The organism is Burkholderia cepacia ATCC 25416, from assembly GCF_001411495.1.
Lineage (GTDB): Bacteria > Pseudomonadota > Gammaproteobacteria > Burkholderiales > Burkholderiaceae > Burkholderia > Burkholderia cepacia.
This window is the reverse complement of sequence record NZ_CP012981.1, coordinates 2541948-2648873: the sequence shown is the minus strand read 5'-3', so window position 1 is coordinate 2648873 and position 106926 is coordinate 2541948. Positions and strand designations below refer to the sequence as shown.

General features: G+C 63.4%; 145 protein-coding genes and 5 tRNA genes (2 of these 150 running past the window's edge). 62 read left to right on the top strand and 88 right to left on the bottom strand.

From position 1 onward, the window contains the following. The 10 genes from APZ15_RS12225 to APZ15_RS12175 all read right to left on the bottom strand — a co-directional run. On the bottom strand, positions 1-652 hold the 5' portion of the coding sequence (locus tag APZ15_RS12225; protein ID WP_027787536.1) for a bacteriophage TerL protein. It extends 950 nt beyond the left edge of the window; the window shows 652 of its 1602 coding nt (coding positions 1-652); its start codon is at positions 650-652; its stop codon lies beyond the left edge, outside the window. A 1-nt stretch (position 653) separates the two neighbouring features. Continuing rightward, complete coding sequence (locus APZ15_RS12220; RefSeq protein ID WP_027787537.1) at positions 654-1133, bottom strand: DUF2280 domain-containing protein; 480 nt, start codon at positions 1131-1133, stop codon at positions 654-656. A 20-nt stretch (positions 1134-1153) separates the two neighbouring features. Then, complete coding sequence (locus APZ15_RS12215) at positions 1154-1807, bottom strand: putative metallopeptidase (protein WP_027787538.1); 654 nt, start codon at positions 1805-1807, stop codon at positions 1154-1156. Further along, positions 1804-1956 carry an FAM114 family protein gene (locus tag APZ15_RS12210; protein ID WP_226153270.1) on the bottom strand — a complete coding sequence of 51 codons (153 nt, stop codon included), beginning with the start codon at positions 1954-1956 and terminating at the stop codon, positions 1804-1806. Before APZ15_RS12210 ends, APZ15_RS12215 begins: the two co-directional genes overlap by 4 nt. A 134-nt stretch (positions 1957-2090) precedes the next feature. Further along, on the bottom strand, positions 2091-2684 hold the full coding sequence (locus APZ15_RS12205; protein ID WP_027787540.1) for a hypothetical protein: 594 nt from the start codon (positions 2682-2684) through the stop codon (positions 2091-2093). Continuing rightward, complete coding sequence (locus tag APZ15_RS12200; RefSeq protein ID WP_027787541.1) at positions 2681-3010, bottom strand: hypothetical protein; 330 nt, start codon at positions 3008-3010, stop codon at positions 2681-2683. Before APZ15_RS12200 ends, APZ15_RS12205 begins: the two co-directional genes overlap by 4 nt. 99 nt (positions 3011-3109) lie before the next feature. Then, the gene (locus APZ15_RS12195) at positions 3110-3475 is read right to left on the bottom strand and encodes a PDDEXK family nuclease (RefSeq protein ID WP_027787542.1); all 366 of its coding nucleotides are present in this window, start codon (positions 3473-3475) and stop codon (positions 3110-3112) included. Next, positions 3472-4581 (bottom strand): DUF1376 domain-containing protein, encoded by a 1110-nt coding sequence (locus tag APZ15_RS39180; protein WP_226153271.1) that lies wholly within the window; start codon positions 4579-4581, stop codon positions 3472-3474. Before APZ15_RS39180 ends, APZ15_RS12195 begins: the two co-directional genes overlap by 4 nt. 2 nt (positions 4582-4583) lie before the next feature. After that, positions 4584-4796 carry a hypothetical protein gene (locus tag APZ15_RS12180; RefSeq protein WP_027787543.1) on the bottom strand — a complete coding sequence of 71 codons (213 nt, stop codon included), beginning with the start codon at positions 4794-4796 and terminating at the stop codon, positions 4584-4586. After that, a complete protein-coding gene (locus APZ15_RS12175; RefSeq protein WP_027787544.1) occupies positions 4793-5017 on the bottom strand; it encodes a hypothetical protein in 225 nt (74 codons plus the stop codon). The genes APZ15_RS12180 and APZ15_RS12175 overlap by 4 nt, the downstream gene beginning before the upstream one ends. A 96-nt stretch (positions 5018-5113) precedes the next feature. Here APZ15_RS12175 and APZ15_RS42670 point away from each other — a divergent pair, with 96 nt between their 5' ends. Then, a complete protein-coding gene (locus APZ15_RS42670; protein ID WP_027787545.1) occupies positions 5114-5350 on the top strand; it encodes an ECs_2282 family putative zinc-binding protein in 237 nt (78 codons plus the stop codon). 68 nt (positions 5351-5418) lie between these two features. Here APZ15_RS42670 and APZ15_RS12165 read toward each other — a convergent pair whose 3' ends face one another. After that, on the bottom strand, positions 5419-5646 hold the full coding sequence (locus APZ15_RS12165; RefSeq protein WP_027787546.1) for a hypothetical protein: 228 nt from the start codon (positions 5644-5646) through the stop codon (positions 5419-5421). Continuing rightward, positions 5643-5897, bottom strand: a complete 255-nt coding sequence (locus APZ15_RS12160; RefSeq protein WP_027787547.1) for a transcriptional regulator — start codon at positions 5895-5897, stop codon at positions 5643-5645. Before APZ15_RS12160 ends, APZ15_RS12165 begins: the two co-directional genes overlap by 4 nt. Positions 5898-5981: 84 nt before the next feature. On the opposite strand from APZ15_RS12160, the gene APZ15_RS39175 reads away from it, so the two are divergent. The 19 genes from APZ15_RS39175 to APZ15_RS12075 all read left to right on the top strand — a co-directional run bounded on the left by APZ15_RS39175 (position 5982) and on the right by APZ15_RS12075 (position 19200). Continuing rightward, a complete protein-coding gene (locus APZ15_RS39175) occupies positions 5982-6380 on the top strand; it encodes a hypothetical protein (RefSeq protein ID WP_081040797.1) in 399 nt (132 codons plus the stop codon). Between the two features lie 833 nt (positions 6381-7213). After that, positions 7214-7594: an Lcl C-terminal domain-containing protein gene (locus APZ15_RS12155; RefSeq protein ID WP_027787548.1), complete on the top strand. Its 381-nt coding sequence runs from the start codon at positions 7214-7216 to the stop codon at positions 7592-7594. Positions 7595-7627: 33 nt separating this feature from the next. Beyond that, on the top strand, positions 7628-8053 hold the full coding sequence (locus APZ15_RS12150) for a hypothetical protein (RefSeq protein WP_034195891.1): 426 nt from the start codon (positions 7628-7630) through the stop codon (positions 8051-8053). Positions 8054-8187: 134 nt separating this feature from the next. Next, entirely contained in the window at positions 8188-8517 is a 330-nt protein-coding gene (locus APZ15_RS12145; protein ID WP_027787550.1) for a hypothetical protein, read from the top strand. Continuing rightward, complete coding sequence (locus APZ15_RS12140; RefSeq protein WP_027787551.1) at positions 8517-8699, top strand: hypothetical protein; 183 nt, start codon at positions 8517-8519, stop codon at positions 8697-8699. Before APZ15_RS12145 ends, APZ15_RS12140 begins: the two co-directional genes overlap by 1 nt. Further along, on the top strand, positions 8696-8860 hold the full coding sequence (locus APZ15_RS41735) for a hypothetical protein (protein WP_167562609.1): 165 nt from the start codon (positions 8696-8698) through the stop codon (positions 8858-8860). The genes APZ15_RS12140 and APZ15_RS41735 overlap by 4 nt, the downstream gene beginning before the upstream one ends. Further along, positions 8860-9669, top strand: a complete 810-nt coding sequence (locus tag APZ15_RS12135) for a RecB family exonuclease (protein WP_027787552.1) — start codon at positions 8860-8862, stop codon at positions 9667-9669. The genes APZ15_RS41735 and APZ15_RS12135 overlap by 1 nt, the downstream gene beginning before the upstream one ends. A gap of 14 nt (positions 9670-9683) precedes the next feature. Beyond that, entirely contained in the window at positions 9684-10742 is a 1059-nt protein-coding gene (locus APZ15_RS12130; protein ID WP_027787553.1) for a hypothetical protein, read from the top strand. 12 nt (positions 10743-10754) lie between these two features. Then, a complete protein-coding gene (locus APZ15_RS12125; protein ID WP_027787554.1) occupies positions 10755-12521 on the top strand; it encodes an AAA family ATPase in 1767 nt (588 codons plus the stop codon). Next, positions 12518-13141: a hypothetical protein gene (locus tag APZ15_RS12120; RefSeq protein ID WP_027787555.1), complete on the top strand. Its 624-nt coding sequence runs from the start codon at positions 12518-12520 to the stop codon at positions 13139-13141. The genes APZ15_RS12125 and APZ15_RS12120 overlap by 4 nt, the downstream gene beginning before the upstream one ends. A gap of 89 nt (positions 13142-13230) precedes the next feature. Next, positions 13231-13593 (top strand): Lcl C-terminal domain-containing protein, encoded by a 363-nt coding sequence (locus APZ15_RS12115; RefSeq protein ID WP_027787556.1) that lies wholly within the window; start codon positions 13231-13233, stop codon positions 13591-13593. Positions 13594-13623: 30 nt separating this feature from the next. Continuing rightward, the gene (locus APZ15_RS12110) at positions 13624-14088 is read left to right on the top strand and encodes an Lcl C-terminal domain-containing protein (RefSeq protein WP_027787557.1); all 465 of its coding nucleotides are present in this window, start codon (positions 13624-13626) and stop codon (positions 14086-14088) included. Positions 14089-14102: 14 nt separating this feature from the next. Further along, a complete protein-coding gene (locus tag APZ15_RS12105) occupies positions 14103-14459 on the top strand; it encodes a four helix bundle protein (protein ID WP_027787558.1) in 357 nt (118 codons plus the stop codon). Then, entirely contained in the window at positions 14365-15798 is a 1434-nt protein-coding gene (locus tag APZ15_RS12100; protein WP_455768389.1) for an RNA-directed DNA polymerase, read from the top strand. The genes APZ15_RS12105 and APZ15_RS12100 overlap by 95 nt, the downstream gene beginning before the upstream one ends. Before the next feature lie 10 nt (positions 15799-15808). Then, a complete protein-coding gene (locus APZ15_RS12095; protein ID WP_027787560.1) occupies positions 15809-16204 on the top strand; it encodes a hypothetical protein in 396 nt (131 codons plus the stop codon). Next, positions 16201-16959, top strand: coding sequence for a hypothetical protein (locus APZ15_RS12090; protein WP_111946790.1), 759 nt, complete (start codon positions 16201-16203; stop codon positions 16957-16959). The genes APZ15_RS12095 and APZ15_RS12090 overlap by 4 nt, the downstream gene beginning before the upstream one ends. Beyond that, entirely contained in the window at positions 16956-17969 is a 1014-nt protein-coding gene (locus tag APZ15_RS12085; protein WP_027787561.1) for a phage Gp37/Gp68 family protein, read from the top strand. Before APZ15_RS12090 ends, APZ15_RS12085 begins: the two co-directional genes overlap by 4 nt. 2 nt (positions 17970-17971) lie before the next feature. Next, positions 17972-18178, top strand: coding sequence for a DUF4224 domain-containing protein (locus APZ15_RS12080; protein ID WP_027787562.1), 207 nt, complete (start codon positions 17972-17974; stop codon positions 18176-18178). Positions 18179-18315: 137 nt separating this feature from the next. Then, positions 18316-19200: a tyrosine-type recombinase/integrase gene (locus tag APZ15_RS12075; protein ID WP_226153272.1), complete on the top strand. Its 885-nt coding sequence runs from the start codon at positions 18316-18318 to the stop codon at positions 19198-19200. An 87-nt stretch (positions 19201-19287) separates the two neighbouring features. Here the strand turns inward: APZ15_RS12075 and APZ15_RS12070 are convergent. Together APZ15_RS12070 and dusA are read right to left on the bottom strand one after the other, a co-directional pair. Beyond that, positions 19288-19363, bottom strand: a tRNA-His gene (locus tag APZ15_RS12070). Positions 19364-19420: 57 nt separating this feature from the next. Continuing rightward, positions 19421-20461: a tRNA dihydrouridine(20/20a) synthase DusA gene (gene dusA / locus APZ15_RS12065; protein WP_081040793.1), complete on the bottom strand. Its 1041-nt coding sequence runs from the start codon at positions 20459-20461 to the stop codon at positions 19421-19423. A gap of 120 nt (positions 20462-20581) precedes the next feature. Between dusA and APZ15_RS12060 the strand changes: the two genes are divergently transcribed. Next, entirely contained in the window at positions 20582-21661 is a 1080-nt protein-coding gene (locus APZ15_RS12060; protein WP_027787564.1) for a tyrosine-type recombinase/integrase, read from the top strand. 407 nt (positions 21662-22068) lie between these two features. Continuing rightward, complete coding sequence (locus tag APZ15_RS12055; protein WP_027787565.1) at positions 22069-22284, top strand: hypothetical protein; 216 nt, start codon at positions 22069-22071, stop codon at positions 22282-22284. 18 nt (positions 22285-22302) lie between these two features. Here the strand turns inward: APZ15_RS12055 and APZ15_RS12050 are convergent, their stop codons facing one another. The 54 genes from APZ15_RS12050 to APZ15_RS42665 form a co-directional block, all read right to left on the bottom strand. Beyond that, the gene (locus tag APZ15_RS12050; protein ID WP_027787566.1) at positions 22303-22902 is read right to left on the bottom strand and encodes a lipase family protein; all 600 of its coding nucleotides are present in this window, start codon (positions 22900-22902) and stop codon (positions 22303-22305) included. Then, positions 22899-23207: a ubiquitination-like system serine protease family protein gene (locus APZ15_RS12045; protein WP_027787567.1), complete on the bottom strand. Its 309-nt coding sequence runs from the start codon at positions 23205-23207 to the stop codon at positions 22899-22901. Before APZ15_RS12045 ends, APZ15_RS12050 begins: the two co-directional genes overlap by 4 nt. Beyond that, positions 23204-23887: a hypothetical protein gene (locus tag APZ15_RS12040; protein ID WP_027787568.1), complete on the bottom strand. Its 684-nt coding sequence runs from the start codon at positions 23885-23887 to the stop codon at positions 23204-23206. The genes APZ15_RS12045 and APZ15_RS12040 overlap by 4 nt, the downstream gene beginning before the upstream one ends. Positions 23888-23929: 42 nt before the next feature. After that, positions 23930-24124 (bottom strand): hypothetical protein, encoded by a 195-nt coding sequence (locus APZ15_RS12035; RefSeq protein WP_034195779.1) that lies wholly within the window; start codon positions 24122-24124, stop codon positions 23930-23932. Positions 24125-24126: 2 nt separating this feature from the next. After that, a complete protein-coding gene (locus APZ15_RS12030) occupies positions 24127-24762 on the bottom strand; it encodes a hypothetical protein (protein ID WP_027787569.1) in 636 nt (211 codons plus the stop codon). 77 nt (positions 24763-24839) lie between these two features. Further along, on the bottom strand, positions 24840-25406 hold the full coding sequence (locus APZ15_RS12025) for a glycoside hydrolase family 19 protein (protein WP_034195780.1): 567 nt from the start codon (positions 25404-25406) through the stop codon (positions 24840-24842). A 2-nt stretch (positions 25407-25408) separates the two neighbouring features. Beyond that, complete coding sequence (locus tag APZ15_RS42135) at positions 25409-25837, bottom strand: hypothetical protein (protein ID WP_027787571.1); 429 nt, start codon at positions 25835-25837, stop codon at positions 25409-25411. 63 nt (positions 25838-25900) lie between these two features. After that, a complete protein-coding gene (locus APZ15_RS42130; protein WP_226153273.1) occupies positions 25901-27439 on the bottom strand; it encodes a beta strand repeat-containing protein in 1539 nt (512 codons plus the stop codon). Between the two features lie 7 nt (positions 27440-27446). Next, complete coding sequence (locus APZ15_RS12005; protein WP_051363283.1) at positions 27447-27983, bottom strand: DUF4376 domain-containing protein; 537 nt, start codon at positions 27981-27983, stop codon at positions 27447-27449. Positions 27984-27998: 15 nt separating this feature from the next. Beyond that, on the bottom strand, positions 27999-28910 hold the full coding sequence (locus APZ15_RS12000) for a hypothetical protein (protein WP_138143318.1): 912 nt from the start codon (positions 28908-28910) through the stop codon (positions 27999-28001). Positions 28911-28922: 12 nt separating this feature from the next. Next, entirely contained in the window at positions 28923-29564 is a 642-nt protein-coding gene (locus APZ15_RS39165; RefSeq protein ID WP_081040791.1) for a YmfQ family protein, read from the bottom strand. Positions 29565-29575: 11 nt separating this feature from the next. After that, complete coding sequence (locus tag APZ15_RS39160; protein ID WP_081040790.1) at positions 29576-30688, bottom strand: baseplate J/gp47 family protein; 1113 nt, start codon at positions 30686-30688, stop codon at positions 29576-29578. Continuing rightward, the gene (locus tag APZ15_RS11995) at positions 30689-31138 is read right to left on the bottom strand and encodes a phage GP46 family protein (protein ID WP_034195782.1); all 450 of its coding nucleotides are present in this window, start codon (positions 31136-31138) and stop codon (positions 30689-30691) included. Continuing rightward, positions 31135-31737, bottom strand: a complete 603-nt coding sequence (locus APZ15_RS11990) for a phage baseplate assembly protein V (protein ID WP_027787576.1) — start codon at positions 31735-31737, stop codon at positions 31135-31137. The genes APZ15_RS11995 and APZ15_RS11990 overlap by 4 nt, the downstream gene beginning before the upstream one ends. Beyond that, positions 31734-32816: a phage baseplate assembly protein gene (locus tag APZ15_RS11985; RefSeq protein ID WP_027787577.1), complete on the bottom strand. Its 1083-nt coding sequence runs from the start codon at positions 32814-32816 to the stop codon at positions 31734-31736. Before APZ15_RS11985 ends, APZ15_RS11990 begins: the two co-directional genes overlap by 4 nt. Before the next feature lie 3 nt (positions 32817-32819). Next, positions 32820-34277 (bottom strand): DNA circularization protein, encoded by a 1458-nt coding sequence (locus tag APZ15_RS11980; protein WP_027787578.1) that lies wholly within the window; start codon positions 34275-34277, stop codon positions 32820-32822. A 3-nt stretch (positions 34278-34280) separates the two neighbouring features. Next, entirely contained in the window at positions 34281-36035 is a 1755-nt protein-coding gene (locus APZ15_RS11975; protein WP_060078860.1) for a phage tail tip lysozyme, read from the bottom strand. Positions 36036-36183: 148 nt separating this feature from the next. After that, positions 36184-36471: a phage tail assembly protein gene (locus tag APZ15_RS11970; protein ID WP_051363284.1), complete on the bottom strand. Its 288-nt coding sequence runs from the start codon at positions 36469-36471 to the stop codon at positions 36184-36186. 2 nt (positions 36472-36473) lie between these two features. Further along, complete coding sequence (locus APZ15_RS11965) at positions 36474-36845, bottom strand: phage tail tube protein (protein ID WP_034195783.1); 372 nt, start codon at positions 36843-36845, stop codon at positions 36474-36476. Positions 36846-36908: 63 nt separating this feature from the next. Then, positions 36909-38411, bottom strand: a complete 1503-nt coding sequence (locus tag APZ15_RS11960; protein ID WP_027787582.1) for a phage tail sheath subtilisin-like domain-containing protein — start codon at positions 38409-38411, stop codon at positions 36909-36911. Further along, complete coding sequence (locus APZ15_RS38450) at positions 38408-38605, bottom strand: DUF2635 domain-containing protein (protein ID WP_027787583.1); 198 nt, start codon at positions 38603-38605, stop codon at positions 38408-38410. Before APZ15_RS38450 ends, APZ15_RS11960 begins: the two co-directional genes overlap by 4 nt. 11 nt (positions 38606-38616) lie before the next feature. Then, a complete protein-coding gene (locus tag APZ15_RS11955) occupies positions 38617-39174 on the bottom strand; it encodes a hypothetical protein (protein WP_027787584.1) in 558 nt (185 codons plus the stop codon). After that, a complete protein-coding gene (locus tag APZ15_RS11950) occupies positions 39171-39503 on the bottom strand; it encodes a head-tail joining protein (RefSeq protein ID WP_027787585.1) in 333 nt (110 codons plus the stop codon). Before APZ15_RS11950 ends, APZ15_RS11955 begins: the two co-directional genes overlap by 4 nt. Further along, positions 39504-40568 (bottom strand): major capsid protein, encoded by a 1065-nt coding sequence (locus APZ15_RS11945; protein ID WP_027787586.1) that lies wholly within the window; start codon positions 40566-40568, stop codon positions 39504-39506. A gap of 108 nt (positions 40569-40676) precedes the next feature. Next, positions 40677-41609: a head decoration protein gene (locus APZ15_RS11940; protein WP_051363285.1), complete on the bottom strand. Its 933-nt coding sequence runs from the start codon at positions 41607-41609 to the stop codon at positions 40677-40679. 42 nt (positions 41610-41651) lie between these two features. After that, entirely contained in the window at positions 41652-42272 is a 621-nt protein-coding gene (locus APZ15_RS11935) for a hypothetical protein (protein WP_051363286.1), read from the bottom strand. 28 nt (positions 42273-42300) lie between these two features. Continuing rightward, complete coding sequence (locus tag APZ15_RS11930; RefSeq protein WP_027787587.1) at positions 42301-43167, bottom strand: S49 family peptidase; 867 nt, start codon at positions 43165-43167, stop codon at positions 42301-42303. Further along, positions 43164-44834 (bottom strand): phage portal protein, encoded by a 1671-nt coding sequence (locus tag APZ15_RS11925; RefSeq protein WP_027787588.1) that lies wholly within the window; start codon positions 44832-44834, stop codon positions 43164-43166. Before APZ15_RS11925 ends, APZ15_RS11930 begins: the two co-directional genes overlap by 4 nt. Further along, positions 44834-45079 (bottom strand): gpW family head-tail joining protein, encoded by a 246-nt coding sequence (gene gpW / locus APZ15_RS11920; protein ID WP_027787589.1) that lies wholly within the window; start codon positions 45077-45079, stop codon positions 44834-44836. The genes APZ15_RS11925 and gpW overlap by 1 nt, the downstream gene beginning before the upstream one ends. A 7-nt stretch (positions 45080-45086) precedes the next feature. After that, on the bottom strand, positions 45087-47240 hold the full coding sequence (locus APZ15_RS11915; RefSeq protein ID WP_027787590.1) for a phage terminase large subunit family protein: 2154 nt from the start codon (positions 47238-47240) through the stop codon (positions 45087-45089). Continuing rightward, a complete protein-coding gene (locus APZ15_RS11910; RefSeq protein WP_027787591.1) occupies positions 47176-47769 on the bottom strand; it encodes a helix-turn-helix domain-containing protein in 594 nt (197 codons plus the stop codon). The genes APZ15_RS11915 and APZ15_RS11910 overlap by 65 nt, the downstream gene beginning before the upstream one ends. Before the next feature lie 204 nt (positions 47770-47973). Then, positions 47974-48552: a phage tail protein gene (locus APZ15_RS11905; protein WP_027787592.1), complete on the bottom strand. Its 579-nt coding sequence runs from the start codon at positions 48550-48552 to the stop codon at positions 47974-47976. A 1-nt stretch (position 48553) separates the two neighbouring features. Then, the gene (locus APZ15_RS11900) at positions 48554-48907 is read right to left on the bottom strand and encodes a hypothetical protein (RefSeq protein WP_226153274.1); all 354 of its coding nucleotides are present in this window, start codon (positions 48905-48907) and stop codon (positions 48554-48556) included. Between the two features lie 226 nt (positions 48908-49133). Continuing rightward, on the bottom strand, positions 49134-49706 hold the full coding sequence (locus tag APZ15_RS11895) for a hypothetical protein (protein WP_057056459.1): 573 nt from the start codon (positions 49704-49706) through the stop codon (positions 49134-49136). A 27-nt stretch (positions 49707-49733) separates the two neighbouring features. Then, positions 49734-49970: a hypothetical protein gene (locus APZ15_RS11890; protein WP_027787595.1), complete on the bottom strand. Its 237-nt coding sequence runs from the start codon at positions 49968-49970 to the stop codon at positions 49734-49736. A gap of 8 nt (positions 49971-49978) precedes the next feature. Then, positions 49979-50347 carry a phage protein NinX family protein gene (locus tag APZ15_RS11885; RefSeq protein WP_027787596.1) on the bottom strand — a complete coding sequence of 123 codons (369 nt, stop codon included), beginning with the start codon at positions 50345-50347 and terminating at the stop codon, positions 49979-49981. Next, positions 50344-50568, bottom strand: a complete 225-nt coding sequence (locus tag APZ15_RS11880) for a hypothetical protein (protein WP_027787597.1) — start codon at positions 50566-50568, stop codon at positions 50344-50346. The genes APZ15_RS11885 and APZ15_RS11880 overlap by 4 nt, the downstream gene beginning before the upstream one ends. 24 nt (positions 50569-50592) lie before the next feature. Continuing rightward, positions 50593-50979, bottom strand: a complete 387-nt coding sequence (locus APZ15_RS11875; RefSeq protein ID WP_027787598.1) for a hypothetical protein — start codon at positions 50977-50979, stop codon at positions 50593-50595. Next, on the bottom strand, positions 50976-51296 hold the full coding sequence (locus APZ15_RS11870; RefSeq protein WP_027787599.1) for a hypothetical protein: 321 nt from the start codon (positions 51294-51296) through the stop codon (positions 50976-50978). Before APZ15_RS11870 ends, APZ15_RS11875 begins: the two co-directional genes overlap by 4 nt. Beyond that, positions 51293-51604, bottom strand: a complete 312-nt coding sequence (locus APZ15_RS11865; RefSeq protein WP_027787600.1) for a DUF4406 domain-containing protein — start codon at positions 51602-51604, stop codon at positions 51293-51295. The genes APZ15_RS11870 and APZ15_RS11865 overlap by 4 nt, the downstream gene beginning before the upstream one ends. Beyond that, positions 51601-52176 carry a hypothetical protein gene (locus APZ15_RS42125; protein ID WP_051363287.1) on the bottom strand — a complete coding sequence of 192 codons (576 nt, stop codon included), beginning with the start codon at positions 52174-52176 and terminating at the stop codon, positions 51601-51603. The genes APZ15_RS11865 and APZ15_RS42125 overlap by 4 nt, the downstream gene beginning before the upstream one ends. 14 nt (positions 52177-52190) lie before the next feature. Further along, on the bottom strand, positions 52191-52445 hold the full coding sequence (locus APZ15_RS11855; RefSeq protein WP_226153275.1) for a hypothetical protein: 255 nt from the start codon (positions 52443-52445) through the stop codon (positions 52191-52193). A gap of 241 nt (positions 52446-52686) precedes the next feature. Then, entirely contained in the window at positions 52687-52926 is a 240-nt protein-coding gene (locus APZ15_RS11850) for a hypothetical protein (protein ID WP_051363288.1), read from the bottom strand. Beyond that, complete coding sequence (locus APZ15_RS11845) at positions 52923-53195, bottom strand: hypothetical protein (protein WP_226153276.1); 273 nt, start codon at positions 53193-53195, stop codon at positions 52923-52925. Before APZ15_RS11845 ends, APZ15_RS11850 begins: the two co-directional genes overlap by 4 nt. 62 nt (positions 53196-53257) lie before the next feature. Further along, positions 53258-53701, bottom strand: a complete 444-nt coding sequence (locus APZ15_RS11840; protein WP_027787605.1) for a nuclease domain-containing protein — start codon at positions 53699-53701, stop codon at positions 53258-53260. Beyond that, entirely contained in the window at positions 53698-53964 is a 267-nt protein-coding gene (locus tag APZ15_RS11835; protein WP_027787606.1) for a hypothetical protein, read from the bottom strand. The genes APZ15_RS11840 and APZ15_RS11835 overlap by 4 nt, the downstream gene beginning before the upstream one ends. Beyond that, positions 53961-54353 carry a winged helix-turn-helix domain-containing protein gene (locus tag APZ15_RS40865; protein WP_099318686.1) on the bottom strand — a complete coding sequence of 131 codons (393 nt, stop codon included), beginning with the start codon at positions 54351-54353 and terminating at the stop codon, positions 53961-53963. The genes APZ15_RS11835 and APZ15_RS40865 overlap by 4 nt, the downstream gene beginning before the upstream one ends. 11 nt (positions 54354-54364) lie before the next feature. Continuing rightward, positions 54365-54910 carry a DUF1064 domain-containing protein gene (locus APZ15_RS11830; RefSeq protein WP_027787607.1) on the bottom strand — a complete coding sequence of 182 codons (546 nt, stop codon included), beginning with the start codon at positions 54908-54910 and terminating at the stop codon, positions 54365-54367. Then, positions 54907-55992 carry a helix-turn-helix domain-containing protein gene (locus APZ15_RS39155; protein ID WP_081040784.1) on the bottom strand — a complete coding sequence of 362 codons (1086 nt, stop codon included), beginning with the start codon at positions 55990-55992 and terminating at the stop codon, positions 54907-54909. Before APZ15_RS39155 ends, APZ15_RS11830 begins: the two co-directional genes overlap by 4 nt. Beyond that, positions 55989-56843 carry a hypothetical protein gene (locus tag APZ15_RS11815; RefSeq protein WP_027787610.1) on the bottom strand — a complete coding sequence of 285 codons (855 nt, stop codon included), beginning with the start codon at positions 56841-56843 and terminating at the stop codon, positions 55989-55991. The genes APZ15_RS39155 and APZ15_RS11815 overlap by 4 nt, the downstream gene beginning before the upstream one ends. Before the next feature lie 153 nt (positions 56844-56996). Further along, complete coding sequence (locus APZ15_RS42000) at positions 56997-57212, bottom strand: hypothetical protein (protein WP_201800273.1); 216 nt, start codon at positions 57210-57212, stop codon at positions 56997-56999. Position 57213: 1 nt separating this feature from the next. Beyond that, the gene (locus tag APZ15_RS11805; protein WP_034195786.1) at positions 57214-57513 is read right to left on the bottom strand and encodes a hypothetical protein; all 300 of its coding nucleotides are present in this window, start codon (positions 57511-57513) and stop codon (positions 57214-57216) included. Positions 57514-57807: 294 nt separating this feature from the next. Next, a complete protein-coding gene (locus tag APZ15_RS11800; RefSeq protein WP_027787612.1) occupies positions 57808-58182 on the bottom strand; it encodes a transcriptional regulator in 375 nt (124 codons plus the stop codon). 102 nt (positions 58183-58284) lie between these two features. Then, positions 58285-58602, bottom strand: a complete 318-nt coding sequence (locus tag APZ15_RS42665) for a transcriptional regulator (protein WP_063623143.1) — start codon at positions 58600-58602, stop codon at positions 58285-58287. A 145-nt stretch (positions 58603-58747) separates the two neighbouring features. Between APZ15_RS42665 and APZ15_RS11790 the strand changes: the two genes are divergently transcribed. From APZ15_RS11790 to APZ15_RS11705, 20 genes are all read left to right on the top strand, one after another. After that, positions 58748-59494, top strand: a complete 747-nt coding sequence (locus tag APZ15_RS11790) for a S24 family peptidase (RefSeq protein ID WP_158605810.1) — start codon at positions 58748-58750, stop codon at positions 59492-59494. A 722-nt stretch (positions 59495-60216) separates the two neighbouring features. Then, positions 60217-60474 (top strand): hypothetical protein, encoded by a 258-nt coding sequence (locus tag APZ15_RS40860; RefSeq protein ID WP_138143317.1) that lies wholly within the window; start codon positions 60217-60219, stop codon positions 60472-60474. A gap of 190 nt (positions 60475-60664) precedes the next feature. Beyond that, positions 60665-60889: a hypothetical protein gene (locus tag APZ15_RS11785; RefSeq protein WP_027787613.1), complete on the top strand. Its 225-nt coding sequence runs from the start codon at positions 60665-60667 to the stop codon at positions 60887-60889. Between the two features lie 8 nt (positions 60890-60897). After that, entirely contained in the window at positions 60898-61230 is a 333-nt protein-coding gene (locus APZ15_RS11780; protein ID WP_226153277.1) for an acetyl-CoA carboxylase, read from the top strand. Next, positions 61230-61445 (top strand): hypothetical protein, encoded by a 216-nt coding sequence (locus APZ15_RS11775; protein WP_057056457.1) that lies wholly within the window; start codon positions 61230-61232, stop codon positions 61443-61445. The genes APZ15_RS11780 and APZ15_RS11775 overlap by 1 nt, the downstream gene beginning before the upstream one ends. A gap of 190 nt (positions 61446-61635) precedes the next feature. Further along, positions 61636-61998, top strand: coding sequence for an Lcl C-terminal domain-containing protein (locus APZ15_RS11770; RefSeq protein ID WP_027787615.1), 363 nt, complete (start codon positions 61636-61638; stop codon positions 61996-61998). Between the two features lie 30 nt (positions 61999-62028). Next, positions 62029-62493, top strand: coding sequence for an Lcl C-terminal domain-containing protein (locus tag APZ15_RS11765; protein ID WP_027787616.1), 465 nt, complete (start codon positions 62029-62031; stop codon positions 62491-62493). 14 nt (positions 62494-62507) lie between these two features. After that, positions 62508-62864, top strand: a complete 357-nt coding sequence (locus APZ15_RS11760; protein WP_027787617.1) for a four helix bundle protein — start codon at positions 62508-62510, stop codon at positions 62862-62864. Between the two features lie 193 nt (positions 62865-63057). Beyond that, positions 63058-64203 (top strand): RNA-directed DNA polymerase, encoded by a 1146-nt coding sequence (locus APZ15_RS11755; protein WP_455768390.1) that lies wholly within the window; start codon positions 63058-63060, stop codon positions 64201-64203. Positions 64204-64220: 17 nt separating this feature from the next. Beyond that, positions 64221-64610 (top strand): beta-sandwich lipoprotein, encoded by a 390-nt coding sequence (locus APZ15_RS11750; RefSeq protein ID WP_027787619.1) that lies wholly within the window; start codon positions 64221-64223, stop codon positions 64608-64610. A gap of 81 nt (positions 64611-64691) precedes the next feature. Further along, complete coding sequence (locus APZ15_RS39150) at positions 64692-65039, top strand: hypothetical protein (RefSeq protein WP_174543627.1); 348 nt, start codon at positions 64692-64694, stop codon at positions 65037-65039. Continuing rightward, positions 65036-65791, top strand: a complete 756-nt coding sequence (locus tag APZ15_RS11740) for a hypothetical protein (RefSeq protein ID WP_027787620.1) — start codon at positions 65036-65038, stop codon at positions 65789-65791. The genes APZ15_RS39150 and APZ15_RS11740 overlap by 4 nt, the downstream gene beginning before the upstream one ends. A 63-nt stretch (positions 65792-65854) precedes the next feature. Beyond that, positions 65855-66622: a hypothetical protein gene (locus APZ15_RS11735; protein ID WP_027787621.1), complete on the top strand. Its 768-nt coding sequence runs from the start codon at positions 65855-65857 to the stop codon at positions 66620-66622. Then, the gene (locus APZ15_RS11730) at positions 66615-67694 is read left to right on the top strand and encodes a hypothetical protein (RefSeq protein WP_027787622.1); all 1080 of its coding nucleotides are present in this window, start codon (positions 66615-66617) and stop codon (positions 67692-67694) included. Before APZ15_RS11735 ends, APZ15_RS11730 begins: the two co-directional genes overlap by 8 nt. Next, positions 67691-67978: a hypothetical protein gene (locus APZ15_RS40855; RefSeq protein ID WP_138143316.1), complete on the top strand. Its 288-nt coding sequence runs from the start codon at positions 67691-67693 to the stop codon at positions 67976-67978. Before APZ15_RS11730 ends, APZ15_RS40855 begins: the two co-directional genes overlap by 4 nt. Continuing rightward, the gene (locus APZ15_RS11725) at positions 67975-68400 is read left to right on the top strand and encodes a helix-turn-helix domain-containing protein (RefSeq protein ID WP_034195787.1); all 426 of its coding nucleotides are present in this window, start codon (positions 67975-67977) and stop codon (positions 68398-68400) included. Before APZ15_RS40855 ends, APZ15_RS11725 begins: the two co-directional genes overlap by 4 nt. Then, positions 68384-68821, top strand: a complete 438-nt coding sequence (locus APZ15_RS11720) for a hypothetical protein (protein ID WP_027787623.1) — start codon at positions 68384-68386, stop codon at positions 68819-68821. Before APZ15_RS11725 ends, APZ15_RS11720 begins: the two co-directional genes overlap by 17 nt. After that, on the top strand, positions 68818-69306 hold the full coding sequence (locus APZ15_RS11715) for a DUF1643 domain-containing protein (RefSeq protein ID WP_027787624.1): 489 nt from the start codon (positions 68818-68820) through the stop codon (positions 69304-69306). The genes APZ15_RS11720 and APZ15_RS11715 overlap by 4 nt, the downstream gene beginning before the upstream one ends. Continuing rightward, a complete protein-coding gene (locus APZ15_RS11710; protein WP_027787625.1) occupies positions 69303-70085 on the top strand; it encodes a hypothetical protein in 783 nt (260 codons plus the stop codon). Before APZ15_RS11715 ends, APZ15_RS11710 begins: the two co-directional genes overlap by 4 nt. Continuing rightward, a complete protein-coding gene (locus tag APZ15_RS11705) occupies positions 70082-70351 on the top strand; it encodes a pyocin activator PrtN family protein (RefSeq protein ID WP_027787626.1) in 270 nt (89 codons plus the stop codon). Before APZ15_RS11710 ends, APZ15_RS11705 begins: the two co-directional genes overlap by 4 nt. Positions 70352-70575: 224 nt before the next feature. Here APZ15_RS11705 and APZ15_RS11700 read toward each other — a convergent pair whose 3' ends face one another. From APZ15_RS11700 to ssuD, 6 genes are all read right to left on the bottom strand, one after another. Then, positions 70576-70821, bottom strand: coding sequence for a hypothetical protein (locus APZ15_RS11700; protein ID WP_027787627.1), 246 nt, complete (start codon positions 70819-70821; stop codon positions 70576-70578). Between the two features lie 54 nt (positions 70822-70875). Continuing rightward, positions 70876-71073, bottom strand: a complete 198-nt coding sequence (locus APZ15_RS11695) for a hypothetical protein (protein WP_027787628.1) — start codon at positions 71071-71073, stop codon at positions 70876-70878. A 139-nt stretch (positions 71074-71212) separates the two neighbouring features. After that, a complete protein-coding gene (locus tag APZ15_RS11690; protein WP_006476104.1) occupies positions 71213-71428 on the bottom strand; it encodes a TOBE domain-containing protein in 216 nt (71 codons plus the stop codon). 57 nt (positions 71429-71485) lie between these two features. After that, the gene (locus APZ15_RS11685) at positions 71486-72445 is read right to left on the bottom strand and encodes an ATP-binding cassette domain-containing protein (RefSeq protein WP_027787629.1); all 960 of its coding nucleotides are present in this window, start codon (positions 72443-72445) and stop codon (positions 71486-71488) included. Next, positions 72442-73254 (bottom strand): aliphatic sulfonate ABC transporter permease SsuC, encoded by an 813-nt coding sequence (ssuC, locus tag APZ15_RS11680; RefSeq protein ID WP_027787630.1) that lies wholly within the window; start codon positions 73252-73254, stop codon positions 72442-72444. The genes APZ15_RS11685 and ssuC overlap by 4 nt, the downstream gene beginning before the upstream one ends. Before the next feature lie 17 nt (positions 73255-73271). Beyond that, on the bottom strand, positions 73272-74429 hold the full coding sequence (gene ssuD, locus APZ15_RS11675; RefSeq protein WP_027787631.1) for an FMNH2-dependent alkanesulfonate monooxygenase: 1158 nt from the start codon (positions 74427-74429) through the stop codon (positions 73272-73274). Between the two features lie 340 nt (positions 74430-74769). Between ssuD and APZ15_RS11670 the strand changes: the two genes are divergently transcribed. Next, positions 74770-75198 (top strand): hypothetical protein, encoded by a 429-nt coding sequence (locus APZ15_RS11670; protein WP_006484223.1) that lies wholly within the window; start codon positions 74770-74772, stop codon positions 75196-75198. A 115-nt stretch (positions 75199-75313) separates the two neighbouring features. Here APZ15_RS11670 and APZ15_RS11665 read toward each other — a convergent pair whose 3' ends face one another. Genes APZ15_RS11665 through APZ15_RS11655 form a run of 3 tightly spaced genes read right to left on the bottom strand, consistent with a single transcriptional unit; the run spans position 75314 to position 77345 of the window. After that, positions 75314-76474, bottom strand: coding sequence for an enoyl-CoA hydratase/isomerase family protein (locus APZ15_RS11665; RefSeq protein WP_027787632.1), 1161 nt, complete (start codon positions 76472-76474; stop codon positions 75314-75316). A gap of 31 nt (positions 76475-76505) precedes the next feature. Beyond that, positions 76506-76844, bottom strand: coding sequence for a DMT family transporter (locus tag APZ15_RS11660; RefSeq protein WP_027787633.1), 339 nt, complete (start codon positions 76842-76844; stop codon positions 76506-76508). A 3-nt stretch (positions 76845-76847) separates the two neighbouring features. After that, entirely contained in the window at positions 76848-77345 is a 498-nt protein-coding gene (locus tag APZ15_RS11655; protein ID WP_027787634.1) for a heme-degrading domain-containing protein, read from the bottom strand. Between the two features lie 197 nt (positions 77346-77542). Between APZ15_RS11655 and APZ15_RS11650 the strand changes: the two genes are divergently transcribed. The 7 genes from APZ15_RS11650 (at position 77543) to APZ15_RS11620 (ending at position 82835) form a co-directional block, all read left to right on the top strand. After that, a tRNA-Met gene (locus APZ15_RS11650) sits at positions 77543-77619 on the top strand. Between the two features lie 183 nt (positions 77620-77802). Then, positions 77803-78348 carry an NUDIX hydrolase gene (locus APZ15_RS11645; RefSeq protein WP_021161562.1) on the top strand — a complete coding sequence of 182 codons (546 nt, stop codon included), beginning with the start codon at positions 77803-77805 and terminating at the stop codon, positions 78346-78348. An 11-nt stretch (positions 78349-78359) separates the two neighbouring features. Then, the gene (gene aat / locus APZ15_RS11640; RefSeq protein WP_027787635.1) at positions 78360-79124 is read left to right on the top strand and encodes a leucyl/phenylalanyl-tRNA--protein transferase; all 765 of its coding nucleotides are present in this window, start codon (positions 78360-78362) and stop codon (positions 79122-79124) included. A 33-nt stretch (positions 79125-79157) separates the two neighbouring features. Then, positions 79158-79988 carry an arginyltransferase gene (locus tag APZ15_RS11635; protein ID WP_021161560.1) on the top strand — a complete coding sequence of 277 codons (831 nt, stop codon included), beginning with the start codon at positions 79158-79160 and terminating at the stop codon, positions 79986-79988. 98 nt (positions 79989-80086) lie between these two features. Then, complete coding sequence (locus tag APZ15_RS11630; RefSeq protein WP_027787636.1) at positions 80087-81124, top strand: quinone-dependent dihydroorotate dehydrogenase; 1038 nt, start codon at positions 80087-80089, stop codon at positions 81122-81124. Between the two features lie 101 nt (positions 81125-81225). After that, positions 81226-82020, top strand: coding sequence for a cystine ABC transporter substrate-binding protein (locus tag APZ15_RS11625; protein ID WP_027787637.1), 795 nt, complete (start codon positions 81226-81228; stop codon positions 82018-82020). Between the two features lie 122 nt (positions 82021-82142). Beyond that, complete coding sequence (locus APZ15_RS11620; protein ID WP_027787638.1) at positions 82143-82835, top strand: amino acid ABC transporter permease; 693 nt, start codon at positions 82143-82145, stop codon at positions 82833-82835. 52 nt (positions 82836-82887) lie between these two features. Here APZ15_RS11620 and APZ15_RS11615 read toward each other — a convergent pair whose 3' ends face one another. The 6 genes from APZ15_RS11615 to rnr all read right to left on the bottom strand — a co-directional run bounded on the left by APZ15_RS11615 (position 82888) and on the right by rnr (position 90106). Beyond that, on the bottom strand, positions 82888-83874 hold the full coding sequence (locus tag APZ15_RS11615) for a Gfo/Idh/MocA family protein (RefSeq protein ID WP_027787639.1): 987 nt from the start codon (positions 83872-83874) through the stop codon (positions 82888-82890). A 101-nt stretch (positions 83875-83975) separates the two neighbouring features. Continuing rightward, positions 83976-84692, bottom strand: coding sequence for a FadR/GntR family transcriptional regulator (locus tag APZ15_RS11610; protein ID WP_027787640.1), 717 nt, complete (start codon positions 84690-84692; stop codon positions 83976-83978). Positions 84693-84971: 279 nt separating this feature from the next. Next, positions 84972-85667, bottom strand: coding sequence for a ribose-5-phosphate isomerase RpiA (rpiA, locus tag APZ15_RS11605; protein WP_027787641.1), 696 nt, complete (start codon positions 85665-85667; stop codon positions 84972-84974). Between the two features lie 86 nt (positions 85668-85753). Then, entirely contained in the window at positions 85754-86626 is an 873-nt protein-coding gene (locus APZ15_RS11600) for an N-acetylmuramoyl-L-alanine amidase (protein WP_027787642.1), read from the bottom strand. Between the two features lie 97 nt (positions 86627-86723). Further along, positions 86724-87467, bottom strand: coding sequence for a 23S rRNA (guanosine(2251)-2'-O)-methyltransferase RlmB (gene rlmB, locus APZ15_RS11595; RefSeq protein WP_021161555.1), 744 nt, complete (start codon positions 87465-87467; stop codon positions 86724-86726). 149 nt (positions 87468-87616) lie between these two features. Beyond that, positions 87617-90106, bottom strand: coding sequence for a ribonuclease R (gene rnr / locus APZ15_RS11590; protein ID WP_027787643.1), 2490 nt, complete (start codon positions 90104-90106; stop codon positions 87617-87619). Positions 90107-90356: 250 nt separating this feature from the next. On the opposite strand from rnr, the gene APZ15_RS11585 reads away from it, so the two are divergent. After that, a tRNA-Leu gene (locus APZ15_RS11585) sits at positions 90357-90443 on the top strand. Positions 90444-90668: 225 nt separating this feature from the next. On the opposite strand, the gene APZ15_RS11580 is transcribed toward APZ15_RS11585, so the two are convergent. After that, positions 90669-91106, bottom strand: a complete 438-nt coding sequence (locus tag APZ15_RS11580) for a MarR family winged helix-turn-helix transcriptional regulator (RefSeq protein ID WP_027787644.1) — start codon at positions 91104-91106, stop codon at positions 90669-90671. Between the two features lie 99 nt (positions 91107-91205). Next, complete coding sequence (locus APZ15_RS11575; protein ID WP_027787645.1) at positions 91206-92768, bottom strand: DHA2 family efflux MFS transporter permease subunit; 1563 nt, start codon at positions 92766-92768, stop codon at positions 91206-91208. A 356-nt stretch (positions 92769-93124) separates the two neighbouring features. Here APZ15_RS11575 and APZ15_RS11570 point away from each other — a divergent pair, with 356 nt between their 5' ends. The 8 genes from APZ15_RS11570 to APZ15_RS11535 all read left to right on the top strand — a co-directional run bounded on the left by APZ15_RS11570 (position 93125) and on the right by APZ15_RS11535 (position 101138). Continuing rightward, positions 93125-94114 carry an aliphatic sulfonate ABC transporter substrate-binding protein gene (locus APZ15_RS11570; RefSeq protein ID WP_027787646.1) on the top strand — a complete coding sequence of 330 codons (990 nt, stop codon included), beginning with the start codon at positions 93125-93127 and terminating at the stop codon, positions 94112-94114. Between the two features lie 109 nt (positions 94115-94223). After that, positions 94224-94310: transfer RNA gene (locus APZ15_RS11565), tRNA-Leu, on the top strand. Between the two features lie 409 nt (positions 94311-94719). Next, positions 94720-94806 (top strand) — tRNA-Leu (locus APZ15_RS11560). A gap of 371 nt (positions 94807-95177) precedes the next feature. Then, on the top strand, positions 95178-96425 hold the full coding sequence (locus APZ15_RS11555; protein WP_027787647.1) for an ROK family protein: 1248 nt from the start codon (positions 95178-95180) through the stop codon (positions 96423-96425). Continuing rightward, the gene (locus APZ15_RS11550) at positions 96412-97965 is read left to right on the top strand and encodes a sugar ABC transporter ATP-binding protein (RefSeq protein ID WP_027787648.1); all 1554 of its coding nucleotides are present in this window, start codon (positions 96412-96414) and stop codon (positions 97963-97965) included. Before APZ15_RS11555 ends, APZ15_RS11550 begins: the two co-directional genes overlap by 14 nt. A gap of 40 nt (positions 97966-98005) precedes the next feature. Next, a complete protein-coding gene (locus tag APZ15_RS11545; protein WP_021161550.1) occupies positions 98006-99043 on the top strand; it encodes an ABC transporter permease subunit in 1038 nt (345 codons plus the stop codon). Positions 99044-99125: 82 nt separating this feature from the next. Next, the gene (locus APZ15_RS11540) at positions 99126-100070 is read left to right on the top strand and encodes an ABC transporter substrate-binding protein (RefSeq protein ID WP_027787649.1); all 945 of its coding nucleotides are present in this window, start codon (positions 99126-99128) and stop codon (positions 100068-100070) included. A 132-nt stretch (positions 100071-100202) separates the two neighbouring features. Then, positions 100203-101138 carry a carbohydrate kinase family protein gene (locus APZ15_RS11535; RefSeq protein ID WP_027787650.1) on the top strand — a complete coding sequence of 312 codons (936 nt, stop codon included), beginning with the start codon at positions 100203-100205 and terminating at the stop codon, positions 101136-101138. A gap of 22 nt (positions 101139-101160) precedes the next feature. On the opposite strand, the gene APZ15_RS11530 is transcribed toward APZ15_RS11535, so the two are convergent. The 3 genes from APZ15_RS11530 to APZ15_RS11520 all read right to left on the bottom strand — a co-directional run bounded on the left by APZ15_RS11530 (position 101161) and on the right by APZ15_RS11520 (position 104195). Then, positions 101161-102891 carry a SulP family inorganic anion transporter gene (locus APZ15_RS11530; RefSeq protein WP_027787651.1) on the bottom strand — a complete coding sequence of 577 codons (1731 nt, stop codon included), beginning with the start codon at positions 102889-102891 and terminating at the stop codon, positions 101161-101163. 7 nt (positions 102892-102898) lie between these two features. Further along, positions 102899-103525: a ParB-like protein gene (locus APZ15_RS11525; RefSeq protein ID WP_027787652.1), complete on the bottom strand. Its 627-nt coding sequence runs from the start codon at positions 103523-103525 to the stop codon at positions 102899-102901. A gap of 127 nt (positions 103526-103652) precedes the next feature. Further along, complete coding sequence (locus APZ15_RS11520) at positions 103653-104195, bottom strand: GNAT family N-acetyltransferase (protein ID WP_027787653.1); 543 nt, start codon at positions 104193-104195, stop codon at positions 103653-103655. Between the two features lie 281 nt (positions 104196-104476). Between APZ15_RS11520 and APZ15_RS11515 the strand changes: the two genes are divergently transcribed. The 3 genes from APZ15_RS11515 to APZ15_RS11505 all read left to right on the top strand — a co-directional run. Continuing rightward, on the top strand, positions 104477-105697 hold the full coding sequence (locus tag APZ15_RS11515) for an MFS transporter (RefSeq protein WP_027787654.1): 1221 nt from the start codon (positions 104477-104479) through the stop codon (positions 105695-105697). Positions 105698-105912: 215 nt separating this feature from the next. After that, positions 105913-106734, top strand: coding sequence for a TetR/AcrR family transcriptional regulator (locus APZ15_RS11510; protein WP_027787655.1), 822 nt, complete (start codon positions 105913-105915; stop codon positions 106732-106734). Positions 106735-106890: 156 nt separating this feature from the next. Then, positions 106891-106926 carry the 5' portion of an AMP-binding protein gene (locus APZ15_RS11505; protein ID WP_027787656.1) on the top strand. It continues 1719 nt past the right edge of the window, so only the first 36 of its 1755 coding nucleotides appear in the window; the start codon lies at positions 106891-106893; the stop codon falls past the right edge of the window.

Sequence of the window (106926 nt, the reverse complement as noted above, 5' to 3'; positions counted from 1 at the left end):
GCGACGCGTCGACCAGCTGCGGCCGCTCGAGGAACGCTGACTCGTCGACGACATAGAAGCTGGCGCGATCCCCGCGGCCGATACCGTCGCCCGACTCGCCCGTGATCACCGATCCCGTATCCGGGAACAGGATGCGCATGTGCGGCGCGTGCGTGCCGATGTCCCACGATCCGCGGAACTCGGCGGGCAGCAGCCGCAAAAACTCGCGCGCCTTCCAGAACAGGCTCTTCGGCGCGCCGATCTTGTCGACGTACTCTTCCTTGCGCGAGCCGAAGCCGGCCGCTACGCCCTCGTGAAACAGGCAAATCGTGTCGGCAAGTCCGACCGTGAGCCACGACATGCCCATGTCGCGGGTCTTCTCGGTGATGCCGGGCTCCTGCGCCTTCCAGCGCTCCATGAACCACTGGCACCATTCCTCCTGCTTCGGAAACAGCAGGAAAGGGATCGTCGCCGGCAGCCCGCGTTCGACATTACGCGGATCGAACGTCATGCCCCAGTCGATGATGAACTGGGCCGGGTTGTCGCGGTAGAACGTGCGCAGCGCCGGCAGCATGCCCGGGTTCGCGCGGATGCGCTTCAGCCGCTCCGCTCGCCATTCGAACACCTGCACGTAATCCGGTGCGCGGAAGTCGAACGGGAACGGGATGGGCATGCTACGGGTTCATGAGCTTGGCGTAGATCTTCGCCGCCTCCTGTGGGTCGTTCGTCACAGTCGAGATCGCGGTGATCGGACCGCCCTCCTTGCCCGTGTGCTCAAGACGGTGACGGTTCGTGAACGCGTCGCCGGCTTCCTTCGCAGCTTGTTCGAGCAGTTGGGCCATCAGCGGAATGTTTCCGCGCTGCTCGGCGATGCCGACAGCGTGGTCGAGTTTGCGGAGGCGCACGGCGCGGTGCGCGACGCCGATGCGCGACGTGTCCTTCAGGAATTCCTCGCGCGTGCGCTCGAAGATCTCCCGGTACTTCTTGCTCAGCGATGAGCCGGCCTGTTTCGTCGGATCGTACCGCTCGCACTGCTGCGGCGACACCTCGACGCCGAATTCCTCGCGCACGGCCTTGGCAACGCGCGAGATCGTGTCGAAGCAGGCCAAGGACTGCACGACGTACAGCTTGATCGGCTCCTGAAGTTTTGCCATGGTGGAATGCGTTCAGTAGGCTATGCGGCTCGCAGGATGCAGGTGCCGCAGGCTCGCGCGATGTCGACGTGGCCGACCTCGGGCGTGCGCCGCGCGGCGTCGACCAGCTTCGCGGTGTCGCCAGCACCGCCGCCAACGCCATAGCGACGGACGATGCCGACGAATTCCTCGACGTCGTGCCCGCGGATGCCGAGCTTCGGCATGCCGTCCTTCGTGAAGGCTGGCGCGCCGAACTCGTCGGAGCGCTGGCCGATGTGATACAGCTCGTGCTCAACGAGCGCGCACCACTCCATGTCGCTGCATTCGCGCGCGTAGTGCGCGTCTAGCGTGATCAGGAACGCAGGCACGCGGCCGAACCACTCGCAGAGCTGTTGCTCCTGCCTGGCGCGCTGCCAGCCGCCTGCGCGGATCATCACCTCTTCGCACTGCCCGACGACACGGCGCATCTGGCGCACGTTCTCGACGGCAGCCCAGAGGTAGGCGACATCGGCGTCGACCAGGTGCACGTGATCGTCGTTGTGCAGCGGCGCGCCGTCGCGCAAGAACGTGTGGTGCACCCAGTCATTCACGCCGTCGGCCGGCATGAGGTGGCGAAACCAGTTCGAGTCGTCGAAGAGCGCGTCAGGCGGCATGGGTCGATTGCTGCTGGGTGTGGCCTTCTGCGCCCGGGTCATGCCACGCTATCCAGCCGCGCAGGAAGATCGAACAGCGCCTCGGCAGCGCGGCGCGCGGCGCTCGGCTCGTCCCTGAGCGCCTGCCGCTGCCGCTCGCGCTGCTCGGCTTCCTGCTTTGCCTCGAGCACGAGCATCGGATCGCGGTACATGCGAGATTCGAGTATGCGGAAACCCATTGCGGAACCCCAATGCAAAAAGCCCGCTGGCTTTCGCTCAGCGGGCTTTGGACGCACGTATCACGTGTATCGAATATCGCGGATTATTGTGCACGAAATGCACATCGTCAAGTGGTTTCGCTCTCCTTCAGCAATCCGATCTCGTTGAGCTTCCGCTCGATCTCGCGCCATGCAACCTGCGAAACGCCCATCGATTCGCCCTTTCTGTCGCCCTCGATCCAGAGCCGCACGGCCGCGTTCTGCTTGCTCACCGTGTTCCGATGAGCCTCGCATTCGTCGGCGATCTCCGACAAATCGCATTTCACGCCGAACAGCCGCTCGATGATCGCGCGGCGCACGCGGTAGTGCGAGAAGCCGGAGCAGTATGCGGAGGACGCGCGCGTCAGCCAGCCTATGGCTGCCTGCCATTCGAGGTTGGGCGTGCTGCCGCTGCAGCATGCCGAGGCGCACGAGCACGGCAGCACATGCGGCGCGGCGCGCGCGACGATCACCGAAAGATGCAGTTCGGGCAGCGTTTCGAGCTCGCGCCGGATCATGCCCGCCTGGCCGGCGCCGACGAGGCCGATCAGCCCCATCCCGTCGCCGCCGATCTCGCCTCGCATGCGCTTCGCCATGATCGTCTCGCCGAACTGCTGCGACGAGTAGCAGAGCGCAAAGCGCACGGCATCGAATGCCGATTTGAACTCGATCACGTCGCTCATCGCGCACCCCGCGTCGTCATCGCCAGCGCACGCACGCTACCGAGCCAGCCGGCATACCCCGTGAGGTGGCTCGTGAAGTCCGGGCGGATGCGCGTGTCGACGTGCCCTTCTCCGCCACACGTGCCAGCCAGCGAGAACATGCGGCCGCGCTTCTCGCCGCGCCGCACGTCCACGCGCGTCGCTGCGCGGTCGCTCGCGAGCAGATGCCGCACGGTCGACAGCGGCACGTCCGCGTTGCGCGCGAGATCGTGCGCCGTGTAACGCTGGCCGGGCTTCATGATCGACAGCACCGTGTCGAGGGTGATTTTCGTGGTTTTCGTCTTCAAAGGGCCCTCCCTATGCTCGCTGCAGGTTCAACGTCGCGACAACGTGGTCGCTCCATTCCATGGCGTTCACGCGCCGATTGCCGGGTTGATGCCGGCCGCTCACTCGAATTCCTCCTGATGCCATCCGCCCCCGTCCCGTGCTGCCCTTGGCTTCACGGCGATGAACCGAAACGGGTACATCTCAGCGGCGACCTTGATCTTCACGCGCGCGTCGTCCTGCCAGTGCCCCTTAACCTCGTGCGCTTCGAGCTGGCCGTTCGCAAGCATCACGGCGAAGTCAGGCGTGTAGAACGTGTTGTCGGCGAGCCGAAGCTTTACCCCCTCGAACCGATACCAGGCGACCTCCCCGGCCTGCTTACGCGCTTCCAGGTGGCCGGCGTAGCGGTGTTCGGTCTGGTTCATTGCGCCGACCTTGAGCCGCCCCAGAGCCTGCATGCGGCGCTTGGCGGAATGCTGCTGCGTCATCGCCCTGCCTCCAGGATCGAGCCAGCCGCGACCGGGCCGGCGCTGTTGCGAAACGCGCGGTTGTGCTCGTCCCACCACGGGCCATCGCCCGCGGCGCGCAGCACTCGCAACTTGAAATCGGGACACGTCTCGTGCTCGCCCTGCTCGAGGCCGAGCGTGCGACCGTGCGCGACGATGCCGGGCCAGGTCGTATGCCACGGGCCGGCAGCCGCGCCAGACGAAGCGGTACCGGCGCGGCCGGTGCGCTGCGCGATCGCCTCGGGCAGCAGCGAGTTCAGCAGCCCGATGTTCAGCGGCTGGGTCGAGCCCTCGCGCTTCCGGCGCAGCAGTCCGACCTGGATCGCCGTGCGCAGGTCGATGGGCGTCGCGCCGAGCGACGGCCAGCTGCGCACACGCTCGTCGTCGGCGGCAAAGCCGACGCCACTCGAGCGAAGGATCTCGACGAACGCGGCGGCGGCGTTCTGCGCATCGTCCGCTACTGCCTGTGCTGTGCCGCCGCCGCTTGCTTTTAGGTTTACTTCTCCCTCTCCCTGTCCCTTGGAAGCTGTTTCCCCGGGGACGGTTTGGGGGACACCCCCTGTTTGTCCCGGGGGACGCTTGCCGCCTGTCCCCGGGGACAACTTCTGTTTGTCCCTCGGGACAGGATCGCGATATTCGGGGGACAAGAACTCTTCGAACGAGGGAAATTCGATCTGGATTTCGTGACGCTGGTTGTGCTTTTTGATGCGAGCACACTCCGTCTTGTAGCGCTGCTCGTGCTTCGCGGCCCACGCATCGCGCGCCTTCTCGGCGACCACGGGGTGATACAGCCGGCCGTCCGCGCACTTCACCCAGCCGCGCAGCGCGCCGTCGCGCACTTTCTTCCATTCGGCAACGACGCGGCCGTACCCGGCTAGCTGCGCGAGCACGCGATCGTCGTCCGGAAGAGACGCAGCGGGCACCTGGTGCCACGCGGCGCACCAGAGCAGCACTGCGGAGCGGAACTCATCTGCGGTCGACAACGCCGCGATGTCGCTGTCACGCAGGCGCACGACGTCGAGCGGCATGAACGCGAAATCGCGCAGGTCGCAGTCGACTGCGGTGAGAGGATTCGGGAGGTCGTTCACGGCTATTGCTCCTCACCATCGGTCCCAGATTGGGCCGCTTTGGGCCGCTTCTCGAACTCGATGACGAGCGGGTGCATGGCGCCGTACGCGCCGCGTAGCACCTGAATTCCCAGGAAATCGGTAACGGGGATGCCCTCCGCCGCCGCTCGCATTGCCAGATCAGCTGCTTCGGCCACTGGCAGCAGGACCGCCTGCTCCACGCGGCGACCTGTCATGCATTCACCTGCGGGCCAGTCTGTCCCACATCGGCACTGACGCCCGCGAGCTGTACGGGCAAAGTACCCACAACGCCAAACAGCGCCACTTCCGCGATGCGGTTGAGCGCGGCGGAGTCGGAATCGATGCCGTGCAGCTGCTTGTAGAACTGGAGCGCGTCGTACACGCGATCACGCAGCCGCGTTTTTACTTCGTTTCGAAATTCGGCGCGTCTTGACATGACGATAGCCCCGATTTTTATTGAAAAAGATGCGAACCACCGCTATGCGAGAATCGAAGCTCTCTACTTCCCCAACCCACTCACAACGGGGTTCGCATGACCACACACAACTTAGGAACCGTTCAAATCCGCTGCCCCGCGTGCGGCGGCACACAATTCATCGAGCACGGGGGAGAACAGCCGGATGGAGCAGACCCGAACATCGCAGCGACCTGCGCCGGCTGTTCGAAGACCTTCACTAAGGGCGAAATCGACGAGCTGGTCAGGAAGATCGGCGATGCGTTTTCGGATGCCATCGGCGACGCGCTCCGGAAGGCGTTGAAGAAGTTCTGACAGCTCGGTCAGCCGGGATTCGATCTGTGCTGTTTCGAAGTGGATCTGCAGCTGAAAGGCATGCGGCATCACGCCTCCTTGGTATCGGTGCGTTCATTGACCGGCTGCCCGAAGGCGTTGAATGCGTTCGGCTCAGCGCCTTCGGGATACGGCCGTTCATGGAGCGCCTTCACCCTGGCAAAGCTGTCCTCGGCGAACCGCCACCACTTCTCGCGCTCGACGCTCGGGCGCGCGAGCCAGCGGGAGGACGGTTTCCGCTCGACGCGAACCGGCTTGAAAACGCGGGTCTTCTTCACTTCGCCTCCTTCGGTCGCTTTTTGGCCTGCTCAATCAGGTCGGGCCAGACACGTTCGATGACCTGCCTCGGAAACATTTCGAGCCTCGTCACGAGACCATGAGTCTCCCGCTCGATCGGCAAGCCGAACGTGATCGGGATGGGGCGCTCGCCGCTCGACCAGCGACTGACGTCTGACGCATGAGCGCCAATCGCCCGGCTGAGTGCGACAAGTCGCCCGCGCTCGGCGGAGAGGTAGGTTTTCAGGTCCATGCCGAACTTTAGCGAAACGCGAAAGGAAAGTCTATAGCGTTTCGCGCATATACGCCTTTAGCGTTTTGCTATTGAATTCCATATATGAAGGACATCGACGAAATCCGCCGGGACAACCTCCGGCTTATCGAGGCCGAGTACGGAGGACCGTCAGCTGCTGCGGCAGCTTGCGGGATGTCTCATTCCCAGTTCACGAACTTGCGAGACGGCGCCAAGGATTCAAAGACCGGCCGGCCGCGGGGCATGCGCGCTGCGACCGCCCGGAAAATTGAAGACAACCTCGGAAAAGCCGTAGGTTGGATCGATACAGACCATTCTGTGACAACGTCGGCCACGATCCCTGCTGATGTGCCAGCCGGCTGGGGGAAATTGAATCCAGCTCAGCGGGCGCAGGTGGAATCGTTCATTGGATGGGTTTTGACGCAGCCTACGTCCGCTGACGACGCGCAATCAGCAAAGAAGCGGTTCGGCAAAGGGAACTGACGTTGCGTCCCGCGCGTCGAGCCGCGGCTCGAGATACGCATCCGAGAACAGCCAATCTCGGGTCAAAATCAGTCCTTCCCCGTCATCCGCACATCCCAACACGGATCGGCCGATAAGCTCACATTCCCACCGGCCGTCTTCGTGCATTTGCACGACCGTGACAATCCTATCGATGAGGGATGCATTCGACGAGTGCACCACCCTCGCCGTATCGCCTGCCCTGCACCGCAGCTTCATCCCGCTCGCCTCTCGACTCATCCCCGACCTCGCTTTTCTCCGTCACAAACACTGTATGCATGTACAGTAGTTTATCTCCAGACTCGACGACCTTTCAACTGTCGTCAGCAGACATGCGGGAAAACCGCAACCAGCAAGGCTGTTACAAATTTTCCTCAAAACTTTCGCGTTTCGCTATAGACACAACTTTCGCGTTTCGCTAAAGTCCTTCCCAACGCAGCACACAACGCGCTGCGCCACCGCCCAGGCGGATCGCTCTCTAACAATCGAAGGTAAGCCGGGACCGCTTCTGCGGAGCAACCGGCCGGCGCGATCAGCGTCGTGAGTCAGGACGGACTTAGCGGAAGACCGCTGTGCGCCGAGTGAGCCTGATGCAAGACAGCCAGCAACACGTGACCGATGGCGTGGTAATCGGCACACAACCTCGCGCGGCCCGGAGCCGGCACGGCCGGGAGTAGCCGGGCGCGCGAGTGAAAGCAGTTCTGACCGGCGGCGGTTCGTTCTTCGAGGCGCCACCGGTGAGAGCTGCAGCAGCAAGCACCGTTTGCCGTTTCACACTTCAATTTACTTAGTAGTTCTTCCTTTCTGGAGTTTCTATGAACGCGCCCACCCCCACCGCTGTTTCCGTTCCGCAGCTCGCCGAGGGCGAGATCTACGTCGGCATCGTCACCAACACGGCCGGCGAACAGAATCACGTCGTGCTCCTTCCGGGCGACAACGACGACGCCAGCTGGCAGGCGCAGATGGAGTGGGCGAAGTCGATCGGCGGCGACCTGCCGACGCGCATCGAGATGCTCTTCCTGCTGGAAAACCATCGCGGCGAGTTCGAGCCGGACGCCTACTGGTCGAACCAACCCGACACGGACCCGGGCTACGCCGGCTGGGCGTGGTGCCAGTACTTCGACCTTGGCTACCAGGACGGCTACCGCCAGGACGACGAGTTGCGCGCCCGAGCCGTCCGCAGATTGTCGATTTAACCCTTCGTCCATTTCAACTGCATGGAGGGTGCGATGCATCTGAACAACTCCACGGGCGGAAGCGTCCGCACCCTCCCGGCACGGAAGGATGCGAGCGCCGATCGACAACAAGCGGCGGCCGACGATGCGGCGCTGGCGCGCGACGAGCGCAACGAAGAAATCGCCGACGGCGTCACATTCGACAGGCTCGAGATCTCGACGACCGACTGCGCGGTGATCGACGCTGCGCTGGCACGCGGCCGCATCGAGGACGTGTACACGGTCTGGGGCATCCTCGTCGCCGCGCGCGCCGCCGAGATCGCGCGTCGTATCGCCGCCGCCGACCTCGCCGCCGCCGCACCGCGCTTCGCGCAGACGACCTGCTCAGCATGCGGCGCGGAACTCGGTCCCGGCAACGCTGGCGTCAGCCACTGCGCAGACCACGGCGCGGCCGGCCTGCGCCTCTTGAGCGGGATCTGACATGGCCCGCTTCGTTATCGGCGCGCTCGCGCTGCTCGCTTTCTGGCTCGTCGTCGAAATCGCCATCGCGATCAAGGACAAGGGCCGAGACGACCACCACCGCGGCTGAGCCGCACACCACACCGAGAGACCACATGGGACAGACCAACCATCCGCAAGGGCCGTGGGAAGCGTGCGAACCCGGCGATTACCTCGACTACGACGGCAACTGCATCGTCGTGCTCGGCGAAGACGAACGAATCTGCATCGTGCTCGGCACGGGCGAACAATCTGAGGCGCGCGCGCAGCTGATCGCAGCGGCGCCTGACATCGTCACGGCGCTGCGACTCGTCGCCTCAAAAACGGTGCTCACGTCCGGCATCCGTGCCGTCGTCGACGCCGCGCTCGGCAAGGCCGGTTACTCGGCACCTGTCCCGGTCGCTGACCCCGTGCGGCACGTGCGCGTCTGCGGAGAGGGTCTGTGATGCGCACGCTCACGCTTCCTCGTGCGCCGACCGACAACGCGCTACTGCGCGTCGCCGCGCGCGCGCCGCGCCTGCGCCGCGCTGCCGAGGCCGGCGCATGGATGGCCGCCTACGGCGTCGCGATCGCGGCCCTCTGGTACGGCTCGCTGGTCGCCGGCCCCTACCTGCGGAGCCTCGGATGACTCCCTTCGATTTCCTCGGCGCGCTGCTCGAACGCATCCACGCGCGCAGTCCAGTCGTCAGCTACATCGTCGCGAGCTTGATCGCCGCCGCGTGCATGTATGCCGTCGCCGCCCTCAATGCCGATGGCACCAGCGCCGTCGCCAACCTCGTGAGAACCTGATGAACCCATCCGTCTACACCGTCCGCGCGTCCAGCTGGGGCGCACTCTTCGACTGCGCATACCGCTGGGAGGGCATCCACCTCCTGAATATGCGCAACGTGGTCGGCCTGCGTGCCGCGCTCGGCACCGCGATTCACGCTGGCACGGCCGTGTTCGACCAGGCGCGGCTCGATGGCTCGGGCTTGACCGTCGACGATGCGGCCGGCGCGTTCGTCGACAAGCTGCGCGACCCCGAGAACGAGTTCGATCCGGAGCGCGACGACCTGAGCATGTCCGACGCGGAACGCATCGGCCTGTCGCTGACCACGAAGTACTGCCTCGAGGTCGCGCCGCGCTACAACTTCGTCGCGGTCGAGATGGAAACGAAGCCGCTCGAAATCGACTGCGGCGGCGGCGTCATCGTGCGCCTGACAGGCACGATGGATCGCGCGCGCGTGCGCCGCTCGGCGGCCGGCGTCGGCATCGCGGACCTGAAGAGCGGATCGTCCGCAGTCCAGAAAGGCGCGGCCGTCACGAAGGGGCACGGCCCGCAGATCGGCACATACGAGCTGCTGTACGAGCACACGACCGGCGAGGAAATCGGCGACACCGCCGAGATCATCGGCCTGAAAACGAAGGGCACGCCAGAAGTCGCGACCGCGCCGATCGCGAACTCGAAGCGCGTGATGGTCGGCACCGAGGAAACGCCGGGGCTGATCCAGTTCGCCGCGGACATGTTCCGGTCCGGCCGCTTCTACCCTAACCCGAAATCGCTGCTGTGCGACAAGAAGTACTGCCCGCGCCACGGCACCTGCCAGTTCCACGATTAACCCGCGAGATCTCCATGTCCACGCCTACCACCCTGGAAGCTATCCGCAATCCCGCGCCGCGCGAGGCATCGCTGCCGCCTGTTCGCGCGGGCTTCTTCGATCTTCAAGGCTTCGAGCTGTTGCAGCGCGTCGCCAAGGCTTTCGCGTCTTCGTCGCTGGTCCCCGCTCACTACCAGAACAACGTCGCGAACTGCATGATCGCGCTGAATCTCGCGCGCCGCCTCGGCGCCGACGAGCTGATGGTCATGCAGAACCTATACATCGTCCACGGCAACCCCGGCTGGTCGAGCAAGTTCCTGATCGCCAGCGTGAACACATGCGGCCGGTTCGAGACGCTGCGCTACGAATGGCGCGGCACCGAAGGCAGTGACGACTTCGGCTGTCGGGCATGGACGATCGAGAAGTCGACTGGCGAGCGCCTGAACGGCACCTGGATCGACTGGAAGATGGTCAAGGCTGAAGGCTGGAACAAGAAGAGCGGCAGTAAGTGGCTCACGATGCCCGACCAGATGTTCGTGTATCGCTCGGCCGCGTTCTGGCAGCGGGCCTACGCCCCCGAGATCAGCATGGGACTTTCGTCACAGGAAGAACTGATCGATACCGTCGAAGTGCGAGCCGACGGCTCGGTTGCAGTGACTAGTACGCTCGAAGAGCTGCGCAACGGCCGCGCGCAACCTGCGGAGGAAGTACCGCGCGGCGCCGAGCCGGCGCAGACCGGTCCCGCGACGGACTCGCGCGCGGCCGACGCGCCACCGGCAGCTACCCGAGCCGATCGGGTCGACGACCAGGACGAGCCTCGCGGCGAGGCCGGCCAGAGCCAAGGCGGGTTTGAGTTCGACGTCGACGGCCTGGTGCGCGGCATTCGCGAGGACATCGAGTCCGCGGCGACTGCCGAGGACCTCGACCTCGCGCGCAGCGCGATCGCCGGTGTGCCGGACGAGGCCGCGAAGGCGGACCTGAACGCGGCGGCATCGGCGCGCATGCGTGCCATCACCGCGGCTGCCGAACAGGCTCAGCAACAGCCGCGAGCCGGTGCGCCGCGCCGCGCACGCGGGCCGATCAGCGCCGACTAACCGGAACCTCCCATGAAGATCACCGACATCTACGTCTCGAAAGTGCTCGGGATCCACGCCGCGGACCTGCGGCTGTCGAAACCCGTCGCACTCTTCGCCGGCCCGAACGGCGCCGGCAAGAGCAGCCTGCAGGAAGCCGTGCGTATGGCGCTCACCGGGGACACCGTGCGCGTCGCGCTGAAGAAGGAATACGGCTCGCTCGTCACCGAAGGCTCGGACGCTGGTCAGATCGTCGTCGCGTGCGGCGAGCAGGCGAACAGCGTCATGCTGCCGTCGGGTAAGCTGAAGCGCGAGCTCGCCGAAGATCCGCGCCTTCCGCTGGTGCTCGACGCGCAGCGCTTCGCGCAGCTCGACGCCGCTGCGCGCCGCGCGTTCCTGTATGAATTGATGGGCGTGAAGATCGGTGCCCAGGAAATTCGCTCGCGGCTGGTCGACAAGCTGACGTCTCCGGCCCGCGTGATCAGGCTCGCCGTCGACGCCCAGCTCGAGGCGATCACGCCGATGCTGCGCGCCGGTTTCGAGGCCGCGCAGAAGGAAGCGGCGGATCGCGCGCGCGGCGCGAAGCAGGCATGGCGTGCGACGACCGGTGAAACGTACGGCAGCCAGAAGGCCGCGGATTGGCGACCGGCACCGGTCAACTTCGACACGGCGGCGCTGCGCAAGCTCGAAGGCGAGCGCGCGTCGCTCGACGGCGACGTCGGCGAGCTGCAGCGCCAGATCGGCGCGGCCGAGGCCGGCGAAGCCGCCGCGCGCGCCCGCGCTTCGAAAATCGCCGCGCTGCGCGACAAGGCATCCGGCTACGCGAAAGCCGCCGAGCTGGCTCAGCTGGCCGACGACCAGCTCGCGGAGTTCCAGCCGCAGGTCGATGCAATGCGCGTGCGCGCCGGCGCCGTGCCGGCCGGCACGGAATGCAGCTGCCCGGAATGCGGCGCGCTGCTGCGTTTCCTGCATGGCGCGCTCACGGCCGCCGCCGCAGCCGGCGCGCGCGATGATGAAGCGATCGCGAAACTGCCCGAGTACGAGCGCAGCCTCACGGTGCTGCAGAACGCCGCCCGCAATCGCCGCGCGGAACTTGAAGCCGCTGACGCGGCGGCGAAGCAGCTGAAGGACCTGGAGAACGAAGCGACTGCCGGCGCTGGCGACTCATCGGGCGAGGCGATCGACGCGGCGCGCCGCGAGCTCGGCGCGCTGATGCAACGCCGCACGCAGCTCGATACGGACATCGCGGCCGCATGCGACGCCGAGCGCCGCGCCGCCGCCGCAATCGAGATCACGGGTAAGGCTTTCGCGCTGTATCAGGACGTGGCCGTCTGGGAAGCAATCGCCGACGCGCTGGCGCCGAACGGAATTCCGGCCGACCTACTGCGCGAAGCGCTGACCCCGATGAATGAGCGCTTGACCGCGCTCGCCGAGCTGTCTGAATGGGCCGACGTCACGATCACGCCGGAAATGGAGATCCTCGCGAACGGTCGTGCGTACGCCTTACTGTCGGAATCGGAACGCTGGCGCGCCGACGCGCACATCGCCGCAGCGATCAGCCACTTCTCGGGCCTGAAACTGCTCGTCCTTGATCGCGCCGATGTGCTGGTCGGGCCGGAGCGTGACCGGCTGCTGTACTGGCTCGACGACCTCGCATACACCGACCAGGTCGACATGGCGCTCGTGTTCATGAGCCTGAAAACGCCACCCACTGGGCTACCCGAAGGCATCGAGGCGTTCTGGGTCGAGGATGGACGGGTCAGCGCCACCGCGCCAAGCGCCGTACGGGAGGCAGCGTGAGAGAGGACATCGAGCGGTATCTCGCTGATACGTCGGAAGCCACGGCGAAGGCCGTGGCGACCGGAACCGGGCTTCCGCAGCTCGACGTGACGAAGGAGTTGAACCGCATGCTTGGCGATGGGCTGGTCGAGCGTGAGAAGCGCGCGGGCGGCGGCAACGAGTACGTGTACTGGCTCGCGCGCGCAGTGAAGGCGCCCCCGCCGCCTGGCGACACGCCGCCGGCCGCAGCCGCGCCGGCGCTGGCATCGGTCGGCCTGATCGATAAGTCGCTGGACCCGAACGCAGGCGTCATCGACGTTGCACGGGTCATCGCGGACCTGCGCGCCGACGTCGAACGCCTCGCGGCCGAGCGCGACGCCGCGCAGCAGAAAGCCGACACCTGGCGAGCGAACGCCGCGGCTCTCGAGGCCCGCATCGACGAGCTGACGCTCGGCCCGGTCGGCACACGCGCGCCGCTGTTCGTCACGGTCGGCCGCAACTGCAAGCCGCAACGCCACGAATCGCTGGAGAAAGCCCAGCGTCGCGGCAGCGCACTCGTGCGCAGCGAGAAGGAATCCGAGGTGCTCGTGCTCGAACCAGTCGGCCGGATCGTGCGCGGCACGCAGTGGATGCCCCGCTGATTCAACAGAGCCTATCCCGCGCGGCATACCTCGGTCCGCGCGGCATTCGAAGGGCGCCAATCGGCGCCCTTCTCTTTTCCGGAGAAACCATGCAGATCCAGCTTCCCACGCTCGCCGACGGCGAGGTCTACCTCGGCGGCTTCGTCGACAGGAATGGCGACGTCACGCACACGATCCTGCTGCCCGGCGAGAACGATCGCGGGACGTGGCAGGAACAGATGGACTGGGCCAAGAGCCGCGGTGGAGACCTGCCGACGCGCGCCGAGCTCGTGATCGCATACGAGCAGCACCGCGACCTGTTCGAGAAGGCTGCGTACTGGTCGAACACGCCGGACGATGACCCGGATTTCGCCGGCTGGGCGTGGTGCCAGCACTTCAACGGTGGCTACCAGGACGGCTACCACCAGGGCAACGAGTTGCGCGCCCGGGCCGTCCGCAGATTGTCGATTTAACCCTTCATCCATTCACAATCGGAGCTTGCAATGACGATCACGCTCGAACAGATCGAAGCAGATCACGCGCGCATCGGCGCGATGATCGACGAGTTCAAGAAGCAGCCGCGCGCGACCGAGTATCACGTCGACGCCGTCACGATCCCGCTCGCGGCCGGCGAGCGCATCGCCGGGCCGATCCTTCTCGAAGATGGCTCGTTGAGCCACTACCTGATTCTCCTGCCGGGGGGGGCCGAAGATCTGGACTGGGAGGCGGCGAAGGCGTGGGCCGCCGAACGTGGCGGCGAACTGCCGACGCGGCGGGAGCAATCTCTCCTATTCGCCAACCTGAAGGGTGAATTCGAGCCGGCCTATTACTGGTCCGGTGAGCGCCATGAATCGAATTCCGGCTGGGCGTGGTACCAGTACTTCGGCGATGGCCACCAGTACGGCAGCCGCCAGTACGACGAGTTGCGCGCCCGAGCCGTCCGCAGATTTATCCCTTCAGTTTTTTGATCATTTAACCCACCGTGGCCCTGCACAACCAACTCCCGATATATCGAACGGCCTACGGGTTGCTCGATGACGTTACCAACCTGGTCAAGAACATGCCCCGCGACTTCAAGCGCAGCATCGGCGAGAAGATCAGCGCGGAGTGCATCGAGATCATGGTGTTGGTGTTTCGCGCGAACGTCGCGGCCGACAAGGCACCCCACCTCGTCGAATTGCTCGAGCGCCTGCAGGTGATCGAGCTGCTGCTTCGGCTCAGCATGGACAAGCGCCTGATCGCACGTGACGGCTACGCAGCTGCCGTCGAGAAGACGACGAGCATCGGGAAGCAGGCCACCGGCTGGAAGAACGCCGCAAACCGTCGCCCGCTCCGCTAAGGTTAAGGCCTTCGCGGCTGAGCGATATATCAATCTGGTCGTGCCGCTGGCTCACAAAGCCACCGCCATGCGCAATAAGGAAACCGGCCGCCGGCGTGCGGAAAGGTCCAGCGCAGTTTTCCGACTGAGAAATCGGTCGGGCGACGTAGATCGCACGATACCTCCGGCTGGGCGTGGTACCAGAACTTCAACAATGGCAACCAGAACAACAACCACCAGAACAACGAGTTGCGCGCCCGAGCCGTCCGCAGATCGAGGGCCATTTTCGTTCGCCGAGCTGGTCGAAGCGTATCTCGACTGCCGGCGAACGAAGCGAAACAGCAATGCAGCGCTCGCGTTCGAAATGCGGCTCGAACGCAACCTGCGACGCCTGTACGACGAGCTGGCCGAAGGCAGTTACACACCCGGCCGCTCGAAATGCTTCGTCATCACGAGACCGAAGCCGCGCGAAGTCTGGGCGGCCGCATTTCGCGATCGCATCGTGCACCACCTGCTTTACAACCGGATCGGCCCGAGCTTCGAGCGGTCCTTCATCGCCGATTCATGCGCCTGCATCAAGGGCCGCGGCACGCTATACGCCGCGCAGCGCCTCGAAGCGAAGGTGCGATCGATCACGCAGAACTGGTCGCGTCGCGCGTTCTACCTGAAGTGCGATCTCGCGAACTTCTTCGTCAGCATCGACAAGCGCATCCTGCTCGACCTGCTCTTCGCGAAGATCTCCGAGCCGTTTTGGCGTGCGCTGACCGAGCGCGTGCTGATGCACGATCCACGGGCCGACTTCGAACACCACGGCGACCCGGCAATGATCGAGCTCGTGCCGCCGCACAAGCGCCTGATGGAACAAGCCGAGCACCTTGGCCTTCCGATCGGCAACCTGTCGAGCCAGTTCTTCGCGAACGTGTACCTCGACGTTCTCGATCAGCGCGCGAAGCATGTGCTCCGCGCGCGGCACTACATCCGGTACGTCGACGATTTCGTGTTCCTGCACGAGTCGCCGGCGCGCTTGAACGCGATCCTCGCCGACGTCACCGCGTTCCTGCCCACGCAGCTCGGCGCGCGGATCAACCCGCGCAAAACCATCCTCCAGCCGATTGACCGCGGCATCGACTTCGTCGGTCAGGTCATCAAGCCATGGCGTCGCGAGACGCGGAAACGCACGCGCAACGAAGCCCTGCGGCGCGTCGCCGAGACACCAGCCGGCGATCTGATGCCGGTCGCGAATTCGTATTTCGGCCTGCTGCGGCAGGCAACCGCCAGCCACCACGATCGCGCGAGCCTCGCGAACCTTCTGCGTTCGCTGGGTAAAGCCGTCGATCGCGATCTCACGAGAACCTTCTGAGGAGTGTCCCATGACCACCCAAACCGAAAACAGCCAGGCAGCTGATGTGCGCGTCGTCTGGAGCCGCAACAACGAGGATTTCACGTGTGACGAGCTCGATGAGCTGCTCGACACATACGAGGACCTCGCCATCGGCGACGTCGTGTACGTCGGAGATGTTGAACCCATCTCGATCAAGTATCTGTGCGATGCGGACGACGTGATTGACACGATGGGCAATCGTGCCTACGACGAGGTCGGCGAATATGCGGACGGCTACCCGGACGTCATGCCAGAAGCAAGGGCCGAACTCGATGCGCTGCTGGCCGGCTGGATCGAGAAGCACGCGAAGCCGACGTTCTACAGCGTCGTCAATGTGCGCCAGTATGTCATCACCGCTGCCGACATGGAGGGCCGGGAACAATGACCACCACCGATACCCCGCGCGCCGCTATGCCGGCCGACCTCCAGGGGCTGCGCCGCGCGATTCTCACGCCGCGCGAGATCGTGCGCGACGAGGAAGGCATGCTGTCGCACCCCGCCGTCCCGTACCTCGACGAGGATGTGAACTACGAGACGTTCTTCGCTGCGTTCGGTATCGAAGCCGCGTTCATCCATATGGAGAACGACGTCGATTGCGACACGTATGACCAGTACTTCTCATCCAACAGTGCGAACTGCAGCTTCTGGACGCCGAGCGCGCCGGCCGGCGACGGCTGGCTCCTACTCGAAATCTACGACACCGAGGACGGTCCAGTCGCGTTGTATGTGCGCGAAAAGAAGCACGAATCGATGCGCGAGCGTCTGAAGCGTGAAGAACAGAAGACGCGCGACGTCGTGCGGTCGGAGTCTCTCATCAAGACGCTGTCGGACATCATCCACGACCAAACCGTTGCCATGCAGTCCGCCGTTATCGAGTGGCAGCACGGCAACGGCGCTGAAGCGGGCCTGAGCTGGATCGTCAATACCTTGGCCGGTCCGGGCCACCTCCCCGATTTCGACGCGCCGCACGGCAAGCATGCTCAGTTCTGGTTCAACGCAAACCAGGCGAACCCCATGCCGTCCTGCTTCTGCGGCAATCCGTCGTCCTCGCTTTGGATGGGCCAAGGCTTCTGCTGCGACGAACACTACCGCGAAGCCAAAGCCAAGTACGACACCGCCCGCGCAGGAGACGCATCGTGAGCGAGAACACCAAAATCGAATGGTGCGACCACACCTTCAACCCGTGGGAAGGCTGCCAGAAGATCGGCCCGGGCTGCGACCACTGCTACGCGGAGACGCGTAACGCGCGCTTCGCCGGCGGCACGGCCGTGAACTGGGGGCCCGGCGCGCCGCGCCGCCGCACGTCGCAGGCGAATTGGCGCAAGCCGCTCGCATGGGAAGAGGCACATGCCGAGTTTTTCGCCGCGCACGGCCGGCGCCAGCGCGTATTCTGCGCGTCGCTTGCTGACGTGTTCGACAACGCCGTCGATCCGGCATGGCGCGTCGACCTGTTCAGGTTGATCGCCAAGACGCCGAACCTCGACTGGCTGCTCTTGACGAAGCGGATCGGCAACGCGCACGCGATGCTAAACGAAGTCGTCGACGAGCTGTCGTGCGGGATCAACACGTGGGACGAGCTACCCTGGCCGGGTGTCTCGCTCGGCGCGACGATCGTCGACCAGGTCGAGGCCGATCGCGACATCGAAAAGCTTCTCATGACGCCGGCGCGCCGCCGGTTTCTATCGATGGAGCCGCTGCTCGGGCCGGTCGATCTTCGAGCCTGGTTCGATCCAACGGGTGTCTGCTGCATGCGGGAAATGCAGTCCTGCGAAGACTGCCCTGCCGATGCGCCATGGATCCACGGGCCGACCACCGAATATGCCGACGACGGTTCGGGGTACAGCTCGCCCAGACTCGACTGGGTGATCGTCGGCGGCGAAAGCGGCCCCGGCGCGCGGCCGATGCATCCCGGCTGGGCCCGAGATCTTCGCGACCAGTGCACGGCCTACGGCGTGCCGTTTCTGTTCAAGCAATGGGGCGAATGGCTGCCTGTCGAGCCGAATGGCACGGCTATCCGCGGATGCGGGACGACACCAGCTCGTGAGCCAGTTTTCCGCTTCGCGGCGAACCACCACTTTACCAAGGTCGGAAAGCGCGCCGCCGGCCGCCACCTCGACGGCCGTACGCACGACGAATTCCCGGAGGTGTAGCCATGCCAATCGTGACCAATGACGAGCTCGTCGAGCTGACGGGCGGCCTGAAACAGGGTGCGGCGCAGGCCCGGTGGATCAAGAAAGCACTCGGCATCGACGCGCCGCGAAAGGCTGACGGGCATCCCATGCTGACGTGGGAGCAGGTCAACCGCCCGCGCGCCGAAGCCGCGCCGCGCGCGCAGCCGAAATGGAGAGTCGCAGCATGAAGAAGCACCGGGAACGTGATGGCCTCCTGCCGCGCATGGAGGCGCGGAAACGGAAGGAAGGCTTCACGTACCGCTATCACCCGGTCGGGAAGAAGCCGATCAACCTCGGCCAGGACCGGCTCGTCGCAATACGCAAGGTGCTCGACCTGCTCGGCGCCGGCGACGACGTTGGCACGATCGCGCGGCTATGGGAGCAGTTCCAGGAGACGCCCGGATGGCAGCGCTACTCGCAGTACACGCGCAACGACTACAAGCAATGCAGCGGGCCGCTGCTGGAAACGTTCGGCGACATGCGCGCCGCCGACATCGACGCGACACACGTCTCGCGCTATCTGCGCATCGAGCGCGCAGCCGCGCCGGTGCGCGCCAACCGCGAGGTTGCGCTGCTTTCGAACCTGATCGGTCTGGCGATCGACCGCGGCGAGGCCAAGCATAACCCCTGTCGCGAGGTTCGTCGGAACGAGGAGCAGCCGCGCACCGAAGCACCCGAACCGGAAGACTTCCAGTCGTTCGCCGCCTGGGTAGCGTCGCTCGGCGGACAAAAGGCGGTCATCGGCATGGCCGCCGAATATGCGGCGCTGGCGGGCAACCGGAAGGTCGAGTTTCTCGATCTCGCGTGGCCTCAGATCGACGAAGCCGCCGGCGAGATCCGCGTCAAGCGCGCGAAGCAGCGCGGCAAGAAACGCGGCGAGGTGATCGAGCATATCGAGATCACGCCCGCTCTGACCGAACTGATCGCGCGCCTGCGCGCTGCTCGCAAGGACGACTGCCTATACGTGTTCTCGAATCGATACGCGACGCACTACACGCCGGCCGGCTTCAAGACCGAATGGTCGAAGCTGATGAGCAAGGCCCTGGAGCTGAAGAAGATCGGGAGGCGCTTTACGTTCCACGACCTGCGCGCGTATTACGTGACGCGGCATAAGGCGGAACGCGGCGCATTGCCGGACTTGCATGCGAATCCGGCGACGACGGCGCGCGTCTACGATCGAACGAAAATCGTAAAGCGAAGAGGCATGTAATTCCCAATTTGGGAATTCCAAAACAAAAACGGCACTGGATAAAATCTCAGTGCCGTTTCTAACTGCTTGATACTGCTCAGAATTCTTTGGGGTGGCTGATGGGACTCGAACCCACGACGACAGGAATCACAATCCTGGACTCTACCAACTGAGCTACAGCCACCACTGTTACTGCTTTTTGTTCTTCGCTGCTTTTGTGTTTCAGCAGCGAAGAACAAGATTATACGAACACTTTTGAATCTTGCAAAGCTTTTTTTTCAAAAACTTCTTCGGCCTCGTTCAGATGCGCGCGCGCCTCGTCGAACACGGCCAGATCGCCGCGTGCAAGCTTCTTGTTGTCCGACAGCACACGACGCCAGCCACGTGCACCGGGCATCCCGCGATACAGTCCGAGCGCATGCCGCACGATCGCGCCGAGGTAGGTGCCGCGCTTCAGTTCGGCCGCGCAGTATTCGATCAGCTTCGCCTCGGCCTCTTCGCGCGTCGGCGTCGCTGCCGTCGATCCATAGAAGCGTGCATCGACCTCCGCGAGCACGTACGGGTTGTGATACGCCTCGCGGCCGAGCATCACGCCGTCGACATGCTCGAGATGCTGCGCAACCTCGTCGAGCGTCGTGATGCCGCCGTTGATGACGATCTCGAGCGAAGGAAAATCGCGCTTCAACCGATACGCATAGTCGTACTTGAGCGGCGGGATCTCGCGGTTCTCTTTCGGCGACAACCCTTTCAGGATCGCATTGCGTGCATGCACGACGAACGTTTCGCAGCCAGCCTCGGCCACCGTGCCGACGAAGTCGCGCACGAATGCGTAGTCCTCGACCGCGTCGACACCGATCCGGTGCTTGACCGTAACCGGCACCGACACCGCATCGCGCATCGCCTTCACGCAGTCCGCGACGAGTTGCGGCTCGTTCATCAGGCACGCGCCGAACGCGCCGCGCTGCACACGCTCGGACGGACATCCGCAATTCAGGTTGATTTCGTCGTAGCCCCACTGCTCGCCGAGCTTCGCCGCGCGCGCCAGATCGTCGCGCTCGCTGCCGCCCAACTGCAGCGCGACCGGCGATTCGTTCGGCGTGAACGCAAGATGCCGCTGGGCATCGCCGAACAACAGCGCGCCCGTCGTGATCATCTCCGTATACAGCCACGTATCGCGCGTCAGCGTCCGGTGGAACGAACGGCAATGACGGTCGGTCCAGTCGAGCATCGGGGCCACCGAAACACGCCTACCCGTTGATTTTATTGAATTTTCCTGAAACATCAGACACTTAACTCTCTATCGGCGGCGCAGAATTCCTGAGAATCCCGTAGGAAAATTGAGAATATTTTGGCTATGGTGCTACGATGTAGCTCCGATTTTTGCCGCGTAGCACCGGGGACCATGGGAACGATCACGCCGAGAAAACGTAAGGATGGAAGTATAGGGTACACCGCCCAGATTCGCCGAAAGGAGAAAGGGAAAGTCGTCTACACCGAAGCGGAGACATTCGACAGGGAGGCGGCCGCACGGGCCTGGATGGAGAAGCGCGAAAAGGCGCTCGCGGCGCCCGGTGCGCTTGAGTCGGCCAAGCAGGAAGATCCGCCGCTGAAGGACGTGATCGACCGCTACGTGAGGGAGGACAAGAAAGGAATCGGCCGCACCAAGACGCAGGTGCTGAACTCGATCAAGGCCGCGCCGATTGGCAGCCGGAAGTGCTCGACGTTGAAAAGCCCCGACTATGTCGATTTCGCGCGCAGTTTGAATGTGCAGCCGCAGACAGTCAGCAACTACATCTCGCATTTGGCGGCCGTCGTGCGCATTGCGCGGCCGGGATGGGGGTACCCGCTTGACGAGAAAGAGCTGGACGACGCGATGGTCGTCTTGCGGCGGCTCGGCATGACAGATCGATCACGAAACCGCGACCGCCGGCCGACACCGGACGAACTCGACCGGATCCTCACCTACTACACCGAGATGGAGACGCGCGGCCGGGCTACGATCCCGATGCGCCAGATCATCGTCTACGCGATGTTCTCCACGCGCCGGCAGGAAGAAATTACCAGGATCCGGATCGAGGACTTCGAGGGCGATCGGCAGCTGGTGCGCGACATGAAGCACCCGGGACAAAAAAAAGGAAACGACACGTGGTGCGACGTGCCGCCAGAGGCCGCGCGGATCGTCGAGGCTTTGCGCCCTGCCTCGGGCCCGATCTTCCCATACAATCACCGGTCGATCAGCGACAGCTTCACGGACGCCTGCGCATTCCTCGGCATCGAAGACCTGAAATTTCACGATCTGCGCCACGAGGGCGCGTCGCGGCTGTTCGAGATGGGCTGGAATATCCCTCACGTGGCGGCTGTAACGGGACACCGGAGCTGGATCTCGCTGAAGCGCTATACGCACCTGCGCCATAGCGGAGACCGCTGGGCCGGGTGGAAATGGCTAGACCGCCTCGCGCCGCGGAAAACCGAAAAATCCTAGCCTTGGCCTGAAGCGGCGATACACTGTATATATATACAGCATTGTTTCGCATCATGGAAAAGAACGGTGGCGGATATATTGGCCTGCACGTTCGCACGGTCACGCGCACGTGCTGGACATGCGAGCACTGGGCAGGCACCGCCGAGCCTGGAGCGGGCATCGCGCATTGTACCTGCTCGAAATGCGTGCCGATGCGCTCGAACCCGAATCATGGGTGCAGCCGGTGAGTGCACGCGATGGGGTTCGACGACGAAGCCTGCGACCTGCTCGCCCAGCGCTACTTCTGAGCAAGTGCAATCGGTATCCCGCATCGCTCTTGCGCTCCAAGCCGGCGCAGCATAGAAGCCGTGTAGAATCCCTTACAGCTTAATTGAGCAACTTCCACAATTGAACGAGAGACCATATAAATGACCTCGAACAACGATCTGCGTCGCCCCGATCAGTTGCACCCCTTCCTCCGGATAACAAAGGAAGAGATAGACTCTGCTGCCCGTAATTTGGGCCTGCTGCGCTCTATGAGCGGCGAAGAAATCGAAACGGAACTAAGCAAGTTGATAGATGAGGTCATCCGCCATCTGGAGGCTTCTCACGCTATTACGATGGCGCATCCCTTCGTAGTTTGAGCAATAGTCGCTGCCCTTTTATGCCCCGCTTGCCGTTGCAGACAAAGCCGTAATCACCCGCGAGATCGCATGATCCGTCACATTCGGGATTGGAAACATCGGGCGTCCGATCTGCTGAATAACGCCAGCGTGGTGCCAGTCGAGCGGGAGCTCGGGCACGATGTCGTTCCCGTTCTTATACAGCTTCAGCGGCACCTCCGCGAGCAACGCCGCGACGCTCCCGTTCGTGCTCACCCGCGGCGGCTCGAAGCCGTAGACAGCAACTGGCGCGTGGCCAGCGGCCACCATCGCCGACGCCGCCATGATCGCAATCGCGGCGCCGAGCGAGTGCCCGACGAGCGTCACCGGGTGGCCATCGATCGCGGCGAGCACGTCGACAGCAATCGCACCCCACGCCTTCCAGAATCCGTGATGCACCTGGCCGATGCCGATCACGTCGATCGGATGCGCGTCGAGATCGGCCGCCACGCAGTCGAGATTGTCAGTGCCCGGGAAGGCAACGACCAGGCCGGCCGCCGTCTGCCGGACGATCGCGCGCGAGGCGCTGGCCGCCTTGCCGATGTCCGGCTTCGCGGAATACGCCTCTTGCGCGAGCAGTGCGTAGTCGCGCGGGGTCATGGCTCGATCTCCGGCAGATCGACCGTTTGACCGGCAAGGGCGTGCGTGCAGTCGTTGAGGTACTGAATGCGCCCTTCTCGCACGAACGAATGGCAGACGCGTTCCTCACGGCTCTCGCCACACGGGTAGCGAACCAGCACGGACGGCGAGAAGGTCGGCTTGGCCATGCTGCCGTTCCACTGCCACACCGGCCGACCATTCGACCGGCCATCCTTGACATAGACGACGTGCAGCATGTCGCAGCCCGGGCACTCGAACAGCATCGACCGCGTGCCGTCGTCGTGCTTCTGTTCTTCGAGCTTCATTGCAGCGGCGTGCCAGCGAGCGGCGTCGACGGGTAATTGACCGCCGGCACCATGAAAAAGCCGTCGGTCAACTCAACCGGCTGAGAATGCGCTTCGAGCGTTTCGAGACGACGATTGAGCGACTGGAAATTCCGGTTGAGATCTTCAGCAGTCAACACGTCACCGGGCTGAAACTTCGTCATCGCCTTCGACGTCGTGACGGGTGCCTGAATGGGCACGGCAGCCGGGATCGCGGCCGACGTCTTCGCCGCCTGAAGCGCGTTTTCGTACATCCCGACCAGATTCACGGCCAGCTCGGCTGCCGCGAATCCTGCCTGAATGGCCGCCTGAGTCGTCGGCGCCAGCGGGAGTGCCGCGACGACACCAGCGATTGCCGGGATGCCCTGCGTGATGAGCGCTTGGACGCTCGACGACGTGATCGTCGCGCCGGCTGCACACGCGCCGGCGACGATCGGTGTGACGGTCTTTTCGAGCACGACGTTCGCGTTCGCAGCGGACGGAAGCGTCGGCGCCATGGCCGCATTGAATGCCGTGATCTGGGTGATTGCGCTGTTCGTCGCCGGGCACAAGACTGCGGCAATCTGGGCTGGCGATTGCTGAACCGGGCCGAGCGACTGGCAACCGGAGACGAGGAAAGCGGACGCAGCAATGCCTGCCGCGAGCAGCATGAGCTTCTTCATGAAGGATCCTTCAGGAGTGGTGCCGCGGCGCGCGGCATGTGGTTATTGCTGGGTGACGGCTTGCGGGAAAAAGCGATCGACGATGGCGTGCCCGATCGTGATCAGCCCTGCCGCGATTTGCAGCTGTGCATCGAGCGGAATCTTCACGCCCATCGCAGATGCGGCCCAATCGATGAGCGGGACAAACGACGACGCGGTGAACGTGACAGCGCCGGTTTGCAGAATGGATCTCGGCATGGCTACTCCTTGTGGTCTTGGACGAGCTCGTCCGGGGTGAAGACGAACCCGGCCTTGCGCGGGAACGCCTGGAACACGTAGGTCGGGAACGACCGGTGATGGATGCCGTGCGTCGGAGACCGATGGAACTTCGCGGAGAGCGGCAGCATGTTCACCATCGCGTCGACGAAGGTCTCGGGCTTCGCTGGGTCGAACGCATGCCAGTCGAAGCCGCGCAGCTCGACGAGCTTGCAGATGAGCCAGATGAAGGATTCCTCGGCGGGATACAGTTCCTTCGTCGGCTGGTCGGTCTCGGGATCGAGCACTGGGATTTCCTTGATCTCGCCGAGCGCGATGCCGCGCACGGTCGCCCAGTCGACGCCATCGGAATCGGCCCACTCGCAGAACAGGTGGTGGTACTCGGGCGCTGGCTGGCCGCTGATCGAGCAGCGCAGGCCGGCGGCATGGCCGACCTTCTTCGTATGGCGAAACGTCGCCGACTCGGTGCGCGGCTCGGCGTGATCCGGGTAGTACTCGATCTCGACGTCGGTCACGCGCACGGCGTGCTCGCCGGCGATCTTCGGCAGGCCGGCGAGGCCCTCGGCCGTGCACTTCTCGCAGCGCTGCTCGAGCGCGACGTCATGGCTGCATAGAGTCATGTCTGGTCCAGAAATGAAAAAGCCCGGCGCGCGGCCAGGCTGGATTGCGAAATTTCCAAAAATCGAAAACTGGCGCGTCAGGCCACGCCGAGCGCCTTCTTGCAGGAACCCCAGAGTGCCAGGCGGTCCGGCATGCCGTTCGGTGTCGCCGCCGAGCGCGGATTGCCGAGATTGATCGCGCGGCTGATCGAGAGGAAGTCGCCTGCGTCGGCAAAGGCGCTGAGCGCGTGGTCAGCCCAGAACTGCGCCGAGGCATGCGCTGCTGTGGAAGGCTGCGCGATCAGGTCCGGGTTGCCCTCGAGGTCGATGCCGATCTTCTGGCCCATCTCACGGAAGTTGTAGCGGCCGGTGAGCTGCAACAGGCCGCCGCCGCGGTACCGGAAGCCATCTCCGGCCTGCGTGTTGCCCAGCTCCGCCGCCTTCGCGGCCGGCGGCTCGTACGCGCGCTGCGCCGCCGTCGGCCCCCAGATCTCGCGGAGCCACTGGAAACCGCCCGTCTCATGACCGCACTGCGCGAGAAACGCAGCCTGCCGCGCGGGAGAGTCGATCGCATACAGCGCCATAGCGGCTGAAAGCGGATCTGCCCACGGCATCGCACGCGCGAGCGGGATCCGCAGCGCGGCGGAAAGAGTTTGTGGTGTCATGGTCATCCCAGAAGCAGTTTCACGACCGCGCTCGCCCAATCGGGGATCGGTTCGTGTCGCATATAGCGAAAGACGATCACACCGACCGTGCCGAACGCGATCGTCGGGCCGGCGACGTGCCGGACAAGGAAGCGCCACGCATCGGCAAGACGGCACAACGCGCGCACTGCGCGCGCGCCGCCCTCCCATGTATCGACCATCGACTGCGTATTCGCCTGAATCGATTTCGTGTCCGCTCGGAGGTCAGCCATCTCGGCGACGAGCGTATCGATCTTCTCGTCCTGCTGTTGAAGGTGCGCATCCTGCTGTTGCAGGTGAGCCTTCACCTGCTCATCGCTCTCATCGATTCGACGTTCAAGCTTCGAGAATCGGCGTTCTCCGGCACGAAATCGCTCTTCGACGCGAGCGCTCCCCGATACGTTGTCGGTCATTCATCCCCCCGGAAATGAAAAAGCCGCCCAAAGGCGGCTATGCATGGTTTTATGCGAACTCGATCAGCTGCCCGCGCAAAGAAACTGCACTGAGTCGGTGCCGGTGCCCGTGAACGTGATCGACGTGCCGGAGCCCTGACTGACCTTCACCGCATTCGTGGCGGTCGTATCGTTCGCGGTGCAGGTATAAGTCGACGAGGACGAGAACGCCGCCGATCCGCTGAGCGTGACCGTCGCCGATCCAGACGACAGCGCGACGGTGCCTTGAACCATATGCGGCGCGTTCACGCCGGTACCGGTCGTGCTGTACATCGGCATCGCGCCGGTGCCGGTCGACGAAAGCGTCGAGAAGCGCCCCGTATTCGCCGTCGTTGCGCCGATGGGCGGAGGCGAAGACAGATAGCTCGAGAAACCTGTCCCGCTTACGGTCCCGGACGACGACAGATTCGTGAAGGAGTCAGCGTTGGCTGCTGTGCCACCGATCGCCGGAGGTGACGCGAGGTAGCTCGTGAATCCCGCACCGCTCACGGTGCTCGACGCGGATAGCGTCGTGAATGCTCCCGTGCTCGGCGTGTTGGGGCCTATGGCTGTCGAATCCAGACCGCCGGTGAACGTCGACGATGCTGAATTGATTGCGAGCGCCGCCGATGAGTTAGGAACGACGGCAATCGGAAACTTGTTGTGCGTGCTATCGTGGACATACAAATTCCCACCGGAAACTGCATTGACTTGCCAGTTCTGCCCACCGGCCGCCCACCCGATCTGATTTCCCTCCGTGCCCGCCAATACGATGCCGCCACCATAAAACGTCGTAGACGGAGTTGCTCCGGTCCCGACGACGAGCGCATCTGCCTGCCCATTATTCAATGCCATCGGGTGATAACTACCGGTTCCGGTGACAGTTTGCGTAATCACATAACGGCTATTCTGATAGTCAGTACCTAACCAGATATGCTCTTCGGCCCCGGGGGCCGCAGACATGGTCGGCCCGATAAACGTATTGTTCGACAAAGAAGGACGATACGTCGTGAAATTCGTATCAAGGCCCGCAATGCCGCTCGCATTCAAGCCTTGTACGATTATGGTATTTGTAGCATCGGAGCCAATCTCAACGCCATTTCCTACGTTTCCATCCGACGATGCGATATAGCCACCTCGGTTCAGCACTGCAAGGCTCTTTGCATTGCTTCCACCTGAGCCTGTGAATACCAACACGTTGTTAGCATTGTTGATCGCAGAAATCGTATCCGATCCGTTTGTGAACGTCATTGATCCGCTCACAGAGGCATTTGTAAATGCCCCGCTGCTAGGTATCGACGAACCGATGGACGTCCCATTGATGGTGGCGCCGGAGATCGTTGCCCCCGATATTGTCCCTGTCGAAATGCTCGCGTTCCCTGCGATGAGCGTCGGCACTGTGAGCGGGCCAGTCAGCGTTCCGCCGCTGAGCGCCAAGACATTCGAGAACGCGTTGTTTAGCTGCTGTGCGGTCAGAACCTGGCCGGTCACGAATCCGGGTGAGCTCTGGGCCAGCGCAAAGTTCGCGCCGACCGTCAGATAGAACAGCACGCAACCTAACGATCGAAAAAAACTGTTTTTCATAGCTCAATCACCACGAGATTGCTTGCACGGCAGCGACAGTCGTAGCCGCTGCAATTTGAGCCTTCAGGGTTTGCTTACGCTGGAACGCCGCCCAGCCGCGATCGAGCATCGCCTGGTACAACGCGCTCAGATCGGTGAGAGTGAACGGAACCTGCGTATTGTCGACCGCAACCCAGTAAAAACCGGCTGGCACGCTACCGGCCAGCGTATAGCCCTGCGTAGCTTGCATCAATACCAGCTGACTGCCCGGATCGGCCTGAAACGATTCGGTTGCGCCTTCAGCAGTCTTGAACGAGACCGGCTCCATTACTGCGGCCGCATAGGAGGCGTTGACGATGGAGATCTGGGCCGCTTGGGCCTGTTCCAGAAGCTGCGCGCCGCTCGCCTCGACGACGCTTTCGCCGGCGATGGCGTAGGCCAACGGGTTCGCGGCCTGGCTCTGGGTGCAGATAATCGCTCCCTCCGGAATCGTGCCGTCCGCCGTCGATCCTGAGCCGGTGATTTGCCCCGCTGCATTCGCGAAAACGTAGTATTCGATGGTCATTGGACTGCCTCAAAATCAGGGATTCGGAACGAACATTGCCTGCACGTGCATTCCCATCGCTACGCCCGGCGCAGTGGATTGCGTCATCATTTGCAGGGTCACGGTCACCGTTTGGCCGGCGAGGATCGGTGCGCACCCCATGTGCGATTGCGAGGAGATCGTTGAGTCATTGGAGGTGTTCGTCCCGTTGATCAACAGAGCGCCGTTCAACACCGATGCAGAAGTTCCGGAGACGTTCACCGAACCGGTCGCCACGACAATGCCATTGCTCGGCGCCGTGAACGTGACCGTCGTCGTGTATGTGGTACTTGCGGCGGGCGCATTGATCGAGGTTCCGTTATATGCAGGCGCAACTTTCGGGGACCAAATCGCTGGAGATGCGGACAGAGGAATATAATTCGAGCCGTCCGACATTACGATACACATCGAACCTTGCTTGGCCAGCGAAAGCGATGCCGCGCCCAGAAGGTTCTCGCCCTGAATCGTCTGTCCCGCAACAGACGTCTGCAGGGTCGGAATATGCCCGGCCTGATTCATGAAACCGAATACCGAGCCAACAGCGGTTGCGGCATCCGGCAACTGATAGGTCAGCGCCGCACTCGCATAAAACATCGTCCCAGCGTCCGAAGGTTGTACGGCATAGTTCGCCGACTTTTGAACGACCCGGTAAATCTGGGATTGCTGAACTTGACCCAGAAGAATCCGAATTGCCGACAGCACCTGCGTATATGTGGTCTTGCTCGGCGCAATCCCGGCCGCCGCGAGGATGCTCATCAGCTCTTCTTGGACCATGTTCAGCCAGTCCGCATCCAGGATCGTAGCAGGCTGGCCCGTCGCTGGATTGCCTCCAGTGAAGTAACCGCCCGTGCCCGCAGGGGCCGGAGCCGGGATTGAAGAAACCGCAGTTTGTTGATCTGTACGAAACATGCCCCACCCGGATTAGGAAAGCGTAGAAATATCCAAAACGAATGACTGCCCGAGAAATCCCGGGTTTGCAACAATCACCTGCGTATGCGCCGGCTTGATCGATCGCATCTCACACGCCAACACCGAATTTCCCCAAACAGCCAGCGGCTCTCCAGCGGCAGACTGACCCGCTCTGAAATAGCTGACCGTTACAGCGGGCGCATTCACACGCCACGTGTGCGCCCATGCCTCTGAATTGACGGCATCACCAGCGCTGTTCTGCCCAACGCGAAAGGGGGTGAACTGGGTAACGGTGACGTCAAATCCAAGACTCTTGGCAAAATCGATATAGAACTGAATCGATTGGCCGCCACTGTTTGCTAAGCGTGCAACCACTTGAGCACGGCGCTGCTGCAATGTCGGCGCAGATCCAGCACATGGATCCGGAAGCCCCAGGGACGCCTCCCATTCGGGGAGAAGTTCAAGCGCCGTCGCTGGAAATGCGTCGGCGAGCAGATAATTCGCGCGCGCGGTGTTTCGCTCATACGACGGAGCAAGTCCAGAAAGCGCCTTGGTCTGTACTGCATCCGGATCACGCGGCCACACTTGACCGCGAGGGAGGAGCGCTTGGATCGCACTCAGAAAATTTGCGGCGAGCAGTGTCGGGGCAGCCATATAGCCCCCCCTTAGCTAAAAGTAACGGTGCCAACCGTAGGCAAGTACCCGGCTGCGCTTACGATATTTCCAATCGGCGCAGTTATCACAAATCCAGAAGTGCCAGGCACTGCATCGATCCCCGAGTTGATGTCGGAAATATCTACCGTCCCGCCGGGAGCACCTTTTCTCAGAAATACGTCGGCAATGGCCGCCTCAACAGCTGACTGCGTCGCGCTTGATGCAGTTGAGAGGCCAGAAATCGAAAAATTGACCGGGTTCGCAAGCGGCGCGCACGCATAGACCAGCGCGGTGACAGGTTGCAACTGGTAGATCGCATTTGCGACCGTCAGTTGATCTCCTGTCGCCTTGATTACGGTGCGCGTCTCGCTCGCCGCGACTCCATTGGTTCCTTGAGGGAAGCCAGAATGAGCAGACTCTGCCTCGTCCATCATGAAATAGACGACGACAGTGCCAGGCCCGAAGCCGTTAGGCAGGCACCATGCGCGCGAAACCCCAGGAATCGCGGTGGCCCATAAGATGTAATCGTTCTGGTCGCCGCCCTGCGGACTCGCCTGAAAAGCAGCGATCACGCGCGAGCGGAACACATCATCACCTTCCACATCAGCGCCACCAATAAAATCGACTGCTGCCACGCCAGATGACTGGATACCAGGAATTGCGGTTCCGAGGGACAACACCGTCCCGGCGTCGCAATTACCCGCGGCACCAGGCAGAGAATCCAGCACAGAAACCACTACTGAACCGCCGTTTCCCACCGTTGCTGACGATTGAACTATGTATGTCCTGCTGTCCCCACGAACGACCGTCGTTCCCGATGCAATCGTCGTGCCGACGGCCCCCAAAAATGCAGCCACCCCAGATGCTGGAGTAGCTCCCTTCTGGTAGACGTTCTTGAGAGCACCCCAGCCAACGAGATATTCATCAGTCGCGGTCCACGGAACCGCCTGCTTGGCAATCCAATCGAGATAACCGTAATGCAGGTATGCAAGGCCGGCCTGAACTACCGTGATGACGCGCAGGACGCTGTTCCGCAACAGCGCACTGACGCCCTGCAGGTTCGCCTGAACGTCGGCCGCAACCTGTGCTTTCAAATCCGAGAGTGTCGGTCGCGAGAATGGCATTTATGAATTTCCGTTCCAAGCCCACGAATAGGCAAGCGAGACTTTCGTCCCATCCTTCTGATAGGCAATGACCTTCGCGCCGAGAAAACTGGTCCGCGTCCACTCGACCATGATGTCGAACTTGGCCACGACGCCATCGTCGATCAGCCACTGCAAAGCCTCTGCGATGTAGTCGTATGCACGCTGCAACGTTTCCGTCGTCTGCTTTGAGCGACGAAGAAGCCAAAGACGAGAACCGATCGGGCTCGTTGCATCGTCACCCCACCATCCCCGAGGGTCACCGGAGCCATCTGGAATCACGTCATCCGGCGCCGCCATGCGATCCGTGAAGAGGCTTACGATAATCGCTGTCTCAAGGTCGTTGCCGGTCGCAAGTACCGGACCTAGCGTCGCCCAGTCGCCTCGATTGTTGGCCGCGTCCCAGAAAATCTGGATGTCTGTCGGGTTCATTCGGTCTGGTTCGGCGAGTTCGTTGTCCTGGTATCGAGACCGCCCTGGACATTGGTTACGTCGTGGTCGTGCCCATCAAAGATCACGCGATCGGCGGCCATGCTCCTGCCGGTCGTATCGCAGTTGTCGACGATGTCACCAGTGCATTCAAACAGCGGCGTCACCATGCGCACCTTCGTGGCTGCATTGATCGTGACGGTCGATGCATCGTTGACTGTGACTGCCTGCCCTTTAGCCTCGACGACAACACCACCACTGGCGGTGAGATACACACTCTTGCCATCCTGGCTGTACAGCATCGTTTCACCAGCTTGCAAGTTGCGGGGCCTCGATGGTTGATGATTAGTGCCGACGATCACTGCATTGTTTCGACCGCCGCCGAGATTGAGCATCGTCACGTCGGACCCGTTCGGCGGGACACTGGTCAGCCCGAATTCAGCACTGCGAGGCAAATTGTCGATCGTCTCCCTGGAATTCACCTGCACTTGAAGAAGCTGCGCACCGCCCGAGTCGTTCTGATGCGTTACGCGCCCCCATCCCGTGACCACAGTGATGAACCGCGCAATACGCGCAGTCACTCCGTTCGCTTGATCGCTCATTGAGGATTGGTGCTGCCGTCGACAAACATCGGTTGGAGAGCCGTAGGCTCGGGAAGATATGCTTCCGGGCGCATTGCCGTGATCGTGGCGGTCGTGCCGGATTGCAGATTCCGCTGATACGTCACTTCGCCGATCAACCACGTCACCGGGCCGGTCCCCGACTCGTCGGCCAGCTTCAACTGCGGCAATAGAATCGGCACCAGCGTGTTCGGTGTCCAAAGCGTGCCAGCGGAGTCGCGCCATGAATCGGTCGTGAGGGTCACGACTGCGGCGCGTCCGATCCGCCGATTCATTTCCCAGATTGCTCGCTGCTTCGCGAGATCCTGGAAGCCCTGAACCGCCTCGGCGATGATCACGCGTTCGCGCGGTCGCTTCACGCCTGCATCGGTCGCGGTTGCGATCACATTGCCTGCCACGCCAATGTCTGAATACATCTGCACCGACTGCGTGAACGCCGTATATGTCTGGAACCGCTGATCTGCCGAATATTGAACCGTCGCGGCCTGCACATTGACACCCTGCTGAAACCCGCTCGCCGCATTGACTGTGCCGGCCTGCGCGAGAACCAGATTCCCATCCGGCGCGTCATACACGAGGAGCGAGCTGTATCGGCTGATGCGCTCGATGATCTCGTAGCACGACTCGCCGAGAAACAGATTGAACTGCGGGATTGCTCGCAGATCCTCGACATCGCATGAAACCGTGATCCCATAGTGCGAAGCGATTTTCGACGCGACATCGAGCGCCGACGTCCCGCTGATCTGGCCATTCGGCCAGAACGCGGCGCAATCGACAAGATCCTGGCATTTCCCGCGCCCAGCGACGCGAATCGTGTGACTATGCGCGTCCATTGACGGCACGTAACGATCGACATAACCGGTGAGCACGACGTCCGCCCCGATCTTCACGATGCATTCGTCGCCAGGTTGCACGACGACCCGGTCGAGCTGGCCGGGATAAAGTTCGGTGAGACCCAGCTCAAAGTCACTTGGCAGGCGTTCAATTCCTCTTGTAACGCGCACGTTGGTCCACCCCGAGATCGACTGACCGCCGATACTCAGGGAGAGTTCGTCATCCATGGATTACGTCGCGAGCGCCTGAAACGAAGTAGGTAAGAAAGCAGGATGTACTGCATCCGCCTGTTGAACGAGTCCATCGGATCGGGTCGAGTCTCGATAAATGCGATTCGCAAGCACAAGGGCCGGCAGCGGAGCCGCGAAATTGAACGTCGTCGCCGGCGCTATTCCTGCACTTCGAGCCTGAAGATCAGCAACGACCGCCTGCCGAAGCGCCCGAAGCGCCGCATAACTCGAATCGTCCCCAGCATCTCCCGCGATCTCGATCTCGGCATCGAGCATCGCAGTCACGCTTGCAGTAAGTGCCTGCGCATCCTGCTGAGATGCCGGCTGATATGCCGTGACAGTCTTCGCAAGCTGAGCCAGCACGGCGCGCCGGAAAAGCGCGCCGCATGCTGTCTGCATCACTGCCATCGCGCTTCCGATAGCAGATGACGAGGTAATGCCGGCCGGCGAGTACGTCGCCATGCTCGCAAGCATACGGATCGCATCTGCCGGATCAGAAGCTGATGCGGCCACGGCCTGAACAAACGACACCGCGGCGGCCGAAAACGACGCCGTATCTACGACCGACGCTGCAGCTGCCTGAAGGGCCGTCCCGGTTGAGTTCACTGCCGATCGCAATGCCGTATCGTTCTTAATCAGCATCGATACTGTCGTGCCGGCCGGCGCCTTCTGGTTTGATCCGAGGTAGCCGGAATTTCCACCGCCAAACAGCCGACCGAAATTCCCGGAGAGCGTCGAGACCGCGCCGAGGAACCGCTTTACGTCGTTCACCGCCGTCACGCCAAGCTGGTAGATCCCGACGGCAGCCGAAACAGCAGATTGAACGACAGCAGCCCCCGCCTGAATGGCGGACGCCGTGTTCTTGATGAAATCGAGAAGCGAAGAAGCGTTCAATGCCTCGGCTGCCGCCGAAACTACATCCTGCGTCGAATCTACCGCTTTCGGATAGATTCTCAGGCCGGTCCGAATGAAGGTGAACATCACCTCTACCACCCGACCGAGATCCTTGCGCTCCATGAATTCGACATTCAGGCAATTCACGTTCTCGATGGTGCCAAACGTCGGATGCACGAGAGTCTGTGGTCCAGCCGCCTCACAGACATTGAACATGCGATCGCGCTGACCGATGACCGAGCCACCGCCGTAGATGAGGCTGTCTTCGACCAGAAATCCGACCAGGTTGAACTGGCGAGGGAGCTTGCCGAGATCCTCGACCCAAACCTCATCGCGATACGGGTAATCGTGGACTGCATTGCGCCGACCGCCGGCCGTGCGCGCAGCCTCTACCGCGAACGGAACACCCCCGTACGAGGCCCCGCGCATCAGGCTTTGCCAGTTCCCAGAAAGCAGGTTCGACACGCCGTTGACGACGCTCGAAACCCCGCTCACGAGATCCGAAGCTGACGCAGCAACCCCGCCGATGCTGCCAGCGATCACCACACCCGTCGTGATGCTCATATCTTATGGCCCCATCAACAAAGAATGACCGATCTGGCCGGTCGCCATAACCTCGCCGTTCGAGTGCACGCTCGCGCGGGTACCATGCGGCGCCCCCGGCATATGGATCGTGACCTCGAGCTTCTGCGTTCCGTAATTCTTGCGGGCCGACGAATCGATCGAATCAGCCGCCTGCGCTCGCTTCGACGCCTCGCCATCCGCGTCGGCCGGCCTCTCGTAGAGGCGAGATACGATCGCGCCGGCCTGAGCCGCGTTGTCGACGCCCATCAGCGCATTTCCAGCCTGACGCGCCCCTCTGTCGCTTCCGCTCCGTAGCTCGTAATCAACAAACTGAAGCTGCTGATCGAGAGTCGATTTCCGGATGTCGATACCGAACAGCTTCTTGAATGCATCCTGTCGATCTGCATGCCATTGCGCGATCCCGTATGCCTTCCCGCCATCTCCGATGGCTCCCGGGTTGTACATACTTTCTGACCAGAGATTCGCGGCGATACCGGCAGCCTGCTTCCTACTCCATCCCTTCAACATCAGGGAATTGACTACATCGGCAGTTTTCGAATCTGCAGCGGCTCCTCCGCGACGGCGCGCTCCTATCGGATCGCCGTCCCATACGTCGCCAGGCTGCGTCAGCCGCGTATCGCCCTCGCCTTTATTCAAGCCCTGGCTATAGAGCAGCCCCAGCGCGCCGGCGACGATCGGGTTCGCGGCCAACGGCATCAAGATGCCTGAAAGCGCAGTTGCCTTCCCCACAAGGGTCGCCAACCCAGCGATCGGTCCTGCGAACGTGACAGCGGCGATTCCCAGCGCGATGCCCTTGACGCCTCCGAGGGCCTCGCCAACACCCGCGACCGATTTCGCGGTCTTGTCCCAGTCGACGTTGTCGATCCAATGCGCGATCTTCGGGCCGTAATCGTCAGCAAGACGTGCGAACTCGTCGACAGCTCGGCCAAGCGCCGGCGCGAGAGCCGATCCGATCGAATTTTTCAGTTTGTCGACCGACGCATCGAGCGCGATCATGGACTGGTTAAATTTCTCGCCCTGTGCAATCTGCTCGGGCGACATCGTCGCGTGCAATTCGTCGAACTTCGCAACGAACTGGTCGATAGTGCCGCGGCGAATCATCGCCTGGATACCGCCGAGCCCGAAAATGTCGAGAAACTTCCGCTGCGCCTGTGTGTTCGTGATCTTCGAGGCCGCGCCCGCGATGTCATGAAGGCCACGCACGACATCAATCGTGCCGTCCTTCAGGCGATGGATGCCGATCCCCTTGTCGGAGAGCACGCCGGCAACGAAGTTGTTCCGGCCCGCTGATGCATCCTCGAACGCGTCGCCGAGCGACTGCATGCTGCTCGTCATTGCGTCGGCAGATAGCCCCGCTACGCGAGCGGCGCCCCGATAGCGTTGCAAGTCGGTCGTCGTAACGCCGATCATGCTCGAGGTATTGGCAATCTCGGCTGCAGCACGGCCCCAGCTCGTCGCAAATGCCGCGATCCCAGCCACGCTCCCAACGCCCACGATCGCCGCGAGCGGCGGCGCAATCGATGCGACGCTGCGCGCGACCGTCTGCGCTGACTTTCCGACAGATTCGAATTTCTTGCCGAGCTGGTCGAGACCGGTTTCCTTATTGAAGCCGGCCACTGACGACTTAACGTCTGCGATCGGCTTCGTAATCTTTGCGATGGACTCGTTGACGCGCTTGGCGACCGCCGTCGCCTTATCCACCGCATCGATCGTGATCTGAAAGACCGGCGCCGCCATCAACTAACTCCCATGTCTTTCAATCGCTTCGCCTCCTCATACCAGTAGAGAAAGCGGCTCAATTTGAGGCGCCACGCATCCTCCGGCCCCCAGTGGTAGTACTTCGTGACCTCGGCGACCAGCCCACGCCAACCGACGGGCCACGCGGTCAAAAACCCTGGAGGTACGTGACCGCCTCCTCGTAATCGCGCTTCCCGAGCGTGCGCACCGCTTGCACGGGAATCCCTGTGATGAACGCGATGAGTGCTGCATTGGTGGCGAGCGATGTTTCGCCGGCTTTCAGCGAACGATCGAGCTCGTCGACGGTCGGCTCACGCAGCTCGAGATGCGAATATGCGACCGAGTCACCCTTCATCTGAATCGGCTTGCGCAGCATGAGAGTGAGGGTTTCAGGATGCTCGGGCGCGGCCGGCGCAGTGTTGTCGTGATCGCTCATGTTCAGTTCGTCGTCGTTTCGGTGACTTCCGGACCCTCGAACTTGACGTCGAACACGGCGTCTTCGGAGTCCACCTCTTGATCTTCGACCGACCACATGTTCCGGCCGATGATCGTCTTGCCGTTCGCGAGCTCAGCGACGACCGTCACGTTCGTCATGCTGTTGACGTTCTCGACCGTCAAGCCGCCCCAGTCGCGCATCTGCATGGCGATCGACGGAGCACGCCACTTTTCCTTGTAGCCATGCACGCCGTCCATGCCCGTGAGCGATTCGCGCGTCTTCTTGCCCGGGCTGTACTTGAAGTTCGCCGACACCATGTAGGTCTGGCCGTCGACGGACACGGACGCCGTGCCAGCGAGCAGATTGCTAGGCATCGAATGCCCTCCTGAAATGAAAAAAGGCGCCCTAGGGCGCCTTCGTGGACATCGCTACCGTGATCAGGCCGCAGCGACCTGATTGCTGAACTGCATGAGTAGCGCGAAGATCCGGAGCTGATCGATCAGCACGGCCGGATACAGCACATCGACGCGATTCGGGTTCGTGGCGTTCTGCTGCACGATGAGCCCCTGCGCGAACTGCGCACTACCCTGGACATATCCGCTTTCCTCCATCGCCTTGTAGTCGGCGATCAAGTCCGCACGGATCATGTTCGGCGTGACGACGTTGTTCCCGGCCGTGAGCCGCGTCCCGTTCGCCGCCAGCTTCACGCGGGCATACTTTGTCGTGACGACCGATTTCAGCCGACGCAGCACATACGCCAGTGTGTTCATCGTCTCGACCTCGAGGTAGCTGTTGTCGGGCTGCCCGAAACTGTTCGTCTGGTACGTCGTGATCAGGTTCTCGATCGCGACGGTGCCGTCATCCGCCACCGTGAATGTGCTGATGCCCGTGTACAGCAGCGTATTGCGATCCGTCAGCTGGAACCGGGACTGCACCGGCGGCGCCAGAGCGGTCGCGAGCGTGACGGTCTGCAACGGCTGAGCCGGGTCCGCTTGAGCCGAAACAGCGACGGCCGCCGTGATGTCAGCCGCCCAGATCCAGTTCGGCGTCGGCGAATCGTTGAAGCCTGTGATCGACACATGCTCATCGTTCCGCGTCGCGCCGAACGTTTGGCACGACGCGAGCGTGCCGCGATACGCGCCATATGCGCCGCCATAGAGCTGTTGCGCCCAGCTCCACCGGCCCGTCTGCGTGCTCAGGAACGACTTGATCGCATTCAGCGACATGGTGTCGTTGTACGGGAGCGCGATGAAGTCGAATGTCTTGTCGCCCAGGTTCGCAAGCGCGGCCGTGAGCGACGGATTCGTCGCTCCACTAGCCATCGCGACGATTGCGACGGTCATGCCGGCCGGAGTCGCCTCTCCGCCGGCAGTGCCGAGGTAGTTCAGCCGCAGGTCGATGTCGTTCCCACCGGCGCCCTTGTTCTTGGCCGTGAAATTGACCTTGCTCGTCGTCGTTCCGTCGACGGCAGCTGTAACCGGGAGGTCACCGACGGCGTTGACTGCGGCGGCCAGCGCCGTCGCGAGTTGCGCGGGCGTCTGCGACGTTGATACGTTCAGCGAGACGCGGGTGCCCGCGATATACAGCGACAACACACCTGCGGCAGTCGCCGCTGCCGTGAAATTGAGCGAGCCGACTGCCGCTACCGCAGCTGGGTCGTCTGCGAGCGGGAGATACCAGACCTCGCCGAATTGATCACGCGCTCGATAGGCCGCCGTCATCAGAGCCAACATGGACCCTTGGCCGCCGACGGCCTTCGCGTCGGACACACCCTGGCTGATCAGCGGGACATTCGGCGTCGCCGAGCCGGCACTGGTCATCTGACCGATGATCAGTGCGCGCAGTGTCGGCTGACCGGTATTTGCGTTGCGGGGATCGATGTCCGCATAGAACAGCGGTACGCGCAGGTTCTGCGGAACGTTCGGAAACGAGATGGTCATTGATCACCCTTTTCGATTTTTGCCACCTTCGCCGCCGCGGGCGCCTGGGGCTCGACGATTCGCGCATCGCCATCAGCGATGCGTCGATGCCAGTACAGGTCGAAGTCGTCCACCGTGATGCCCTCGGGCGGGATGAACTGCTTCGTCACCGGATCGAGCACGTTCGGCCCACCCGGAACAGGTTGAACGACCATGCGTCGCTCCTTCAGAAGTTGATGGTCAAGCCAGGCTGCGTCGTGCCGTCCGGCTCCTGGATCACCAGGTCAACGCCTTGCAGCGGCGTGAGCGGGATCGGGAAGAAGTCATCCGCCGATTGGAAGAACTCGACGTCGATCGTCATCAGCAATTCCGCGATCGGCATCTCTCCATCCGAGCTCGTCGTGAGCTCCGAATCGACGGATGAAAACTGCTGAATACGCTGGCCACCGGCCGGATCTGCCCAGATCGCAGGGTTGTTGATCAACACTGATTCGATCTGGGCTTTTAGCTTCTCCGCGGCAGCAAGCGCGGCCGCGGAGCCCGCATCGCCGACAAGCGCTGCCGATTTCGTTCGAGCGATGATCTCTAGCGTCGCCGTGACGTTGAACTGCGGTACGTTGCGACCGAGCGATTCCTTCCGCTCCTTACGCGCGTGCACGAGGATCGATGGATACGCGTTCGGCGCCGTCGGCCAGTCGTACGGCGAGAAAACTGCGTCCCCTGCATCCGTCGCACCCTTGAGCGCCGTTACGAACAGCGCCCGAAGATCTGCGGATGTCGTCACGACGAACTCACCTTATTGAGAAGAAGCCTTGCAGCACCACGCGAGTCCGGGCGAACCTGCCGAACTACGTACGTGCTATTGACGCTGGGGATTGAGAGCTGGTCGTTTTGGACCGGAAGCGATGGAAACTGCGAAAGCTGCACACCCAGTACCGCCGACACTTCGGTCACACCCGACGATGCATCCTCGAACATCACTTCCTTGAGGTATGCATCGTCGAATACGCCAGTGATCGAGAACGATCCGCCAGCGAACGGCTTGTACGTCACCGGTTCAGCGAAAACACCGTGCAGCGGCCCGATGACGACGCGGTTCCAGTCGATGGGCATTTACGCCTCCGCACGGCCGCTCTGGAGAACCTCCGGACGCGTGCACAGGTAGAGCGGATAGGAGTAGACCTCCATCTTCCACCACATGCGACGGTCGCGATCGATGATCGGCAGCACGTAGACCGGCGCGCCCGGCTGGTTGATGAACTCGGCCGATTCGCCCGGCGCCAGCACCTCTTGGAAGATGCCGGGTGCATTCACCGGGAAGAACTTGACCTTGTCGTCCGGGATCTTGACCGTGACGTTGTCGTCCGAGCCGCGGTAGTTGACCCACGTGATGCCGTCGAACTCGAACGATGCGAACGCGTCGCCGAACGCGTCGTCGCGGATGTCGCGAGCGCCTTCCCAGTTCAGGAACGTCCGGATCACGTCCGGATGGTTCGAGAACTGGTCATAAAACACGTCGCCGCAGAGCGCCATAATCCGCGTCTGGTTCGTGAACGCGCCCTGCGCCTTGCGGGCCATATTGCGTTTGACGCCGTTGATCAGCGGACGCAGGGTGTTCGCAGTGCCCGCGCTCAGATTGAAGCCGACTTCCTGCGCCTGGGTGATCTGGAACTCGTCGAACCAGTTGTACAGAATGCTGCCGTCGGCGGGGTTCAACACGAGGCCCTGCACCGCTGCCAGGCGCAGATATTCCTTCGTGTATTCGACGCTCGCGAGCAGGCCGGTCGGGCCTGCGAGCCGGCGCGCGACTTCGCGTTCGAGCTGCATCGGCACGGTCACGATCTGACCGGTCGGGCCTTCCGGAAATTCGCGGATGTTCTGGATTTCATACGTGTGGATCGTATCGTCGTGCATCAGCCGCGGCACGTCGAAGTAGCGCATTTTGCGACGCTCGGTCGTGCGCTGCGTGCCTTCGGTGCCGCGCTCGCTGAAGCCGATGAGCTTCAACGTGCCTGTACGCTCTTCGACCGAAACGGCCGTCGTGCGAATCGGGTTTTCGTCGAAGATGTTCAACTGCCCCAGCGCACCCGGTTGGTACGGGTTGCGCTGGACGCCCTGCGTGAGGGCCAGTGCGCTGAAAGCGTCACCGTTGAAAATGTCGATGATTTCGCCAGCCATGGCTTGTTCCTTTTCGGAAAAAAAGAAAAGCCGCCTTGCTGGCGGCCTCGGAATTGCAGAAATGAAAAAGCCGCCCGTAGGCGGCTTGACGGTCGGCGGGCGCCCCTATTAGCGCGGCACGATGCCGAGCGCTTTCAGCTGGGCCTGAGCTGCAGCGATCGCTGCGGCACTCATGCCAGCCGGCCAGACGAGTTCCGATGCGTTGACTTCACAGAGCCGCACGACGACCGCACACGGCTTGTCGACGGTCGTGACGTCCTTCGTCGCGAACAGGATGCCGGTCGGCACCTGGGAGCCATCGACATTGGCGGGATCGAACGCTTTGTATTTCCCCGAACCCGCCGCGACCGTGATCGCGAAACTGTCGCCAGGCCCGAATGCCGTGCCACCGGCCGTGATCGTGAACGAGAGGCCGCCGGCCTTGAACGCGACACCGGTCGTGCCATGACCCACTTCGGCGCCCGTGGGATCCGAGACAATGAAATGGGTCGCATCATCGAATTCGACCGTATAGACGCCGGCCTTCGCCGCATACCCGGCAACGCTCAGCGAACCGATGGTGCCGTTGCCGGCGTTGCTTGCGCCGGCTGCGGAAGCGATGTTCGGGTTTCCGGGCGCGCTCGTCGTCGTGAGCGTGAACGAATCGTTCGCGGCAAACGGCGTGCCGCCGGCGGTGATCGTGAAGCCAACGCCGAGTCCACTGAATGGGGACCCGACGGACCCGGTCGCCGTCTGGCCGTCCGGAGCCGTGACCGTAAATGCCGTCGCGCTGGTCATCAGCACGTTGTAGACGCCGATCATCGTCGCGGGCGCAGCCTGTGGCGTCACAGCTCCGACGGTGCCATTGCCCGTATTCGTGCCGAGCGCGGCGGCGCTTGCCGTCAGAGCCGCCGTGACCAGGCCGAGGACGGTGCCTGCGAGCACCTTAGCGCCGCCGGTCAGAATGCCTTGATCGATCGACTGGTGACCATTCGCCAGCGATACGATGAATCCGCCGTTGTGCCAGTTTTCCTGGAGCGGCGTATAGGTGGGGTTACCCATGTTTCATTTCCTTGAGGAAGAGGTGAAGATCGATGACGCGAATCAGCGGCGGCGGGGAGCGCTCGCGGCCTTCAGGTTCGCGTCCCAGCGCGCTGCCAGGGCTTGCTGCTGCGACGGCTTCGGACCACCGTCCGCGCCGAGATTCGGATTGCGCTCGGCCCGATTGAGGTGCGCAGCCGATGCCGGCGCCGGAGTCGCCTTGAGCATTGCGATTGCTTCGCTCCGCTTCATGCTCGTTTTGAATGCGAGATTGGCCGCAAGCACCGGATTGCGCGCCGCGGCCGGCGATGCGAAGATCGCGGCACAACGTGCCCGTTCACGCTTACGCGCGCGGGCGGATGCACTTTTCCCTCGCATCTCTTCGTCGTCATCGTCGGCCTCGAGATCGCTGTCCTGATCGTCTTCGCCGCGAGCGCGAGCCTCTTCCTCTTTGCGCTCTTCTTCAGCGCGCCGAGACTCTTCGTCCTTCTTCTCTTCTTCGGCTCGACGTGCCTCTTCCTCCTTCTCGTCGAGCTCCTCCATACGCTTGGCGTAATCGTCGTCCGATTCACCTTCGCGCTGCTTGCGCTCGTCGTCTTCGTTCTCGGCGCGGGCCGCGCGGGACGACAGGCCGGCCAGATGGGCGAACGAAAGCCCGCGCGCCGCAAGGGTGCGAATGCTCATAAATGAACCTTTTGGGGTTTGGGATATGTCAGCCCAGCTCGGCGAGCAGGGATCGGAATGCCTCGTCCGGCGCCATCACGGCATCGGCGAAGCCGATCTCGACGCCATCAGCGCCGAGAAACGTGCCAGCCTGCGTGCCACGAACTGTGGCTGCAGACAGTTTTCGATTGCGTGCGACCGTCTTGACGAACAGCTCGCCCATCGCGTCAACGTCCGCTTGGAACCGGCTCAGGGCTTCGTCGGACAGAGGATTGAATTCATTCCCGTCGGCCTTCCGATCTCCGTAGTGGATCATCGTGACGGTAACTCCGTCTTTGGCGAGTGCCTGGGAGAAATCAACATGCGCGCAGATCACGCCGACCGACCCGGTGCCACCAGTACGCGGCACAGTAATGCGATCCGCCGCGCTTGCAATTGCATATGCAGCGGAATAAGCGCTCTCCGAAAGAACAGCCCAGATCGGTTTCGTGCCTCGCGCACCGTAGATTGCGTCGACAAGATCAAAGCAGCCGGCAACTTCACCACCGCCGCTGTCGATGTCGAGCATGATGGCACGAACGGCAGGGTCTTCGAGCGCCGTGCTCAGATTCGCCCGGATGCCGTCGTAGCCCGTCATCCCACATGTCGGACGCATGTACCCCGACTTCTGCACCAGTGTGCCCGTGATCGGAATGATCGCTACGCCCGCGACGACATCGTAATAGCGGTAGTCCGGCTCGGACTCCTCTTCCTCGAATCCGAATTCGCTCATTGCGAACGATTCACCGCTCGCTCGAAACAGCTTCGTGAGTCCAAAACGATCTGCAAGCGCAGCCATCACCATTTCCGCTTTCGCGGGAGTGATGGCGAGCGGCGTATTGAACAACCGCTGCGCAAGGAACGGGAGATTTTTCATTGAGGTTGAGGCTCTTCTTCAGGAGAGGCTGCATCGGCCGCAGTCTCGATTCCAGCCCAGCTGGGCGGGGCGATTCCGAGTCGCTTGAATGCAGCCAATTCGACGGCACGCTGCGCGATCACTTCTTCCCAGTCGAGCCCTTGTTCAGCACATTCACGCTTGAGCGTAGACAGGCCCGCATCCATGCCGAGTACCGCGCCCTGCTTCTCTTTCACAGGATCCACCCAGCCGCGTGCGACGCCGAGCCAATCGCACCGCGCATATGCAGTCGGTGCCTCGACGAAATCGGGCGCATCGATCGGCAAGACATCGTCGAGATCGCCTCGCTCGATCACTTCTTGCAACCAGGTCGCATACAGCGGCGTAGCCGATCCCATCTTGAATTCAGCGCTTCGTCGGCTGAGCGTCTTCCAGCTCTCGAGCAACGCTGCGCGCGCGCTCGAATAGTTGGTTTTGCTCCAGTCCTGCGTGATCTGCTCTGCCGAGACGCCAAGCGCAGCCGCGATCGAGCGCAGCATTTCGTGCGCAAAATCTTGAAAGCCACTGTGCGGATGCGCTGCAGCGACCTGCTTGATTTCCTCACCAGGCGCCAACGTCGGGACGCGCACATTGTTGAGCATTGCGGGCCGATCTTTTGCCCAATCCGTCCGGATCTCCTGGTAATAACCGAGTTCCTCGCCTTCGCTATCCATCGCTGCTTCGATCATGGCCGGATCGTATGGACTGGTCACATACGTACCGAAGATCGTTGCGACCGTCGCCGCTTGGAGCTCGACGCCGTAATAGCGGGCGAGCATCTTGGCGTGAGACAGCACGGGCGTGAAGATACCGATGCCGCGGTGCTGACCAGCGCGGTCACGCTCATAGTCGTGGATGACCCGACGCCAACCGTCCTCATCCTCACGCTCGACACGTTCCCATTCCATCGATTCGACGGTGTTGTAAGTGTCATACGGCTGAGCTTTCCGGATGTGATACGCGAGCGGTACGCCATCGTCGTCGATCTCGACGCCACCACGCATATATCGCGTGTCGACCGCGAGATACGGATTCGATAGCCGGTCCGGATCGACCACCTGAAACGCGGTCGCATATTGCGCGCCACCGCGACCCACGCGCTCAGGCTTCCAATACGAAACGAAGAGAGCTTCGCCGTCGATCAGCTTATGACGCAGCGCGAGCCGCATCTGCTGCGAAACTGTCAGCTGCCGCGACACGTCGTTGTAGCGGCCAAGATCCTCCGAGTAACCTCGCCAGAGCGACTCGATCGCCTGGCGCATCTCGTTGGCCCATGTCGCGTCGAACTTCTTGCTGAAGCGCGCGAGCGCACGCCAATCCGGATTTGCCGACAGGCGCAGATGCGCGCCGACGGTATTGTCCAGAATGCGGGTGATCCCGCCATTCGCCCAACCATCATTCCGAGAGAGATCGCGCGATCGCGCGACCATGCGATCACGGAACTGATTGATCTCGGAATCAGGCGACCGGATATAGGGCAGCCAATCGCCCATTTCCGTCGTCTGGATATTCGAGGCTTCGTATGGGAACAAGCTCGAATACGGCGGCAGGATCGCTCCTGGCGACGGCGAGTTATCGGCACGCGCACGACCGCCCGCCGGCACGTCCCCGAAGGGCCTGCCCGAACTGTCGACGATGAGAGATGGCATTAAAACAGCACCCTGCGTGCGCGTGGATAGTGGCAGATGATTCCGAGAGCCTTCTGGAGCATCTCGATGGCCTTCCGGACCTGGGTAATGTCGCTTTGCTGATACGTGACCGACTTTGTTCCGTCGCCCTGGTTGTACGTGGCGGTCACGATCTTGGCCCCGGAGGCTAGATCGAAATAGGCCGCCTGCAGCGCAGCCAATCTCGACTGCATATCCGCAGTACTCATTCCATCGGTGATCGCCATTTCTTCCCTACGCGAGACGGTTCGTTAACTTCTTCCTGACGGGCTTCGAATCGGCTACAGCTACCTGCGATACCGGCTCGGAGGCTGGCATCGGAGCGGGTGAAACAGCCGCAGACACGGCGTCATAGTCGACCGGCATCGAAACGAGATCCGCTCGCTTGTTCAGCTTCAGCCCGAGGTGTGTCAGGCCACAGAGCGCAGCGTATGCATACACGCGACAGTCCAGCGCTTCGTTCGCGCGGCCAGACGGCAATTCCCACACGCGATATTTCTGGCCACCTGACACCTTCACGACGGATCGCTCCGACGTGAGCTGCTCGAAATAGCCAATGTCGCGATCGTTCGGGAAGTGCATGAATCCGGCGCCCGCCTCTTCGACGTGCAAGCGGCTTCGGACGGTGTCCTTCGCTGAATTCACACCGATGATCACCGGCCGGAATGATGCTTTCGTGCGGCGCGACGGCTTCTTGACCGGCCACACAGGGTTACGCTTGCCGCTGACTGCCGACTCACCCTTGATCGCCCAGACCTTGCGGCCGAGACGTGCCTTAGAAAAGTCGTAGACTTTCTGCGTGTGGTGACCGCCGGAGTCGATACAAACCGCCATCGCCTCAAACGGGCGCCCGTCGGCGCGATGCCAGATTCGATTCAGCAACGCGTCAAGGCGCTCCCATGGATCAGGGGTTTCCATGTCACCCTCGATCACCTCGTAAGCGATCGACCAGCTTTCCTCGTTGCGCCCCCAGCCAACAACCTCGACCTCGAAGCGATAGTCCTGGGTGTCGACGCCGACCGTGATGACGGCGACGCCGTCAGGCACTTCCGCGGCCCATCGCTCACCGCGCGCGACGAGCGCCTCGAGGCGCAGCGCCTTACCCGAGTTCGGGCGATACGGCATGCCGGCCTGCGTATTCCACCAGGTCTGCTTCTTCTCTTCGTCGCCCTCGGCCTTCAGCCATTTGGTCGCGATGTCGGGCGGTTTGTCCTTCTGCCACGGGCTATAAAGCTTGCTCGCCTGGAAGCCCGCGTGCTCGTTGTCCACCTTCCATTCGCCGCAATCGGGGCATTTGGCGCGATACACCGCATGGCGGTCGCTTTCCCACCAGTCCCAGACAACATCGATTGCGGCGTCGGTCGTCGATTCCCGCTCGTCCTCGGGCCCGCGCCATGCTCGCTCGTACGCGTCGAGCGGGACGTGCCGGGATCCACAGCATTCGAACGGCCGAGTCTGATGCCAGCGCGCCGTCTGCAATGCGCGGAGCCGGTCCCCTTCGGACCAGATCTGCCCGCATGACTCGCACGAGATCCGCGCCGTTTTGGGGTAATGCTCGACCACATTCCCGCTTTCGTCGCGGCGCTTGTCCCAGTCGACATGCTTGAAGAAGTCTGGAAACATGCGATGCCCGCAATGCGGGCACGCGATCGATGCTCGGCGCTGATCCGATTCCTTATAGCTGGCCTCGATCCGGCTTTCATCTTCAACCGTCGGCGAGCAAGCTCGGATCGACAGCCAGTTGACGCCGAACGTGGCGGTCCGCTCCTCGGCAAGCGCAATCGGCTCGCCCTCACGCGTCACCGGATACTTGTCCACCTCGTCAGCGAGGATGACCCGCACCGGCCGGCGCGCGAGGTTGTCAGGACTGCCTGCGCCTGCGAGTGCCAGAAATCCGCCCGGGAACGCCTTGAACAGCAGCGTCTCGTCCGCATTGCGTGTCTTGCTCGTGCCGACGAGCTCGCGCAGAACGGGCGTGACGCGGATCAGCGGGCTGATCCGTTCTTTACTGAACTGTTCCGCCGCATCCTCTTTCGGCTGCAGCAGGAGGATCGGGCACGGGTCCAGGTGCGCGAAGTAACCAAAGACGTTTTCGAGAAGGGCCGTCTTGAGCAGCTGCGTGCTTACCATCGTCGTGACGACGTGCACGCCAGGCTCGGTTACGGCAAGCATCGGCCCGCGCGCCACCTCGACCGTCGACGTTTCCCAATTGCCCGACGTGCTGCCGGCCTCCTTCGCGAGCTTGCGATACCTGTCCGCCCATGCCGGCACGCTGATGCGCGGAGGTGGCGTCCATGCCCGGCGCACCGACGTACGGAGTCGATCAGCCTTCTCGCTCGGAGAAATTGGCTTCCGGCTCGCCGAGTTGGGCAATTTGCTTGTGGACATGCGTGGTTAGGGTCTCGACAACTCGGTCGGCCTCGACGCCTAGTTCGGCTGCCAAGATCGGACCTACCCTTGTCGGCCAGTTAAGCCACGCATCGCGCTGCGCCCGGAACTCCTCAAAGAGGATTGCTGTTGCGGTATCCAGCTCGACGAGCGACCCGGACTTGCGTTCGTATTCGAGCTGAGCCATCAGCCCGAGATAGTTCTCTTTCAGGCAACGGGCATCGTCGAAATCGAGCAGCTCGACGCCACTCGACAAAATTCGATTTGCAGCATCGCCGGCGCTCTCGCCGGCTTCGAGTGTTACCCCCTTCGCCGCCTGGGTAACAGATTGCCGTTTGTTACCTTTCGGGGGATGGGTAACACTTTGGGTAACATCCGGAACGCCGTCGCGGCGATAGCGTTTCAGCAGTTTGTTGGACGCCTCGACGTTGACGTCGTCGCCGTCAAACACAAGCCAGCCGCGCTCCTTCCACTTTGTCACCGTCTTCCGACTGACGCCGTGGAGTGCCGCGAACTCGCTCTGATTCATCGCGCGATCTGTTACCTGTTACCCAAATTTCAAAACTCAGCGCTGGTCGAAATCCGCGAGTCTACGGTCCCGCCCCGCAGGCCCTAAAAACAAGGACCCACGGTTCCGAAAGCGACTTCGAAACCATGCACTCAGTGCACACCTTATCGAGATGCGTCACTTCGCCCACGCTTCACCTTACAAAATTTGATTAAATCGAATGCATCAGCGCTTCGACGCCACGAAAGCGAGCTCATGCCGCAGAATCTGCGGGAATTTTTCCCGAATCTTCTTCATCAGCGCCTTCTGCACGCTTTCATTCGCGAGCGACTGCGGAATCGACGGCCCGAACAGCTCTTTGATCGGCAGGCCAGATCGCCTGACCTTGCCATTTCGCACTACTTTCTTGTGCTGCTTTCCGGTTCGCTCGAACACGCCGCGGTGACCGTTCGGCATCGTCGCAATGAACGCGTGCCGTAATACCGTGCGCCCGGCCTTCACCTGGACGCTCACCCCATTCTTTCCCTGTCGCGCGCCATAGTTGATCAGCGCAACCGGGCGTCCGGTCGCCTTCAGTACAACCACGAGGTTGCTGCGCGTCGCGCGCTGAATGGAGAATGAATTCTTGATTGCGCTCGACTTGATGTTGTATCCGGCCGCTCTTACCTCGACCGCCGCGGCTGTTCGCGCCTGCGTGGCGGTCTTGTTCAGCGCCCGGACAACCGCCTTTTGCTGCTCGCCAATGTAGCGATTCAGACTGGTGGTGACGCCCTTCACATCGGCTCGCACATCGAGTTTGAGCATTTCAAGCTGCCAGCTTCTTCAGCCATGCAGCCGGGAGCACGTCCGGGCCGGGATCCTCGGCATACAACGGAACGTCTACCATCGTCCGCGACGGCGCACTCGGTGCAAACGCCGTGAGGCTCACGAGCGCAATCGCGTTTTCCGGCAGGAGAGCCGGATCGACGGTCGCATCAGCAATGATCGCGGCGACCTTACGCCTCCCGTTCAGCCAGAGAGGAGAACGAACGAGCGCCGGCTCAGCCAGCAGTTCATCGATGCTGACCTGTGGGGCGCTCGCCTCTGCCTTCTTCGGGGAACGCGCCATTTCAGCACCAGAAATAAAAACGCCCGGCGAACCGGGCGGAAAGTCGATCACTCGACACGAGGAGATCCAACGCGGCCGACACGCCAACGCAAAAAGCCCGCCGACCTCTCGATCAGCGGGCTTTCTCAGGACGCATCTTCCCGGAACAAAAGATACGCGGAAAATTAGCTTGGCGCAAGAAGAATCTATCGGGATCAATCTGAATCGCTCCGGAATCAGTCGGGCTCGGCTCATCCCAAGCGCAGTGGACCGGGAAGCTAAACAACTTCGCTTCGCCTCAATGCCCGTAGTTAAATCCCAACAGATATAAGTCATATCGCATCTTGCTCCACGACCAGCGTTTGACCACGAAATCATGCGAGCCGCAACATCCATGTTCACGCTGCTTGCTGAAGCGCCTGCGCTGTGAACTCTTCCACATACGCGCAGCGCGCCAATTGTCTGCGCAAGTAGCCTCGATGCGAAGGATCTCATCCGCGATGGCGTTCTCGCAGAACTGCACTTCGTCGGCACTCATCGTGTCCTGCCATGGTTTTTGCTCCATCGGCGGCTTACGCGGCGCCTTGGGCTTGGGAGGCGATGCGATATATGACTGCGACTTCGGAATGACCGCGTCGCACTGTCCGATGTAGTTGCGAAGCGTCAACAGAGCAACACATTCGTCGTCCGTGGCCGAGCCGTCGCCGCGCATGGCGATCTCGCGCTCAATTGCATACTCGAACTGAGCGAGATGGTTTCGCAGCGCCGCCGAAATCGGCTGATTCTGGAAAAGTTCCTGGATCTGCTCAATCCAACTCGCCGTGCGCACCGGGTCGGGCAGCGCATGGACTATCGAAAACGGTAATTCCATCCCCCCCCTGCCTATGCAAGCAGCGCGTCATTCGCCAGCTTCGCGCTGCACCTCTTCTAGCTGAACCAATCCTAGTGAGACCGTGAATTGCTTCCCGCGTCGCCACTCGGTCGGGCCATGCTTCGTCACCTCGGCAGACCGGATGCCAAGCCGGAAGTTGATCAGACTGCCCTCGTGAAGCACTGTCAATATGGCCGGTTCTCCGCTCCGGGACGCATCCCAAAGAGCATCCGCCATTTCTTCGCTCACGTTCAATTCAAGCATCCCGCCTCCTAGCCAGCCGCAAGCGGCTGAGCATTCTCTACTTCATCGCCGAACTTCGAAGCGACATAGGCACGCATGGCGGCGATCAGGGCCGTTTGGCCGGTGCACTCTTTCCCCGCGCCTGCGAGCGTGCCGTCGTCCCATCCGTGAATGCCGCAAGCTGCAGCGAACCACACATCGGTCCGTTCGCCCGGTATCTCGTCATAACGCCACGTGCTGATGCCCTCACGCTCGATTATCGGGCCTCCCCACTGCCATGCGCGCGAATACAGAATCGATTTGCCCGGCCATTCATCGAAACTGATTGAGGAGTCGGGATGCTCAGCCTTCATTACCCAGTAATCGAGCGCATCACCATCCAGATTCGCGACCTTCATTGAGCCTCCCCGCTGGTCGGAAGATTGTTGATCTTGACGAAGACACCTAGCCTACCAGCATATTCGCTGCAGTCTAGGATCATCTTCGGAAGTGGCTGGCCGCCAGCCGGGACGCGAGACCAATCGAGGTTCGCGATCCCCCATTGATTCAAGGCATACGCTTCGAGGTCAGATTCCGGTGAGATGCTGAGCGTACCGTCGGCGAGAATGGTCGTCTTCATTTCATCTTCCTTTCCGATGTGGGCTTAGGCATCAAAATTCGGGCAAAGCTCGGAAGCCCAGTCCCAACAAGCCGCCATCACATCGCCGAGCCGCTGAAGATCCGATCGCGAGCACCCATGAAGCATCACCCGATCTTGCTCGTCGAAGTACCAGTCGCTGCAGCCGTCCCATTTCACACGGCCATGGAGGTAACGCTCCGCGTCGGCGATTTCTTCGACGAGGTCCGAAGACGATTTGGCGCGATTACGGCGCCACATCGGCACACTGGCGAGGCGGCCACCCGTCCAACCCACGATGTCATATATGAAGAAGTCGACCCGGCTCTCGTGCACCTCTGCGACGATAGTGAAATCAAGCTCCTCGGAGTGCCGAATGTGGCGAACCGCGACGGATACCTGCAAATCGTTCATAGCTGCCCTCCATATTTTCGCTGAACCGCTAACGCTTTCTCGCATGCCTTGCCGTGCGGAAAGTTGCCCGGAAGATGAATGCGGCTGTCGACCTCGCTGACGCGGCCGCACAACGAATGCCGCTCGCCAGATCGGTTCACATCGCCGCGGAACCAGTGCACCTTATCCCCGCTGAAGATTTTGTGCGCCCATTGAGGGAAGCCTAGACCGTTGGCACATTCTCCACCCACGAAGCCCTCTCGGATCTTCCCGTCGACGAAGATGACGGGATGCATTTCGCCGGGCACAATCGGCGTGAGGCGGATAACGCCCTTCATGCGGTCACCATTTCGACGATGTCGACCGCGCGAAACACAGCGTGGCCGAGCGTCAGCGCGATCGTGTATTCGAGCGACGCACCGCGCGACGTTTGCCAGCCTTCGAGCATGGCGATCGCATCGCAGTCGACGAGGTGCTTGATGTCGGTGCGCATGCAATCCAGCCACCCAGCCGACGGATCAGCATTCAGCTCGGCCGGATTGATGACCTCGTAGCCGAGCGCACGGAGGCGCGCTGCTTCGGCATGAAAGACGGGGAAGTTCAGGTTCGGATGGCCAGTCATAGGGCCGGCGACGTAGATCTTCACGCGACCTCCCCGATCCTGATCAGAAACTTCGAGATGAACATCGGCAGAAGCGCCGCCTTCGCCGCCTGGTATGTCGCATGCTGCGCGCCGGCGCGGCCGTTGCTCCAGACGTTCGCGCCGCATTCCTTATTGCGCATGCTCACGGAGACTGCGGCCCGCTGCTCGATCGTGAGCTGATCGACACACAGCTGAACCTGCTCGGACATCTGGTTCTCGACCCACTCGTCGGCCTGCTCGTCGAGCTCCTCGTCGGTCATCGGCGTTTCGTAGCCACGGCACGTCCGATCCTCCGGGCGGTAGAAGTGCGCCAGCTGAACGGCGTGCGACTGGCGGATCTGCCAGCGGTACCAGGTCAGCAAGAGTTCTTCGATTTGTTGGCTCTGATCGGGCGTCATGTTCATCCTGTCGTCGTATTTTTTGCACCGCCGCATTTCGTAGACGTCCAGCGCGGCTTTCTGAACGCCAAGCAAGCAAACGAATTTCGTCGTCCCCATCCAGCGCCGGCGCTCGAGGTCACGGCAGCCGAGGCATGTCCGTTCCTGCTTTCGCTCGAGCACAATGGCCGGATCCATGAAGTCGCCCCGCCTCACTTCGAACCCGCCGCGGCACGGTACTTCGAATAAAGACTGCGGATGTATCGATCGAACCGCGCACGCGCCTGCGGAACGTGATCGAGCAGCGCCCGACTCTCGACCCCGCATCGCATACGAATGAAGTCGGCCGCATCTGCAGCCGTGTTAGCCGGCTGCCCGATAGAACGCATCCATTCGAGGAACACGGGCTCGTTTGCCCACATTCCCGCAAGACGCGCGAGCGGCCCACCTTTCAGGCCGCGATTCACGCCGACCTCCAATATTTGAGGCGGCGAATTGATCGCATACCGGCTGCACGGGGCCGCGCAGAACGCTTCCGCGCACATTGGAATACAAGATTGAAGCTGACCAGTGCATCCCACTCAGGGAGTGCAATTTCGATTCTGTCCCCGGCAACGTCAGTTCCCATAAGCCGGTGCGAGAGAATTTCATACGACTCGCCGTCGATCTGAACTGAGCATGATCCAGCAAGCATTCGCAATGTCACCATCACACGATTACCCGAAAAGGGATGCCCCAATACAGCATCCAGTCGATGAAGGACTCGCGGAGATCCACGCCACGGGGAAACGAAAACTCGATTTCTCCGTTGCCTGCTTCCCGGCCGATGACCGGGCACCCCGTGAACGCGACCAGACGATCGCCCGATTTGCCATCAACGCGGCTCGCCGCGATCGCGCGCAACGGCGCGGGCACCGAAGACAGTTCAATGCATGCAATTTCGCTCATGATTTGTCCGTGACGTCCCATTGATGATCGCCACTCGCTAGAAACCGTGCGAGCACCTCAGATTTCTTGTTTTGAAGCACGTATGCCTTCGCTCGAAAAACGCCCGGCTCAACCCAGCGCCCGTCTACCTTCGGGATGCGCGAGCGATGCATTTCCGGGATGAACGCGTGTACCTCCACTGCAGCGACCAACTGCCGCTTTACCGTGGCGATCCGCATGAGACGGAAAATCGTCGCGTCGATCGTGCGCGTGCGCTCGCATATCACCATGCCGCCGGATCCGCGCCGCCGCGGGGCGCTGAACGTCCCGTCCGGGATCTCAACCCACAATCTCACTGGCAATTTGCCTCCCCCATCTTTCGGGCGCGCACCGGCTCCCACTGCTCGAACGCTCGATCCCACACATCGAACTTGACCTGCTTCGGCGTGCCGACTCGGTTCTGGTCGATCCATGCGTGACGCGCGCCACAGCCGGGAACCGTGAATTCGTTTTTCGCCTTCATCGCGCCAGCCTTACCATGACGCGCCTGGTTCGAATGGCACGGCACGACGGTGTCATCGAGCGGATTGAGCCGACAGACGCCCGGCACGCGCAGATAGCAGGGCTCACCTCGGCATGCTGCGAGATACTTCGAGCCTTCGGCGACCGTCGGCCGCTTCGGGCGCCGCTTCATAGTCGTCTTGCGCGGAGCCTGCTCGGGCAACGGTGAGCTTTTGCGGGACCATGAACCGCGCGGCATCGTCGTTTTGCGCGTACCGAACCCCGATCGCTTCATTCTTCCTCCAAGAGGCATGCGCCGCGAAATGCTTCTGCGACAGCTTCCTCAGGAGTGGTTTGCGCGCTGCCCCACCAGCCGTCATAGAGATAGCCGCCGTCAGAATGCCTGACTTGGATGTACCAAGCACCGTCGCATAGCTGTTCGCTACGCCGAATCCAGATGTGATGGCCGCGCCAATACCCGGAGACTTCGACGTCGGAGGTCTGTTCGACCTGCGTTCCCTCTCGAATCAGGCGCTGCATTGCGGTCAGGGCCTTCATGCAGATGCTCGTCCGATCTCGACCATTGCTCGGATCGCTTGGCCAGCCCATATGATCGACTCATTCAGCTGCGCGTCCTGCTCCAGCCCTTCAGCGATAAGCTGCCGAATTCGAGCTGATCGCTTCGAGGTGGCGAAGTCGTATCCACTTTCATACGACTTGCCCGTGTATTTCAGCGGGTGAACGGCATAACCTTTAGCGCTGGGCGCATGGTATTTCTTGCCCCTCGAGAGATAACCGTCTTCGAGAAGCCGCCGGATTGTTTCGCGCGTGCTGCCGCTACGCCCCTTGCCGAGCCGACGAGCAATTTCACCGGCGTGGATACCCGGGTTTGCCTTCACGAATTCAATGATCTTTATCGAGACCGGACCCAACTTCCCATGTGCCATTCGCCCACCTTTCACTTGATTTCAACGATTTGCAGGCCGCGCACGGCCATGAGATGACGCTTGATTCGGTATTCCGGGGTGATCACGCCTTTGACATCCTCGATCACTGTCTTGCCGTCTCGTTCGTAGACGAAGTCCGCGACGTACCGGAGCGCAGGCTTCTTCCTGCCGTTGATCACGACGGGATCAGCCAGCACGAAAGCGACCTGGCGCTCGAGTTCGGAAATCAGCCCCGCAGCAAGTTCGCGGCGAAGAGCGACCCAGCGATCACATTCGCGCCGGCTATCGAAGGTGATACCGTCGTACTCGCAGCGCTGATTGCGGTATTTCGACGGCTTCGTCTTGGCCTGAGCCGAAAGAGGGGTCGGCCGGCCGACGTCGAGACCGTCTGCGATCTCATCGAAACCCGCATCGACCTGCGGGCGGTTGCCGGTCTTGTCGTAGATCGCCTTCTGCGCGGCCGTCATCGTCGGGCGCGAGTCGTCGCGAACGCGGGCCGTTCCCACAGTCGTCGTGCCAGCTTCGACGCGCATCGGCCAGGCGGATCGTTTCGTCATGCAATCTCCGGCTGCGCTGCCGGCTCGCGCGGGATGTCGTTGAAATACGCGTTCAGGGCCTCGTAACGCTCTTCGCTTTCGCGGCTCACCGTGCGGAGCAGCTCCTCCATCCATTCACCCGGACCGGCCAGCTTGCAGACCTTCGCCTTGTACTGCTCGAAGTACTGGAACTTCGCTCGGTCGACACCAAGCTGCGCGCCACGGGCCAGATAGCCGCTCTCCGATTTCCACCAGTCAGCAGGAGCCGACGGCCCTCCTGCCGTGCCCTGTTGCGCATCCTTTACCGGGAACAGCCCCGTCCAACCACGAAGCACGGCTTCGTCGATGCATGCGACCGGATCGTGACCGAGCTCGCGGAGCTTCGCTAGACGACGAATCGAGACCTTCGCGGCCGGACGCGTCCACGGCGCCGACTTGTCTCGGGCCTTCGCTTCGCGGTGTTCGCACCAATCGACCCATGCGTCTGCCGTCAGCCAGTCGGGCAGTTCGAGTTCACGCAGCTCGGAATGCAACGCAACTCGCGGCGCATGCCGCGCGGGTTGGTCGTTGCCTTTCCGTTCTTCTGGTAGTTCCTTGGTAGTTCCGTGTCCCAAATTTGGGACCGTTTCGGCGGAAATTTGGGACTGTTCGGACGGAAAAACGGGACCCTTTCTATCCAAATTCGGAACTGTTCCGTTTTCGGAACTATTCCGTTTTTGGGTGTGTTTAACTGTGCCGTTTTCGGAACCGTTCCGAATTTGGGATTGTTTGGATGGGGGTGGACCGATCTCGACGACCTTGCCATCGCGATTGGTCATCTGCACCTTAGGGGCGCCGAGCGGGCTCGTCATCTGGTAGACGACCACCTGGCCCGTGCGGCCCGTACGCTCGCCTGTATCTTCGAGATAGCCCAACTCCTTCAGGCGCTTGATGTTCGCAAGAATCGTCTTGCGGTCCTGCTCGACGAACTGCTCGATTGCGTCCATGCTCGCCCATACGCGAAAATCCTCGCCGGCGAAGTCAGCGAGCGCAATTAGGACGGCCTTCGGCGACCCTTTTCCGACGCGTTGTGCGCGGACCCAGAATGTGGCGGTGACGCTCATGCTGCCTCGTCGATCGACATCTGCCGCGGGTCGACCGCCGGCGCTCCCTCACCCTCTACGAGGCCGAGAACCCATCGCAGCGCTTCGGCACGCTCGCCGGTAGCCGTCTTGAGCGCCTCGGCGATGTCCTTGCGCGTTGGCTTGGCGCGCTTCACGGGTGCGGCGTCGAGCACGGCACGCATCGCGCGCGACCGCTCATGCCCGGCCTTCCCTTCGATGGCTACCTCGATCTCGGCCAGCTTGGCGCGCTGCTCGTCCGGCTGCAGCTTCGCCAGCTTCATGGCGACGACCTGGGTGATCGTGCCGGCTTCGACTGCATCGCGAACGACCATGCAACATTCGAGCAACTTCATGGCTGCCGTCACGGTCGCCTCGTTCACACCGAACATCGCCGATACCGCCTCGAGCGTATGGCCGACGTCGAGCGCACGCGCCATCTTTTCGGCGCGGTTCACCAGCGAATCACCCTGGCGGATCTCGTTCGCGCTGATCATCACCCCGACGAACGGTTTCACGCCGTCGCCCAGCACGCGTTTCGGGATTGCGGGAATCGTGATCGGCTCGTGCCCTTCGTTGATCAGTCGGTGATTGAGCTCGCGCGCGTTGATTACACGGCGGCGCCCTTCGACGATCAGAAGTTCGCCCGTCTCGATGTCCTTGTAGAAGACGACCGGCGTGAACACGCCGTGCGCGCGGTAGTTGCGAATCGTTTTTTCGTCCGGTGCCTGATGGACTCGGCGGTCATACAGCGGATGCTTCGGATCGGTCACGAGCGTAAACGCGTCCGGATCCATGCTGAGCACATTCCCCTGCCCCGATGCGCCGTACACTTCTTTTGAGCTTCTGCCCACGTTGTTCTCCTAGGCTGCCGCCTCGAGCGGCATGCGGTTTTCGCGCGATTCCGCGCTGTATTGCGCCACGAGGGCGTCGTGTTGGTCCTGCGTCATGTCACGGGTCCAGAAGTCGGAATGGCCTGGTAGGCGGTCGCTACCGTCCCTACGGTGCTAGCAGTAGAAGCTGCCCATGCGGTGCGGGAACCAGTAGCCGGCGCACTCGCAACGCGTCGTGCCTGCGTTGCGCTGCATCATCCATTTGTCGATGCGCCAGTCGCGCGCGCCGCAGATGCATTTCGGATAAGCCGCGTCCTCCAGGACGCCGGGTTTGTCCTGGAGCACCCGGCGGCGGTCGCATTTGCGACAACGGCAATGGAACCGGGCCATGTCAAGCGACCGGAAGGCCGAGCTGCTCTTGATCTTTGCCAGTGGCCTTGCACTCGCGCTTGCCGCGCTTTGCAAGGCGGCCAGCGTCGATCAGCTCGCGAGAGCGGCCGCATACGCTGGAAAGTTTGAGATTCGTCATCGCCGAAATTTCCTCGCGAGTCAGCAAGGTTTCGGGCGTGTCGAAACAGTCCATCACCATCTGCTGAGTGGCCGAAAGCTTGGCGACCGAAATGGAGTGGAAGCTGTCTTGCTGCGTCTCGGAGACGCGATGCCCGGAGCGCGGGCTGTGAAAATCGCTCATTGGCAACTCCCTGCGGCCTGTACCGCGTAGGATTACTAAATCGAATCAGAAGAGCTCGTGCGCGAACGCTTGTGATCGGATTCAGTACGCCGGCCGAAGCCGGCGTGCCTTACTGCTTCGTTGCCTGACTTGCCTGAAGAAACAGGCGTCCTGCTATCGCAAACGCCTGCATCGTCTCCGTGTTCTTTTTTGTGCCTTTCTCCAACTCCTGTAGCAGTGCGTTTCGGTCATTACCAACCCGTTTCCGGGCATCCTCTACAGCCTTGCGGCCAATCCGAAGCGCCTGATCCTCATTCATTTCATAGTCGCCCTCTGCTGGATTACTTCCTCCATCAACGTCAGCATCGCCATCCGCGCGAGGTACTGCGACACGGCACGATTTCCGACGACCCGTTCAAAGTCCGCGATCAGCCGGGCCGGAAGGTCCTGCCGCGCCTTCCCGTGACGGTCAACCGGCTCGCGGTTGAGCATGTTGGAAAGGTGCGAGGCCGGGATCTCGAGGTTTTCGGCAAGCGTTCTTTGCGTCATGCCGCGCTCGGCCCGCTGGTCCCACGCGAGACACACGGCATCACGGAAGGAACGACATTCCGCGATCGATTCATGCGGCACAAACTCAGCCTGCTCCGCACGGGCGCCGCTTGCAGGCTGGTGGTGAGGCTGTAAGAGCATTCAGACTCCATTGAAAAAAACAACCGGATTACTACTGGAATTACGACTCAGGACGGCGCGAAAATTTTTTCAACACAACGCCTCCGAGAGCCACACATGCCTTTACTCACCCATCCCAACGCGACCGCCGGTCGGAGGCTGAACGTCATCTGTAGAATCCGCAGCGGGGCGGTTCGAGTCGCTCTCGGCAATCGACTGCGCAGAACTTCTAACGTATGCCCAGTCAATGTCGGGTCGCAGCGTTTCGAGGCGAACGGCGCGCGATGTCGCCTTCTCGATCTCGATCGCAAGCCCTTCCCGGCAGCGACGCTGTCCGTACGCGATTTGCCAGAGATAGGCGACTGTCGTGTCGACCTTCTCAGCGAGTTCGACTCGCTGATCCTTGGTCAGGGCTTTGAGGTAGGTGTGAAAGGCGTCCATGCACAGACGATAGCAAATGCTCTCGCTAAACGCAAGCAAATGCACGCGACTCCGCAATCTTTTGCTATCACAGCAAATGCTAGTTTTGAGGTTTAATTCCGCCATGGACATAGACGCCCATCGACGAAATCGCCTACAAGCGCTCGTGGACAAAGAAACCGACGGCAATGTTGCCGCCTTTGCCCGTAACCACAATCAAGACGCGACGCGCCTGAGGCAGTTGCTCAACGAAAACTACCGTGAAGGGAAAAGCTTTGGCTGGAAGGCAGCAAGGCGGCTCGAGGCCGAGCTCTCTCTTCAAGAGTTGTATTTCGACATCGGGTTTTCACCGAAAGACGCATCTCCAAAGCACATTTATGCGGCCACTGAAGACCAGAGAATCGGGCAAAGTGGCGACCTCATCAGCAATTTGCCGCCCGGTTCTCGGCCTAGCATCGACAAAATGCTTGAGTCAAACGTTGGCGAAGAATTGAGGCTGAGACCTGGGAGGGGCGTCGTTGTGGTCGGCGAAGTTCAAGGAGGACCCGATGGATATATCAATATTGATGATTATCCAGTCGGTCACGGCTGCGCGATGCTGCCGGAAGTGCGTCTACGTGACTCGGAAGCCTATGGGCTGAAGGTGCGCGGCGATAGCATGCGGCCGCGCATTAAGAGCGGCGAATATATCGTCGTTGAGCCAAATGCCGAGGCCCTTCCGGGCGACGACGTTGTTGTCAAATTCACGGACGGAAGCGCTGTCGTCAAAGAGTTGCTCTGGATCCGAGACGGCGAAGTATGCCTTGGCTCAATCAACAATGGCATCCCCCCGATCACGCGCTCCATGGGCACCGTTCGGTCGATACACCGCGTCGCCGCGATCATGCCGCGAGGCTCAGCCATCGAAGACTGAATAACTACTCCAAATCCGATCTCCACCGGCCTGCCAGCGCAGGCTTTTCATCATATGTAATAGCAGCGGCCTCGCCCGCTGAATTTTTTTGCCATGTTCCGATAGCATTTGCTTGCGTTCATCGAAAGCGTTTGCTATTGTTCCATCAACGCAGCGCAGATCGCTGCGCCACCGCCACGGCGGATCGCTCTGTAACCCTGACGGCAGATGAATAGGTGCACCAGCACCCAGCCCTTGGCCTCGTGCGGCTGAATGTAAAAGCGCGAGAAATGGCGGCCTGATGAGCTGCTACCGCAATGCGGCGCCCGGCGACGAGTGGCGTGGTAACCCGTCGCACCGTCCCCGGTCCGGAGCTGGCTCTGCCAGGTGTAGCCGGACGGGGACGTAAAACAATGCTCTCAAGAGCGCGCATTCGGCCGCGGATCCTCCGCATCCATCAACCGAGCAGCGCAGCATGCAGCACCCCGAGTGCGCGCCCTTGAGAGTTCGACTGCTCTGATCGAATGGCATTGTGACAGTGCCATTCCTTGAGCGCAGTCAGGAAGCGGGAAACGGTTCAGTCACCAATTAATTTCGGAGTACGAATCTGTGATCAACCTGCTTATCGGCTTCGGCCTGGGGATTTTCGCCGCAGCGCTTCTGCTCGTCGCCGCCTTCGATCTCAGGAAGGCGCCGACTCGCCGGCAGCGCCACTGACCAACGCAACACGAAGGGGAACGACGATGAACGCACGTCAACGCCGCAAGGAATATCGCGCAATGCCGAAGGTTGGCACGGTCGTTTGCTGGATCGGTCGCAAGGGTGGCAACGCGCACGTTTTCAGCGGCGTTGTCGAGTCGCGCAAGGAATGGCACCACGGGCGATGGAACGAGGAACGACTTAACGTTCCCTGTGTTCGCAGGTTGCGCATTGCGCTTTCGACCGGTGGCCACATGCACCCCATGGTGAAGCGACTTGATGTCGTCCGAGGCACAGCATGAGCCGCGCCCGCTACGGCGGGCAATCACACCACACCAAGAACGCCATGAGCCAAACCGCACGCGATCTGCTCGAGCTGCGCCGCGAGTGCCCCGGCTCGGCCGAGCTCCGGCGCCTAGCAATAAATCTCATTGCGCCGGGCGTCCGGTCCATGCACGCCGGCTGCTGAATCGACCCCAACGAGGAAAGACCATGAATTCGACGAATCATACGGCGCCTGAGTCGCTGATCACCTGGAAACCCGCGAAGCCCCGCAACCGCGGCTTTCGCATTGCGCGCGCGCTGTTACATGCTGCACGCAACGTTCTCGCCGCGCTCGGCGTGTGCTTCGTCTACCTCCTCATCGTCGGCTACTTCCAGTATCAGGACCAGGCGGCGCAGACAGAGATCCAATGCGCGCTTGCGCGCTGCATGTGAGCACCCCCATGAACCAGATCAAACACACGCCCGGCCCGTGGCAGCCGCATGCCCTCTACCCAGAGATTCTCGTTTCATCGCATGCGCCGACGCTTTCCTTGCTGACGGTCGATGCAGCTGGCGCGGCTCGCTTCATCAGTCCGGATGATTGCCGAACTGCAAGCGCCGCCGTCGACATGGCCGAGGCGCTGCAGCTGGTGCTTCGCGAGATCCCGGCAGATGCGCTAAAGTCCAGCATCCGAATTGTGGCTGAGACCGCGCTCGTGAAGGCCGGCTATCTGTCCGTCGAGCGCCCCCGCGATCCGCCGACCCATATCCGAATCTGCGGGGAGAACCTCTGATGCGACTCGCCTCTAACAGCCTGCAGCCTGTAATTCACAAAAACAAGCGATCGCTTGTTTTGCTCGGCGCGAGCGATAACGAATTGCTCGGCGCCTGTGGCGAGATCCACGGCTACGTCATCAAGGGAAGCCTCTGGGCCGGCGGCAATGGAATCGCTGTCGCCTGCGTCTGGTTTCTCTGCGTCGCGTTCCGCGCCGGGGTCCTGACATGGTGATCCTGAAAATCTGGGCCGGCGCGTTCGCCGCCCTGATCCTGCTCCTCTGCCTTCATGTCGCCCTGCAGGAGCGCATCGAGCACCCGGCGCGCACTCAGGTCGTGCGGCACTGATAACCGCTGTTCCCTCTTCTTGGTAGTACCACTTTGCGGGCGTCCTTCGTGGCGCCTGCTTCTTTTCTGGAGATCCCATGCAAATCCAAATTCCCCCGGCCGCTGAAGGCGAGGTCTATCTCGGTGGCTTCGTCGATAAGAACGGCGACGTCACACACACCTATCTCTTACCGGGTGACAACGGCCGCGCCACATGGCAGGAGCAGATGGAATGGGCGAAGTCGATTGGCGGCGACCTGCCGACGCGCGCCGAGCTCGTGATCGCATACGAGCAGCACCGCGACCTGTTCGAGAAGGCTGCGTACTGGTCGAACACGCCGGACGATGACCCGGATTTCGCCGGCTGGGCGTGGTCCCAGTACTTCGCCAATGGCTTCCAGTACGGCGACCTCCAGAGCAGCGAGTTGCGCGCCCGCGCCGTCCGCAGATTGTCGATTTAACCCTTCAGCCATTCACAATCGGAGCATGCAATGACGATCACGCTCGAACAGATTGAAGCAGATCACGCGCGCATCGGCGCGATGATCGACGAGTTCAAGAAGCAACCGCGGGCGACCGAGTACTACGTCGACGCCGTCACGGTCCCGCTCGCTGCCGGCGAGCGCATCGCCGGGCAGATCCTTCTCGAAGACGGCTCGTTGAGCCACTACCTGATTCTCCTGCCGGGGGAAGCCGAAGATCTGGATTGGGAGGCGGCGAAGACGTGGGCCGCCGAACGTGGCGGCGAACTGCCGACGCGGCGGGAGCAATCGCTCCTGTTCGCGAACCTGAAGGCCGAGTTCGAGCCGACCTATTACTGGTCCGGTGAACGCCACGAATCGAACTCCGGCTGGGCGTGGTACCAGGACTTCAGCCATGGCACCCAGCGCAACACCCGCCAGAACTGCGAGTTGCGCGCCCGCGCCGTCCGCAGATTTATCCCTTCAGTTTTTTGATTATTTAACCCGCCGTGGCCCTGCACAACCAACTTCCGATATATCGAGCGGCCTATGGGCTGCTCGATGATGTCACCACTTTGGTCAAGAACATGCCCCGCGACTTCAAGCGCAGCATCGGCGAGAAGATCAACGCGGAGTGCATCGAGATCATGGTGTTGGTGTTCCGCGCGAACGTCGCGGCCGACAAGGCTCCGCACCTCGTCGAATTGCTCGAGCGTCTGCAGGTGATCGAGCTGCTGCTTCGTCTCAGTATGGACAAGCGCCTGATCTCACGTGACGGCTACGCAGCTGCCGTCGAGAAGACGACGAGCATCGGGAAGCAGGCCACAGGCTGGAAGAACGCCGCAAACCGTCGCCCGCTCCGCTAAGGTCAAGGCCTTCGCGGCTGAGCGATATATCAATCTGGCCGTGCCGCTGGCTCACAAAGCCACCGCCATGCGCAATGAGGAAACCGGCCGCCGGCGTGCGGAAAGGTCCAGCGCAGTTTCCCGACTGAGAAATCGGTCGGGCGACGTAGATCGCACGATACCTCCGGCTGGGCGTGGTACCAGAACTTCAACAATGGCAACCAGAACAACAACCACCAGAACAACGAGTTGCGCGCCCGCGCCGTCCGCAGATCGAGGGCCATTTTCGTTCGCCGAGCTGGTCGAAGCGTATCTCGACTGCCGGCGAACGAAGCGAAACAGCAATGCGGCGCTTGCGTTCGAGATGCGGCTCGAACGGAACCTGCGCCGCCTGTACGACGAGCTGGTCGACGGCAGCTACACGCCCGGCCGCTCGAAGTGCTTCGTTATCACGCGACCGAAGCCGCGCGAAGTATGGGCGGCGGCTTTTCGCGATCGCATTGTGCATCACCTGCTTTACAACCGGATCGGACCGCGCTTCGAAAGGTCATTCGTCGCCGATTCGTGCGCCTGCATCAAAGGGCGTGGCACGCTGTACGCCGCGCAGCGCCTCGAAGCGAAAGTGCGATCGATCACGCAGAACTGGTCGCGGCGCGCGTTTTACCTGAAGTGCGACCTCGCCAACTTCTTCGTCAGCATCGACAAGGGAATTCTGCTCGACCTGCTGCTCGCGAAGATCTCCGAGCCATTCTGGCGATCGCTGACCGAAACCGTGCTGATGCACGATCCACGGGCCGACTACGTGTACCACGGCGATCCGGCCATGATGGATCTCGTTCCGCCCCATAAGAGACTGCTCGAACAGGCGCCGCACCTCGGGTTGCCGATCGGGAACCTGTCGAGCCAGTTTTTCGCGAACGTCTATCTCGACGTACTCGACCAGCGAGCGAAGCACGCGCTCGGCGTACGGCACTACATCCGATACGTCGACGATTTCGTGTTCCTGCACGAATCACCCACCCGGTTGAACGAGATCCTCACCGACGTCACTACCTTTCTGCCAGCCCGGCTCGGCGCGCGAATCAACCCGCGCAAGACGATCCTGCAGCCAATCGACCGCGGCGTCGACTTCGTCGGCCAGGTCATCAAGCCATGGCGTCGCGAGACGCGGAAGCGCACGCGGAATGAGGCATTGCGCCGCGTCGCCGAAACGCCATGCGCTGACCTGATGCCGGTAGCAAATTCGTATTTCGGCCTGCTTCGCCAAGCGACCGCCAGCCACCAGGACCGCGTCTACCTCGCGAACCTTATTCGATCTCTCGGCAAAGCGGTTGACCGCGATCTCACCAAGACCTTCTGATTTGAGGACTGACCACCATGACACTCTCGCGTCTTCTCTTTTCCGCTGCAATCGCTTTCACGTCCCTGCTCGGAGCCTGCACCAACGATGCCGATGTCGCTTCGCAGAACCTGTCGACTGCCGCTGACAACTTCCAGATCAATCGCCGAATTGTTTTTTATAACGGCTTCACCGGTGAATACATGCTGACTATTGAAGGTCTGTGCTCGAAGGACAACTCGAGCACCGATACCAAGCTCGCGATCATTTGCAAGACCGGCCCGAACAGCTACAAAAAGCACTTCCTCGGCCTGTCCAATAACGTGACGTACTTCATCGAGCAACTCGATCCCGCGCCGGCGAGCACATACCACTACAAAGTGGTGTTCAAACCATCTGTGATCGTCCCGGACATATCCGTCCATTAAATCCGTTTTATTCCCGCTGACGCCGCCTGATGCGAGCCGAGCGCCCAACCGATGCGGCTGTTCTACTGATTGAGGATGACGATGAGTAACATCTACCGAACTCATTTCGTGAGCCGATGCCCGAATAATCGGCAGCTGATCTCCTACGTCCTAGAGATCGATACGGACGAAATGATCCACGTCGAGCACATCACAACGGCCACTGCCATGCACGAGAGCGGCTATCACGAGGCGATTGCAGACGACCTTTTCAAGCGCTTCGGCGGCCGGCAGATCCTGAAAGCCCATCATCACGGCGTTGACATCGAGACGCGCCGCGGTTTCGATCCTGCACCGTGCGGACGCCTGATCGAACGAGTGCAGATCGGAAGCACCGTCTATGAGAAAGGCGTCGAGGCGATTCATGCCATCCGGGCGGTATCGCGATGATCCATTACCACGGCACGCCGATCACGCCATCTACGGCCGCCGCACGCGCGCTTTCAGGTGGTCACGCCTTCGTGTCGTTTCAGCATCCCGAACAACTCGGCCTAGCGCTCGAAGTAGCCCAGACGTTCGCGGTCGATAACGGCGCGTTCTCGGCATGGCGCAGTGGTGCGCCGGTCACAGACTGGAAGCCATATTACGCGTGGGTCGGGGAACTGAATCGCTACCCATCCTTCGATTTTGCCGTTATTCCCGACGTGATCGATGGCGACGAACATGCGAACGACGCATTGCTCGCGGAATGGCCGTGGCGTGAAGCGGCACCTTGGGTCGGCGCCCCGGTCTGGCACCTTCATGAAAGTCTCGAACGACTCGAACGACTCGCGTTCGTATGGCCGCGCGTATGCCTCGGCAGCTCTGGCGAGTATGCGACCGTCGGCACATCTGCCTGGTATCAACGCATGGCGGAAGCAATGGACGTGCTGTGCGATAAGCATGGTCGCCCGATCTGCAAGATCCACGGCCTGCGCATGCTCAATCCAGACGTGTTCACGCGCTTCCCGTTTGCGAGCGCTGACAGTACGAACATCGGCCAGAACATCGGCATCGATAGCAAATGGCGCGGCACCTATACGCCGCCGACCAAGGATGCTCGCGCGCTCATATTGCGCGAGCGCATCGAATCCCACCAATCGCCGACGTTCTGGGTCCGGGAGCATGCGGGCATTCAGGCCGATTTCGCGCTGACCACCTGAGGACCACCATGAAGACCACCGACAATAGCCGCGCTGATGCGCTGACGGACCTGGAGGCGAACCGTGCCTGAGCGAATCGTCTGTTGGTTTTCGGCCGGGGCTGCGTCCGCTGTCGCGACGAAATTGGCGATCGCCGAGAACGCGAGGAGCAAAAATCTGCCGTTGATCGTCGCCCAATGTGGCATCGATGAAGAGCACCCGGACAACGCGCGCTTCGCCGCCGATTGCGAACGCTGGTTCGGCGTTCCGATCACGCGGCTGAAAAGCGAAAAGTTCGGGTCGTCGATCTATACCGTTTTCGAGAGAGAGAAATACATCGCCGGCGTGCGTGGTGCAGCTTGCACGCGTGCTTTGAAGAAGCACGTCCGAGAGGCATTCCAGCGCCATGGGGACATGCACGTGTTCGGATACTCAGCCGAGGAACAAGGCCGAGTCGACCAGTTCATCGACGGCAACAATGACGTTCTGATTTGGCCGATTCTGGTCGAAAAAGGCATAACGCACGACGACTGCCTTGCGATCATCGACCGAGCCGGAATCGAGATCCCGACGATGTACAAGCTCGGTTACTTGCACAACAACTGCATCGGATGTGTCAAGGGCGGAGCCGGCTACTGGAACAAGGTTCGCGTCGACTTCCCCCCTCAATTCGATCGCATGGCGAAGCTAAGTCGGCGCCTGGGCGTAAAGCTGGTGAAGGTCGGAGAGGAGCGCGTGTTTCTCGACGAATTGCCGCCGGATGTCGGCGACTATCAAAACGAATTGTCGATCCAGTGCGGAATCTTCTGCGAACTGGCCGAGAAAGATCTTGAAGGAGCGAATCATGGATAACGCCGCATCCCCTGTCGAGCAGCACGAAGCAGCGCTGGCCGAGGTGGAGGCCCGCTTCGTGGCAGAGCACGGGCACCGACTGGCTCGGTTGCTTGACATCAATTCGTTCGATATAGCAGATCGCGACGCGCAGATCATGGCGATATTGAAGTGCTCGCAGGCTGAACCCTCCGCCCCGCTCGAAGGCACGGGCAATCGGGCGGATGAGCGGGCGGCGTTCCGACAGTGGTTCAAAACATCGGGGTTCTGGAACGATGCGATCACCGAGAAAGCGTGGCTTGCCGCCTGCGAGTGGATGAAAGGACGAGCCCCTCGCATTGAGGTGGCGGGAGCGGTGCCGGCGGACGATAAGCCGTGCACCTGCCATCCTGACGATCGCGTAGAACCGTGCGCGAAGCAGTATGCCGCATCGGAATGCAAGCGCACGCAGCAGCATGAACCGCAAGTGGCGGACGAGCCGGCGCAGTTCGAGATCGCAGGGGCTACGGAAGCGCTGCGCGAATACCTCGACGCGGAAGAAACGTGGCGCATCGTGACGGATACCGAAGACCCCAACGACATCGACCCTATCGAACGAACGATGGCCGCCTCTCGGCGCGTCGCTGCGCGCGAAGCTGCACGCAAGGTTCTCGCAGGCCGCACTCCCTCCGCAGATGCAGCGGCAGCGCCGGCAGACGAGCAGACTGCGTTCAGTGTCTGGTCTGCATTAAAAAGCACGCGCTGGTGGCTAGAAGTAACGCCGCAGTATGCAGCCTCGGCTGCATGGCAAGCCCGCGCGGCAGCATCTCAACCCGCAGCGGCAGCGGGGCAAGAGGCGGTGGCACATATCCTGCCTCGCGATCTTGAAGCGCTGCGAACATATTCGCAGCAATGCCAAGTCGTGCTGTATCGCGAACCTCGCAAGACGCGTGTTGCGCTCTACACCGCCCCGCCCGCGCAGGTCGCCACTCGGCAGGGGCTGACGCATAACCAGCGCGCGGTAATTAAGTTTGCAGCCGAAACGATGGAGGAACGCCGGCTAGACGGCCATGCCCGAGTGTTGCTCGCCCTTCTCGAAGGAGCCAAGCAATGAGTGCCCTGATTAATCTGCCGGGTGTCGCTGGCGGCCGAATCGACAACGTTCCATTCTTCAATTCGGTATCGCAGGCGATCCGCCTTTTGAGCGCGTTTCGGGCATGTACCGGTGCAGGCGATCACGGAGCTGCAACCGTCTATCGAGGCGATGACGGTCGATTCCACTGCGTGTTTCATCGTCGCTGTATCGAACTCGATCAAACGATCGCTTATACCAAGAAGGATGTCCGCCGCTGGCTCGTTGAATGGTATCCGCGGGTCCACGAAGGGAACCAAGCATGAATAAGACGCTGACGGATGAGCAGATCGATGACTTTGCGCGCCCGTACCGGCTGCTGCCGAACCCCGGCGACTACTTCGACTATCACGGTTTCGCCCGCGCCCTCCTCGCCGCTCAGCAGCCGGAGCCGCGGGCCGAGGTGACGGAAGAACAGCCGAGCTTCACGAATCCGCTCACGCCGTACGGCATGCTCGTCCGCGCGCTGCGCATCGTAGCAGGCGTCACGCTGATGGACATGGCGACCGCGCTCCTGACGACGCCCGCGAAGCTGTCGGCGATGGAGTTCGGACGCGCCCCTGTCACTCCGGAGTTTGCGTTTGACGTGGTGGCCTACTTTGACGCGCTCGACGTGCCACATACGGCGTCAGCGCTTCGCGCTGCTCTCGCCGCCCGCGCAGGAGAAGGCCATGCCGATCAAGCCTGAGAACCGCAGCCGCTATCCGGCCAACTGGCCCGAGATCCGCACGCGCATCCTCGCGCGGGCCGGCAATCGCTGTGAGCAGTGCCGCGTCGCGAACGGCGATCACATCGTGCGCGGCATCGATAAGGACGCCGGCACGTTCCAGCGCTTCGAGGGTGACGGCGAGGTCTATGCGGCCGACGACGGTCGGCTGCTCGGATACTGCAAGGCATCCGAGTACTGCGGCCGCAAATGGACGACGGTCGTGCTCACGATCGCGCACCTCGACCACGTACCCGAGAACTGCGACGACGACAACCTGAAGGCGCTGTGCCAGCTGCATCACCTCGCCTATGACGCCGAGCATCACCGCGCGAACGCGGCCGCTACGCGCCACGCGCGGAAGGCGATCGGCGATCTGTTCGAAATGGGAACCGCCCAATGAGCGCCATCATCAGCCCCTGCTGCTGCTTCCGATACCGCCTCGAGCGCGAAGTCGCGCCGACCGGGTTCGTCGTCGCGTTCTTCGGCGTCAACTCGTCACGCGCCGACGCGAGCGTGCGCGACCACACGGACCTGAAATGGACCGGCTTCGCCGCGCGCTGGGGTGCGCGGAAGTACATCGCCGGCAATCCGTTCGCCTTCCGTTCGCCGAACGTGCACGATCTGGCCGCAGTGGTCGATCCGATCGGCCCGGAGAACGACATGCACCTCGCGCAGATCATCGCTGACGCCGATCAGCTCGTCCCATGCTGGGGCGACCGGGGCAAGCTGCCGAAGTGCTTGCGCCCGCGCCTCGACGTCGTCGCGGACATGCTGCGCGCCTCCGGCAAGCCGTTGAAGGTATTCGGCCTGACTGCCAAAGGCGACCCGAAGCATCCGCTGATGCTGCCGTACGACACCCCCCTGATTGACTGGAGTGCACAATGAAGGAACGCCCGATCCTGTTCAGCGGCCCGATGGTGCGTGCCATTCTCGAAGGCCGAAAGACGCAGACGCGGCGCGTCGTGACCGTGCGCGGCGAACAGCCGCCGCCATGGGCGACGTTCGCGGCCGAGGGGCACTCACCCACCTACACGAGCTGGTCGAAACCGACCGGATTGTTCTACTGGTGCGAATCCGATGAGGCGCCGACAAAGGAGCTGCGCAGATGGCCCATTCTACCGCCATTGCATGCCATGGCTGGCGATCACTACTGGACTCCGTGTCCGCACGGGAAGCCCGGTGATCGACTGTGGGTGCGCGAGACGTGGAAGCCCCGCACTTCACATTCGTGCTCGCTCGACACTTGCGACTGCTCAGACGTATGGGTCGACTATCAGGCAGGCGGCGCTGGTGTCTATTTTGCGGAACGCGAGATCGATGAGGAATGGACGATGCCGAGCGCCGCGGTCAAGGGGCAATGGGTGCCGTCGATCCACATGCCGCGCTGGGCCTCGCGCATCACGCTCGAGATTATCGGCGTGCGCGTCGAGCACCTGCAAAGCATTAGCGAAGCGGATTCGATCGCTGAAGGCATCGAGACGTTCGAGACGGACGACCCTGATATGCAGGAAATGTGGCGGGACTATTCCGAGGATGGGATGGCATCGGGCAATCCAATCGGCTCGTTCATGACGCTGTGGAACGGCATCAATGCCGCCCGCGGCCATGGATGGGACGCGAACCCCTGGGTGTGGGCGATCGAATTTCGGAGGATCGAACCGTGAATACTGTCTTCTTCCTGATGGCGCAATATGGCGCGATGGCAGTCGTGCCGATCGAGCTCGTATGCCGCGACTATTTTTCGCACCTGACACCGCTTCAGCTGCAGCGAAAAATCAGCGCCGGCGAGCTCGCCCTTCCTCTGGTGCGCATCGAGGGCAAGTCTCAGAAGGCCGCGAAGGGCGTGCACATCGAGGACTTGGCAAAATGGATCGACGCGCGCCGTGCCGCTGCCGTCAAAGAGTGTGATCAGCTCTGCGGCCAATGCTGACCAGTCCTACGCGAGTGCTACACGGCACTCCGCTTCACCCCGCGCGGCCTTGCAAGTCAAGGGCGCCGTCACTTTACCCGGTCCAGTCGAGCATGGGCGCGACGGATACGCGGCGGGGAGGAAGCGAGGACGGTACGGACATGGATTTCGGGCAACAGGCCAGACGGCGCGGAAACAACCCGGCATTTTACCGCAACAGCGGGCAGGCCTGCCCGGCATGCACGCTACCCCTCGCCCAGCTCCGCATCGACCGCCCGCCGCGCCTCGTCCAGCACGCGCTCGATCACGCGTCGTTCGGTCAGCAGGATCCCGTCCACCTTGACGAGCCGCCAGTCGATCCGCACGGCATCGCCCTGCAGCACGCGGTAATGCGCATGCTCGCCGTCCCAGACCTGCTCGGTCTTCACCTCGATCTCGTAGCCGCGGTACGGCTCGCTGAAATCGCCGAGGTCGCTGCCTCTCGGTTCCATCGCACGCTCCGTGGCGACGCAGCGCCGGCCGCCCGCGCGGCCGGCGCCGTGCGCTCAATCGTATTCGTCGGACAAAAAGGATTTGCCATCGGCCGTCAGGTCGACCCGGTCGGCCGCCGCCTGATAGATCAGCCCCTCGTTCAGCAACGCGTAGACGACGTCGTCGAATGCAGCGGGAACCGGCCGGCTTTCACCGAACTGGTCGATCCACTTCAGCGCCTCGATGGCTTCGGGGGAAAGGATGGGGGTCATGCGTGGCCTCCGGCATCGGTGTCGCTCCATCCTAGCACTTCGTCCGGACGTCGAATACCAAGGCAAACGCGCTGCGCAAATGCCGGGCGGCGCCAACGGGCAGGTTGCCCGCGGCGCCGCACCGGCGCGGGACACGCGCTCAGAGGCGTGCGATCGATACTTCGGTCGATTTCACGAGCGCGACGACTTCCGCGCCGACCTTCAGTTCGAGTTCGTCGACCGAACGGGTCGTGATCACCGACGTGACGATGCCGAACGGCGTCTCGACGTCGACCTCGGAGACCACGGATCCGCGAATGATCTCCTTCACCTTGCCCTTGAACTGGTTACGTACGTTGATTGCAGTGATGCTCATCAGGTTGATCGCTCCGAAGAAAAAGATCTCAGAACGGGCGGCCGCTGCCGCCCGGATTTAAACGGCCCAGCGGATCTGCCCGACCGGTCGAACGTTGTCTGCCTCGTGCGCCTCGCCCTGTGCGTCCGTACCGGGCCCGCCGGCGAGCACGCGTTTCAGCACGCGGTCCTCCAGCGCCGCAAACGCGGCCGATGCGCGGGCGCGCGGCCGGTCGAGCGGCACCGGCTGATCCAGCGCCACGCGCCCCTGCTCGATGAGCAGGATGCGGTCGCCGAGCGCGACGGCTTCCTGCACGTCGTGCGTGACGAGCAGCGCGGTGAACCGGTGCTCACGCCACAACCGCTCGATCAGAGCATGCATCTCGATGCGGGTCAGCGCGTCGAGCGCGCCGAGCGGCTCATCGAGCAACAGCAGTTGCGGCCGGTGAACAAGCGCGCGGGCCAGTGCCACACGCTGCCGCTGGCCGCCCGACAGTTGCGCGGGCCAGTCGTTCGCACGCTCCAGCAGGCCGACTTCGTCGAGCACCGCGCGCGCTTTGTCGCGCGCGCCGCGTCCGAGGCCCAGCATCACGTTCTGCAGCACGGTCTTCCATGGCAGCAGGCGCGCATCCTGGTACATGATCCGCGTGTCGAGCACGCCGCCGCCTTCGCCACGCGTCACGAGCGCGCCGCTGCTCGGCTGCTCGAGCCCGGCGACGAGACGCAGCAGGGTCGACTTGCCGCAGCCGCTGCGGCCGACAATCGCGACGAAGCTGCCGCGCGCGATGCCGAGCTCGACGTCGTCGAGCACCGTGCGTGCGCCGAAGCGCTTGCTGACACCCGACAGCGTCACCGCGTCGTCGGGTGCCGGGCTTCCTGCCCGCCGCCGCGCGAGCGGAACGATGGACGCACTGCCGTCACGGTCGAGGATCGCCGCATCCCGCGCGTCGCCGTCTGTGACACGCGCCTGCGCCAGTTCGACCTCGAGGTCTGCGCCGGCAAGCGGGCCGTAGGCGGCCGCCGAAGTCGTCGCATTCATGCCTTTGCTCCTGATTGATAAGCCGGGTGCCAGCGCAGCGTCACGCGCTCGAGCCATTTCGCCAGCACGTCGGCCAGCTTGCCGAGCACCGCGTACAGCAGGATGCCGACCACCACCACGTCGGTTTGCAGGAATTCACGCGCATTCATCGTCATGTAGCCGATGCCCGACTGCGCCGAGATCGTTTCCGCGACGATCAGCATCACCCACATCAGCCCGAGCGCAAAGCGCACGCCGACGAGAATCGACGGCAGCGCACCGGGCAGGATCACGTCGCGGTACAGCGCAAAGCCGCGCACGCCGTAGCTCTTCGCCATCTCGATCAGGTTGGCGTCGACCGAGCGGATCCCGTGGTACGTGTTGATGTAGACCGGAAAGAACACCCCGAGCGCGACGAGGAACAGCTTCGCCTTCTCGTCGATGCCGAACCACAGGATCACGAGCGGAATCATCGCGAGCGCCGGAATGTTGCGGATCATCTGGATCGTCGAATCGAGCGCGACCTCGGCCGCCTTCGACAAGCCGGTCGCGAGCCCCAGCGCGAGGCCGACACCGCCGCCGATCGCGAAACCGAACAGTGCGCGCCATGTGCTGACTTTCACGTTCGCCCACATTTCCCCCGACGTCACGAGCGACCAGGCCGCTCGCACGACCGCCACGGGTTCGGGCAGCACGCGGGTCGACAGCCAGCCGACGCGGGCGCCGACTTCCCATGCCACCAGCAGCGCGAGCGGCACGAACCACGGCGCGACGCCGCGCCATGCGCGGGCGGCCAGGGCCGCCCCCGTCGCCGACGTTTTCGTTGTCATCGCAGGCCTCCTGTCACTCAGCTCTGGGCTGCCTTCGGCAGATAGCTGTTGCCGACGATCTCGCCGAACGGGCCGGACAGCGGGCCGGTCGCCTTCGCCGCGCCGTTGCCCTTGATCAGCGGGAACACGAGTTCCGCGAAACGGTACGACTCCTCCAGGTGCGGATAACCGGACAGGATGAAGGTTTCGATGCCGAGATCCGCGTATTCGCGCATGCGCTCCGCGACCTGTTCCGGATTGCCGACGAGCGCGGTACCCGCGCCGCCGCGCACGAGGCCGACGCCGGCCCACAGGTTCGGATACACCTCGAGTGTCTCGCGGCCGCCGCGCTTGCCGCCGTGCAGCGCGGCCATCCGGCGCTGGCCTTCCGAATCCATGTTCGCGAACGCCTTCTGCGCGCGGGCGATGGTTTCGTCGTCGAGGCGGCTGATCAGGCGCTCCGCGTCGCGCCATGCTTCGTCCTCGGTCTCGCGCACGATCACGTGCAGACGAATCCCGAACTTGATCTTGCGGCCGCGGGCTTCCGCGCGGGCCCGAATATCGGCGATCTTCTTCGCGACGGCCTCGGGCGGCTCGCCCCAGGTCAGGTAGGTGTCGATGTGATCGGCCGCGATCTGATGCGCGGCCGGCGACGAACCGCCGAACCACAACGGCGGATGCGGACGCTGCACGGGCGGATACAGCGCCTTGCCGCCCTTCGACTGCAAGTGCTTGCCGATGTAGTCGAACCCGCCGTTGTCGTGCGACGCGGACAGCAGCCCGCGCCAGATGTTCAGGAAGTCGTCGGTGATTTCGTAGCGCGTGTCGTGATCGGCGAACAGGCCGTCACCCTCGAGTTCGGCGGCATCGCCGCCCGTCACGACGTTGATCAGCAGGCGGCCGCCCGACAGACGGTCGAACGTCGCGGCCATCCGCGCCGACAGCCCGGGCGACGCGATACCGGGACGGATCGCGACCAGGAACTTCAGGCGCTGCGTCGCCGGGATCAGGCTCGACGCAACGACCCACGCATCCTCGCAGGAACGGCCGGTCGGCAGCAGCACGCCCTCGTAGCCGAGCGTGTCGGCCGCAACCGCCACCTGCTTGAAGTAATCGTAATCCGCGGCGCGTGCACCTTCGGCCGTACCGAGATAGCGGCTGTCGCCGTGCGTGGGGATAAACCAGAACACATTCATCTGCTGCTCCTGCTTGACTGTCCTTGCCGGAATTTGAAAAAACACCGCCCTGCTCGCGTCGCGGATCAGCGGCGCATGCATGGTGTGCGTTCGAATCGGGATGGTTCGCCGGTCAGGCCGTGCAGCGGGCGAGGACGCGATTGCACGGCTGTTTCTGGGAAATCAGTCTAGGGATCGGTACAGGGCTTTGGAACGATTTTTTTGAGCTTAGGTTTTCCGCTTTCGTGATTAGCACGACGCTGGAGCGAATATCACCGCGGGCGGGCCCTATAATGGCGCACCTATCCGAATAACTCCGCGCGTACAGCCCCGGCCGTGCGCGCCTGCGGTGCACTCATCGATGCAGAAAGTCATCCTGCCATTCCTGTCCGGCTTCCTGGCCGCCCTGTTCTTCCGCGAAGCCACGCTCGCACTCCTTCATACGGCCGACCTGATCGCCGCAACCGGCTTCTCCACGCAGCCGTTCGCGCCGCTCGGCATTCCTGAATTTGTCGCGAATGCGCTGATCAGCGCGTGCTGCGCGATCCCGATGGCGTGGCTGCTGCGCGTCTCGCCGGAACGCGAGGCATCGTGGATCGGCGCGCTGGTGTTCGGCGGCATCGTGCTGACGGCCGCCCGCGTGTTCGCGATCGATCCGCTGCGCGGGATCTGGCCGTCGGGCAACATGATGCCCGTGCTCGCCGCCGGCTTCGCGGCAAACGCGGTATGGGGCTTCGGCGCGCTCGTGTTCATGCGCGCGTTCATGTCGGACGACGCCGGCGACGAGTAACGCGGGCGCAAGCGCTACGCCCTTCGGCCGCCGGGCGGTCGACATCCATGCAAAAGGCCGCCTGCACCTGCAGGCGGCCTTTTCGTTTCCGGCTCGCGCGTCGGTCGGCCCGATGTCAGTCCTGCAGATTCCGCAGCGGATGCGTGTCAGGTGTCCACGGGCTGTCGAACATCGCGAGCACGTCTGCACGATCGATATCGGCGGACGACTTGAAGCGCCAGACCGGCTGGTGGTCCTTGTCGACGATCAGCGCGCGCACGCCTTCGATCACGTCGCCGCGCGCGAACGTCGAGCGTGTGAGGTCGAGATCGCGCCGCAGGCAATCGGCCATCGTCGCGCCGCGTGCACGTTCGACGACTTCCAGCGACACGGCCATCGACAGCGGAGACAACTGTTCGCGCATCGCATGGGTCGCCTTCTCGACCCATCCGTCGACGGCCGCGCAATCCTGCTCGGCGTCGAGCGACGCGAGAATCGCGACGATGTCGGGCTGCGCGAAATGCCGATCGATCCCCGCGCGCGCGTCGGCCAGCGCCGACGTGTCGGGCGTCGGCACGACCTTGTGTGCGGCGGCCGCCTCGGCTACGCACGCGACGGCCTGCTCGCCGCTGTCGATGCGCGCGTGACGCAGCGTGTCGAGCAGCGCCGGCAGCGCGGCATCGGGCAGATAGACGTCGGCGAGCTGCGCGTACAGCGCGCCGGCCGCGTCGAGCGTCGCGCCGGTCACGGCGAGATAGCGGCCGATCGCGCCGGGTGTGCGCGCGAGGAACCAGCTCATCCCGACGTCCGGGAACAGGCCGATACGCGTTTCCGGCATCGCCATCTTCGTCGAGTCGGTCACGACACGCAGGCCGCCCGTATGCCGCGCCGCCTGCGAAATGCCCATGCCGCCGCCCATCACGACGCCGTGCATCAGCGCGATGTAAGGCTTCGGATAGGTGAAGATCGCGTGGTTCAGCGTGTATTCGTCGATGAAGAACGTGTCGACCGCATCGCGGTCCCCGCGCTGCCATGCGTCATGGAAGAAGCGCACGTCGCCGCCCGCGCAGAACGCGCGCGGATGCGGGCTGTGCACGACGATCGCGACGACCTCGGGATCGTCGCGCCACGCGTCGAGCGCCTGCTGCATCAGCCGGATCATGCCGACCGACAGCGCGTTCAGCGCCTTCGGGCGGTTCAGTTCGAGAAAGCCGATGCGGTTCACGACATACGCGCATACGTCGGGCTGGGCGGATTCGGCGGAAACGGCAGCGGAAGTGGGAGTGGAATCGGTCATGAGGGCCATCCGGCAAATGGCAGTCGCACGCTCAGTGCGTCTGCATCTTCGAAAACAGGTTCAGCACCACGACACCCGCGATGATCAGGCCGAGGCCGATCACGGCCGGCAGGTCCGGCACCTGGCGATAGAGCAGCATCGCGACGAGCGTGATCAGCACGATGCCGGCACCCGACCAGACGGCATAGATGATGCCGACGGGCATCGTGCGCAACGTGAGCGACAGGCAGTAGAACGCGATGCCGTAGCCGGCGACGACGAGCGCCGACGGCCAGAAGCGCGTGAAGCCGTCCGCCGCGCGCAGCGCGGACGTGCCGACCACTTCCGCGACGATCGCGATCGCGAGCCATGCGTAACCGGGAAGCTGCATCGCTCAGTTCCTTGCGAGGGCCAGCACGGCGTAGTCGTGGCCGAGCTCGGCACACAGCACCTCGACGACGAATTCGTGATCCGCGCGCTGCGGCAGCCCGGACGCGGTGATCGAGCCGATCACGCCGGCGCCGGCGACGGTCAGCGGAAACGATCCACCGTGCGCCGAATATTCGGCGATCGGCAGCCCGTGCTTGTCCGCCAGCGTCGCGCCCGCCTGCTGCATGCGCAGGCCGATGGCGTACGAACTGCGGCGGAAATGGGCGACGACGTTGCGCTTGCGGCGCACCCAGTCAGCGTTGTCGGGCGTGGCTCCGGCGAGCGCTGCGTAGAACAGCGGCTGGCCGAACGTGACGATGTCGAGCGCGACCGCATGGCCGCGAGACGCCGCGAGCGCATGCATCCGGTTGCCGAGCGCCCACGCGCGGGCCGGGTCGAAATGGGGAAACACGAGCGCCTGTTCCTGCGCGCCGATCGATTGCAGATCGTGAGCGATGTCCATGAATCCGTCGATGCAGTAATGAGAGTTGCAACGGCGCCGATGCGATCGCGCATGGCGTCGCTGGCGAAGAGGCGAAACAAACCGTTCGATTCTAGCGCACGCGCCCGACGTACCGTCCCTACAAGACACGACACGCGATTGTCAGAAAGTGCTTGCACACGTTCGGGTAACTCCTTATAATTCATTTCTTCGACGGACGCGGGGTGGAGCAGTCTGGCAGCTCGTCGGGCTCATAACCCGAAGGTCGTAGGTTCAAATCCTACCCCCGCAACCAACGCCCCGATTCATGCAAAAAGCCCGGCTCAGTGCCGGGCTTTTTGTTTTTCCGTCGCATTTCCCTCCCCTCTTCGCGCATCGGCACCTTCCGCTTCGCGCGACACGCGGCCGGCATGCGCAGGCGTTCAAGAATGCCGCGACCCGGTGATACACTCGCATCACCTCGTCCCTTCCACTCGACATGAAATTCTGCTCCGTCTGCGGTCACGAAGTCATCGCGCGCATTCCTCCGGGCGACAACCGCGAGCGCTTCGTCTGCGATCACTGCGGCACGATCCACTACCAGAATCCGCGCAACGTCGTCGGAACGGTCCCGGTCTGGGGCGATCAGATCCTGCTGTGCCGCCGCGCGATCGAACCGCGCTACGGGTTCTGGACGCTGCCCGCGGGCTTCATGGAAATGGGCGAGACAACGGCCGAAGCCGCCGCGCGCGAAACGCTCGAGGAAGCCGGTGCGCGCGTCGAGGTGCAGAACCTGTTCACGCTGCTCAACGTGCCGCACGTGCACCAGGTCCACCTGTTCTACCTCGCGCGGCTCACCGATCCGGGATTCGAAGCCGGCGAGGAAAGCCTCGAAGTGAAGCTGTTCGACGAAGCCGACATCCCGTGGGACGAAATCGCGTTCCCGACCGTCAGCCAGACCCTGCGATTCTTCTTCGCCGATCGCGCCGCCGGCGACTACGGGGTGCACACCGGCGATATCTTCCGCTCGCTGCGCAACGGCTGAGCCCTCGCCCCATGGTCCCCTGGCTCGGCCCGGACGATCCGTTTCCGTCCATCGAACGCGCGCTCGGCCCCGCGACCGGCGCGCCGGGGCTGCTCGCCGCGAGCGCCGACCTGCTGCCGTCGCGCCTCATCGACGCATACCTGCGCGGCATCTTCCCGTGGTATTCGGACGGCCAGCCCGTGCTGTGGTGGAGCCCCGACCCGCGCATGATCCTCGTGCCGGCCGAGTTCAAGGTGTCGCCTTCGCTGCGCAAGACGCTGAAGCGCGTGCTGCGCGAGCCCGAATGGGAAGTGCGCGTCGACCACGACTTTCCGGGCGTGATGCGCGCCTGCGCGCAGGCGCCGCGCCGCGGCCAGCGCGGCACATGGATCACGGCCGAGATCATCGATGCATACACGTCGCTCTACCGGTCAGGCAACGCGCACAGCATCGAGACCTGGCACGACGGGCGACGCGTCGGCGGCCTGTACGGTGTGTCGTTCGGGCGGATGTTTTTCGGCGAGTCGATGTATGCGGACGCGACCGACGCATCGAAAATCGCGCTGGCCACGCTCGTCGCGCACCTTCGCGAGCAGGGGCTGGAAATGATAGACTGCCAGCAGAATACGTCGCATCTAGCGTCGCTCGGCGGCCGCGAGATCGCACGCAAGGCCTTTGTCGCTCACGTGCGCAGCGCGGTAGCCGAACCGCCGATTCCGTGGCAGTTCGACAAGCGCGTGCTCGCCGCGCTGACGGGCCGCGCCGAAACGGTGCCCCCCTCCGGGATCGAGCGCTAGCGCGGCACTCCCTCCCTGCAACGAGAGCTGCCCATGACTCATCCGACTGAGCTGCCGCTTTCACCGCTTTCGGCGCTGCAATTCTATGCAACGGCGCCCTATCCGTGCAGCTATCTGGACGGCCGCGTCGCGCGCTCGCAAGTCGCGACGCCGAGCCACCTGATCAATTCCGACATCTATACCGAGCTCGTGAAGGCCGGCTTCCGGCGTTCGGGCGTCTTCACATACCGCCCGTACTGCGACGGCTGCCGTGCCTGCGTGCCGGTGCGCGTGCCCGTCGACGCGTTCGCGCCGTCGCGTACGCAGCGCCGGATGTGGAAGCGGCACCGCACGCTCGTCGCGACGGTTTCGCCGCTGCACTACGACGAAGAGCACTACGCGCTCTACATGCGCTACCAGTCCGCGCGCCACGCGGGCGGCGGCATGGATCGCGACAGCCGCGACCAGTACGAGCAATTCCTGCTGCAGAGCCGGATCAATTCGCGCCTCGTCGAATTCCGCGACCTCGACACACCGGGCGGCGAGCCCGGCAGGCTGCGCATGGTCAGCATGATCGACATCCTCGGCGACGGGCTGTCGTCCGTTTACACGTTCTTCGAGCCCGACGACCAGCACACGAGTTACGGCACCTACAACATCCTGTGGCAGATCGAACAGGCCAAGAGCCTCGGCCTGCCCTACGTGTATCTCGGATACTGGATCCGCGAGAGCCCGAAGATGGCCTACAAGGCGAACTTCCACCCGCTCGAAGGGCTGATCGACGGCCGCTGGAAGATACTCGATCCGGATCGGATCGACCTGCCGCCCGTCGACGCGGCACTGGCCCGCGCGCCATTGCCGGGCGGACATTCCGGCTCGGGCTGACGCGCGCTGCGGGGGCGAGGACGCGAAGCGCGCCCCTGCCGCTCAACTCCCGGTAAAATAGCGGGTTGTCATCCATTCCGGCTGTCCGCCCTATTCCCGTGTTCAGTTCCCTTTATCCGCTGGCCCGCGCATCCCTGTTCAAGATGGATGCGGAAGACGCTCACCACCTCACGCTGCGCGCGCTCGGCGCGGCCGGCCGCACGGGCCTTGCCTGCGCGCTGTCGGCCCGCGTGCCCGACGCGCCGCGCACCGTGATGGGGCTCACGTTCCGCAACCCGGTCGGCCTCGCGGCAGGCCTCGACAAGGACGGCGCGGCCATCGACGGCCTTGCGGCACTCGGCTTCGGCTTCATCGAGGTCGGTACGGTCACGCCGCGCCCGCAGCCAGGCAACCCGCGCCCGCGGATGTTCCGCCTGCCGCAGGCCGAGGCGCTGATCAACCGGATGGGCTTCAACAATCACGGTGTCGACCAGTTCGTGAAGAACGTCCAGGCCGCCCGCTATCGGGGCATCCTCGGCCTGAACATCGGCAAGAACGCCGATACGCCGATCGAGCGTGCCGCAGAGGATTACCTGTACTGCCTCGAGCGCGTGTACCCGTTCGCGAGCTACGTAACGATCAACATCTCGTCGCCGAACACGAAGAACCTGCGCCAGCTGCAGGGCGCGGGCGAGCTCGACGCGCTGCTCGCGGCGCTGAAGGACAAGCAGCAGCGCCTCGCCGACCTGCACGGCAAGCTCGTGCCGCTCGCGCTGAAGATCGCCCCCGATCTCGACGACGAACAGGTCAAGGAAATCGGCGACACGTTGCTGCGCCACAAGATCGAGGCGGTCATCGCCACCAACACGACGCTGTCGCGCGCGGCCGTCCAGGGCCTGCCGCATGCGGACGAAGCCGGCGGCCTGTCGGGCCGCCCCGTGTTCGACGCGTCGAACGAAGTGATCCGCAAGCTGCACGCCGAAGTCGGCAGCGAAGTGCCCATCATCGGCGTCGGCGGCATCTTCTCGGGCGAGGACGCCCGTGCGAAGCTCGCGGCCGGCGCAGCGCTCGTGCAGCTCTATACGGGCTTCATCTACCGCGGCCCCGCGCTCGTCGCGGAGTGCGTGAAGGCCGTCGCCAGCGAACGCGCCGCGTAATATAGGCATAAACAAACGATATTTAGAGGCCGATTGCATTTTTGCTATCATCGGCCCTCATTATCAGAATCAATGACCCGGACAGGGCAAGGAAACACACGATGAAGATTGCGCTGCTGAAGAAGCTGCTGGTTGCCGGCCTGATCGGCACGTCGCTCGCTGCCGCCACCGCGCATGCGGCCGACCTCCTCGACCAGGTGAAACAACGCGGCACGCTGCGGGTCGGCCTTGAAGGCACGTTCCCGCCGTTCAACTCGAAAAACCCGCAAGGCGAGCTCGTCGGCTTCGACGTCGACATCGCGAAAGCCGTGGCCGCGAAGCTCGGCGTGAAGGCGGAATTCGTGACGACCGAATGGAGCGGCATCATCGCGGGTCTGCAGGCCGGCAAGTTCGACGTGATCTCCAACCAGGTCGGCATCACCGACAAGCGCAAGGAAACGCTCGACTTCTCGCCGCCTTACACGTTTTCGTCCGCGCAGCTGATCCAGCGCAAGGACGACACGCGCGAGTTCAAGTCGCTGGATGACCTGAAGGGCAAGAAGCTCGGCGTCGCGCTCGGCACGAACTACATGGACATGGCGAAGTCGGTGCCCGGCATCGACGTGAAGACGTACCCGGGTGCGCCCGAGTACCTGCGCGATCTCGCGGCCGGCCGCCTCGACGCCGCGCTCAACGACCGCCTGATGCTCGCGTACCTGACGAAGAATTCGCAACTGCCGCTGCGCCCGGGCGCGAACGTCGGCTCGGCGAACCCGTCGGGCATCCCGTTCAAGAAGGGCAACCCGAAGTTCCAGAAGGCGATCGACGACGCGATGGCGCAACTTCAGGCCGACGGCACGTTCACGAAGATCTCGGACAAATGGTTCGGCATCGACGTGACGAAACCGATCAAGTAAGCACGCCTGCATTTCCCGCCTGACGGCGGGCCGGAAAGGGCGGCATCCGCGACGATGCCGCCCTTTGTTTTATTCGTCCGGTTTATGATTGCGCTTTCGCGCACGCATTCGATTCGTATTCCATGTCGACAACGTCCCTGCTCGTCCAATCGCTGCCGGTGCTCGCCCAGGGTGCCGTGCTGACCGTCAAGTTCGCCGTGCTGTCGATGGTGTTCGGCCTGCTTGGCGCCGTCGTGCTCGCGATGATGAGCATCCGGCAAAGCGAAGCGCTCGACGGCTTCGAACGCATCTGGGTCAACGCGCTCGCGTGGCTGGCACGCGCGTACGTGAGCCTGATGCGCGGCACGCCGCTGCTCGTGCAGATCTTCGTCATCTATTACGGGCTGCCGAGCCTCGGCATCTCGCTCGACCCGACGCCCGCCGGCGTCATCGCGCTGTCCGCGAACGTCGCGGCTTACATGTCGGAAAGCATGCGCGGCGCGATCAACGGGATCGCTCGCGGTCAATGGCTGGCTGCGTACAGCCTCGGGCTGTCGTGGGGGCAAACGCTGCGCTACGTGATCGGTCCGCAGGCGCTGCGCATCGCGGTGCCGAGCCTGTCGAACAGCCTGATCAGCCTGATCAAGGATACGTCGCTCGTGTCCGTGATCACCGTGACCGAACTGCTGCGCAGCGCGCAGGAAGTGATCGCGGCGACCTATCAGCCGCTGCCGCTTTATCTCGCCGCAGCGGCCGTGTACTGGATCCTGTGCCAGATCCTCGAATGGGTGCAGCGCTGGTACGAAAAACGCCTGTCGCTGCCGTCGCGGCACTGAGCACCGGCCGTTCGCCGGGCCGCCCGCGTGCGCCCGGCGCCTTCCTTCCCGCTTACTCGCCCGAATAGCGCACGCCGAGCGCCGCTCGCGCGGCGTCGGTCATCGCGATCATCTGCCGCGAATGATCGTGCGTCATGATCGGGCTTTCGGTCTTGCCCGTGCGCAGCAGGTCGCAGAAGTGTGCGGTCTCGTAGTTCAATCCGCCGCCTTCAGCCGGCGCGTCGAGTTCGACGGTGCGCCCGTCCGCATAGCTGATCGTCGCGCGCACCGGGTTCCACCACTTCTCGTGAATCGTCACGTGGCCGCCGGCTGCGGCGATCAGCGCGTCGCCACGCCCCATCACGTCGAGCCCGCAAAAAAGCTGTGCGATCCCGCCGTGCGCATGCACGCTGTTCAGGCTCGCGAACAGGTCGACACCCGTCGCGCCGACGCGGCCGAGCGTCTGTACGTCGAGCGCCGCACCGAGCCAGTCGACCGCGAGAAAGGCCTCGTAGATCCCGATATCGAGCAGCGCACCGCCCGCGCGATCGAGGCGATAGACGGAATGATCGCCGGGTACCGACGACGACGCGCACCCTGCCCGCACGAGCCGGATCTCGCCGATCGGATCGTCCTGCAGGTGCGCGCGCAACTGACGGTACAGCGGGAAGAACGGCGGCTTCATCGCCTCCATGAAAAGCTGCCCGGCGTCGCGTGCCGCCTGCAGCACGGTGTCGAGCTGCGCCGCGTTCAGCGTCGCGGGCTTTTCGCACAGCACGGCCTTGCCGGCGGCAAGCGCGGCAAGCGTGTACTGCGCGTGACTGTCATGGAGCGTCGCGATGTAGACCGCGTCGATATCGCTCGCGAGGAGTGCTTCGAGGCTTGCGGCAGGCGAACCGCCGTGCGCGCCGCAAAAGGCTGCCGCGGCGTCTGCGCGGCGGGCCCAGGCACCGGCGAGCGTGGCGCCCGGCACATGTGCGAGGCTTTGCGCGAAGCGGCGCGCAATGCTGCCTGCGCCGATGATGCCGAAGCGCACCGGGCGATGGTCGTTGTCGTTCATCCTGATCTTCCGTGTCGGTCGTATGACGGTGGCCGGCACGCTGCCGGCCGGACGTCATGATAAACGGCCCGGCGGCACACGGATGAGCGAAACGCGCCGCGTCAGGCGCGCATGGGCACGTCGACGGAGAAGTCGCGCGAGATCTCGTCGGCGCTGAAATCGATCAGCGCGAGCGAAGCGGCTTCGGCTTCGCGCGGATCGCGCCGCTCGATTGCGTCGACCACACGCGCGTGCGCCTTCACCACGACGTCGTGCGCGCCCTCCTTCTGCACGACACGCGGATTCACGAGGCGTACCGCGCCGCGTACGATCGCCGCCATCTGCTGGAAGAACTGGTTGCCGCTCGCCTGGACGATCCGCGTGTGCAGCAACTCGTCCGCCGTGTCGTAGCCGGAATCGCCCGGCTGCAGCACCTTGAATGCATCGAACGCTTCACGGATGCCGGCGATGTCCGCCGCCGTTGCGCGCACCGCCGCCTGCGCGGTCGCGCGCGGTTCGATCAGCATCCGGAATTCGATGACGTCGCGCATGAACTGCGGATCGGGTTTCGCCCGGAAGCGCCAGCTCACCACGTCTTCATCGATCATGCGCCAGTCGCGCATCGGCCGCACGCGCGTGCCGACTTTCGGACGCACGTCGAGCATGTCGCGCGCAAGCAACATCGACAACGCTTCCCGCATCACGGTGCGACTCACATCGAACTCTTTCGACAGCACGTCCTGCGGCGGCAAGATGCCGCCGTACTTGTCTTCGACGATACCCGAGACAAGCCCATCCATCACTTTGGCGACCAGTGACCGGTCTTTGCCCTGCTCCATGACACCTCCCCGTGCGTCGATTTGCGAACACCTGCTCCGCAGTTCCGCCGGCCCTGGTTACGACTGTTCTTATGATCTATAAGTTGATGAGTTCGAGGACATTTCGCTATCTGGTAAACACCTGACAGGGTTATCCCTCTTTTTGACGGGGTGATTTATACGGCTAAAAATAAGGCCCGGGAAGCGCATTGCGCCTACCGGGCCCCGAATTCCACAAGATTTAAACATTCAGTTCATTACGGTGCTTGGCACACCGTTACGGACTGCTTTCTATATCTTTCAATTAGCCGAATAAACGATCGTTTCAACGCCGTTTTCCGTGCCGAGCAAGCACAGATTCGCGCCGCGCTCGGCGAACAGGCCGACCGTCACGACGCCCGGCCATGCGTTCACCTGCGCTTCGAAGCCGCGCGGGTCGGCGATCTGCAGCCCCTTCACGTCGATGATCTCGTTACCGTTGTCGGTGATGTACGGCGCACCGTCCTTCGTCACGCGCAGCACGGGCACGCCGCCGAGTGCGGTCACGCGCCGGCCGATCGCCGTGCGCGCCATCGGCACGACTTCGATCGGCAGCGGGAACGCGCCGAGCACCGGCACGCGCTTGCTGGCGTCAGCGATGCAGACGAACGTGTCGGCCACCGATGCGACGATCTTCTCGCGCGTGAGCGCACCGCCGCCACCCTTGATCATCGCGCCGCCGGCGTCGATCTCGTCGGCGCCATCGACGTACACCTGCAGCGAGTCGACCTCGTTCAGGTCGAACACCTTGATGCCGTGCGATTTCAGGCGTTCGGTCGTGGCGACGGAGCTCGACACGGCGCCGCGATAGCGTGCCTTGACGACGGCGAGCGCGTCGATGAAGCAGTTGGCGGTCGAGCCGGTGCCGACGCCGATCACGGCGCCTTCCGGCACGTTCTGGATCACGTAATCGGCGGCGGCCTGGCCGACGAGGCGTTTGAGTTCGTCTTGAGTCATGGAGTGGTAAAGCTGCGGGATTGCGGAAAACCGCCAGTTTACCGGAGTCGGATGGCGGCCCGCGTTTTTCGGCGTGCGGTGCGGGTTCAGGGCTCACCTGCCGCGGGCGCATAGTCCGCGGGTTGCGTGCCGGCGAAGTACTTGTCGAGCAACGCCTGCGCGATCGCATCGGTTTCGGCGTCCGGATCACCTGCGTAGTCGGCCGGCCTGAAATGCATCTGAAACGCCGCGAACACGCGTCGCGTACGTGCGTCGAGCACGCCGTCGGTGGCCACGTCGTAGCCGTAGCGCGCGAGCTTGAGCTGCAGTTCGCGCACGTCGACCGGCGCATGCGGATCACGACCGGCGAGCCGCGCCGCCACGGTCGCGGCGTCCGGCCACGCACCGACGCCGGCCTGCGCCAACGCATGCCACGGGAACAGCGGCCCCGGATCGATCTTGCGTTGTGGCGCAATGTCGCTGTGCCCGACCACACGCGTCGGCGGAATCGCGTAGCGCGTGACGATGTCCTTCGACAGCCGGGTCAGTGCGGCGACCTGCTCGGGCGGATACGGCTGCCAGGTGCGGTTCTGCGGATCGAGCGGGCCGCGGTTCACGTTCTCGATGCCGATCGACACCGCGTTCAGCTCGGTCGTGCCCTGCCACTCGCTGACGCCCGCGTGCCATGCGCGCTCCGATTCCGGAACGAGCTGGTAGACGACGGGCAGCCCGCGCTCGATGCGCGGCTGCGGCGGGATCACGTAATGCACGCTGACCGAATCGCCCGTCAGCGTGCGCAGCGATTTCGCCTCGTCGCTTTCGGTGTAATGCATCACGAGAAAGCGGATCCGCGAATCGGCACCACGCGCGTGCAGGCTCGTGTCGGCATAGTAGGTGCCGCGTTCGACGAGCGTCGGCGACGTGCAGGCAGCCAGCAGGCACAGCACGGCGCAGGACGCGCCTATGCGAAACAAGGTCATCGGTCGCGTGCTCCGGAGGGCCGCGTGCCGCACCGGATCGCGGCACGCGTCGTTCGGGTCATTCGAGGCCCGCGCAAGCCGCGCGGGACGGGCTGCGTCAGCCCTTCACGCGCCGCTGGCGCACGGCTTCGTACAGGCACACGCCGCTTGCGACCGACACGTTCAGGCTTTCGACGCTGCCGGCCATCGGAATGCTCATCACTTCGTCGCAGGTGTCGCGCGTGAGCCGGCGCATGCCTTCGCCTTCCGCGCCCATCACGAGCGCGACGGGGCCGTCGAGCTTCGTTTCGTAGAGCGTTGCCGAGGCTTCGTCCGACGTGCCGATGACCCACACGCCGGCGTCCTTCAGCTCGCGCAGCGCACGGGCGAGGTTCGTCACCGTGATGTACGGCACCGTATCGGCCGCGCCGCTCGCCACCTTGGCGGCGGTCGCGTTCAGGCCGACCGCACGGTCGCGCGGCGCGATCACCGCGTGCGCACCGGCCGAATCGGCGACACGCAGGCATGCGCCGAGGTTGTGCGGATCGGTGACGCCGTCGAGCACCAGCAGCAGCGCGGGGCCCTGGATGCCGTCGAGCAGCTCGGACAGGTTCTGCGCGAGCGGGATGTCCTCGACACGCGCGACGACGCCCTGGTGGCGCTCGGTATGCGCGAGGCCCCACAGGCGCGTTTCGTCGGCCGCGATCAGCCGCACGCCCGCTTCCTTCGCGGCGTGCAGGAAGTCCTGCATGCGGCGGTCGCGGCGCGTCTGGTCGTACAGCACCTCCGCAACCGTCGATGCATCGTGCCGCAAACGTGCGGTCACCGCATGAAAACCGTAAAGAACCTTCAGACGTGACATGACTGGAACAACCTTCGATCAAACGTGCGGCCGCGCGACGCGCGCAGCCGCGATCCATGGAAAAGGAAAGCGCCGCGTTGCCGGCCGATGACCGGTGACGCGGCGTCTCTCGATACTGCAGGGCGTGCACATGGCGCCGCCCCGAACGCTCAATACTTCTTGCGGGCGCGGGTCTTCTTCGCGGTCGGCTTCGCCGCCGCACCGCCGCCGCCGTTGCCGGCACTACCGCCCTTCTTCTTCGCGGCGGCACGCGCGGCGCGCGCGTCGTTCACCGCGACGCTCGGCGCGCTCGCGGCCTTCTTGCGGCGCGGCGCGGGTTCTTCCGCCTGCGGCAGAGCACGGACACGCGGGCCGTTACGGTCGATACCGCCGCCAGCCGAAGCCGGCGCGGGCGACGGGCGCGGCGCCTTCACCGGCGTATCGCGCACGAGGCGGAAGTCGATCTTGCGCGCGTCGAGATCGACACGGCTCACCTGTACGCGCACGCGATCCGACAGACGATAGCGGATGCCCGTCCGTTCGCCGCGCAGCTCGTTCTTGATTTCGTCGTACTGGAAGTAGTCCGAGCCGAGTTCGGTGACGTGCACAAGCCCTTCGATGAAAAGCGTGTCGAGCTGCACGAAGATGCCGAACGACGTGACGCCGTTCACCATCCCGCCGTACTCCTCGCCGAGCTTGTCGCGCATGAAGTAGCACTTGAGCCAGGCCTCGACGTCGCGCGATGCTTCGTCCGCGCGGCGCTCGTTCGCCGAGCAGTGCAGGCCGAGTTCTTCCCAGATCGCCGTATTCGGGCGCGAGCGGCCGCGCGTTTCGTCGTCGGCCTGCTGCATCGCACGGGCGCGTGGCGACAGCGCGGTGTTCAGCTCGAAGCCGTCCGGCGCCTTCGGCACGTATTTCCTGCCGGACAGGATCGCGTAGATCGCGCGGTGCGTGAGCAGGTCCGGATAACGGCGGATCGGGCTCGTGAAGTGCGCGTACGCCTCGTAGGCCAGGCCGAAGTGACCGATGTTGTCCGGGCTGTAGACGGCCTGCTGCATCGAGCGCAACAGCATCGGCTGCAGCATCTGCGCATCGGGCCGGTCGCGGATCTGCGCCATCAGCGCCGCGTAGTCGCTCGCATGCGGCTTGTCGCCGCCGCCGAGCGACAGGCCCATGCCGCGCAGGAACGCACGCAGGTTCTCGAGCTTCTCCGGCGTCGGCCCCGCGTGCACGCGGTACAGGCCCGGATGCTTGTTGCGCTTCAGGAAATCGGCCGCGCAGACGTTTGCGGCCAGCATGCACTCCTCGATCAGCTTGTGCGCGTCGTTACGCTGGCGCGGCACGATCTGCTCGATCTTGCCCTGCGAGTTGCAGACGATGTAGGTCTCGGTCGTGTCGAAGTCGATCGCGCCACGCTTCTGCCGTGCGGCGAACAGCGACTTGTAGACGCCGTACAGATCCTGCAGGTGCGGCAGCAGGTCCGCGCGGCGCGCGGCCTCCGGCCCCTTCGTGTTCGACAGCACGGCCGCGACTTCGGTGTACGTGAGGCGCGCAGCCGAATGGATGACGGCCGGGTAGAACTGGTACGCCTTGATCTCGCCGCGCCCGGTGATCACCATGTCGCACGCGAGCACGCAACGGTCGACCTGCGGATTCAACGAGCACAGGCCGTTCGACAGCTTCTCCGGCAGCATCGGAATCACGCGGCGCGGAAAGTAGACCGACGTGCTGCGCTCGAGCGCGTCGGCATCGAGCGCGCTCCCAGGCTGAACGTAATGCGACACGTCGGCGATCGCGACGATCAGCCGGTAGCCGTCGCCGCGGCCGACCTTCACCGGCTCGCAGTAGACGGCATCGTCGAAGTCGCGTGCGTCCTCGCCGTCGATCGTCACGAGCGGCACGTCGCGCAGGTCGACGCGGAAACGCAGGTCGGTCGGCCGCACCTTGTCGGGCAGCGCGGCGGCTTCGTCGAGCGCCGGCTGGCTGAATTCGTGCGGCACGCCGTACTTGCGCACCGCGATTTCGATTTCCATGCCCGGATCGTCGATGTCGCCGAGCACCTCGACGACACGGCCGAGCGGCTGCGAATGGCGGCTCGGGAAATCGGTCAGCTCGACGACGACGACCTGCCCGACCTTCGCCTTCTTCACGTTCTGCGTGATCAGGATGTCGTGGCCGATGCGCTTGTCTTCCGGTGCGACGATCAGCGCGCCGTTCTCGTTGAGCAGGCGGCCGATCACGCGCTTGTTCGCGCGCTCGGTGACTTCGACAACGTGCCCTTCCGGGCGGCCGCGGCGATCGTAGCCGACGATCCGCGCGAGCACGCGATCGTTGTGCATCACCTTCTGCATTTCACCGTTCGGCAGGAACAGGTCGTCCTGGCCGTCGTCGCGGATCACGAACCCGTAGCCGTCGCGATGCCCTTGCACGCGCCCGGCGACGAAGTTCGACGGATGGGTCAACTGGTAATGGCCGCGCTTGTCGAGGCGGATCTGGCCGTCGCGCTCCATCGCGGCGACACGCCGGAAGAACCCCTCGCGCTCCTGACGCTTGATCGACAGTGCTTCGGCGATGTCGTTGGCAGCCAGCGGCGCGTCGCTCGTACGCAGCACGCCGAGAATTTCTTCACGGCTCGGAATGGGGTACGGATATTTGCTCAAGGGTTTGTCGATGATTGTTCTCGTTGCGTTGACTGATGGTGCACGGCATCAACATAGAGGTGTCCTTCAGACAGTTCTATATTGACGGCGGCGGGTCATTCTATCACCCGCCTGTGTCGCCAAATGACGGGGAATGCCGCCGACAGGCGCGGCGGAGCCCGGTTTGCGGTGCATCGCAAAAAAGTGTTGACACGATTAATTGGGGCGCTATAATTTCGCTTCTTTGCAGCAAGCAGCTACTGCAAAACGTGCCCAGGTGGCGGAATTGGTAGACGCACTAGGTTCAGGTCCTAGCGGTGGCAACATCGTGGAGGTTCGAGTCCTCTCCTGGGCACCATCTGTTTTTAAAAAGGTCGGCTTCTAGCCGGCCTTTTTTCATTTCAAGCCCAGGAAGCAAAGCGCCTGCGCGCTTTGCGCGAGGACTCGAAAGGCTGCGCTTGCAAGCGCAGCCGGGGTCGCGCATGTGTGACCGAGTCCTCTCCTGGGCACCATCTGTTTTTTGAAAAGGTCGGCTTCCAGCCGGCCTTTTTTCATTCTCAGCGCCAGGAAACAGGCGCCCGGCTTACTCGCCGATGAACTTGCGCAACAGCCGGGTCAGCTCGTCGAACTCGGACTTCGAAAATTTCCGCAAGCGGGCATTGAGCACCTTCGGCGCAATCTCCGGAATCTGCGCGGCAACCGCCTGCCCCGCTTCGGTCAGCGCGAGGTTCACCACCCGCCGATCGCTCACGCTGCGCGAACGCTCGACGAGCCCCTTGTCCTCCAGCTTGTCGAGCACGCGCGTCATCAGCCCGGTGTCGACGCCGAGCAGCTTCGACAATTCGAACGGCGTCGCCGCGCTGCCGGTCCGCAGGGACAGCAGGATGCCCATCTGCTGCGCCGTGATATCGAGATCCTTCAACGCCGCATCCATCTCGGACGTGATCAGGTTGCGCGCTTTCACGAGCACAAACCCCACGCTTTCGGTGTGCAGGAAATTCTTCGGCGTGTAGTGTTCCATCGTGCTCGCTGAGTCGCATATTGTTGACCCACACAATAATTGCGACATCACGATTTTTCAAGACACGCGGCACCCCGCATACGCCCCGCCCGCGCTAGCTCAGTGCCCGCCGGCCGCCGCGGCTCCGGCTGCCACCCCCTTGCCCGGCTTCGTCACCCAGACCAACGGGATGATCAGCACGAAAATCACCGACGACAGCCAGAAAACGTCGTTCAGCCCCAGCATCGTCGCCTGCGCATTCAACGTCGTCTCGAGGAACGTCAGTGCCTTCGGCGCACCGGCATCGAGCGCGCTCTGCACGCCGGCAACCGCGCTCGCGAAGATCGGATTGTTCACACTGCCCTGCTCGGCGAGTTGCGCGTGATGCAGGATCGTGCGGTCGTTCCAGGCGGTGCTCGCGAGCGACGTGCCGACCGCACCCATGAAGACGCGCGCGAAATTGGACAGGCCGGCCGCCGCCGGGATGCGCTCGGGCGGCAGCCCCGACAGGATGATCGACGTGAGCGGCGTCATGAAGAACGCCGTCGGAATGCCCTGCAGCAGCGTGGGCACCACGAGCGTCCATGTATCGACGCCCGTCGTATAGCGCGAGCGCATGAAAAACACGCCGGCAAACCCGAGAAACGCCAACGTGACGAGCACACGCATGTCCGATTTCGGCATCACCTTGCCGACCATCGGCGCGAGGATCACCGCGAAGATACCGAGCGGCGCGGTGACGAGGCCCGCATTGACCACCGGATAACCGAGCGAGCCCTGTATCCATTGCGGCAGGATCACGAGGTTGGCGAAAAATACCGCGAACGCAATCGAAATCGCCACCGTTCCGCCGAGGAAATTTCGTTGTGCAAACAGCCTGAGATCGACGATCGGACGCGCCTCGGTCAACTCCCAGATCAGGAAGAACACGAAGCCGACCACCGCCACGATGGTCAGGATCCAGATCGTCGACGAATTGAACCAGTCGAGATCCTTGCCCTTGTCGAGCATGACCTGTAGCGCGGCGACCCACACGACCAGCACGATCAGCCCGACCTTGTCGATCGGCAGCTTGCGGGCCGGCGTTTCCTGGTTGCGATAGAGCGCCCAGATCACGGCTGCCGCGAACAACCCCACGGGCACGTTGATGTAGAAGATCCACGACCAGCTGTAGTTGTCCGTAATCCAGCCGCCGAGCGCGGGGCCGGCAATCGGCCCGACGGTCGCCGTCATCCCCCACACGGACAGCGCGCTCGAACTCTTCTCCTTCGGGAACGAAGCCAGCAGCAACGCCTGCGACAACGGCACGAGCGGCCCGGCCACGGCACCCTGAACGATCCGGGCGGCGAGGAGCACGGTCAGGTTGGGCGCGAGCCCGCACGCAGCTGACGACAGCACGAACAGCAGGATCGCGCAGACGAACAGCCTGACCTGCCCGACCCGCTGCGTCAGCCAGCCGGTCAGCGGGATCGACACCGCGTTGGCCGCCGAGAACAGCGTGATGACCCACGTGCCCTCGTCGATGGACACGCCCAGATTGCCGGAAATGGTTGGAATCGCGACGTTGGCGATCGACGAATCGAGAACGTTCATGAACGTGGCGAGCGCCACTGCCAGCGTTCCCAGCATAAAGCGGGCGCCGGTCAGGGGCGCCGGCGTACCCGGACTTTCGGACGGCTTCATCGGATGTCCTTCTGATCGGGCGCCACGCGAACAGCCCCGGCGCCGAGCAAAATTAACTGACAAGTCAGATAAATGATTGAAAAAAAGCGATCGACGTGCCGCGCGGGTGTTGCTCACGCTTACGCCAATCGCTGACTTCGATATTTCTGCGATGACTATATTTGACTATGCAATCAAATGCAACCGGAAGGCATCGATCGACCGCACATGCATGGACGCGCCGCGATCACGCGCGGCCCCACCCTTATGCCCGCCAGCAGGATCGATAGCAGAATTTATCGGTTATCGTCCGCTCGCCCTGTTGGTACGTTAGCCGGCTCGCTTCAATGCAACGAACCAGACAAGGAGCACGATCCATGACGCCGATGAACCGCCGCGCATTCGCGCGCGCGATGCTGGCCGCAGGCCTCGCTGCCGCCGGCGTCCGAGTGCGCGCCGAGAACGCACCCGATGTGCTGCGCATCGGCTACCAGAAGTCGTCGACACTCATCACGCTGCTCAAGACGCGCGGCGCGCTCGAGCAGGCGCTGGCGCCGCTCGGCTTGCGCGTGTCGTGGCATGAATTCGCGAGCGGATTGCCGCTGACCGAAGCGCTCAACATCGGCGCCGTCGATTTCAGCGCCGACGTGGCCGATACGGTCCCGGTCTTCGCACAAGCGGCCCATGCGCGTTTCGTGTACGTCGCACAGGAAGCGCCTTCGCCGAAAGCGCAGGCGATCATCGTCAAGCAGGACAGCACACTGCGTACGCTCGCCGATCTCAAGGGCAGGCGCATTGCGGTCACGAAGGCGGCCGGCAGCCATTACCTGTTGCTTGCCGCACTCGCACGCGCGAAGCTCGGGCCGGCCGATGCGACGATCCACTACCTGACGCCCGCGGACGGCCGCGCGGCGTTCGAGCGTGGCAGCGTGGACGCATGGATCACGTGGGATCCCTATGTCGCATCGGTCGACCGCAATCCCGACGTACGGATTCTCGCCGACGGCAACGGACTCGCGTCATACCAGCGCTACTACCTTGCGTCGACCAGCTTCGCCACTGCGCGGCCCGACGTCGTCCAGATCCTGTTCGACCAGTTGTCGCAGGCCGGCACGTGGCTGCGCGACCACCCGCAGGACGCAGCGAATACGCTTGCGCCGATCTGGGGGCTCGACGCGGCAACGATCGCACGCGCGAACGCGCGGCGCAGTTATCTCGTTCGCGCCGTGGTCGCGCAAAACTTCGGCGAACAGCAGAAGATCGCCGACACGTTCCTCGCGGCCGGACTGCTGCCGGCGCGAGTCGACACGAGTCAGGCGCAGCGCTGGAACTTCGACGCGAAACGCGCGATTCCGGTCGGCGCGTGAGAATCCGTCGCACGAGGGGCAATATTTTTATCGCTTTGAATGAAATTGTGTTGACAGGCTGCGCCGACACGCTAGAATAGCGGTCTTCGCATCGCAGCAAGCGAAACGTGCCCAGGTGGCGGAATTGGTAGACGCACTAGGTTCAGGTCCTAGCGGTGGCAACATCGTGGAGGTTCGAGTCCTCTCCTGGGCACCATCTGTTTTCTAAAAAGGTCGGCTTCTAGCCGACCTTTTTTCATTTCAAGCCCTGGAAGCAATGCGCTTGCTTGCTCCGAGCGGGGCGTCGAAGGGCTGCACTTGCAAGCGCGACCCGGGTTACACATGTGCGACCCAGCCCCTCCCGCCTGACCTTCCACTTCCTAAAAAAGCTCGTTCCAGTCGGCCCGCCTGCATTCCCGGCATCCGGAAGCGATCAGCCCGCGCGCATCCGCCCATCACAAGTTCGATGATGCACGTCGGTCGACCGCCGCGATGTTTGCGCACCTCGCTCGATGCCCAAACAAATCCGTCAAATTATTTTCGTTCGCGACCTCAAATCCTGTTGACAGCCGCCAAAGACGCGCTATAATTTCGCTTCTTTGCAGCAAGCAGCTACTGCAAAACGTGCCCAGGTGGCGGAATTGGTAGACGCACTAGGTTCAGGTCCTAGCGGTGGCAACATCGTGGAGGTTCGAGTCCTCTCCTGGGCACCATCTGTTTTTTGAAAAGGTCGGCTTCTAGCCGGCTTTTTTCATTTCCGGCTCCGGAAAAACCTCCCCCTCATCTTCGCGAGCAGACCCAGCCGCTTCGATTTGCGCCGCCAGCGCAAGCAAACCGCGACGGCAGGCTGCGAATCCGGCGACAACCCACTACCCCGGGTTCATGCCACCGCCCACGCCACCTTCCGCCTGAATGACCGGGCTTCCGCGATCCATCCTCGATTCCGGATGCCCCGCACTACCATCCCCGCTCCCACCTCAAACCGGGATTTCCCTAGGCTGACATGTCGGCGTTCACGCGGTTAAATAAATCAACGTGATTTATTTAATGCGCCGCTGCACGGCGCGCCATGGAAGGAGACGCCATGAGAAGCCCGCACTTCGGCCAGGGCAGCAATTCGGCCAACGTGCGCCGTTACAACGAGCGCCTGCTGCTGAAGACGCTGCGCCGCGCAGGCAGCGCGTCAAAGGCCGACCTCGCCCGCCTCGCGAACATGACGGGCACGGCGGTCGGCAGCATCATCACATCGCTCGCCGACGCGAAGCTGATCGAATTCGCGGGCCGCACCGAAGGCCAGCGCGGTCAGCCGGCTTCGCTGATTCGCCTCGACCCGCGCGGCGCGTTCGGCATCGGCGTCCATCTCGACCGCATGCGCATCGAAACGGCGCTCGTCAACTTCGCGGGCGACGTGCTCGGCCGCCGCTCGCACGACACGCTGCTGCCCCCGCCCGCCGACGTGCTCGAGATCGTCCGCCACGACATCGAAGCGATGCAGGCCCTGCTTCCCGACCACGAGCGCGCCCGCCTGACCGGCGTCGGCGTCGCGCAGCCCTACAACCTCGGCGCGTGGATGCGCGAACTCGGTCTCGCACCCGACACGTTCCGCGCGTGGGAAGACGTCGATTTCGCAAGCGACCTCGGTCGCATGCTGTCGCTTCCGGTATTCGGCGAAAACGACGGCAACGCGGCCGCGATCGCCGAGCTCTTCTACGGATACGGCCGGCAGTGCGACGACTTCGTCTATCTGTTCATCGGGCCGGCGATCGGCGGCGGCATCGCGATCGACGGCGACTGCCTGCGCGGCGTGACCGGCAACGCGGGCGACATCGCCGTGATTCCCGTGCAGCCGAGCCGGCTCGCTTCCGCGCCGCCGCCGCGTGGCCCGTGGGACATCCTGCTCGCGCGCGCGTCGCTGCATGCGCTCGTGCGCCATCTGCGCCATCACGGCGAGACGGTCGACAACCGGGCCGATCTCGAAGCCTGCATCGCTCGCGGCCTGCCCGCCGTCGACGAATGGATCGACGATTGCGTCGACGCGCTCGCACCTGCGTTGCGCGCGGTGCTGTGTGTGGTCGATGCGCCGGTGGTCGTGCTCGACGCCGATACCGACGCAGGCCTGCTCGACGCGGTGACAACGCGCCTGCGTGCCGCGCTCGTGGCCACCGCGCCCGAAGCGCGCGGCACGCCGGTGCTCGTACGCGGCACGTTCGGCGCCGACGCCGGCGCGATCGGCGCAGCCACGCTGCCGATGTATTTCAACTTCTCCCCGCGGGCCGGCATCCTCAAGGGCGCCCGCACCGACTCGCAGGAGGTCAACCATGTCGCGATCTGAGTCGCCCCGTCCGCTGCTCGAGATGCGCGGGATCAGCAAGACGTTCCCGGCCGTGCACGCGCTCGACAACGTGAGCCTGACCGTCTATCCCGGCGAGATCCACTCGCTGATGGGCGAAAACGGCGCGGGCAAATCGACGCTGATGAAAATCCTGTCGGGCGCATACCGCGCCGACGCCGGCGGCGAGATCCTGATCGACGGCGAACGCATCGACATCGACGGCCCGCTTGCCGCGCGCGATGCGGGCGTCGCGGTGATCTACCAGGAGCTGTGCCTGTCCCCGAACCTGAGCGTCGCGGAAAACATCTACATCGGCCGCGAATTGCGGCGCGGCAACCGGCGCTGGGGCACGATCGACCGCGCGGCAATGGCACGCGGCTGCGAGGACGTGCTCGCGCGCCTGGGCGCATCGTTCGGGCCCGACACGCTCGTCGGCACGCTGTCGATCGCAGAACAGCAGCTCGTCGAGATCGCGCGCGCCGTGCACACCCGCGCACGCATCCTCGTGATGGACGAGCCGACCACGCCGCTGTCGTCGCGCGAGACCGAACACCTGTTCCGCCTGATCCGCCAGTTGCGCGAGGAAGGTCTCGCGATCATCTACATCAGCCACCGGATGGCGGAGATCTACGAATTGTCCGATCGTGTGTCGGTGCTGCGCGACGGCACGTATGTCGGCACGCTCGAGCGCGCCTCGCTGTCGGCCGAGCGTCTTGTCGCGATGATGGTCGGCCGCGACATCTCCGGCTTTTACAAGAAGGAACACGCGCCGTACGACCCCGGCCACCTGCTGCTGTCGGTACGCGACATCGCCGACGGCGCGCGCGTGCGCGGCTGCAGCCTCGACCTGCACGCCGGCGAAGTGCTCGGCATCGCGGGGCTCGTCGGCGCAGGCCGCACCGAGCTCGCGCGGCTGATCTTCGGCGCGGAACCGCGCGTGCGCGGCAACGTGAAGGTGGGCGAACGCACGTTCGGCGCGCACTCGCCGCGCGACGCGATCGACGCCGGCCTCGTCTACCTGACCGAAGACCGCAAGCGCCAGGGCCTGTTCCTCGACATGAGCGTACGCGACAACATCAACATCTCGGTCTGCAACCGCGATGCGCGGCTCGGTGCGCTCGACCTCGCGCGCGGCGCCGAACGTGCACGCGACGCGATTGCATCGCTGTCGATCCGCGTCCCCCACGCGAACGTCAACGTCGGCGCGCTGTCAGGCGGCAACCAGCAGAAAGTGCTGCTGTCGCGCCTGCTCGAGACGAAGCCGCGCGTGCTGATCCTCGACGAACCGACGCGCGGCGTCGATATCGGCGCGAAATCCGAGATCTACCGGATCATCAACGAACTGGCCCGCGCCGGCGTGGGTGTGATCGTGATCTCGAGCGAACTACCGGAGATCATCGGCGTCGCCGACCGGGTGCTCGTGATGCGCGAAGGCGAGATCGCGGGCGAACTCGGCGGCCACACGCATACGCCCATCACGCAGGAAGCCATCATCGCGCTCGCCACCGGCTCGCAGGCCGAACTCGCCGACGCGCACTGAGCCCGCCCTTTCAGTTCACTCTTACATTCAGGTTACCGACATGATCAACCCGACCAAGCAGCGGAACCTCGCTTCCGCGACGGCCCATCCGGTGGGCAACCGTACGCCGCTGTTGCGCGGCGCCGATCACCGCGCCCGCATGCAGTCGCTGATCCGCACCGCCGGCATGCTGCCGGTGCTGCTGGTTCTGTGCATCGGCTTCGGCTTCCTGACCGACGGCTTCTTCACGCTGCAGAACCTGTCGATCGTCACGCAGCAGGCGTCGATCAACATCGTGCTCGCCGCCGGCATGACCTTCGTGATCCTGACGGGCGGCATCGACCTGTCGGTCGGCTCGGTGCTCGCCGCCGCGGCCGTCGCGGCGCTGCTCGCGTCGACCATTCCGGGCTGGGGCTGGCTCGGCGTACCGTTCGCGCTCGTCGTCGGCCTCGTGTTCGGCGCGATCAACGGCGGCCTGATCTCGTTCCTGCGCCTGCCGCCGTTCATCGTCACGCTCGGCGCGATGACGGCCGTGCGCGGCGTCGCGCGCCTGATCGGCAACGACACGACCGTGTTCAATCCGCAGTTGCCGTTCGCGTTCATCGGCAACGGCACGATCCTCGGTGTGCCCTGGCTCGTCGTCATCGCGTGCGCGGTCATCGCGATCTCGTGGTTCATCCTGCGCCGCACCGTGCTCGGGATGCGCATCTATTCGGTGGGCGGCAATCCGGAAGCCGCGCGCCTGTCGGGCATCAACGTGCGGGCGATCCAGATGTTCGTCTATGCGGCGTCGGGCCTGCTCGCCGGGCTCGGCGCGGTGATGTCGGCCGCGCGGCTTTATGCGGCGAACGGCCTGCAGCTCGGCCAGTCGTACGAACTCGACGCGATCGCCGCGGTGATCCTCGGCGGCACGAGCTTCGTCGGCGGCGTCGGCTCGATCGTCGGCACACTGATCGGTGCGCTGATCATCGCGGTACTGACGAACGGCCTCGTCCTGCTCGGCGTGTCCGACATCTGGCAGTACATCATCAAGGGCCTCGTGATCATCGGCGCCGTTGCGCTCGATCGCTATCGCCAGCGCGACTCGGCGCGCACCTGACCCTTCCCGTCGATTCAACCTTGCGGCGCAGGCCGGCTCGCCTGCGCCCGTTCACCAACAAACCTCTCGGAGACACAACGACATGCTCAAGCACAAAGCCGCCCTGACCGCCGTCGCCTGCGCACTCGCCTTCGCCGCTTCCGCCGCACACGCGGCCGACAAGCCGCTCAAATCGATCGGCGTCACGGTCGGGTCGCTCGGCAATCCGTACTTCGTCACGATCGTCAAGGGTGCCGAAGCACGCGCCAGGCAGCTCAATCCGAATGCGAAGGTCACGGCCGTCTCGGCCGACTACGACCTGAACAAGCAGTTCACGCAGATCGACAACTTCATCTCCGCGCACGTCGACATGATCCTGCTCAACGCGACCGATCCGAAGGCGATCGAGCCGGCGGTGAAGAAAGCGCAGGCGGCCGGCATCACGGTCGTCGCGGTCGACGTCGCCGCGGCGGGCGCAAACGCGACCGTGCAGACCAACAACGTGAAGGCCGGCGAACTCGCGTGCGACTACATCGCGAAGAAACTCAACGGCAAGGGCAACGTGATCATCGAGAACGGCCCGCAGGTATCGGCCGTGATCGATCGCGTCAACGGCTGCAAGGCCGTGCTCGCGAAAAACGCCGGCATCAAGGTGCTGTCGAGCGACCAGGACGGCAAGGGTTCGCGCGAAGGCGGGATGAATGCGATGCAAGGCTACCTGACGCGCTTTCCGAAGCTCGACGCGGTGTTCACGATCAACGACCCGCAGGCGATCGGCAGCGACCTCGCCGCGAAGCAGCTGAACCGTCCGGGCATCGTGATCACGTCGGTCGACGGCGCCCCCGACATCGAGGTCGCGCTCAAGTCCAACACGCTCGTGCAGGCGTCGTCGAGCCAGGATCCCTGGGCCATGGCGCAGCAGGCGGTCAACGTCGGCTACGGGATCATGAACGGCCAGAAGCCGGCCAATCCAATGATCCTGATCGAGCCGACGCTCATCACGCGCGACAACGTGAAGACCTACAAGGGCTGGAGCTCGCCGCGCTGATCGCGCCGCCTGTCCGCCCACGCAACCGGGCGGTGCCGGGCCGTGTCGCCATGCGCGACGGCCCCGCACCGCCCGCCTTTTCGGATCAACCGCTGTACGGCCGTGCGCAACGCCACGGCACAAGGTTTCGACATGACGACGACGTTCCCCCGCCTGATCGTATTCGGCGAAGCGCTGACCGATTTCATCCGCGACGACGCGCAGCACTGGCACAGCATCGCCGGCGGCTCATGCTGGAACGTCGCGCGCGTCGGCGCGCGACTCGGCGTGCCGACGGCCTTCGCCGGCACAGTCAGCCGTGACATCTTCGGCGACGAACTGATGCGCAAGAGTGCCGACGCCGGGCTCGACCCGCGCTTCATCCGGCAGGTCGATCGCGCGCCGCTGCTCGCGATGGTCGTGTCGAAGCAGCCGCCCCACTATTTCTTCATCGGCGAGAACAGCGCCGATTTCGCGTTCGATCCGGCGGACCTGCCCGCCGGTGCGCTCGATGCGGCCGAGATCGTGCACGTCGGCTCGCTCGGCGTCGTACGCGAGCCGCTCGCGGCGCGCCTGATCGAAGTCGCGCAGGCCGCGCGAACGGCCGGCAAGCGAATCTCGTTCGACCCGAACTTCCGTGCGCCGATGGCCGCGCCGTCGTACCGCGACACGCTGCGCCGGCTTGCCGGGCTCGCCGACTGGATCAAGGTGTCCGACGAGGATTTGCGCGGGCTGTTTCCCGAACTCGATGAAGCCGCCGCGCTCGCGCAACTGCGCACGTGGGCGCCCGACGCAACGATGCTCGTCACGCGCGGCGCATCGGGCATGCAGCTCCTGCATCGCGACACCGTGCTGTTCCAGCCCGCGTTCCCGACCGAAGTGGCCGACACCGTCGGCTGCGGCGACGCGAGCATCGGCGGCTGGCTCGCGAGCCAGCTGGCGCGTCCCGACGCGTCAGCCGCCGAGCATCTGCGCTACGCGGCCGCGTGCGCGGCGGTCGCCTGTGCACATGCAGGCGCCTATGCGCCGACGGCGGCCGAGGTGACCGACATGATCGACCGCACTACCGACACTGCAGTTTCGCAATAGCACGTACCGGCGCACCGCACCGTCACGCGGCGGTCGTTCCGCCGCTGCCATCCGGCGGCGTCCCGGCCTGCAGCAGCTGCAGGCTCTCGTCGACGCTCAGTTCGGACATCGCATCGTCGTGAAGCGTATCGTCGGCCGCGCGGCGCAATGCATGCAGCGTGTGCACCTTGAGCCGCACGAGCGCGAGCCGCAACCCGCGCGCCGCGCATTCGGCCGCAAAGGTGCGCAACGATTCGATCGTCGTGCCGTCGACATCCGGCGTTTCCTCGAGGCTCAGCATCACGGTATGCGTGTCCGGCGCGGCCTTCATCAACGCACGCACACGGTTCAACATCCGGTCCGCATTCGCGAAGAACAGCTGCGCCTCGGGCCGCACGATCAGCACGCCCGGCACCGGCTTCGCGTCGGCGTGGCTCGCGACGTCGACGAAATCATGGCTGTCGCGCAGCCTGCCGAGCACGCTGACGTTCGGCTCGGACAACTTGCGCAGCGTCAGCAGCAGGCTCACGCCGATGGCCGCGAGCAGCCCGTGCAGCACACCGAGCACGAGCACCGCGAGCAGCGCGGCGATCACGACGAGCCGGTCGCGATGCCAGGCCCAGTACGGCCGGAACACCGACGGATGCAGCGAGTGGCTGACCGCGAAGATCACGATCGCCGCGAGCACGGGCTCCGGCGTGCGCGCGAGCTGCGGCAGCAGCAGCCACACGATCAGCGCGACCACGCCCGCCGCCCACAGGCCCGCGAAGCGCGACTGCGCGCCGGCCGCTTCGTTCGCCGAGGTCGCCGAATACCCGGCGCCGACCGGCATCCCGTGCAGCAGACCGGACACGAGATTCGCACAGCCGAGCGCGACGAGGTCGCGGTTCGGCGACACGCTGTCGCCATGCTTCAGCGCGAAGTTGCGGATCGATCCGTACGATTCCGCATACAGGATCAGCATCAGCGCGAACGCAAGCTCGACGGTCTGCATCCATGCGTTGCGGTCGAGGGTCGGCAGGCCGAACTCGATATGCCGGAAGTCGATGTGGCCGACGATCGCAATGCCGTATCGCTGCCAGTCGACCGCATAACCGGCCGCGATCGACAGCACGATCACGACGAGCGTCGCGGGCACCCGCGTGCTCCGTCCGAGTGCGAACAGCAACGCCAGCGCGGTCGCACCGAGCACGACGCTCGCGAGATTCGCGTGCGGCGCACCGCTGATCAGGTCGAGCGCGACATGCGGCGCATCGCTGTGCTGCACGGAAATCGCGAGAATCTTCGGCAACTGCTTGATGACGATCGTCAGCGCGAGGCCGAACGTGAAGCCGCGCAGGACCGGCCGCGCGACGAAATCCGACATGCCGCCGAGCCGCGCGGCACCCGCCAGGATGAACAGCACGCCCGTCATCGCGACGAGCGCCGCCGCCAGCGCGAGCTGCGCGGCAAGCGCCATTCCCGACTCCGCGAGCACGGTCGCCGCGAGCACGGCAGCCGACGATGACGTCGACGACACGATCGCGAAACGGCTGCTGCCGGTGAGCGCATAGACGACGAGCCCCGACAGCAACGCGATGAGACCGGCCTGCGGCGGCAGGTTGGCCAGCCCCGCGTACGCGACCGCCTCGGGGATCAGCAAGCCCGCGATCGACAGGCCGGCCAGCGCGTCGAGGCCGATGCGCCGCGTCGGCGGCGGCGAGGCCGCGTCGAGCGCGGAGAAATGCTCGGCATGCTGCGGGCCGGCATCGGGGCGGATCGGGGCAGTCGTCATGAGGTGCTCAGGGCCTGACGGCGATGACGCCCGACCAGCCGGGCAGATAGCGTGCATCCTGCTCGTGTGCGCGATGCAGCGCGATATCGAGCGCCTTCGCGAAGTTCTTGCGGATCTGGTCGAGCGACACGTGCTGGCGCAGGTAGTCGGCCCACAGGAATTCGCTGAACGGCGTCGCGTCCTTCGCATAGCCGCCGGCGGTGCGCAGCTCGCCGGCGAGGCTGCGGTACGGATCGTCCACGAGCCCCGTCAGCACCTTCGGCAGATTCGCGTAGTCGCGGCGCGTGCCGTCCGCGCCGAACGGATGCACCCACTGGTTGTGTTCCATCATCCGCCAGAAGATCGTGTCGTCGAGCCACGACAGGTCCTTCAGCAGCATCGCGTTCACGCGCGCCTCGCCTTCCTCGATCAGTGCGAGGCCGAGATGATGATGATCGGTGATGTAGTGCAGCCCGCCCGGGCCGAGCACGGCCGGGAACCAGTGCGATTCGATCGCGGTCTTGCGCGCGCGCTTGCTGAGCCCCTTCCAGTGCTTGCGCTTCGCCTTGACTTCGCGATAGCCGACCGTCATCTGCGTGGGACGCAGTTCTTCCAGCTTGACGGGAATCAGGTGAACATCGGTGCCGAGTGCCATGGTCGTACCCCATGTTGCGAAATTCCGGCAACGATACTCCTGAACGCACGAGCCGTTAATACGTCATGACCTCGATACGCATCCGGTTGACGATCCACGACAACTGCCCGTGTACGCGCGCGCCGCGCTACACGCGCAGGTCGTTGCGTTCGAGACGATGTCGAATGTAGGGAATGCCATCGTGCACGACGCTCACCCGGCGCATCCCGAGCTTGCGCGCGACGTTCAACGAGCCGCCGTTGGCCTCCGCGATATCGGCGATCACGCGCGGCAGGCGCACGGTGTCGAAGGCGTGGCGCACGACGGCCGACGCGGCCTCGCTCGCGATGCCGCGCCCCCATGTTGCACGCACCAGCCGCCAGCCGATCTCGACGTCGCGCGCGCCATCCGCATAGTCCGGAATCAGCAGGATCCAGCCGATGAACGCATCGGGCGCGGCCTTCTCGAAGATCGACCAGTAGCCGAGGCCCGGCGGATAGTCGCGCGTGATCCGGTGCGTGACGAAGCGCCGATGCTCGACGGGATCGTGCCACGGGCCCGCGATGTGCCGCGTGACCTCGGGATCGCGATCCATCGCGATGCAGGCGTCGAGATCGGCCAATACGCGCGGACGCAGCCACAGCCGCGCAGTTTCGAGCACGGGCAGCGTGGCGGCGGAAGGTTCAGTCATCTGGACTCCTGATTCGGTGACGATGCTCACCGGACGCATTACAAAACAGATACAAACAGCCTTCCGGAATGATACAGATGCCTGCCGCCGGTTTCGCGCAGCGCCGTTGCCGAATCCGAAACAGTTCATTTCCTAGGGATTATTCCCGATTCGGCGTTATCGCGCCCCACATCGCCAAGCGCCGCGGCCTACACTCGATCCATGCCCCCGCACCGCGCGCAAGCCGGGCCGGCATCCGCATGCACATCGTAAGCGCGCAAGCCAACGAGGAGACTTCGGACATGAGCTGGACCCGCGAACAACGCAACGTGACGATCGCCGCCTACCTGGGCTGGACACTCGATGCGTTCGATTTCTTCCTGATGGTCTTCGTACTGAAGGACATCGCCGCCGAATTCGGATCGACGATTCCCGCCGTCGCGTTCGCGCTCACGCTGACACTCGCGATGCGTCCGCTTGGCGCGCTGATCTTCGGCCGGCTCGCCGACCGCTTCGGCCGCCGCCCGACGCTGATGGTCAACATCGCGTGCTACTCGCTGCTCGAACTCGCATCGGGTTTCGCGCCGAGCCTGACCGCGCTGCTCGTGCTGCGCGCGCTGTTCGGCGTCGCGATGGGCGGCGAATGGGGGGTCGGCTCCGCGCTGACGATGGAAACCGTGCCGACCCATGCACGCGGCTTCGTGTCGGGGCTGCTGCAGGCCGGCTATCCGAGCGGCTACCTGCTCGCGTCCGTCGTGTTCGGCCTGTTCTACCAGTACATCGGCTGGCGCGGGATGTTCATGGTCGGCGTGCTGCCCGCGCTGCTCGTGCTGTACGTGCGCGCCCACGTGCCCGAATCGCCGGCGTGGAAGCAGATGGAGAAACGCCCGCGCCCGAGCCTCGGGGCCACGCTGCAGCAGAACTGGAAGCTCACGATCTACGCGATCGTGCTGATGACCGCGTTCAACTTCTTCTCGCACGGCACGCAGGATCTCTATCCGACGTTCCTGCGCGAACAGCATCATTTCGATCCGCATACCGTGTCGTGGATCACGATCGTGCTGAACATCGGCGCCATCGTCGGCGGCCTGTCGTTCGGCTCGATCTCGGAGCGGATCGGCCGGCGTCGTGCCATCTTCATCGCTGCGTTGATCGCCCTGCCCGTGCTGCCGCTGTGGGCGTTCTCGAGCGGCCCGGTCGCCCTCGCCGCGGGGGCGTTCCTGATGCAGATCTCGGTGCAGGGTGCGTGGGGCGTGATCCCGGTTCACCTGAACGAGATCTCGCCCGACGAGATCCGCGCGACCTTCCCCGGCGTCGTCTACCAGCTCGGCAACCTGCTCGCGTCGGGCAACGCGACGATGCAGGCCTCGCTCGCCGTTTCGCACAACAACAACTACAGCTTCGCGCTCGCGCTCGTGGCCGGCATCGTCGCCGTCGTGATCGCCGTGCTGATCCTGTTCAGCCGCGAGCGGCGCGGCATCGACATGACGCAATCGGTCAATACGCGTAGCACGGTCGCCTGATTCCGCGCATTGCCGCATTGCACCATCGCGCGTGCCCCGCCCTGTCGAAGGCGCGCGCGATACTTTCCGCATTCGCACATCGAACTAGAGGAATTTGTCCAGATTCCCCGCTTGCCCGCTCCGCTCGCCCTTTTTTATCTTAATAAAAACGACTGTTTGAATCAGATAATCAAATCACCAGTTCGCGGCCGGGCGACCGGCATGGGAGGCGGGACATGGCAGTAAGTCAGGAGGGGCGGCCATCCGCGGGACGGCCGTCCGGGGCACGGTCATCCGGCACTCGGCAGACCGGCGGGACGAAGGCGCGCATCCTCGATGCGGCCGAGGACCTGTTCATCGAGCATGGCTTCGAGGCGATGTCGATGCGCCAGATCACCTCGCGCGCGGCGGTCAACCTCGCCGCGGTCAACTACCACTTCGGCAGCAAGGAAGCGCTGATCCACGCGATGCTGTCGCGCCGGCTCGACCAGCTCAACCAGGAACGCCTCGGTATCCTCGACCGCTTCGATGCGCAACTCGGCACGCACATCACCTGCGAGCACGTGCTCGGCGCGATGTTCATTCCCGCGCTGAAGGCATCGCGCAATCCCGAACGCGGCGGGCCCGGGTTCCTGCGGCTGATCGGCCGCGCATACACCGATCCGTCGCCGTTCGTGCGCAACTTCCTGACCGCGCACTACGCAAGCGTCGCGGGCCGCTTCTTCGACGCATTCCAGCGCGCGTTGCCGCACCTGCCGCGCACGGAGCTCGGCTGGCGGCTGCACTTCGCGATCGGTGCACTCTCCGGCGCGCTCGCCGGCGCCGAAACGGAAAGCCTGATCGACGAGTTCTCGCAAGGCCGCACGATGAACGACGTGCAGATGATCGCGCGGCTGTCGTCGCTGATCGTCGCCGCGCTGAAAGCGCCGATGCCCGACAGCGCGCAACTGTCGATCTTCGCGGCCGTGCTCGACGATGCAGGCGCAAGCGAAGCGTTCGGGCTGCCGTCGTCGGGCGCGGCCACCGCCGATACGGCGACGCTGCATTCCACGAACTGAGCGCGCGAGGCCGCGCGCGGCTTCCTGTTCACGATTTGATTGAAACGCGCGGTCATGCGGAGCGCCGAGGCGCCCCGCCGATCGACCGTGCGGCACGGGGCACGGGCCGGCGCTGAAGCGCCGGCCTTCGCCGAGAGCAAAGACCGGAGACATGTCATGTCATCTTCCGCAGCAACCGCAGCGGCCCAGGTT

Coding starts and splice junctions, on each gene's coding strand:
- APZ15_RS12110 (WP_027787557.1), top strand. CDS start 13,624: ATGACGATCACGCTCGAACAGATCGAAGCAGATCACGCGCGCATCGGC.
- APZ15_RS11890 (WP_027787595.1), bottom strand. CDS start 49,970: ATGCTTGAATTGAACGTGAGCGAAGAAATGGCGGATGCTCTTTGGGAT.
- APZ15_RS12160 (WP_027787547.1), bottom strand. CDS start 5,897: ATGGACCTGAAAACCTACCTCTCCGCCGAGCGCGGGCGACTTGTCGCA.
- APZ15_RS12035 (WP_034195779.1), bottom strand. CDS start 24,124: ATGCCGAGATCCATTCTGCAAACCGGCGCTGTCACGTTCACCGCGTCG.
- APZ15_RS11525 (WP_027787652.1), bottom strand. CDS start 103,525: ATGGCACTCGGCACCGATGTTCACCTGATTCCCGTCAAGCTGGAAGAA.
- APZ15_RS12045 (WP_027787567.1), bottom strand. CDS start 23,207: ATGAAGCTCGAAGAACAGAAGCACGACGACGGCACGCGGTCGATGCTG.
- APZ15_RS11570 (WP_027787646.1), top strand. CDS start 93,125: ATGACGCCGATGAACCGCCGCGCATTCGCGCGCGCGATGCTGGCCGCA.
- APZ15_RS11960 (WP_027787582.1), bottom strand. CDS start 38,411: ATGACCATCTCGTTTCCGAACGTTCCGCAGAACCTGCGCGTACCGCTG.
- APZ15_RS12155 (WP_027787548.1), top strand. CDS start 7,214: ATGAACGCGCCCACCCCCACCGCTGTTTCCGTTCCGCAGCTCGCCGAG.
- APZ15_RS11710 (WP_027787625.1), top strand. CDS start 69,303: ATGAAGGAACGCCCGATCCTGTTCAGCGGCCCGATGGTGCGTGCCATT.
- APZ15_RS11905 (WP_027787592.1), bottom strand. CDS start 48,552: ATGCTCAAACTCGATGTGCGAGCCGATGTGAAGGGCGTCACCACCAGT.
- APZ15_RS12140 (WP_027787551.1), top strand. CDS start 8,517: ATGCGCACGCTCACGCTTCCTCGTGCGCCGACCGACAACGCGCTACTG.
- APZ15_RS11665 (WP_027787632.1), bottom strand. CDS start 76,474: ATGACCGATTCCACTCCCACTTCCGCTGCCGTTTCCGCCGAATCCGCC.
- APZ15_RS12215 (WP_027787538.1), bottom strand. CDS start 1,807: ATGACCCGGGCGCAGAAGGCCACACCCAGCAGCAATCGACCCATGCCG.
- APZ15_RS11985 (WP_027787577.1), bottom strand. CDS start 32,816: ATGGATGACGAACTCTCCCTGAGTATCGGCGGTCAGTCGATCTCGGGG.
- APZ15_RS11765 (WP_027787616.1), top strand. CDS start 62,029: ATGACGATCACGCTCGAACAGATTGAAGCAGATCACGCGCGCATCGGC.
- APZ15_RS11700 (WP_027787627.1), bottom strand. CDS start 70,821: ATGGAACCGAGAGGCAGCGACCTCGGCGATTTCAGCGAGCCGTACCGC.
- APZ15_RS11615 (WP_027787639.1), bottom strand. CDS start 83,874: ATGAACGACAACGACCATCGCCCGGTGCGCTTCGGCATCATCGGCGCA.
- APZ15_RS11740 (WP_027787620.1), top strand. CDS start 65,036: ATGATCCATTACCACGGCACGCCGATCACGCCATCTACGGCCGCCGCA.
- APZ15_RS11545 (WP_021161550.1), top strand. CDS start 98,006: ATGATCAACCCGACCAAGCAGCGGAACCTCGCTTCCGCGACGGCCCAT.
- APZ15_RS12025 (WP_034195780.1), bottom strand. CDS start 25,406: ATGACACCACAAACTCTTTCCGCCGCGCTGCGGATCCCGCTCGCGCGT.
- APZ15_RS12090 (WP_111946790.1), top strand. CDS start 16,201: ATGACCACCACCGATACCCCGCGCGCCGCTATGCCGGCCGACCTCCAG.
- APZ15_RS11725 (WP_034195787.1), top strand. CDS start 67,975: ATGAATAAGACGCTGACGGATGAGCAGATCGATGACTTTGCGCGCCCG.
- APZ15_RS12055 (WP_027787565.1), top strand. CDS start 22,069: ATGACCTCGAACAACGATCTGCGTCGCCCCGATCAGTTGCACCCCTTC.
- APZ15_RS11540 (WP_027787649.1), top strand. CDS start 99,126: ATGCTCAAGCACAAAGCCGCCCTGACCGCCGTCGCCTGCGCACTCGCC.
- APZ15_RS11610 (WP_027787640.1), bottom strand. CDS start 84,692: ATGGAGCAGGGCAAAGACCGGTCACTGGTCGCCAAAGTGATGGATGGG.
- APZ15_RS12135 (WP_027787552.1), top strand. CDS start 8,860: ATGAACCCATCCGTCTACACCGTCCGCGCGTCCAGCTGGGGCGCACTC.
- APZ15_RS12030 (WP_027787569.1), bottom strand. CDS start 24,762: ATGACTCTATGCAGCCATGACGTCGCGCTCGAGCAGCGCTGCGAGAAG.
- APZ15_RS42130 (WP_226153273.1), bottom strand. CDS start 27,439: ATGAAAAACAGTTTTTTTCGATCGTTAGGTTGCGTGCTGTTCTATCTG.
- APZ15_RS12125 (WP_027787554.1), top strand. CDS start 10,755: ATGAAGATCACCGACATCTACGTCTCGAAAGTGCTCGGGATCCACGCC.
- APZ15_RS11655 (WP_027787634.1), bottom strand. CDS start 77,345: ATGGACATCGCTCACGATCTGCAATCGATCGGCGCGCAGGAACAGGCG.
- APZ15_RS12040 (WP_027787568.1), bottom strand. CDS start 23,887: ATGAAGAAGCTCATGCTGCTCGCGGCAGGCATTGCTGCGTCCGCTTTC.
- dusA (WP_081040793.1), bottom strand. CDS start 20,461: ATGTTTCAGGAAAATTCAATAAAATCAACGGGTAGGCGTGTTTCGGTG.
- APZ15_RS11580 (WP_027787644.1), bottom strand. CDS start 91,106: ATGGAACACTACACGCCGAAGAATTTCCTGCACACCGAAAGCGTGGGG.
- APZ15_RS11530 (WP_027787651.1), bottom strand. CDS start 102,891: ATGACGACTGCCCCGATCCGCCCCGATGCCGGCCCGCAGCATGCCGAG.
- APZ15_RS11935 (WP_051363286.1), bottom strand. CDS start 42,272: ATGAGCATTCGCACCCTTGCGGCGCGCGGGCTTTCGTTCGCCCATCTG.
- APZ15_RS11600 (WP_027787642.1), bottom strand. CDS start 86,626: ATGACCTTGTTTCGCATAGGCGCGTCCTGCGCCGTGCTGTGCCTGCTG.
- APZ15_RS42135 (WP_027787571.1), bottom strand. CDS start 25,837: ATGACCGACAACGTATCGGGGAGCGCTCGCGTCGAAGAGCGATTTCGT.
- APZ15_RS40865 (WP_099318686.1), bottom strand. CDS start 54,353: ATGGCACATGGGAAGTTGGGTCCGGTCTCGATAAAGATCATTGAATTC.
- APZ15_RS11555 (WP_027787647.1), top strand. CDS start 95,178: ATGAGAAGCCCGCACTTCGGCCAGGGCAGCAATTCGGCCAACGTGCGC.
- APZ15_RS12115 (WP_027787556.1), top strand. CDS start 13,231: ATGCAGATCCAGCTTCCCACGCTCGCCGACGGCGAGGTCTACCTCGGC.
- APZ15_RS11750 (WP_027787619.1), top strand. CDS start 64,221: ATGACACTCTCGCGTCTTCTCTTTTCCGCTGCAATCGCTTTCACGTCC.
- APZ15_RS40855 (WP_138143316.1), top strand. CDS start 67,691: ATGAGTGCCCTGATTAATCTGCCGGGTGTCGCTGGCGGCCGAATCGAC.
- APZ15_RS11850 (WP_051363288.1), bottom strand. CDS start 52,926: ATGAGCGAAATTGCATGCATTGAACTGTCTTCGGTGCCCGCGCCGTTG.
- APZ15_RS12150 (WP_034195891.1), top strand. CDS start 7,628: ATGCATCTGAACAACTCCACGGGCGGAAGCGTCCGCACCCTCCCGGCA.
- APZ15_RS39175 (WP_081040797.1), top strand. CDS start 5,982: ATGAAGGACATCGACGAAATCCGCCGGGACAACCTCCGGCTTATCGAG.
- APZ15_RS11995 (WP_034195782.1), bottom strand. CDS start 31,138: ATGAACCCGACAGACATCCAGATTTTCTGGGACGCGGCCAACAATCGA.
- APZ15_RS11845 (WP_226153276.1), bottom strand. CDS start 53,195: ATGGTGATATGCGAGCGCACGCGCACGATCGACGCGACGATTTTCCGT.
- APZ15_RS11550 (WP_027787648.1), top strand. CDS start 96,412: ATGTCGCGATCTGAGTCGCCCCGTCCGCTGCTCGAGATGCGCGGGATC.
- APZ15_RS11715 (WP_027787624.1), top strand. CDS start 68,818: ATGAGCGCCATCATCAGCCCCTGCTGCTGCTTCCGATACCGCCTCGAG.
- APZ15_RS11670 (WP_006484223.1), top strand. CDS start 74,770: ATGCAGAAAGTCATCCTGCCATTCCTGTCCGGCTTCCTGGCCGCCCTG.
- APZ15_RS11830 (WP_027787607.1), bottom strand. CDS start 54,910: ATGACGAAACGATCCGCCTGGCCGATGCGCGTCGAAGCTGGCACGACG.
- rlmB (WP_021161555.1), bottom strand. CDS start 87,467: ATGTCACGTCTGAAGGTTCTTTACGGTTTTCATGCGGTGACCGCACGT.
- ssuD (WP_027787631.1), bottom strand. CDS start 74,429: ATGAATGTGTTCTGGTTTATCCCCACGCACGGCGACAGCCGCTATCTC.
- APZ15_RS12080 (WP_027787562.1), top strand. CDS start 17,972: ATGCCAATCGTGACCAATGACGAGCTCGTCGAGCTGACGGGCGGCCTG.
- APZ15_RS42000 (WP_201800273.1), bottom strand. CDS start 57,212: ATGGCCCGGTTCCATTGCCGTTGTCGCAAATGCGACCGCCGCCGGGTG.
- APZ15_RS11980 (WP_027787578.1), bottom strand. CDS start 34,277: ATGAGCATCACGACGGGTGTGGTGATCGCTGGCAGCATCGGCGGGGTT.
- APZ15_RS11885 (WP_027787596.1), bottom strand. CDS start 50,347: ATGAAGGTCGCGAATCTGGATGGTGATGCGCTCGATTACTGGGTAATG.
- APZ15_RS11645 (WP_021161562.1), top strand. CDS start 77,803: ATGAAATTCTGCTCCGTCTGCGGTCACGAAGTCATCGCGCGCATTCCT.
- APZ15_RS11780 (WP_226153277.1), top strand. CDS start 60,898: ATGAACCAGATCAAACACACGCCCGGCCCGTGGCAGCCGCATGCCCTC.
- APZ15_RS11625 (WP_027787637.1), top strand. CDS start 81,226: ATGAAGATTGCGCTGCTGAAGAAGCTGCTGGTTGCCGGCCTGATCGGC.
- APZ15_RS11515 (WP_027787654.1), top strand. CDS start 104,477: ATGAGCTGGACCCGCGAACAACGCAACGTGACGATCGCCGCCTACCTG.
- APZ15_RS11925 (WP_027787588.1), bottom strand. CDS start 44,834: ATGCCATCTCTCATCGTCGACAGTTCGGGCAGGCCCTTCGGGGACGTG.
- APZ15_RS11965 (WP_034195783.1), bottom strand. CDS start 36,845: ATGCCTAGCAATCTGCTCGCTGGCACGGCGTCCGTGTCCGTCGACGGC.
- APZ15_RS11910 (WP_027787591.1), bottom strand. CDS start 47,769: ATGAATCAGAGCGAGTTCGCGGCACTCCACGGCGTCAGTCGGAAGACG.
- APZ15_RS11575 (WP_027787645.1), bottom strand. CDS start 92,768: ATGAAGCCGTCCGAAAGTCCGGGTACGCCGGCGCCCCTGACCGGCGCC.
- APZ15_RS11730 (WP_027787622.1), top strand. CDS start 66,615: ATGGATAACGCCGCATCCCCTGTCGAGCAGCACGAAGCAGCGCTGGCC.
- APZ15_RS39160 (WP_081040790.1), bottom strand. CDS start 30,688: ATGCCATTCTCGCGACCGACACTCTCGGATTTGAAAGCACAGGTTGCG.
- aat (WP_027787635.1), top strand. CDS start 78,360: ATGGTCCCCTGGCTCGGCCCGGACGATCCGTTTCCGTCCATCGAACGC.
- APZ15_RS41735 (WP_167562609.1), top strand. CDS start 8,696: ATGACTCCCTTCGATTTCCTCGGCGCGCTGCTCGAACGCATCCACGCG.
- APZ15_RS12180 (WP_027787543.1), bottom strand. CDS start 4,796: ATGACAGGTCGCCGCGTGGAGCAGGCGGTCCTGCTGCCAGTGGCCGAA.
- APZ15_RS11840 (WP_027787605.1), bottom strand. CDS start 53,701: ATGAAGCGATCGGGGTTCGGTACGCGCAAAACGACGATGCCGCGCGGT.
- APZ15_RS12210 (WP_226153270.1), bottom strand. CDS start 1,956: ATGTACCGCGATCCGATGCTCGTGCTCGAGGCAAAGCAGGAAGCCGAG.
- APZ15_RS11975 (WP_060078860.1), bottom strand. CDS start 36,035: ATGGCGGCGCCGGTCTTTCAGATCACGATCGATGCGGTGGATAAGGCG.
- APZ15_RS12145 (WP_027787550.1), top strand. CDS start 8,188: ATGGGACAGACCAACCATCCGCAAGGGCCGTGGGAAGCGTGCGAACCC.
- APZ15_RS11685 (WP_027787629.1), bottom strand. CDS start 72,445: ATGAATGCGACGACTTCGGCGGCCGCCTACGGCCCGCTTGCCGGCGCA.
- APZ15_RS12195 (WP_027787542.1), bottom strand. CDS start 3,475: ATGACGCAGCAGCATTCCGCCAAGCGCCGCATGCAGGCTCTGGGGCGG.
- APZ15_RS39155 (WP_081040784.1), bottom strand. CDS start 55,992: ATGAGCGTCACCGCCACATTCTGGGTCCGCGCACAACGCGTCGGAAAA.
- gpW (WP_027787589.1), bottom strand. CDS start 45,079: ATGGCGATCACCGATGGAATGAGTACTGCGGATATGCAGTCGAGATTG.
- APZ15_RS11915 (WP_027787590.1), bottom strand. CDS start 47,240: ATGTCCACAAGCAAATTGCCCAACTCGGCGAGCCGGAAGCCAATTTCT.
- ssuC (WP_027787630.1), bottom strand. CDS start 73,254: ATGACAACGAAAACGTCGGCGACGGGGGCGGCCCTGGCCGCCCGCGCA.
- APZ15_RS11945 (WP_027787586.1), bottom strand. CDS start 40,568: ATGGCTGGCGAAATCATCGACATTTTCAACGGTGACGCTTTCAGCGCA.
- APZ15_RS12220 (WP_027787537.1), bottom strand. CDS start 1,133: ATGGCAAAACTTCAGGAGCCGATCAAGCTGTACGTCGTGCAGTCCTTG.
- APZ15_RS11875 (WP_027787598.1), bottom strand. CDS start 50,979: ATGAACGATTTGCAGGTATCCGTCGCGGTTCGCCACATTCGGCACTCC.
- APZ15_RS11970 (WP_051363284.1), bottom strand. CDS start 36,471: ATGAGCGATCACGACAACACTGCGCCGGCCGCGCCCGAGCATCCTGAA.
- APZ15_RS11720 (WP_027787623.1), top strand. CDS start 68,384: ATGCCGATCAAGCCTGAGAACCGCAGCCGCTATCCGGCCAACTGGCCC.
- APZ15_RS11635 (WP_021161560.1), top strand. CDS start 79,158: ATGACTCATCCGACTGAGCTGCCGCTTTCACCGCTTTCGGCGCTGCAA.
- APZ15_RS11930 (WP_027787587.1), bottom strand. CDS start 43,167: ATGAAAAATCTCCCGTTCCTTGCGCAGCGGTTGTTCAATACGCCGCTC.
- APZ15_RS38450 (WP_027787583.1), bottom strand. CDS start 38,605: ATGGTCGTTCAACCTGTTCCGGGTGGGCCGAACGTGCTCGATCCGGTG.
- APZ15_RS11870 (WP_027787599.1), bottom strand. CDS start 51,296: ATGAAGGGCGTTATCCGCCTCACGCCGATTGTGCCCGGCGAAATGCAT.
- APZ15_RS11785 (WP_027787613.1), top strand. CDS start 60,665: ATGAATTCGACGAATCATACGGCGCCTGAGTCGCTGATCACCTGGAAA.
- APZ15_RS11660 (WP_027787633.1), bottom strand. CDS start 76,844: ATGCAGCTTCCCGGTTACGCATGGCTCGCGATCGCGATCGTCGCGGAA.
- APZ15_RS11990 (WP_027787576.1), bottom strand. CDS start 31,737: ATGAGCGATCAAGCGAACGGAGTGACTGCGCGTATTGCGCGGTTCATC.
- APZ15_RS11695 (WP_027787628.1), bottom strand. CDS start 71,073: ATGACCCCCATCCTTTCCCCCGAAGCCATCGAGGCGCTGAAGTGGATC.
- APZ15_RS12060 (WP_027787564.1), top strand. CDS start 20,582: ATGGGAACGATCACGCCGAGAAAACGTAAGGATGGAAGTATAGGGTAC.
- APZ15_RS12175 (WP_027787544.1), bottom strand. CDS start 5,017: ATGTCAAGACGCGCCGAATTTCGAAACGAAGTAAAAACGCGGCTGCGT.
- APZ15_RS42665 (WP_063623143.1), bottom strand. CDS start 58,602: ATGGACGCCTTTCACACCTACCTCAAAGCCCTGACCAAGGATCAGCGA.
- APZ15_RS11775 (WP_057056457.1), top strand. CDS start 61,230: ATGCGACTCGCCTCTAACAGCCTGCAGCCTGTAATTCACAAAAACAAG.
- APZ15_RS12095 (WP_027787560.1), top strand. CDS start 15,809: ATGACCACCCAAACCGAAAACAGCCAGGCAGCTGATGTGCGCGTCGTC.
- APZ15_RS11895 (WP_057056459.1), bottom strand. CDS start 49,706: ATGGAATTACCGTTTTCGATAGTCCATGCGCTGCCCGACCCGGTGCGC.
- APZ15_RS12050 (WP_027787566.1), bottom strand. CDS start 22,902: ATGACCCCGCGCGACTACGCACTGCTCGCGCAAGAGGCGTATTCCGCG.
- APZ15_RS11805 (WP_034195786.1), bottom strand. CDS start 57,513: ATGAGCGATTTTCACAGCCCGCGCTCCGGGCATCGCGTCTCCGAGACG.
- APZ15_RS39165 (WP_081040791.1), bottom strand. CDS start 29,564: ATGGCTGCCCCGACACTGCTCGCCGCAAATTTTCTGAGTGCGATCCAA.
- APZ15_RS39150 (WP_174543627.1), top strand. CDS start 64,692: ATGAGTAACATCTACCGAACTCATTTCGTGAGCCGATGCCCGAATAAT.
- APZ15_RS40860 (WP_138143317.1), top strand. CDS start 60,217: ATGAACGCACGTCAACGCCGCAAGGAATATCGCGCAATGCCGAAGGTT.
- APZ15_RS11520 (WP_027787653.1), bottom strand. CDS start 104,195: ATGACTGAACCTTCCGCCGCCACGCTGCCCGTGCTCGAAACTGCGCGG.
- APZ15_RS11880 (WP_027787597.1), bottom strand. CDS start 50,568: ATGAAGACGACCATTCTCGCCGACGGTACGCTCAGCATCTCACCGGAA.
- APZ15_RS11835 (WP_027787606.1), bottom strand. CDS start 53,964: ATGAAGGCCCTGACCGCAATGCAGCGCCTGATTCGAGAGGGAACGCAG.
- APZ15_RS42125 (WP_051363287.1), bottom strand. CDS start 52,176: ATGGATCCGGCCATTGTGCTCGAGCGAAAGCAGGAACGGACATGCCTC.
- APZ15_RS11940 (WP_051363285.1), bottom strand. CDS start 41,609: ATGGGTAACCCCACCTATACGCCGCTCCAGGAAAACTGGCACAACGGC.
- APZ15_RS42670 (WP_027787545.1), top strand. CDS start 5,114: ATGACCACACACAACTTAGGAACCGTTCAAATCCGCTGCCCCGCGTGC.
- APZ15_RS11510 (WP_027787655.1), top strand. CDS start 105,913: ATGGCAGTAAGTCAGGAGGGGCGGCCATCCGCGGGACGGCCGTCCGGG.
- APZ15_RS11690 (WP_006476104.1), bottom strand. CDS start 71,428: ATGAGCATCACTGCAATCAACGTACGTAACCAGTTCAAGGGCAAGGTG.
- APZ15_RS12005 (WP_051363283.1), bottom strand. CDS start 27,983: ATGACCATCGAATACTACGTTTTCGCGAATGCAGCGGGGCAAATCACC.
- APZ15_RS12205 (WP_027787540.1), bottom strand. CDS start 2,684: ATGAGCGACGTGATCGAGTTCAAATCGGCATTCGATGCCGTGCGCTTT.
- rpiA (WP_027787641.1), bottom strand. CDS start 85,667: ATGACTCAAGACGAACTCAAACGCCTCGTCGGCCAGGCCGCCGCCGAT.
- APZ15_RS11535 (WP_027787650.1), top strand. CDS start 100,203: ATGACGACGACGTTCCCCCGCCTGATCGTATTCGGCGAAGCGCTGACC.
- APZ15_RS11770 (WP_027787615.1), top strand. CDS start 61,636: ATGCAAATCCAAATTCCCCCGGCCGCTGAAGGCGAGGTCTATCTCGGT.
- APZ15_RS11620 (WP_027787638.1), top strand. CDS start 82,143: ATGTCGACAACGTCCCTGCTCGTCCAATCGCTGCCGGTGCTCGCCCAG.
- APZ15_RS11755 (WP_455768390.1), top strand. CDS start 63,058: ATGGCAACCAGAACAACAACCACCAGAACAACGAGTTGCGCGCCCGCG.
- APZ15_RS11800 (WP_027787612.1), bottom strand. CDS start 58,182: ATGCTCTTACAGCCTCACCACCAGCCTGCAAGCGGCGCCCGTGCGGAG.
- APZ15_RS12130 (WP_027787553.1), top strand. CDS start 9,684: ATGTCCACGCCTACCACCCTGGAAGCTATCCGCAATCCCGCGCCGCGC.
- APZ15_RS12000 (WP_138143318.1), bottom strand. CDS start 28,910: ATGTTTCGTACAGATCAACAAACTGCGGTTTCTTCAATCCCGGCTCCG.
- APZ15_RS11950 (WP_027787585.1), bottom strand. CDS start 39,503: ATGCCCATCGACTGGAACCGCGTCGTCATCGGGCCGCTGCACGGTGTT.